This is a genomic window from Luxibacter massiliensis, assembly GCF_900604355.1.
GTDB classification, from domain to species: Bacteria; Bacillota; Clostridia; order Lachnospirales; family Lachnospiraceae; genus Luxibacter; species Luxibacter massiliensis.
In genome coordinates this window covers 2,706,614-2,821,956 of the sequence record NZ_UWOE01000001.1, presented here as the reverse complement: position 1 = coordinate 2,821,956, position 115,343 = coordinate 2,706,614, and the positions used below count along the sequence as shown (strand labels likewise).

Annotated in this window: 101 protein-coding genes, 3 tRNA genes, 2 pseudogenes and 2 riboswitches (2 of these 108 running past the window's edge); of the genes and pseudogenes, 77 read left to right on the top strand and 29 right to left on the bottom strand. The window is 43.8% G+C overall.

All coding sequences use genetic code 11. The features are described 5' to 3' along the window. The 6 genes from EFA47_RS12925 to EFA47_RS12900 all read right to left on the bottom strand — a co-directional run. On the bottom strand, positions 1-218 hold the start of the coding sequence (locus EFA47_RS12925; protein ID WP_206215528.1) for a hypothetical protein. It extends 292 nt beyond the left edge of the window; only the first 218 of its 510 coding nucleotides appear in the window; the start codon lies at positions 216-218; its stop codon lies beyond the left edge, outside the window. 57 nt (positions 219-275) lie between these two features. Beyond that, positions 276-596, bottom strand: coding sequence for a TfoX/Sxy family protein (locus EFA47_RS12920; protein ID WP_122643659.1), 321 nt, complete (start codon positions 594-596; stop codon positions 276-278). Between the two features lie 44 nt (positions 597-640). Then, entirely contained in the window at positions 641-1,165 is a 525-nt protein-coding gene (locus tag EFA47_RS12915) for a flavodoxin domain-containing protein (RefSeq protein ID WP_122643658.1), read from the bottom strand. A gap of 49 nt (positions 1,166-1,214) precedes the next feature. After that, complete coding sequence (locus tag EFA47_RS12910; protein WP_122643657.1) at positions 1,215-1,673, bottom strand: VOC family protein; 459 nt, start codon at positions 1,671-1,673, stop codon at positions 1,215-1,217. Between the two features lie 312 nt (positions 1,674-1,985). After that, entirely contained in the window at positions 1,986-2,123 is a 138-nt protein-coding gene (locus EFA47_RS12905; protein WP_122643656.1) for a helix-turn-helix transcriptional regulator, read from the bottom strand. Between the two features lie 243 nt (positions 2,124-2,366). Next, positions 2,367-2,446, bottom strand: a tRNA-Leu gene (locus EFA47_RS12900). 315 nt (positions 2,447-2,761) lie between these two features. Between EFA47_RS12900 and EFA47_RS12895 the strand changes: the two genes are divergently transcribed. From EFA47_RS12895 to EFA47_RS12870, 6 genes are all read left to right on the top strand, one after another. Further along, complete coding sequence (locus EFA47_RS12895; protein ID WP_122643655.1) at positions 2,762-3,742, top strand: LacI family DNA-binding transcriptional regulator; 981 nt, start codon at positions 2,762-2,764, stop codon at positions 3,740-3,742. 295 nt (positions 3,743-4,037) lie between these two features. Next, positions 4,038-5,360 carry an ABC transporter substrate-binding protein gene (locus tag EFA47_RS12890; protein ID WP_122644535.1) on the top strand — a complete coding sequence of 441 codons (1,323 nt, stop codon included), beginning with the start codon at positions 4,038-4,040 and terminating at the stop codon, positions 5,358-5,360. A 113-nt stretch (positions 5,361-5,473) separates the two neighbouring features. Then, positions 5,474-6,355 (top strand): carbohydrate ABC transporter permease, encoded by an 882-nt coding sequence (locus tag EFA47_RS12885; protein ID WP_122643654.1) that lies wholly within the window; start codon positions 5,474-5,476, stop codon positions 6,353-6,355. Beyond that, positions 6,352-7,182 carry a carbohydrate ABC transporter permease gene (locus tag EFA47_RS12880; protein WP_122643653.1) on the top strand — a complete coding sequence of 277 codons (831 nt, stop codon included), beginning with the start codon at positions 6,352-6,354 and terminating at the stop codon, positions 7,180-7,182. Before EFA47_RS12885 ends, EFA47_RS12880 begins: the two co-directional genes overlap by 4 nt. 137 nt (positions 7,183-7,319) lie before the next feature. Further along, positions 7,320-8,663 carry a glycoside hydrolase family 172 protein gene (locus tag EFA47_RS12875; RefSeq protein WP_122643652.1) on the top strand — a complete coding sequence of 448 codons (1,344 nt, stop codon included), beginning with the start codon at positions 7,320-7,322 and terminating at the stop codon, positions 8,661-8,663. 20 nt (positions 8,664-8,683) lie between these two features. After that, positions 8,684-10,162 carry a glycoside hydrolase family 32 protein gene (locus tag EFA47_RS12870; protein WP_122643651.1) on the top strand — a complete coding sequence of 493 codons (1,479 nt, stop codon included), beginning with the start codon at positions 8,684-8,686 and terminating at the stop codon, positions 10,160-10,162. Between the two features lie 150 nt (positions 10,163-10,312). On the opposite strand, the gene EFA47_RS12865 is transcribed toward EFA47_RS12870, so the two are convergent. Further along, the gene (locus EFA47_RS12865; RefSeq protein WP_122644534.1) at positions 10,313-11,548 is read right to left on the bottom strand and encodes a 6-phosphofructokinase; all 1,236 of its coding nucleotides are present in this window, start codon (positions 11,546-11,548) and stop codon (positions 10,313-10,315) included. Positions 11,549-11,790: 242 nt separating this feature from the next. Here EFA47_RS12865 and EFA47_RS12860 point away from each other — a divergent pair, with 242 nt between their 5' ends. The 4 genes from EFA47_RS12860 (at position 11,791) to EFA47_RS12845 (ending at position 16,338) form a co-directional block, all read left to right on the top strand. Further along, a complete protein-coding gene (locus EFA47_RS12860; RefSeq protein ID WP_122643650.1) occupies positions 11,791-12,807 on the top strand; it encodes a glycosyltransferase family 2 protein in 1,017 nt (338 codons plus the stop codon). A gap of 99 nt (positions 12,808-12,906) precedes the next feature. Beyond that, entirely contained in the window at positions 12,907-13,512 is a 606-nt protein-coding gene (gene rbr / locus EFA47_RS12855) for a rubrerythrin (protein ID WP_122643649.1), read from the top strand. Positions 13,513-13,626: 114 nt separating this feature from the next. Beyond that, positions 13,627-15,369, top strand: a complete 1,743-nt coding sequence (locus EFA47_RS12850; protein WP_122643648.1) for a S8 family peptidase — start codon at positions 13,627-13,629, stop codon at positions 15,367-15,369. Positions 15,370-15,831: 462 nt separating this feature from the next. Further along, positions 15,832-16,338: an NUDIX hydrolase gene (locus tag EFA47_RS12845; protein WP_122644533.1), complete on the top strand. Its 507-nt coding sequence runs from the start codon at positions 15,832-15,834 to the stop codon at positions 16,336-16,338. Between the two features lie 277 nt (positions 16,339-16,615). Here the strand turns inward: EFA47_RS12845 and EFA47_RS12840 are convergent, their stop codons facing one another. From EFA47_RS12840 to EFA47_RS12830, 3 genes are all read right to left on the bottom strand, one after another. Next, positions 16,616-17,182 carry a 6-pyruvoyl trahydropterin synthase family protein gene (locus EFA47_RS12840; RefSeq protein ID WP_122643647.1) on the bottom strand — a complete coding sequence of 189 codons (567 nt, stop codon included), beginning with the start codon at positions 17,180-17,182 and terminating at the stop codon, positions 16,616-16,618. Positions 17,183-17,261: 79 nt separating this feature from the next. Continuing rightward, positions 17,262-17,627 carry a Fur family transcriptional regulator gene (locus tag EFA47_RS12835; protein WP_122643646.1) on the bottom strand — a complete coding sequence of 122 codons (366 nt, stop codon included), beginning with the start codon at positions 17,625-17,627 and terminating at the stop codon, positions 17,262-17,264. Between the two features lie 80 nt (positions 17,628-17,707). Further along, positions 17,708-18,916, bottom strand: a complete 1,209-nt coding sequence (locus EFA47_RS12830) for a cation:proton antiporter (protein ID WP_122643645.1) — start codon at positions 18,914-18,916, stop codon at positions 17,708-17,710. Between the two features lie 50 nt (positions 18,917-18,966). Continuing rightward, positions 18,967-19,038, bottom strand: a riboswitch (Fluoride riboswitch). A gap of 311 nt (positions 19,039-19,349) precedes the next feature. Here EFA47_RS12830 and EFA47_RS12825 point away from each other — a divergent pair. The 7 genes and pseudogenes from EFA47_RS12825 to EFA47_RS12800 all read left to right on the top strand — a co-directional run bounded on the left by EFA47_RS12825 (position 19,350) and on the right by EFA47_RS12800 (position 27,300). Next, the gene (locus tag EFA47_RS12825) at positions 19,350-21,728 is read left to right on the top strand and encodes a DUF262 domain-containing protein (RefSeq protein WP_122643644.1); all 2,379 of its coding nucleotides are present in this window, start codon (positions 19,350-19,352) and stop codon (positions 21,726-21,728) included. Between the two features lie 14 nt (positions 21,729-21,742). Then, a pseudogene (locus EFA47_RS12820) lies at positions 21,743-21,907 on the top strand (glyoxalase); the annotation flags it as partial. Between the two features lie 118 nt (positions 21,908-22,025). Next, a riboswitch (ZMP/ZTP riboswitch) is annotated at positions 22,026-22,105 on the top strand. 241 nt (positions 22,106-22,346) lie between these two features. Continuing rightward, complete coding sequence (gene pflB, locus EFA47_RS12815; RefSeq protein ID WP_122643643.1) at positions 22,347-24,587, top strand: formate C-acetyltransferase; 2,241 nt, start codon at positions 22,347-22,349, stop codon at positions 24,585-24,587. 159 nt (positions 24,588-24,746) lie between these two features. Next, positions 24,747-25,202, top strand: a complete 456-nt coding sequence (locus EFA47_RS12810) for a MarR family winged helix-turn-helix transcriptional regulator (protein ID WP_122643642.1) — start codon at positions 24,747-24,749, stop codon at positions 25,200-25,202. Beyond that, on the top strand, positions 25,195-26,532 hold the full coding sequence (locus EFA47_RS12805) for an MATE family efflux transporter (RefSeq protein WP_122643641.1): 1,338 nt from the start codon (positions 25,195-25,197) through the stop codon (positions 26,530-26,532). Before EFA47_RS12810 ends, EFA47_RS12805 begins: the two co-directional genes overlap by 8 nt. A 73-nt stretch (positions 26,533-26,605) precedes the next feature. Next, positions 26,606-26,734, top strand: coding sequence for a hypothetical protein (locus EFA47_RS20280; RefSeq protein WP_268888467.1), 129 nt, complete (start codon positions 26,606-26,608; stop codon positions 26,732-26,734). After that, entirely contained in the window at positions 26,734-27,300 is a 567-nt protein-coding gene (locus EFA47_RS12800; RefSeq protein ID WP_122643640.1) for a nucleotidyl transferase family protein, read from the top strand. Before EFA47_RS20280 ends, EFA47_RS12800 begins: the two co-directional genes overlap by 1 nt. A 171-nt stretch (positions 27,301-27,471) precedes the next feature. On the opposite strand, the gene trhA is transcribed toward EFA47_RS12800, so the two are convergent. After that, a complete protein-coding gene (gene trhA, locus EFA47_RS12795; protein WP_122643639.1) occupies positions 27,472-28,131 on the bottom strand; it encodes a PAQR family membrane homeostasis protein TrhA in 660 nt (219 codons plus the stop codon). Positions 28,132-28,457: 326 nt separating this feature from the next. On the opposite strand from trhA, the gene EFA47_RS12790 reads away from it, so the two are divergent. Continuing rightward, on the top strand, positions 28,458-30,041 hold the full coding sequence (locus EFA47_RS12790) for a DEAD/DEAH box helicase (RefSeq protein ID WP_122643638.1): 1,584 nt from the start codon (positions 28,458-28,460) through the stop codon (positions 30,039-30,041). A 102-nt stretch (positions 30,042-30,143) separates the two neighbouring features. Here EFA47_RS12790 and arcC read toward each other — a convergent pair whose 3' ends face one another. The 5 genes from arcC to EFA47_RS12765 all read right to left on the bottom strand — a co-directional run bounded on the left by arcC (position 30,144) and on the right by EFA47_RS12765 (position 35,091). Continuing rightward, the gene (gene arcC / locus EFA47_RS12785; protein WP_122643637.1) at positions 30,144-31,076 is read right to left on the bottom strand and encodes a carbamate kinase; all 933 of its coding nucleotides are present in this window, start codon (positions 31,074-31,076) and stop codon (positions 30,144-30,146) included. 77 nt (positions 31,077-31,153) lie between these two features. Continuing rightward, entirely contained in the window at positions 31,154-31,705 is a 552-nt protein-coding gene (locus EFA47_RS12780; RefSeq protein WP_122643636.1) for a prolyl-tRNA synthetase associated domain-containing protein, read from the bottom strand. Between the two features lie 171 nt (positions 31,706-31,876). Next, the gene (locus EFA47_RS12775) at positions 31,877-33,433 is read right to left on the bottom strand and encodes a DUF975 family protein (protein ID WP_122643635.1); all 1,557 of its coding nucleotides are present in this window, start codon (positions 33,431-33,433) and stop codon (positions 31,877-31,879) included. Between the two features lie 173 nt (positions 33,434-33,606). After that, positions 33,607-34,122, bottom strand: coding sequence for a GNAT family N-acetyltransferase (locus EFA47_RS12770; RefSeq protein ID WP_122643634.1), 516 nt, complete (start codon positions 34,120-34,122; stop codon positions 33,607-33,609). A 123-nt stretch (positions 34,123-34,245) separates the two neighbouring features. Beyond that, positions 34,246-35,091 carry a class II fructose-bisphosphate aldolase gene (locus EFA47_RS12765; protein WP_122643633.1) on the bottom strand — a complete coding sequence of 282 codons (846 nt, stop codon included), beginning with the start codon at positions 35,089-35,091 and terminating at the stop codon, positions 34,246-34,248. A gap of 193 nt (positions 35,092-35,284) precedes the next feature. On the opposite strand from EFA47_RS12765, the gene EFA47_RS12760 reads away from it, so the two are divergent. From EFA47_RS12760 to EFA47_RS12730, 7 genes are all read left to right on the top strand, one after another. After that, positions 35,285-36,769, top strand: a complete 1,485-nt coding sequence (locus EFA47_RS12760) for a rhamnulokinase (RefSeq protein ID WP_122643632.1) — start codon at positions 35,285-35,287, stop codon at positions 36,767-36,769. 28 nt (positions 36,770-36,797) lie between these two features. After that, the gene (locus tag EFA47_RS12755; RefSeq protein ID WP_235853261.1) at positions 36,798-37,499 is read left to right on the top strand and encodes a class II aldolase/adducin family protein; all 702 of its coding nucleotides are present in this window, start codon (positions 36,798-36,800) and stop codon (positions 37,497-37,499) included. A 59-nt stretch (positions 37,500-37,558) separates the two neighbouring features. Continuing rightward, entirely contained in the window at positions 37,559-38,893 is a 1,335-nt protein-coding gene (locus EFA47_RS12750) for an ABC transporter substrate-binding protein (protein ID WP_122643631.1), read from the top strand. A 263-nt stretch (positions 38,894-39,156) separates the two neighbouring features. Further along, on the top strand, positions 39,157-40,071 hold the full coding sequence (locus EFA47_RS12745; RefSeq protein ID WP_122643630.1) for a carbohydrate ABC transporter permease: 915 nt from the start codon (positions 39,157-39,159) through the stop codon (positions 40,069-40,071). 3 nt (positions 40,072-40,074) lie between these two features. Further along, positions 40,075-40,905 carry a carbohydrate ABC transporter permease gene (locus EFA47_RS12740; protein WP_122643629.1) on the top strand — a complete coding sequence of 277 codons (831 nt, stop codon included), beginning with the start codon at positions 40,075-40,077 and terminating at the stop codon, positions 40,903-40,905. 157 nt (positions 40,906-41,062) lie between these two features. Next, a complete protein-coding gene (locus EFA47_RS12735) occupies positions 41,063-42,286 on the top strand; it encodes an ROK family protein (RefSeq protein WP_164689999.1) in 1,224 nt (407 codons plus the stop codon). 114 nt (positions 42,287-42,400) lie between these two features. Further along, positions 42,401-42,781, top strand: a complete 381-nt coding sequence (locus tag EFA47_RS12730; RefSeq protein WP_122643627.1) for a TnpV protein — start codon at positions 42,401-42,403, stop codon at positions 42,779-42,781. A gap of 84 nt (positions 42,782-42,865) precedes the next feature. Here the strand turns inward: EFA47_RS12730 and EFA47_RS12725 are convergent, their stop codons facing one another. From EFA47_RS12725 to EFA47_RS12705, 5 genes are read right to left on the bottom strand one after another with little or no spacing between them, the layout of a single operon-like run. Continuing rightward, entirely contained in the window at positions 42,866-45,187 is a 2,322-nt protein-coding gene (locus EFA47_RS12725) for a DEAD/DEAH box helicase (RefSeq protein ID WP_122643626.1), read from the bottom strand. Further along, the gene (locus tag EFA47_RS12720) at positions 45,184-45,873 is read right to left on the bottom strand and encodes a hypothetical protein (protein ID WP_122643625.1); all 690 of its coding nucleotides are present in this window, start codon (positions 45,871-45,873) and stop codon (positions 45,184-45,186) included. Before EFA47_RS12720 ends, EFA47_RS12725 begins: the two co-directional genes overlap by 4 nt. Before the next feature lie 10 nt (positions 45,874-45,883). After that, the gene (locus EFA47_RS12715; RefSeq protein ID WP_122643624.1) at positions 45,884-48,070 is read right to left on the bottom strand and encodes a DEAD/DEAH box helicase family protein; all 2,187 of its coding nucleotides are present in this window, start codon (positions 48,068-48,070) and stop codon (positions 45,884-45,886) included. Between the two features lie 3 nt (positions 48,071-48,073). Beyond that, the gene (locus EFA47_RS12710) at positions 48,074-49,705 is read right to left on the bottom strand and encodes a site-specific DNA-methyltransferase (protein ID WP_122643623.1); all 1,632 of its coding nucleotides are present in this window, start codon (positions 49,703-49,705) and stop codon (positions 48,074-48,076) included. A 19-nt stretch (positions 49,706-49,724) separates the two neighbouring features. Continuing rightward, a complete protein-coding gene (locus EFA47_RS12705) occupies positions 49,725-50,648 on the bottom strand; it encodes a Fic family protein (protein WP_122643622.1) in 924 nt (307 codons plus the stop codon). A gap of 747 nt (positions 50,649-51,395) precedes the next feature. Between EFA47_RS12705 and EFA47_RS12695 the strand changes: the two genes are divergently transcribed. The 4 genes from EFA47_RS12695 (at position 51,396) to EFA47_RS12680 (ending at position 55,082) form a co-directional block, all read left to right on the top strand. Continuing rightward, entirely contained in the window at positions 51,396-51,689 is a 294-nt protein-coding gene (locus EFA47_RS12695; protein ID WP_122643620.1) for a ribbon-helix-helix domain-containing protein, read from the top strand. Further along, a complete protein-coding gene (locus EFA47_RS12690) occupies positions 51,689-53,047 on the top strand; it encodes a relaxase/mobilization nuclease domain-containing protein (RefSeq protein ID WP_122643619.1) in 1,359 nt (452 codons plus the stop codon). The genes EFA47_RS12695 and EFA47_RS12690 overlap by 1 nt, the downstream gene beginning before the upstream one ends. Further along, entirely contained in the window at positions 53,044-53,304 is a 261-nt protein-coding gene (locus EFA47_RS12685) for a transposon-encoded TnpW family protein (protein ID WP_122643618.1), read from the top strand. Before EFA47_RS12690 ends, EFA47_RS12685 begins: the two co-directional genes overlap by 4 nt. Before the next feature lie 104 nt (positions 53,305-53,408). Beyond that, complete coding sequence (locus EFA47_RS12680; protein WP_122643617.1) at positions 53,409-55,082, top strand: DUF4368 domain-containing protein; 1,674 nt, start codon at positions 53,409-53,411, stop codon at positions 55,080-55,082. 164 nt (positions 55,083-55,246) lie between these two features. On the opposite strand, the gene EFA47_RS12675 is transcribed toward EFA47_RS12680, so the two are convergent. The 4 genes from EFA47_RS12675 to EFA47_RS12660 all read right to left on the bottom strand — a co-directional run bounded on the left by EFA47_RS12675 (position 55,247) and on the right by EFA47_RS12660 (position 59,559). Then, a complete protein-coding gene (locus tag EFA47_RS12675; RefSeq protein ID WP_122643616.1) occupies positions 55,247-55,624 on the bottom strand; it encodes a hypothetical protein in 378 nt (125 codons plus the stop codon). 242 nt (positions 55,625-55,866) lie between these two features. After that, entirely contained in the window at positions 55,867-57,105 is a 1,239-nt protein-coding gene (locus EFA47_RS12670; RefSeq protein WP_122643615.1) for an ABC transporter permease, read from the bottom strand. A gap of 35 nt (positions 57,106-57,140) precedes the next feature. Beyond that, a complete protein-coding gene (locus tag EFA47_RS12665; protein WP_122643614.1) occupies positions 57,141-58,856 on the bottom strand; it encodes an efflux RND transporter periplasmic adaptor subunit in 1,716 nt (571 codons plus the stop codon). 1 nt (position 58,857) lies between these two features. Beyond that, entirely contained in the window at positions 58,858-59,559 is a 702-nt protein-coding gene (locus EFA47_RS12660) for an ABC transporter ATP-binding protein (RefSeq protein WP_122643613.1), read from the bottom strand. Between the two features lie 306 nt (positions 59,560-59,865). Between EFA47_RS12660 and deoC the strand changes: the two genes are divergently transcribed. The 17 genes from deoC to EFA47_RS12575 all read left to right on the top strand — a co-directional run bounded on the left by deoC (position 59,866) and on the right by EFA47_RS12575 (position 81,698). After that, positions 59,866-60,555: a deoxyribose-phosphate aldolase gene (deoC, locus tag EFA47_RS12655; protein WP_122643612.1), complete on the top strand. Its 690-nt coding sequence runs from the start codon at positions 59,866-59,868 to the stop codon at positions 60,553-60,555. A gap of 12 nt (positions 60,556-60,567) precedes the next feature. Beyond that, the gene (locus EFA47_RS12650) at positions 60,568-61,881 is read left to right on the top strand and encodes a transaldolase family protein (protein ID WP_122643611.1); all 1,314 of its coding nucleotides are present in this window, start codon (positions 60,568-60,570) and stop codon (positions 61,879-61,881) included. 108 nt (positions 61,882-61,989) lie between these two features. Continuing rightward, positions 61,990-62,439, top strand: a complete 450-nt coding sequence (locus EFA47_RS12645) for a VOC family protein (RefSeq protein ID WP_122643610.1) — start codon at positions 61,990-61,992, stop codon at positions 62,437-62,439. 29 nt (positions 62,440-62,468) lie between these two features. Next, positions 62,469-63,668 (top strand): phosphopentomutase, encoded by a 1,200-nt coding sequence (locus tag EFA47_RS12640; protein ID WP_122643609.1) that lies wholly within the window; start codon positions 62,469-62,471, stop codon positions 63,666-63,668. Positions 63,669-63,727: 59 nt separating this feature from the next. Beyond that, positions 63,728-64,897, top strand: coding sequence for an iron-containing alcohol dehydrogenase (locus tag EFA47_RS12635; RefSeq protein WP_122643608.1), 1,170 nt, complete (start codon positions 63,728-63,730; stop codon positions 64,895-64,897). A 76-nt stretch (positions 64,898-64,973) separates the two neighbouring features. After that, positions 64,974-66,299, top strand: a complete 1,326-nt coding sequence (locus tag EFA47_RS12630) for an amidohydrolase family protein (RefSeq protein ID WP_122643607.1) — start codon at positions 64,974-64,976, stop codon at positions 66,297-66,299. Positions 66,300-66,396: 97 nt separating this feature from the next. Beyond that, positions 66,397-67,485, top strand: coding sequence for a BMP family ABC transporter substrate-binding protein (locus tag EFA47_RS12625; RefSeq protein WP_122643606.1), 1,089 nt, complete (start codon positions 66,397-66,399; stop codon positions 67,483-67,485). A 180-nt stretch (positions 67,486-67,665) separates the two neighbouring features. Further along, positions 67,666-68,499: a nucleoside phosphorylase gene (locus EFA47_RS12620; protein ID WP_122643605.1), complete on the top strand. Its 834-nt coding sequence runs from the start codon at positions 67,666-67,668 to the stop codon at positions 68,497-68,499. A 14-nt stretch (positions 68,500-68,513) separates the two neighbouring features. Further along, positions 68,514-70,046, top strand: coding sequence for an ABC transporter ATP-binding protein (locus EFA47_RS12615; protein WP_122643604.1), 1,533 nt, complete (start codon positions 68,514-68,516; stop codon positions 70,044-70,046). After that, a complete protein-coding gene (locus tag EFA47_RS12610) occupies positions 70,036-71,121 on the top strand; it encodes an ABC transporter permease (protein ID WP_122643603.1) in 1,086 nt (361 codons plus the stop codon). Before EFA47_RS12615 ends, EFA47_RS12610 begins: the two co-directional genes overlap by 11 nt. 1 nt (position 71,122) lies before the next feature. Continuing rightward, complete coding sequence (locus tag EFA47_RS12605) at positions 71,123-72,070, top strand: ABC transporter permease (RefSeq protein ID WP_122643602.1); 948 nt, start codon at positions 71,123-71,125, stop codon at positions 72,068-72,070. Next, on the top strand, positions 72,067-74,049 hold the full coding sequence (tkt, locus tag EFA47_RS12600) for a transketolase (protein WP_122643601.1): 1,983 nt from the start codon (positions 72,067-72,069) through the stop codon (positions 74,047-74,049). Before EFA47_RS12605 ends, tkt begins: the two co-directional genes overlap by 4 nt. 106 nt (positions 74,050-74,155) lie before the next feature. Beyond that, the gene (locus EFA47_RS12595; protein ID WP_122643600.1) at positions 74,156-74,932 is read left to right on the top strand and encodes a DeoR/GlpR family DNA-binding transcription regulator; all 777 of its coding nucleotides are present in this window, start codon (positions 74,156-74,158) and stop codon (positions 74,930-74,932) included. A gap of 285 nt (positions 74,933-75,217) precedes the next feature. Continuing rightward, the gene (locus tag EFA47_RS12590; RefSeq protein ID WP_122644531.1) at positions 75,218-77,296 is read left to right on the top strand and encodes a glycogen debranching protein; all 2,079 of its coding nucleotides are present in this window, start codon (positions 75,218-75,220) and stop codon (positions 77,294-77,296) included. A gap of 11 nt (positions 77,297-77,307) precedes the next feature. Next, positions 77,308-78,171, top strand: a complete 864-nt coding sequence (locus tag EFA47_RS12585) for a radical SAM protein (RefSeq protein ID WP_122643599.1) — start codon at positions 77,308-77,310, stop codon at positions 78,169-78,171. 28 nt (positions 78,172-78,199) lie between these two features. Next, on the top strand, positions 78,200-79,930 hold the full coding sequence (locus EFA47_RS12580; RefSeq protein ID WP_122643598.1) for an ABC transporter ATP-binding protein: 1,731 nt from the start codon (positions 78,200-78,202) through the stop codon (positions 79,928-79,930). A 1-nt stretch (position 79,931) separates the two neighbouring features. Continuing rightward, positions 79,932-81,698 carry an ABC transporter ATP-binding protein gene (locus EFA47_RS12575; protein WP_122643597.1) on the top strand — a complete coding sequence of 589 codons (1,767 nt, stop codon included), beginning with the start codon at positions 79,932-79,934 and terminating at the stop codon, positions 81,696-81,698. A 30-nt stretch (positions 81,699-81,728) separates the two neighbouring features. Here EFA47_RS12575 and EFA47_RS12570 read toward each other — a convergent pair whose 3' ends face one another. Beyond that, positions 81,729-82,103 carry a DUF3783 domain-containing protein gene (locus EFA47_RS12570; RefSeq protein WP_122643596.1) on the bottom strand — a complete coding sequence of 125 codons (375 nt, stop codon included), beginning with the start codon at positions 82,101-82,103 and terminating at the stop codon, positions 81,729-81,731. Between the two features lie 249 nt (positions 82,104-82,352). Between EFA47_RS12570 and EFA47_RS12565 the strand changes: the two genes are divergently transcribed. The 4 genes from EFA47_RS12565 to nrdR all read left to right on the top strand — a co-directional run bounded on the left by EFA47_RS12565 (position 82,353) and on the right by nrdR (position 85,161). Then, on the top strand, positions 82,353-83,126 hold the full coding sequence (locus EFA47_RS12565; RefSeq protein ID WP_122644530.1) for an ABC transporter ATP-binding protein: 774 nt from the start codon (positions 82,353-82,355) through the stop codon (positions 83,124-83,126). A gap of 1 nt (position 83,127) precedes the next feature. Then, positions 83,128-84,324, top strand: coding sequence for an ABC transporter permease (locus EFA47_RS12560; RefSeq protein WP_122644529.1), 1,197 nt, complete (start codon positions 83,128-83,130; stop codon positions 84,322-84,324). A gap of 82 nt (positions 84,325-84,406) precedes the next feature. Then, positions 84,407-84,661: a YlmC/YmxH family sporulation protein gene (locus EFA47_RS12555; RefSeq protein ID WP_122643595.1), complete on the top strand. Its 255-nt coding sequence runs from the start codon at positions 84,407-84,409 to the stop codon at positions 84,659-84,661. 50 nt (positions 84,662-84,711) lie between these two features. Further along, positions 84,712-85,161 (top strand): transcriptional regulator NrdR, encoded by a 450-nt coding sequence (gene nrdR, locus EFA47_RS12550; protein ID WP_122643594.1) that lies wholly within the window; start codon positions 84,712-84,714, stop codon positions 85,159-85,161. Positions 85,162-85,254: 93 nt separating this feature from the next. On the opposite strand, the gene EFA47_RS12545 is transcribed toward nrdR, so the two are convergent. Together EFA47_RS12545 and EFA47_RS12540 are read right to left on the bottom strand one after the other, a co-directional pair. Beyond that, a complete protein-coding gene (locus EFA47_RS12545) occupies positions 85,255-85,527 on the bottom strand; it encodes a DUF6092 family protein (RefSeq protein WP_122643593.1) in 273 nt (90 codons plus the stop codon). Continuing rightward, positions 85,517-86,050 carry a nitroreductase family protein gene (locus tag EFA47_RS12540; protein WP_122643592.1) on the bottom strand — a complete coding sequence of 178 codons (534 nt, stop codon included), beginning with the start codon at positions 86,048-86,050 and terminating at the stop codon, positions 85,517-85,519. The genes EFA47_RS12545 and EFA47_RS12540 overlap by 11 nt, the downstream gene beginning before the upstream one ends. 513 nt (positions 86,051-86,563) lie before the next feature. Here EFA47_RS12540 and EFA47_RS12530 point away from each other — a divergent pair. From EFA47_RS12530 to EFA47_RS12460, 15 genes are all read left to right on the top strand, one after another. Next, entirely contained in the window at positions 86,564-88,108 is a 1,545-nt protein-coding gene (locus tag EFA47_RS12530; RefSeq protein WP_122643590.1) for an ABC transporter substrate-binding protein, read from the top strand. An 80-nt stretch (positions 88,109-88,188) separates the two neighbouring features. Next, positions 88,189-89,127 carry an ABC transporter permease gene (locus EFA47_RS12525; protein WP_122643589.1) on the top strand — a complete coding sequence of 313 codons (939 nt, stop codon included), beginning with the start codon at positions 88,189-88,191 and terminating at the stop codon, positions 89,125-89,127. 91 nt (positions 89,128-89,218) lie between these two features. Next, positions 89,219-89,974, top strand: coding sequence for an ABC transporter permease (locus tag EFA47_RS12520; RefSeq protein WP_122644528.1), 756 nt, complete (start codon positions 89,219-89,221; stop codon positions 89,972-89,974). After that, positions 89,974-90,807, top strand: coding sequence for an ATP-binding cassette domain-containing protein (locus EFA47_RS12515; protein ID WP_122643588.1), 834 nt, complete (start codon positions 89,974-89,976; stop codon positions 90,805-90,807). Before EFA47_RS12520 ends, EFA47_RS12515 begins: the two co-directional genes overlap by 1 nt. Continuing rightward, on the top strand, positions 90,800-91,471 hold the full coding sequence (locus EFA47_RS12510; RefSeq protein WP_122643587.1) for an ABC transporter ATP-binding protein: 672 nt from the start codon (positions 90,800-90,802) through the stop codon (positions 91,469-91,471). The genes EFA47_RS12515 and EFA47_RS12510 overlap by 8 nt, the downstream gene beginning before the upstream one ends. Continuing rightward, positions 91,458-92,192 carry a tRNA pseudouridine(38-40) synthase TruA gene (gene truA, locus EFA47_RS12505; protein WP_122643586.1) on the top strand — a complete coding sequence of 245 codons (735 nt, stop codon included), beginning with the start codon at positions 91,458-91,460 and terminating at the stop codon, positions 92,190-92,192. Before EFA47_RS12510 ends, truA begins: the two co-directional genes overlap by 14 nt. A 181-nt stretch (positions 92,193-92,373) precedes the next feature. Next, positions 92,374-93,126, top strand: coding sequence for an exodeoxyribonuclease III (locus EFA47_RS12500; protein WP_122643585.1), 753 nt, complete (start codon positions 92,374-92,376; stop codon positions 93,124-93,126). A 196-nt stretch (positions 93,127-93,322) separates the two neighbouring features. Continuing rightward, a complete protein-coding gene (locus EFA47_RS12495) occupies positions 93,323-94,372 on the top strand; it encodes a CobW family GTP-binding protein (protein ID WP_122643584.1) in 1,050 nt (349 codons plus the stop codon). Between the two features lie 98 nt (positions 94,373-94,470). Further along, positions 94,471-95,418 (top strand): TIGR03943 family putative permease subunit, encoded by a 948-nt coding sequence (locus tag EFA47_RS12490; protein WP_122643583.1) that lies wholly within the window; start codon positions 94,471-94,473, stop codon positions 95,416-95,418. Positions 95,419-95,679: 261 nt separating this feature from the next. Further along, entirely contained in the window at positions 95,680-96,639 is a 960-nt protein-coding gene (locus EFA47_RS12485; RefSeq protein WP_122643582.1) for a carbohydrate kinase family protein, read from the top strand. A 386-nt stretch (positions 96,640-97,025) separates the two neighbouring features. Then, positions 97,026-97,628 carry a C39 family peptidase gene (locus EFA47_RS12480; RefSeq protein ID WP_164689998.1) on the top strand — a complete coding sequence of 201 codons (603 nt, stop codon included), beginning with the start codon at positions 97,026-97,028 and terminating at the stop codon, positions 97,626-97,628. Between the two features lie 348 nt (positions 97,629-97,976). Further along, positions 97,977-98,813, top strand: coding sequence for a diaminopimelate epimerase (gene dapF, locus EFA47_RS12475; protein ID WP_122643580.1), 837 nt, complete (start codon positions 97,977-97,979; stop codon positions 98,811-98,813). A 30-nt stretch (positions 98,814-98,843) separates the two neighbouring features. Further along, positions 98,844-100,058 carry an LL-diaminopimelate aminotransferase gene (locus tag EFA47_RS12470; protein ID WP_122643579.1) on the top strand — a complete coding sequence of 405 codons (1,215 nt, stop codon included), beginning with the start codon at positions 98,844-98,846 and terminating at the stop codon, positions 100,056-100,058. A 181-nt stretch (positions 100,059-100,239) separates the two neighbouring features. Continuing rightward, a tRNA-Gln gene (locus EFA47_RS12465) sits at positions 100,240-100,310 on the top strand. Positions 100,311-100,369: 59 nt separating this feature from the next. Further along, positions 100,370-100,443 (top strand) — tRNA-Pro (locus EFA47_RS12460). A 1,237-nt stretch (positions 100,444-101,680) separates the two neighbouring features. On the opposite strand, the gene EFA47_RS12450 is transcribed toward EFA47_RS12460, so the two are convergent. After that, positions 101,681-101,962: a hypothetical protein gene (locus EFA47_RS12450; protein WP_122643578.1), complete on the bottom strand. Its 282-nt coding sequence runs from the start codon at positions 101,960-101,962 to the stop codon at positions 101,681-101,683. 254 nt (positions 101,963-102,216) lie between these two features. Here EFA47_RS12450 and EFA47_RS12445 point away from each other — a divergent pair, with 254 nt between their 5' ends. From EFA47_RS12445 to EFA47_RS12390, 12 genes and pseudogenes are all read left to right on the top strand, one after another. Continuing rightward, positions 102,217-103,152, top strand: a complete 936-nt coding sequence (locus EFA47_RS12445) for a hypothetical protein (protein WP_235853260.1) — start codon at positions 102,217-102,219, stop codon at positions 103,150-103,152. A 70-nt stretch (positions 103,153-103,222) separates the two neighbouring features. Further along, complete coding sequence (locus tag EFA47_RS12440; RefSeq protein ID WP_122643576.1) at positions 103,223-103,462, top strand: acyl carrier protein; 240 nt, start codon at positions 103,223-103,225, stop codon at positions 103,460-103,462. Continuing rightward, complete coding sequence (locus tag EFA47_RS12435) at positions 103,459-104,955, top strand: class I adenylate-forming enzyme family protein (protein WP_122643575.1); 1,497 nt, start codon at positions 103,459-103,461, stop codon at positions 104,953-104,955. Before EFA47_RS12440 ends, EFA47_RS12435 begins: the two co-directional genes overlap by 4 nt. Then, the gene (locus tag EFA47_RS12430) at positions 104,952-105,818 is read left to right on the top strand and encodes a hypothetical protein (RefSeq protein ID WP_122643574.1); all 867 of its coding nucleotides are present in this window, start codon (positions 104,952-104,954) and stop codon (positions 105,816-105,818) included. The genes EFA47_RS12435 and EFA47_RS12430 overlap by 4 nt, the downstream gene beginning before the upstream one ends. A gap of 170 nt (positions 105,819-105,988) precedes the next feature. Beyond that, a complete protein-coding gene (locus EFA47_RS12425) occupies positions 105,989-106,840 on the top strand; it encodes a class II fructose-bisphosphate aldolase (RefSeq protein ID WP_122643573.1) in 852 nt (283 codons plus the stop codon). A gap of 38 nt (positions 106,841-106,878) precedes the next feature. Beyond that, positions 106,879-107,907: a LacI family DNA-binding transcriptional regulator gene (locus tag EFA47_RS12420; protein ID WP_122643572.1), complete on the top strand. Its 1,029-nt coding sequence runs from the start codon at positions 106,879-106,881 to the stop codon at positions 107,905-107,907. A 52-nt stretch (positions 107,908-107,959) separates the two neighbouring features. Beyond that, positions 107,960-109,476, top strand: a pseudogene (gene xylB / locus EFA47_RS20495) (xylulokinase). Position 109,477: 1 nt separating this feature from the next. Next, on the top strand, positions 109,478-110,527 hold the full coding sequence (locus EFA47_RS12410; RefSeq protein WP_122643571.1) for a galactitol-1-phosphate 5-dehydrogenase: 1,050 nt from the start codon (positions 109,478-109,480) through the stop codon (positions 110,525-110,527). An 11-nt stretch (positions 110,528-110,538) separates the two neighbouring features. Next, entirely contained in the window at positions 110,539-111,471 is a 933-nt protein-coding gene (pfkB, locus tag EFA47_RS12405; protein WP_122643570.1) for a 1-phosphofructokinase, read from the top strand. Positions 111,472-111,551: 80 nt separating this feature from the next. Next, positions 111,552-112,562 carry an aldo/keto reductase gene (locus EFA47_RS12400; protein WP_122643569.1) on the top strand — a complete coding sequence of 337 codons (1,011 nt, stop codon included), beginning with the start codon at positions 111,552-111,554 and terminating at the stop codon, positions 112,560-112,562. A 536-nt stretch (positions 112,563-113,098) separates the two neighbouring features. Next, a complete protein-coding gene (locus EFA47_RS12395; RefSeq protein WP_164689997.1) occupies positions 113,099-114,703 on the top strand; it encodes a response regulator in 1,605 nt (534 codons plus the stop codon). Positions 114,704-114,706: 3 nt separating this feature from the next. Continuing rightward, on the top strand, positions 114,707-115,343 hold the beginning of the coding sequence (locus tag EFA47_RS12390) for a sensor histidine kinase (protein WP_122643567.1). The gene runs 1,175 nt beyond the window's last position; only the first 637 of its 1,812 coding nucleotides appear in the window; its start codon is at positions 114,707-114,709; its stop codon lies off the right edge, out of view.

The following is a 115,343-nucleotide window of genomic DNA, read 5'->3' as shown; positions in this document are numbered from 1 at the left end:
TTTTTCATACTATAATCAGCAGTACGTAAATACAATTTTGCAATTTCTAACGATTTAAAAGGAAAGTTCCATCGTTGTAATCCACGTTTAGAATCATGTTCAATGCAAATGCACCGTCCACAAGTTCCACAAATGTATTGTGTATGATTTTCTAAACAATCCAATGGATTTAAGAGTGGTGTTATTCTGTTTTTATCAACATAACATTCTACACACATTTCCATTTCACTCCTTTTGCGACTTCTAATTTTTCTTTCAGTTAAACTAGGATTTGTTTATTTCTTCTTTTTCGGTTTCGGTGCTGGCAACTCCTCATACATCGCACTAAACAAACCTGTCAAAAATACTTTATTATCAACTTCATCTACCAACAACATTTCTTTTGCCCCCTCATAGGGTAACTCATGCGGAGCTGTTGGCATATAACTAATTGCTGATTTTACTGGTTTGACAAGCAATCTATCATCATAGATACCGCCGACAATCTTGCCACGATAATAGATAATAAATTCTCCCATCATGGCACGATATGTAATTTCTTCTAATTCGGATAACTGCCCTAAAATAAACTCCAAATATTCTTTGCTTGATGCCATATTTCCACCTTCACTTCGTATTTTTCAGTCAAATAAGCTGAAATTTATTGAGTCACCTCTACAATTTGTTTTAGTGAATCATAATCAACAAAATCAACTTTTTTGTTATAGGTTTCTATCAGTGCCTTATCTTCTTGCGTAAGGCTTTCAACTGGCTTGTTTTTAAGAGAATGATATAACATTTTCATCATAGTCTTGTGCTTGAAATTCAATTTGCTGTAATCAATCCCACCTCTTAAATGAAAAACAGATGAAATTTTTAATAAATGTTCTGGCACTTGTTTTTTTATGGAATTACTGATATTGCTTATATTTTCCTTATCACATACATCTGCTAATCCTACTGTCACGATAACCAGCTTTGTATTTGGAGATAATTGTTTAACTGTATTCTTTAACCCTTTAATGCCGCCTGCATATAAACCACCAAAATAGATTATTCGCTCATAATCAGTCAAGGTTTTTATATCTTCATAGCTGATAACTGGAAATCCCGTCATTTCTGCAAATTTTTCTGCATATTGCTTTGTTGTACCATACTGACTGCCATATATAATTAAAGTATTCATATATCATTTCCTCTACAACTTCTTATTTTTCTTTCAGTTAAACTCGGATTTATCGCATACAGGCATTTACAAATTTCATAGGTACATCCATGCGTTCTGCTACTTGTTCTGGTGTCATTCCACTATTTAAGAAACGCTTGCATACTATTTTCATGTTCTCGCCAACTTCGATAATATGTTTATCTGGGTCATAGAAACGAACAACACGCTGTCCCCATGAATGTTCTACAATAGGGTGGACATATTCAACATCAAATTCTTTCAGCTTATCCGCAAATTCATCAAAATTATCTTCTTCAAAGTAAATTTCAAAGTTATTTCCACCAAAAGAAATATCGCTCTTCCCGATAAAGTCTTTATATGTTTCAACTGTCTGCAAAGCCAAACCGCCTGTTAAAGTTTTATTTGCCCCAAAATCCATAATCACATGAAGCCCAAAAAACTTTTTGTAAAACTCGACTGATTTGTCTATATCTGTTACTACCAGCATGGGATTTTTCAATTTCATTTTCGCTATCTCCACATCTTCCAATTTGTCTTTACATTTATTATATCATTCATCTTTAAGGATTGTCATTTCTTTTCTGCTTATGAAAAGTTACTTATCCGTCTATGTTTTGTAAAGGGTGCTGTTCAGCATTGCTTACACAACAAGCCCTTGACAAACCACAGCCTGATAAGTTTAGAGTAATCAAGCAGAAATGAAATAGTCTGCTGTTTCACATCAATAAAAAAGAGATACCAAAACACATCTATGTAGTACCTCTTAATTCAATAACAATATTCTTTTATCCGCAAGCAGGTAAACACAGGTTGTTCCTTAATATCCTTTTGTTTGGGAAACGCCTGTTTCCCATTTGGATATGGTCTGACGGCTTACACCTAGTTTTTCTGCAACATATTCCTGAGGCACTCCTTTTTTCTTCCGTGCCTTAAACAAATTATTTCCTAAACTCATAGCATTTCCTCCTTTATGTGATTATATCATTATTATACTGCTTGGAGGAGCAGGATTCTATCAATGCTATGATGCAATTTTGCCCCTATTTTTAACATTTTACCTTAATGTGGGTTCCCCTCATGACAAAAATGGCGGTATCATGCACGATACCGCCGTTTTTGCTTTTCGCACTCAAGATATACTAAAAATCCGAAGCCGTTCCTGCCCGGAACCGGATTCGGATTTTTAGTATATCTTGAGTGCGGGTGACAGGACTTGAACCTGCACGTCGTAGACACTAGATCCTAAGTCTAGCGCGTCTGCCATTCCGCCACACCCGCTTATTATATAACAGTACTGAACCTATTTTGCCAGGATGCTGAAATTGGATGGCGTATTTGGGAATCCATACCAAAGACATCCCTGGGTATGATTTTATCGTACAGGCCCAAACTTGTCAAGAAATAACTTTCCGGATAGGAATACTTTACTATTAAAACTTAACTTGTACAAAGCTTTTGCTTAAGTAAGTATCCCCCTTATGACGAGGGCATAGAATAGTAGCCTGGTACCATTGCGGCTAAAATATTTGACTTTTGCCGGGAAATATATTACAACTAAAGATAAATAGAATTATCAGAAAGGAGGGGGGAGAAATGGCAAGTATCAGAGATGTAGCCAGAAAGGCTAATGTGGGATCCACAACAGTATCAAGAGTATTAAATAACAGCGGTTATGTATCAGAAGAGACAAGGCAGAAAATAGAAGAGGCTATGAGGGAACTCAATTATACTCCAAATGAACTGGCCAGAAATTTGTTTCATAAGAAGACAGGAATTATTGCTGTCCTGGTGCCAAGTGTATCACATCCATTCTTTGCAGAGTTTGTAGAGTGCCTTGAGGCAGAGTTATATAAACAGGGATATAAGACAATGCTCTGTAATACAGTGAAGGAAAAGAACGCTGAGCTGGAATACTTGGATATGCTGAACAGGCATATTGTTGATGGAGTGATAACAGGGGTACATTCTTTGGATGTGGAGGAGTACCGGAAAATACATAAGCCCATAGTGGCAATCGACCGCTATTTGGGGGAAGATATACCTGTGGTGGCTGTGAACCATAAAAGAGGCGGCCGGCTGGCTGCTGAGGAATTTATAAAAAGCGGATGTAAGAATGTCCTGCATTTTTGTGGATCCCGGGCAGTGGAATCCCCATACCACGACCGGCATTATGAGTTTGAGCGGATCATGAAGAAGTACAATGTGACAACGTATCCTTATCAGTTAGAGTGGAATCGTTTCGATACAGAATATTATAAAGAAACCGTATCCAAAGTATTCGAGATGGGGATAGATTTTGACGGTGTATTCGGCGTGGACCAGCCGGCCATCAGATATATGTATGAGGCCATCCGAAGGGATAAAAAGATACCAGAAGATATAAAGATAGTGGCATATGACGGCACATTTATAACAAAGGTAATTGAACCCCAAATTACTGCAGTGGTTCAGCCGATGGAGAAGTTGGCAAGCGAATCTGCGAGATTAATTTCCAGGCTGGTGAATGGTAAAAGCTATAAAAACAGGCGTGTTTTATTGGATGTAGAGCTTAGAAAAGGAAAGACAACCTTATGATTGTGAAAAATATACAAAAGGATACGTTAATATTTTGTAGATATAAACAAAAAGAATAGAAAACATAAAAACAAGGTTGACATTTTTTATAAGTGGTGTAATATAAGGGACATAAAGTAACAGGCAAGGCATTAGATTAAGTATTATTTTTTTTACCTGATTATGGAACCCGTTCCATAATCAGGCGCCAACAGCTAATCAACATCAAAGCCTTCGGGCATATATTTTTTCTAAAACATGGAACGGGTTCCATACGATGGAAAAAAAGAAATTTTCAAAAAAAGGAGGAAAAGAGATGAAAAAAGGAATTTTAAAAAAACTATTGTCTGCCGCCTTGGTGGGTACATTGGCAGCCGGCCTATTGTCGGGCTGCAGCGGCGGGAGCGATTCGGCCCAGAAGGACGAGAACGGGGCCGTTACAATTAAATTTGGCATTCATGTAGCCAATCCCCAGGAACAGGAGGCCGTCACATATAATATTGTCCAGGCTTTTAATAAAGAGTATGAGGGGAAGTATAAAGTCGAGTTTGAGGCGTCTGATAAGGAATCACATTCTAAAAACATGAAACTTGAGGCCTCGGATGGAACATTGCCGGAAATATTCTGGCTGGATGCCAGTGAAGCTCCTGAATACAGTGAATCTGGTGTCCTGATGGATCTGTCAGGTTTTCTGTCTGAAAATTCTGATATTTCAGAGGCGCTGGGAGGAATGGAAAGTGCATTTAAGGATGAAAATGGACAGTATGGATTACCATACCAGTGCAATGTGCAGGGGATTTTTTATAACAAAGATTTATTTGACAAAGCTGGAGTAGCTTACCCCACAGATGAAACTACATATGAAGAATTTATTGAAATGATTAAAAAGTTGAAGGAGAGCGGCGTTACACCTTTATCCATCGGCAGTAAGAACAGTGCATATGCAATGTGGGAATTTAATGAGACTCTTGCAAGGTATGGATGGGAAGAAAATATTGATAGTATTTTAGAGGGAAAAGAAAAGTTCAATAATCCAGATATGACAGCTTGTTTTGAAAAGCTGAAAGGAATATCAGAAGCAGGTGCATTTCCTGAAAATATGGCAACTATTGAATATTTTGATGCAAAGCAGCTATTTAATGAAGGAAGAGCGGCCATGTTTGGTACCGGCCAGTGGGACTGCGCAGAGTTTGATGAAAATATCGGGGAAAATATTGGCTTCTGGTGGGGACCCAAATTCACAGATACTGATTATAACCAGGATATTGCTATGAAAGTTCCGTCAGCGCCTATTGTGGTAAATGCAGAAGTAGCAGATGATGAGGCGGTGGCAGAGGCAGTGTCCGAATTCCTGAAATTTTATTATGGGGAAGAGGCGGCAAAGATTTCTTATGAAGGCTCTATTTTTCCGGCCACAAATTATTCAGATGTAGCAGCAAAGGAGAGCCAGTATTCTATGAATGCAATGCTGACAGCATTAGCAGCCGGCTGGGGAAGTCCTGAGGCCGCGCCTGACCTTACAGTGACATCTGCAGTACAGGAAGCGCTCTATAATTCTATGTTTGGCGTAATGCAGGGGACTTATGAACCATCTGAGGCCCTTGATAAGATAGACGAAGCCTTATCTTACAGTAACTAGTTAGACTACAAAGAATACCTTTATAGTTCACGCAGGCCAGAAATTGGCCCTGCGTGGAATATAATGTCTCTGGTTTAACTCAGACAGTAAAACCAACCACAAGGGGGAAGGGTATGCACTGGTTAAGTAAAAGAAAATACAAGATAGGCCTTCTGATTCCCACAATACTGGTTTACAGCGTTTTTATAGTCCTGCCTATAGTAATCGCGGTAGGATACAGCTTTACGAAATATTCGGGGATTGGAAAGGCAAGGTTTAACGGGTTCACAAATTATATCAGGTTATTTCAGGATAATGTATTCTGGATTTCCCTGAAAAATACAATGATTATTTTTGTGCTGGCATTTATCCTGCTCCTTACACTTTCGTTTTTGATAGCTTTACTGTTAAATAATAAGCTGAAGGGCACGGGTTTTTCGAAAGCATTTATTTTCTCGCCGGCCATTATAGCGCCTATTATTGTGGGAATCATATGGGTTTATATTTTGGATCCTAATATAGGGGTCATTAATAATGTATTAGATACTATTGGGGCAGAGGGATTGAAGCATAAATGGATTGGCGGAGAAGTGTTTTCACCGTACAGCATAGCAGTGATTTATTTCTGGCAGCAGCTTGGATATCTTGTGACAATCTTTATTGCCGGGTTAAAAATGATACCGGAGGATGTGCTGGAGGCAGTGAAAATTGATGGGGCAGGCCCGGTCCAGAAAGTACGTTATGTTATTATTCCGATGATGCGGACAACTATCTCCACGGTATCCGTGCTGATTATTACAGGTGTGTTTAAAATATTTGAAATTGTACAGCAGACCACAGGAGGAGGCCCCAATCATTTGTCAGAGACCCTTGTTACATATAGCTATTCCATGACATTTACAAGCAGCGATTATGGATACGGGATGTCCCTGGCCACAATTACATTTGTACTTTCGCTTATTATTACAGGAATTTATTCCTTTCTGACCAGGGAGAGGGGGGGGGACAGGATATGATAAATAAAAAGAAGAAAACTCTTATGTATGCCCTGATGGTTTTTATTACGCTTCTGGTAGTATACCCGTTTATATGGATGCTTGTGCTTTCCTTTAAGACAAATTCAGAGATTTTATCTGCCCCCCTGTCTCTGCCGAAAAGTTTGAACCTGGAAAATTACAAAAATGCATTTGAGACATTGGATTTTGTACGCTTATATGGAAATACTTTTTTTGTCTGTGCAGTCTCACTTATATTAGAGCTGGTGATTACGTTTTTCAGCTCTTTCGTCCTGGCCAGAATGGAGTTTAAAAATAAGAGGGCGGTTTCACTGATATATGGATTTTTAATTATGGGACTCTCCATATCTCCGTTTATACTGTTGTTTCCTGTTTATAAAATTAATGTGGCATTTGGGCTGAGGGGGAAACTGGCACTTATTTTTCCCTATGTGGCCACCTCCATTTCCTTCAATACGCTGCTGCTGGTGGGATATCTGAAGTCCCTTCCTACGGAGATTGACGAAGCTGCTGTTATTGATGGATGCAGTATATGGGATTTAATGCTGAAAGTAATTCTTCCCATGGCAAAGCCAGTAATTGCCACAATTGTAATTTTTAATGTGTTATATATATGGAATGAGTTTCCATTTGCCTCAGTTATGCTGCGGGATGTTTCGGATTATACACTTTCTATGGGTGCCTCCTTTTTTAAGGGGACGTATACAGTGGACTATGGCGGTATTGTGGCTTCAAGTATTATGATTATAATACCAGAGCTGATTTTTTATGGTTTCTTCCAAAAAAATATAGTAGAAGGGATGACCGCTGGCGCCGTAAAAGGGTAATAGATGCAGTACGGCCTGCAGATACAAAGAAATTATAGGTTGTATACAGCTTCACGTATGCTTGGGGGCGCCTGCCCCGCCTGTCCCTGCAGATATATAGGTAAAATTGTAAATGATTAAGAAAAGGAGATTGTATAATGAGTAAAGTATCAGGATTATTTCAAGATTTGACAACTGTAAAACAAGCTAGGAACGGAAGGCTTGCGAGCTGGGACCAGAGGGGAAAGAACCAGGATTATTGGGAAATTCCGGCCAAAGAAAGTATTACCCTGGGGGAGATTGAAGGGCCGGGGTGCATAACTCATATTTGGATGACATCGTCCTGTAGAAAAGTTAAGGCGCCCAGTATTCTTGACCCAGTACAGAACGCTTCTGCGGCTCCGGTTATGGAAATACATCCGGCGCTGGGGGTTATATGGGACGATTATGATCCGTTTTATTATAGAAAAGCGCTGATTAAAATCACCTGGGATGACCAGGATACCCCCAGCGTGCTGGCCCCTTTTGGAGATTTCTTCTGTATCGGGAACTGCTATCCGGGGAATTTTACTTCCCTCCCATTTAATGTCTCATTAAAGCCGGAGGAGGCAGGCCGTTATGGAGCGCCTTGTTCCGTATCATGCTATTTTCCAATGCCATTTAATAAAAAGGCAAAAATAGAAATCATAAATGAGAATGACCTTCCGTTTATTTTATATTTTAATATTGATTATGAGATGTATAAAGAGCCGCTTGACAAAAATACGGCATATTTCCATGCAAGCTGGCACAGGGAGAATCCCTGTGAGGGATGGGGGCCTGACATCCAGGTAAATTCCCCTGAGGTAAATAATGTAACGAATTTTAAAGGGGAAGGAAACTATACAGTGCTGGATGTAGAGGGGACAGGCCACTATGTGGGCTGTAACCTGACTGTGAAGCATTACCAGGGAAGCTGGTGGGGAGAAGGCAATGATATGTTTTTCATTGATGGAGAAGAGTATCCAAGCCTGAATGGCACAGGGACAGAAGATTATTTTAACCATGCATGGGGGATGCAGCGCAACGCATTTCCATTCTTTGGGACAATTGTCCATGAAGGGGATACAGACGGATTCCAGGTTTCATACCGTTTTCACATTACAGATCCGGTGAGGTTTGAGAAAAAGCTGCGTGTAACTATAGAGCATGGACATGCAAATCACTTGTCTGACGATTGGAGTTCCACCGCATACTGGTATCAGATACTGCCTACAGCCAAACCTCTTACTATTCTTCCTGTGGAAGAGCGGCTGCCTAATGTGCCTGCTCTTCCAGAACGTAAATTAAGGCAGCCTGAGCTGACTGGGGAAATGCAGGCGGCCAGGGAGTCCTACGCAAAACGTTGGGAGGAATATTCACCGGCAAGGCAGGAGCAGTTCAGGATTAAGGAAGAAAAGGCCCGCAGAGAGTCTAAACTGAACACGGAGTTTGCAAAGAAACTTCGTGAGGAATATAAATAGGAAAAAACTGGAGGAGTCTTATGTCTAAAGAATTAATGCGGCAAAATATTGAGAAGGCTCAGAGAGAGATTGACGCGAAAAAGGAAATAGTGGGGCAGGGAAGGATGAGGCAGCATTATCATTTTATGCCTCAGACGGGATGGCTCAATGACCCCAATGGCCTGATTTATTTTAAGGGGAAATACCACTTCTTTTATCAACATAACCCATATGAAGGCTTTTGGTCAAGTATGCATTGGGGCCATGCAGTGAGCGAGGATTTGTTCCACTGGGAGTATCTTCCTTTAGCACTTGCACCCAGTGAGAACTACGATAACCATCATCAGGGAGGATGTTTTTCAGGAAGTGCAATTGAGCATGACGGAAAATTATTTCTGATGTATACAGGAACAACTAATAATGGATGTGGATTTGAACAGTCTCAGTGTATTGCGTACAGTGAAGATGGAATCCATTTTGAAAAATATGAGGGGAACCCGGTTTTGAAAGCGCCTGAGGGCGTCCCCGGGAATTTTTTCAGGGATCCGAAACTGTGGAAGCACGGCGGCACGTACTATGTAATATGCGGGGCCAACAAGGGCGGCATGGCCCAGGCGCTCCTGTATAAGTCTGAAGATATGCTTAACTGGGAATTTGTAAATGTATTGGCGGAGAGCAGGGGAGAGTGGGGATATATGTGGGAATGCCCGGATTTCTTTCCTGTGGGGGATAAGTACGTACTTATGTTTTCTCCTATGGGAGGAGGAGAGAGGACCAGTGTTTACCTTACAGGGGATTTTGATTACAGCACTGGAAAGTTTTACCCTGTAGTTTCCGGCGAGATTGACTGGGGATTCGATTACTATGCGCCCCAATCCTTTGAAGCGCCGGATGGCCGGAGAATTATTGTAGGGTGGGCCAATGCGTGGGACTGGATGCCTTTCTGGAAAGACTGGGGGCCTACATACCGGGAGGGATGGTGCGGATCCTTTAACCTGCCAAGAGAGGTTGTGCTATGTGAGGATCAGACATTGAAATTTCTGCCTGTCAGAGAAGCAGAAGAGTTAAGGCAGAGCTGTAAAGAACGAAATGAGGTGATCCTCGGGGAGGGTGAACCCCTGGCACTGAGGCAGGGAAATGTTTTTGAAATGAAATTCAGAATCCGCCTTACTGAATCAACTGCACGGAAAATTTCGCTAGTGCTGCGGGTATCCGGAGAAATGAAAACAGAAATTACTTTTGATATTGAAAAGGCCGAAATTACATTCGACAGAAGCCGTTCGGATGGCTGGAGTAAGGGGGTTGCCAGGAGTCCATTGAATTTAATGGGAAAAGAATATCTGGATATCCATATTTTCTCGGATAAGAGTTCTTTAGAGCTTTTCAGTAACGACTATAAAAATAATATATCCTGTAATGTATTTTTGCCCCAGGAGGACTGCAAGAATTATATAGCAGCCACAGGGGGGAGAGCAGTTATTGAAAAAATGGAAAGCTGGGAAATAGCTAAAACAATGTAAAAATAGTTTTGCAGGCAGCCTTGGCTCTTGGCTATAGTTATTTGCCCGAAAGAGGCAGGAAAGCTTTGGCACTGTAAACCAGGCGGGGAGACTATCTGGTTTACAGTGCCTTTATATGATTTATACATGCCTGTAGGAACCGGTTTTAATTTACAAGGTATTGGATTTGCGGTATGCAAATTCAGGGACGCCATCTTTGGATGGCACATCTACCTCCCCTTGTATGAGCGGCCTTGCGTAAGAGACAAAATCCTCACTGATATCTGTTCCATCATTTGTTATCCACGTGGTGGGTACAGTCTTTTCCTGATTGCAGACTATATTCACATCTGCTGTGATATAGTTAATAGCATAGGAGGATCCTTCAGTTCTTTTGAAAGCTATCATCTTTCCAGTTTCTCCGTCGAGAGCACATTTTACTCCATAGGCCCCAGAGGCAATGGCCTCCTTATGGTCTGTTTTTGACAGCATGGCAGAAGAGCAGCGCTGGCATACATTGAGTTCAATAGACCGCACCTTGACGCCGAGTTTTTCCTTTACCAGGTTCTCAAGATATTTGCCGGAGCCTGTCAGCATTTTATGCCCGAAGGCGTCCACTCCCACATCGCTGGAAAGTTCACAGACGAAGGTGCCATTTTTGTCATGTATCCCTTCCGAAATGCAGACAACTAGGTTAGGTGTGCATACCAGTGCCTCGCTGACGCGCTGGATAAATGTATCCTGGTCAAAATCAGCCTCCGGCAGGTATATGAGCACTGGATTGTCTCCTTTAAACTTCCTGGCCAGGACGCTGGCGGCAGTAAGCCATCCGGCATGGCGCCCCATAATCTCCACGATGGTGACAGAATTTTTATGATCATATACAGAGGCGTCTGTTGAAATCTCCCGTACGGTAGAGGCAATATATTTTGCGGCACTTCCAAAACCAGGAGTATGGTCCGTTTCTGTCAGGTCATTGTCTATTGTTTTGGGGATCCCGATAAAACGAATGTCACTTTCGCATTTTTGGGCATATCGGGACAGCTTGCTGACCGTGTCCATGGAGTCGTTCCCTCCAATATAAAAAAAGTATCCGATATTCAGTTCCATAAATTTCTCAAAAAGGCTGGCATATACAGGGTCTTCTAGATTTTCAGGCATTTTATATCTGCAGGATCCCAGGTAGGAGCCGGGTGTAGTCTTAATAAGTTCAAGCTCCCCGGATTCATCTACTGGCCTCATATCCATATAATGATTCTGGAGAAATCCTTCAATTCCGTTGATCATGCCATAGATTGTCCCTATAGAATCCTCTCTGTTGAGGGCCTCATAGATAACTCCGTAAAGACTGGCGTTGATCACTGCAGTAGGGCCGCCGGATTGTCCGACGATTGCATTTTTTTTCATAGTCATTCAATACCTCCATTGTATTTTTCAGGTTGTTTAGAGCGTGCCTGCACATCTTATAAAAATCCCTTTCGCCTGCGGGGCACATTAATAATCAATGATGTCCTAAAGTAACTATAAAGGATAAAGAGATATTTGACAACTGGGGAGTGTTTGAAAACAGCAGGTATTTCTATAAAAATAGTTGGAATATTAAGAAATGTGCAGTATAATTTTGTAATTAAAAGGAAGAGGTATTTACTATGAAATATATAACATTTGCAATCCCATGTTATAACTCAGAGGCTTATATGGAGAAAGCGGTAAATTCCATATTGAAAGGCGGAGAAGATGTTGAGGTCATTATTGTAAACGACGGATCAACGGATAAGACTAAAAAGATAGCCAAGCGTTTTGCAGAGCAGTATCCATCTATCGTCAAAGTAATAAATAAAGAAAATGGAGGGCATGGGGATGCAGTTAATTCTGGCCTTACCCATGCAGCCGGCAAATACTTTAAGGTGGTGGACAGTGACGACTGGGTGGATGAAGAGGCACTGATGAAAATTTTGGATACTGTCAGGGGGTTTGTACAGGCAGGGACAGATGTGGATATGGTTATATCTAACTACGTCTATGAAAAAGCAGGCGTTTCCCATAAGAAAGTCATGCGCTATAAGAATGTGCTTCCCCAGAATCAGGTTTTCCACTGGGATGATATAGGGCATTTCCACCTGGATCAGTATATACTGATGCACTCTGTGCTTTACCGGACTGAGATGCTTAAGCTGTGCCAGTTAAAACTGCCCCGGCATACATTTTATGTGGATAATATATATGTATATTACCCCTTGCCCCATGTCAGGACAATGTATTATATGGATGTAGATTTTTACAGATATTTTATCGGCAGGGAGGATCAGTCTGTAAATGAAAAAATTATGATATCCAGGGTTGACCAGCAGATATTTGTGACAAAGTGTATGATTGGGATGTATGAACTCAGGATGATTTCGAGTAAAAAGCTGAGAAAATATATGGTTAATTATCTGGCTATCATGATGACTGTGTCATCTATTTTATGTATCCGCTCCAAAAATAAAGAAAATTTAGAGAAAAAAGCAGAACTGTGGGGATATTTAAAGAAGAAAGATTACAAGACTTATATGAAAATACGCTATGGCATTTTGGGACAGACAATCAATTTGCCTGGCAGATCAGGACGTAAGGTATCTTCCATGGTTTACAGTGTGGCAAGAAGATTGATAGGCTTTAACTAAATATCCAGCCCAAAGGGCCAATCCACAGCAAAAAGCTGTGAAATAAGGTATATTTTACCGTCTATGGTACATACTACTTATAAAAAAGGAGTGTGTATTATGGCTGTTAATTTTGCAGAAAGCAAAACAAAAGAAAATCTGATGAGGGCCTTTGCGGGTGAGAGTCAGGCGAGGAATAGATATACGATTGCGGCGGACAAAGCCAGAGATCTGAAGATGTATACAATTTCTGATATTTTCCTGTATACTGCAGATCAGGAGAGGGCCCACGCTGAAAGATTCTATGATTTACTTGAAGATATGGCAGGCGAGACTATTACGATTGATGGAAGCTATCCAGTAGACCAGCAGCCTACCTTGGCAGAGCTTTTACGGGCGGCGGAGCATAATGAGAGAGAGGAATATGAGGATGTCTATCAGGCGTTTGGAGATACGGCGAAGGAAGAAGGGTTTTTAGAAGTAGCTTCTGCGTTTTACCAAATTGCAGAGATCGAGCATACTCACCAGATGCGTTTTGCAGAGGTGGCTAAAATGCTGGAAGATAATCAGTATTATGCAGGTATTGAGGAATGCAAATGGATCTGCACTAACTGTGGATATATCCATGAAGGGAAGCAGGCGCCCTCAGTTTGCCCAGTGTGCCGCCATGACCAGGGATACTTCCTTCCCTATGTGTTTGCACCGTATAAAGGAGAGGGAAAATAAATACTGTGAAAGAGGTGTACTATAAAGAGTTCGCCTAAGTACACGGCTAAAAAGGCGTCTCTTCGGCTAAAGCTGGGGAATAGGATATAATTAGTTTGTCATAAGGAGCGGTGAATGAGCCAAAAAATAGAGAATCTTCTGAATCTTGCTTTAGATGCTACGGAAGAAGAGCGTATAAAATCACTGGAACTAGAAGTTGGATTCTATCCCATTGATAAAGTATGGGATTTGATCATTAAATATTCTGGATCCCTGGACAGAGTCCGGGAGCTGGCAGAGACAGTGACAGAGCTGACCAATGAATATGCGATCCTGACGGTCAGAGAGAATTTGGTGGAGGCTCTTTCGGCTGTTCCACAGGTTGAATATATTGAGAAACCAAAGAGGCTGTTCTTTGAAGTGGCAAACGGAAAGAGAGTTTCCTGCATCAATGCGGTGCAGAGAACTCCTTTTTCTTTGCGGGGGAAGGGAATACTGACAGCTGTGCTGGACAGCGGGATTGACTATGCAAACAGGGATTTTAGAAATGCGGACGGTACCACAAGAATCCGTGTATTGTGGGATCAGACTATACAGGGGAACCCGCCCCAAGGTTATGCCATCGGGACAGAATATACCCAGGAACAGATTGATGAGGCGCTTTTACAGCCGGACCAAGCTGCCAGGGAGGCCGTTGTCCCCAGCCGGGACATATCAGGGCACGGGACGGCAGTGGCGGGAATTGCAGCAGGAAACGGTGCAGGGAGTCCTGGCGGGCAGAATGCAGGGGTCGCCCCAGACAGCGACCTGCTGATTGTAAAATTGGGAAGTCCCAGACAGGAAGGGTTTCCCAGGACTACAGAATTAATGCAGGCTGTAGACTATGCTTTAAAAAAGGGTTTGGAGTATGGGATGCCGGTGGCTGTGAATATTAGTTTTGGGAATACATATGGGTCACACGACGGGACATCTCTTCTGGAGCGATATTTGGACGATATGTCAAATTACTGGAAATGTGTCATTTGCGTGGGCAGCGGAAACGAAGGAGTAAGCGCAGGGCATACAGCCGGAGTGCTCGAAGAAAATATAGAAGAGGCAGTCCAGCTTGGGGTACAGGTGAATGAACCCACTGTAAATGTGCAGATATGGAAATCCTATGTGGATGAAATTGATATATCCATAGTCAGTCCCTCCGGCATCAGAGTCGGGCCTATCCAGGAAATCCTTGGCCCTCAGCGTTTTGTGCTTGGCCAGACAGAGATCCTGCTTTACTATGGCGAACCCAGTCCTTTTAGTGTGAGGCAGGAGATTTTTATTGATTTCCTTCCCAGGCAGTCTTTTATAGACAGTGGTGTTTGGAGGCTGATATTGACGCCTAGAAAAATCGTGACAGGGGAATACCAGATGTGGCTTCCCAGCCAGAATGCTTTGAACATAGGGACTGCGTTTCAGTTTCCAAAAAGTGATATGACATTGACAATTCCCTCCACGGCCTCCAGAGTCATTACTGTAGGCGCATATAACGGACTGACATTTAGCTATGCTGATTTTTCCGGCAGGGGGCCTGCTTCTGTGTACAGCAGTCCCATTACATCAAAGCCAGATTTGGCTGCACCTGGAGTTAATATTACAACAGCTGTGCCTGGAGGCGGATATGCCAGTTTCAGTGGCACATCATTTGCGACGCCATTTGTGACAGGGAGCGCGGCCCTTTTGATGGAGTGGGGGATCTTGAAGGGAAATGATGCCTATTTATATGGTGAAAAGGTGAAGGCTTACCTGCGCAGGGGTGCACAGAGACTGCCGGGATTTGACAGGTGGCCTAATAACCAGATGGGATGGGGGACATTGTGTGTTAGGGAGAGCCTGCCAGTATAGCATGTCCGAGGCCACTCATCCCATGCCCCATATAGGGGGTTCCTAAAGTATATGCCTAAGGGGGCGTCCCATAAAACATGCCCTTTAGACGGACTGGCATACATTATAGGATGCTCTTTAGGTATAACAAATTATAGAGAGCTGTAATGTAGGAGTGTTTGCAGAAGGGAGGGGTGAGGCATAGTTTGGATAAATCCGTTTTTGGGGAGCAATGATACGGAGTTTGGGGATTGTACAAAGGTAAGGGGCCTATATTGAAAAGAGGCGCATTATGTTGTAGAATAATATCCGGGGATATCCCTCATTGAAAGAAACCGACCTTTGTGGATAAGATTTAAGGCGTACTTTTTGTATGTCACAGGGAGTGCAAGGGCAGGGGGAAGAGAAGCGCTAGTTTTCTTCCAGATTACCGAATCTAGTTTTACTACAGGCAGATACAAGCCGGGGAGGCAGGAAGTAAGTATGTTTAAACTAAGCACATTGTGTTACATTGAGAAAGATGGGAAATATCTGATGCTCCACAGGACTGTGAAGGAGAATGATGTGAATAAGGATAAATGGATTGGAGTGGGAGGGCATTTTGAGGCTCAGGAGAGTCCAGAAGAATGTCTTGTCAGGGAAGTGCAGGAGGAGACGGGATATACTTTAACATCCTACTGCTACCGCGGGATTGTGACCTTTGTTTATGGTGAAGATGTGGTGGAGTATATGTCCTTATACACGGCAGACGGATTTAAGGGGGACGCCATTCCCTGTGATGAAGGAGAGCTGGAGTGGGTGGACAAGGAAAAAGTATATGAACTGAATATATGGGAGGGGGATAAAATCTTCTTCCGGCTGCTGGAAGAGAGGCGGGACTTTTTTTCTTTAAAACTTGTATATGACAGGGAAGCAACATTACTCTACGCAGCTCTGGATGGGAAACCGATGGATAGTTATTCGGTGAATGGAGCGAAAGTAAAGGAGTAAAACAGCTGCGTATGGCCAAAAAGGGTGGGCATGGCAAGCCTCTTGCTATAGAGGCGCCATGCCCTATTGATATACCTTATTGAACATTAGCAGTTCAATAAGTATACTTTATTGGACGCAGTCCGCCCGTTCGAAGGACATGTGTTAAGGGATGCCCTGTGGGTATAAAAATGCGGACAGCTCAGGGGAGATAATTATAACTATTTCCCTCTGGCTGTCCGCAAATTGTATTCCTCTGCCAGTATTTTAGCAGAGCTGTCTATATGGATGATAAATCTTAATTTTTCTTATATCCGCACTTAGGGCAGACACCATTCTCATTCAGGGCGATACCGCATAGTGGACAGCGGTCAATCTTAAGCTCAGGCTTAAAATCAGCGGAACCTGCATTGACGCCGCTGGTAAAGGTAATCTTAGCTATGTTGAGCTTGTCTTTGAGCAGGTCATAAACAATCTTGATCATGCCTTCAACGGTCATAGTTTCCTTTGTAACTACCAAACGACATTCTGGATATGCAGTTGCGAGTTCTGTTTTAAAAGCAGGGCCTTTCATTTGGTTGTTTGGCGCGCCATTACGGATACCCTGTTTTTCATAGACATCAAGAATAGCCGGCAGTAAAGGATCATCCTCCCTCAAGATCAGGGCATGGTCAAAGTTCTTTAATACCTCCCAGGCAGTCTTTTGGATCTCATTACATGGGAAAACCATATTTACGCCAGGCTCAACTGAATCTTCCACCTCAATTGTTAAGACACCTGTATGTCCGTGTAAATACTGTGCTTCGCCTTTGAACCCATAAAATCTGTGCGCGTACTGCAGGTCTAATGTTGTAATACTTCTCATTGTTGTTTCCTCCTTGATTGTTTAATTATTGTCGGGCACGCTAGTCCATGCCCATCCCTAAAAGTATAGGCTTAGGGAGCTATGAGGATGCTTTTTTACATTCAGGGCAGAGATAATGTATTTTTAAGTCGTATACTTCAATCTCAAAGCCTACTTGCTTTTCCAGGTCATCAGTTAAATCCGACAAATATATGTCGGTCAGCCTTCCACAACGGCGGCAGACTAGATGGTCGTGCCTTGTATTCTTATCATAACGGTCGGGCTGCCCTTCTACACTAATCTTTCGGATCTTTCCCTGCTGATATAGACTATTCAGATTGTTATATACCGTCGCCATAACTACAGAGGCAAATCTCTTTTTTAATGCAAAAAATACCTGCTCTGCAGTCATATGCTCCTCTGCTGTATTTATAATGTCCAATATGTTCTGTCCATAACGTGTCATGTCATACCTCAAATAGAATTTTTAGAATTATTCTAAATCTAATATAGTGCATTTTTGTATTATTGTCAATAGATTTAAAATTAAATTTTAGTGTTCTCTTTCTTTAGAAGCCGTTTAAAAGTCAGGTCGATTCCCAGCGCACCTAGCGGGGCAGTGATTAAGATCCCGAGGACGGCTACAGAAAGTACAATTTGGCCGCAGGGAAGTCCCATTGCCAGCGGCACAGATCCGATTGCAGCCTGTACTGTTGCTTTTGGCAGGTAGGCAATTGTACAAAAAAGGCGTTCCCGCCAAGCTATGGGAGTTCCCAAAAGACATGCACAGACACCTAAGGAGCGGAAAAACAATGCAATACATATCATTAATACTGCCGGGATGCCGGCAGTAAGCGTATAGCGGATATCAACAGCGGCACCCACCAGTACAAATAATATGATTTCTGCTGCAAGCCAGAGTTTTCCGAATTTTTCGGAAAGACGCATGGACACAAAAGGGATACTTTTAATCTTGATAACACAGGCCATACTTACAATGGCTAACAGGCCGGATATAGAAACAATGCCATCCAGCCATGTTTCTATTGCCATGAGCAGGAAAGATACGCCCAAGATGATGATGGCCTTCACACTGTTCCTTATATATTGCTTATGTGCATAGGCCGCTTCGAAAAATATACTGAGAATATACCCTGCGGCAGCGCCAAGAGAGATTCCCAGTATGATGGAAATAGGGATATTTATAAAGTCTGCGGTACATGCTCTGCCACCCTGCGCCATACCGGAAAATGTGGAGAACAGGACAATTACAAAAATATCATCACAGGAAGCACCCGCCATAATAAGCTGTGGTATACTTTTATCGGTGCCGTATTTTGACTCCATAAGCTGAACCATCCGAGGTATAACTACAGCTGGGGACACGGCACCCATGACAGCGCCCATCACGGCAGCTTCGATTTTGGTAATTCCGAGAATATAGGGGGCGAATAGAAAATATCCTAAGATTTCAAGGCTCGCCGGTATACAGGACATCATAATAGCAGGCCTTCCGACTTTCTTTAGGTCAGCTAAGTTAAGTGATAACCCTGCCTTAAGTAAAATAATGATTAAAGCCATTTGCCGTAAGTCGGCGGAAACAGAAAGAATAGACGGATCCAGTAAATTTAGGGCATAGGGCCCTAATATAATACCCGTAACCAGCATACCAATAATACGCGGCAGTTTCAGCTTTTGGCAGGCTGCGGCCATGGCCAACCCTACAAGAAAAATAAAAGCAAGAGATGTTAACATGGTTTTTCCTCCTTAGAACGCAAAAAAGCTGATGCTTTTTCTGCGAAAATTGAATCACAGAAGTCATCAGCTCAATAAGCGGTTTAGGTTTCCCAAGGGAGAACTTCATTCCCAACTATATTTTACCGCTAAAACAATTTTTTGTAAATAGTCATTTGAAATGATATTGTGTAGGCTTAAGGGATGAGCCAATTGTCTTTATTCCCGCCAGCAGCGAGCCACGCGGACATGTTTGCATGTCCATTTGGCGGCTGCCGCGAGGGTCTAATGCCCCGATGCTTGCATCGCTGCTAGTTTGATGCCCCGTATGCCTGCATTGGGGTCTTTGACTCAGATAAAGTTTTATGACGCAGATATATTCCTTGTGGTATAATTATTTTTAACTATTTATATATGGGGAGAAACAAGGCAATTTACGAAAGGTGGAGATGTGATGGACGCGAAAGAGATATCAATGTTCCGGTTTTTAGATGGGACGGATAAGAAATTTATTATCCCTGTCTATCAAAGGGCCTATAGCTGGAAACGGGAAAATTGTGAAGTACTATTCAAAGATTTGATGAATGTATATAAAAATAATTACATGTCTCATTTCTTTGGCAGTATTGTATATGTTTCAAATGATGTTGGCGGATGTAATGAGCATATCATTATTGACGGGCAGCAGAGGATTACGACCATATCCTTGCTTTTGCTTGCAATCAGAAATTATATTACTGCCTATGCTGACGTTGAAACGGGGATCAACCCGCGGAAGATTATGGATGCGTATTTGACAGACATATATGCAGACGATGGGAAAAAATTGAAGCTGAAGCTGATTCAGGGAGATGATGAGGCATACGGCCGCCTAATTGGAAAAGAGGAACCAATCGAAAATAACAGCGTGACTGCTAATTACCATTATTTCTTTGGGGAAATATCCAAGCTAAACGGGCAGGAGATAAAAGGATTATACGATGCGGTCATGAAACTAATGATTGTCAATATCAGTTTGAAACCACAGGATGGGGATGATCCCCAGCTCATTTTTGAGAGTCTGAATTCCACGGGATTAGGATTAGATGAGTCAGATAAAATCCGTAATTATGTGCTCATGGGGATGCCGGCGGCACAGCAGGAGAACTTTTATAAAAAGTACTGGGAACCTTTAGAAAAGGCGATATCCCGCAATGAGCTGAAAGTATTTTTTAGATATTATCTGGCAGTAAAGACAAGAGAGCTGTTCAGGGAGGACAGGCTTTACTTTGGGTTTAAAAATTTTAGGATGAGGCAGGCCTGCAGAGTGGAAGAGACCTTTTCAGATATTTTGCGGTATGCTGGTTTTTATGAAACTATACGACATCCTGTGAAGGGACGTAGTACCTATGAAAATGTCCTGTGCAGGATAAATAAATTAGAGATTCACAGCTGTACTCTCATTTTACTGGATCTATTTAAGGCGTTTGAACAAGGCCTTTTAAGCAGTGCCGAATTGACTGAGGCAATAGGTACATTGGAAAGCTATATGGCAAGGAGGATAGTATGCGGGCTAGGGACCCAGTACTATAATAAACTGTTTGTCAGCCTTGGCGCTGAGATCGGGAAGATTTTGGAAAAGGACAGTACAGCATACTTGGATGCCTTTAAATATGCACTATTGAGTAAAACAGGGAAAAGCCGTTTTCCGAATAACCTTGACTTTACAGACAAGTTTACGACTTTTGAATTATATAATGTAAAGCCATCTGTAAGAAAATATTTCTTTGAGAGGCTTGAGAACTTCGGATGCAGAGAAGTGGTTGCCGTGGAAGAGCAGATAAATGACGGGACATTGACTATTGAACATGTTATGCCGCAAACACTGACAGAAGAGTGGAAAACGGATTTAGGGGAGCAGTGGGAATTCATATATTCCAAATACATTGACACAGTGGGAAATTTGACGCTGACGGCTTATAACAGCGATTATAGCAACCTCCGTTTTATAAAGAAAAAGACGTTGCCGGAAAAGGGATTTGAGGTGAGTAAGCTTCATCTCAATGAATACATGAAAAGCTGTGATTCCTGGGGGGAGAGGGAGATACTTGAGCGTGCAGGAATCTTGTATAGGTCGGCAGAACAGATTTGGCCTATGGCAGAGACAGATTATGATGCGCAGGAGGAAGAGGTATGGGTATATTGGGATGATGAAGATTACGACCTTACCAATAAAACGATTGTGAAGATGGTTCTGCTGGGCAATGAAATACAGACTGAGAATGTCACAGATGCTTACCGGAAAATAAATGTGGCCATCTATAATATGGACCCGGCGGGTTATGTGGCTATGGAAAACTCATGGAGTGGTGAAGAGGCAGCCGGGTTTGGCGCCCCGTATGAAATAGGGCCGTCAGTCTATATTAATACAAATCTAAATTCCCAGTCTAAAGCTGCGGCTATAAAAGAATTGTGTGAGCATTTTAATCTCGGTTCCTCAGATTTGCGGTTTTTAGTAAAGGCTACCTTTGACATCAATAATGAGGCTACGTTTGGAGCGGTTACTGCAGGCCGGCTGGCATACAGACTCATAGAAAAACTTCTGGCAGAAAACAAACTGACAGAGGATGAGGTAGAACAGTTGAAAGATAAAGATTTTTCCAGGGAAACTTTCTCCAAAATTGCATATCCTGTTCTGGCAAACAACAGAGATGACAATAAAGGCGGGAGTAAGAAGTGCAGGTACTATAGCCGGCCAGTTCCATATAAAGGGAAAAATCTATATATAACGACGGAATGGTATGAGGAAAGCAGGGAGGATCTGGTTCAGTGGTACAGGCGGCACGCCTTTTGAGGGGAATCTTAAGAGGGTTGCGTGTAGTGCGTTTTTATGATCCGGATAAGCACATTATTGAAGTGGGTGAAAATATGAAAGTGGTTTGTAAGCGTTTCCTGGATAGTGGAATGACGCCAGAGCAGGCTGCTGCACGCATGGACGTACTTATAAAATTTGTGAATGCTTGTATGGGATAAACGGGAAGTCTTATGAAAGAAAAAGAATCTGTTTGAGATAGAAAAGGGTATTGCAAATTTGGAATATTTATGTTTATATAATAAGCATAACAACATGAATATACTTAAAGGAAATTAAAATGTTCTATGTAACTGACGGTTCGTGGAGTATACCACATGGGAGCATAGAATAGAATGCCGACCGTCTGGGCAGCTCAATCGTTGGGCTGCCCTATTTTTATGGTTTACAGAAGGGTACGGCAGGCATCTGTATTACTTCGTATTCTATAAGGGCGCCAATGACTGAGAGGAACTTAATAACCTATGCTTTAGCTTTCTATTCTAAGAGCAAAGCCATGGATTTTGGCATGGTGGGTTCTGGCTTGAGATGCAGGCTATCTGAAGGATAAAGCAGATATGCGGGCGGATTTTCCACATCTGCCCAACAGGAGGGAAAATCATGGAGCAGAGAAGTTTCAAACAGTGGAATGGGTTTACAGTAGGTGATTGGCAAAGAGAAATTAATGTGCGGGATTTTATCCAAAAAAATGTGACGCCTTATGAGGGGGATGGCTCTTTTCTGGAGACAAAGACTGAACGTACTGGAAAGCTTATGGAGAGGGTAAATAGCCTTTTAAAGCTGGAACAGGATTTCGGAGGGGTTTTAGATATTGATACACAGTCTGTTTCCTCTCTGACATCCTATCAGCCAGGATATTTGGATAAAGAGGCAGAGTTGATTGTAGGCCTTCAGACAAATCGGCCGCTGAAGAGAGGCGTAAATCCTTTTGGAGGAATCAATATGGCCAGAAAGGCTTGTAAGGCCTATGGATATGAACTTTCAGAGAAGATAGAGCAGGAATTCCAATACAGGACTACCCATAACGACGGGGTATTCAGAGTATATACAGATGAAATGCGGAGGGTCAGGCATGCAGGAATACTGACCGGACTGCCGGATGCATACGGGCGCGGACGTATAATTGGTGATTACAGGCGTGTGGCTCTGTATGGAGTAGATATATTGATAGAAGAGAAGAAAAGGGATAAGGCAGAAATAGGAAAAGAAGATTTTGATGTGGAGTCTATCCGGCTGTCAGAAGAGATATATCAGCAGATTCATTTTCTGAATAAAATGAAAGAAATGGCCCAGATGTATGGGTATGATATTTCAAAGCCTGCCTGGGATGCCAGAGAAGCTATCCAGTGGACCTATTTTGCGTACCTGGCAGCGATTAAAGAGCAGAACGGGGCGGCTATGTCTTTAGGGCGTACAGGCAGCTTTTTAGATATTTATATTCAGCGGGATATGGAGTCAGGGAAGCTAGATGAAAAACATGCCCAGGAACTGATTGATGATTTCGTGATGAAGCTCCGTTTGGCAAGGCATCTGCGGACACCGGATTATAATGAATTATTCGGAGGGGATCCCATGTGGATTACGGAATCTGTAGGGGGGATGGATGAGCATGGCAGGACTCTTGTCACAAAAAATAGTTTTCGGTTTTTGAATACACTTTATAATCTGGGGGCAGCGCCTGAGCCTAATCTGACAATTTTATGGTCAAAGGACCTTCCCCAGGGATTTAAAGATTTCTGTGCAAAAGTATCTATTGATACAGATGCGGTCCAGTATGAAAATGATGATCTGATGAGGCCTGTATACGGGGATGATTATGGTATTGCATGCTGCGTTTCTGCTATGAAAATTGGAAAACAGATGCAGTTTTTTGGGGCAAGATGTAATCTGCCTAAATTGCTCCTGCTGGCACTCAATGGAGGATATGATACTTATTCAGGAAGTATGGCGGGCCCTGAGATGCCCGTCTATGAGGGGGATATACTGGATTATGGCAAAGTGATGGAGAGGCTCGGGAAATACCGTGAATGGATTTGTAGATTGTATATTAATACATTGAATGTTATTCACTATATGCACGATAAATATGCATATGAAAAGACTCAGATGGCGCTTCATGATACAGAGGTTGAACGTTTTATGGCTTGCGGCGTAGCCGGGTTATCTGTGCTGGCAGATTCTCTGAGCGCCATAAAATATGCGCAAGTAAAGCCTGTCAGGGATGACAATGGATATATTGTAGAGTTTCAGACTGCCGGAGAGTTTCCTACATATGGAAACGATGATGACAGGGCAGACATGATTGCAAAAGAAATTCTTGCAGGCATGTCCGCTGAGTTAAAAAAGACAAAGACATACAGGAATGCAGTACACACATTATCAGTACTGACTATTACATCGAACGTCATGTATGGCAAAAAAACAGGAGCCACACCGGATGGGCGTAAGGCTAAGGAGCCATTTGCCCCGGGGGCAAATCCAATGCATAACAGGGAGAAGAATGGGGCATTGGCATCTCTGAATTCTGTAGCTAAACTCTCCTACGACGATTGCCGTGATGGAATTTCTAATACATTTTCCATTACTCCGGATACATTAGGGAAAACGGAAGAAGAACGGATGGAAAATCTTGTACAGATCCTGGACGGGTATTTTCAGCAGATGGCACATCATATAAACGTCAATGTAATGAACAGGGAACTCCTGCTGGATGCCTATAAAAATCCGGGGAAATATCCAAATCTTACAATTCGAGTATCTGGATATGCAGTACATTTCCATAAACTCTCACGGGAACAGCAGAGAGAAGTGATTATGCGGACATTTCATGAGAATGTTTAGAGGAAAGAGAAAATAGGGGACAGTCCCTTTTGCAAAAGGGACTGTCCCCTTTGTCATCCATTTTCAGAATATTCAGAATATTATTCTCTTATTGACATTAGTACGAAAACAGACTATAATTTATTAGTCTGATACAGGACTAATATGGGGAGGTGGATTATGGAGAGCAGGACGGATATGATTGCGCAATTGCAGAGATACTATGCCCTTTGGAGGGAGAGCAATTCTATGTATGAAAATTGGGCCAAAAACCATGGACTGTCGCTAAATAGTGTTATGGTTTTGTATTCATTTTATGAGGATGGCCGAACTTGTACGCAGAAGATGATAAGCCAGAAGTGGGTGATTCCAAAACAGACAGTAAATTCTATTTTAAAAGAGTTTGAAAAGCGGGGTTTTATAGAGCTTGTACCTATCCCTGCAGATAAACGTAATAAGTATATTCATCTGACCTTGGAGGGGGAAGAGTATGTTAATACTATTATTGAAGAATTGCGGGATCTGGAATTATATGTAATGGAGCAAATGGGAATGGATAGTATGACAAGCCTGAATGATAATCTTGCCTTGTTTGTTGAGCTATTTTATAGGGGAGGTAAAAGAGAAAATGAGTAACCGGCGTATGTTTTTTCAATTTGTAATTCCTTCTGTAATGGCCTTCGCACTTTCCGGAGTCTATACTGTTGTAGACGGTTTTTTTGTGGGGAATAGCCTGGGGGATGCCGGCCTGGCAAGTATTACTTTAGGGTTTCCAATTTCAGCATTCATTCAAGCTGTAGGTACAGGGATCGGTCTGTCGGGAGCTATTAGGTTTACCATTCTGCGTGGGAGAGACAGGCGCGATGAGGGCACGGAATGTTTTAGTAGTACAGTGTTCCTGCTTGCACTATTTAGTGTGCTGCTGAGCGCCACTGTACTTTTATTCCTTTCCCCATTACTAAGTATTCTTGGGGCGGAGGGCACAAGCTTAGGTTTGACCGCCGAATATGTGGAAGTGATTGCTTTGGGTGCGGCGTTCCAGGTGTTCGGGACAGGTTTAGTCCCATTTATCAGGAATCTGGGCGGCGCGGCCTTTGCCATGATTTCGATGATAGCAGGGTTTTTAACGAACATTGTTTTAGACTATTTGTTTGTATGGGTATATAGCTGGGGCATGGGAGGAGCCGCGTGGGCCACGATTATCGGGCAGGCAGTCACGATGATGGGGGCAATAGGATTTCTTGTTAAAAAGAAAATCGGTTTTTCTATTCCTTCTTTTAGAAAAGTATGGGGGTATTTTGGCACGATCCTTAAAATAGCAGTGGCTCCATTTGGCCTGACATTTTCTCCCCAAATTACAACAATTCTTATGAACCGTTTTTTGATGGTTTATGGAGGCGAACAATCTGTTGCAGTATATGGCTGTATTGCATATATCATAGCTATTGTATATTTGCTGCTGCAAGGAGTAGGCGATGGGAGCCAGCCTTTGATCAGTAAATACTTTAGTGAGGAAAATGTGCCTGTTATGAAACAGATGCGGGGTTTTGCCTATCTGACAAGCGCTGTTATCTCTTTTATTTGCATGGCAGTATTATTTTTTACCCGGAGGTATGTGGGGATTCTTTTTGGAGCGTCCCCGGAGACAAATGCCGATGTTTCCAATTATTTACCTTTATTTTTGGCAGTGCTTCTATTTCTATCTTATGTGAGGATTACCACTGCGTATTTATATGCCACAGAAAAAAGTGGAATGTCTTATGTACTGGTGTATGCCGAACCTGTCTTAATTTTTGTTTTACTAAATATCTTGCCTCATATTTCTATATTGGGACTTTTGGGCGTGTGGATGACTGTACCCCTTGCACAGCTTCTGACGTGGTGTGTTTCGCTCTATGCAAAACATCGTGTGGACCGCCAGACAGTTACTAAACAGTATTTGGAAAAGGAGGGGATTACTGTATAAATGGTGGAATGAAAAATGAGTTTTTGGGCATACCATAATTTATCAAGGGTTTATATCAGGGGAGGGTGCGCACGTGGGAATTGGTGTGCAGCCGCCAGATTTGCTTTCTTGGCCAAACTGTATTATACTAATACTGTATGATGCAGTGTCAGCAAAACAATCAGGACTCTGCGATGAAAATACAGGAGAGGAGCCTGGATAATGGTAGAAGCAGGGGTTATACACGGAAGGTTTCAGATTTTACATTTAAAGCACATGGAGTATATACTGGCCGCAAAGATGAGGTGCAGAAAGCTCTATATAGGTATTACGCATTCAGATATTGTTTCATTTGCCGCCACATCAGTGAATGACTTACATGGAACAACCAAGAGAGACAATCCACTTACGTTTTTTGAAAGGTTCGAGATGATACAGGAGGCATTAAAGGATTTTGGGGTGGGGAGGGAAGAGTATGAAATAATACCCTTTCCGGTCAGCCAGCCTGATTTGATTCTCCAATATGCACCTAAAGATGCTGTTTATTATATGAGTATATGCAGTGAGTGGGATGAAGAGCGCTTTCAGATTCTGCAGAAATTAGGGGTGGAGACAGAAGTTTTGTGGAGAAAAGGCCAGGACGAAAGAGGAATAACTGGCTCAGAAGTCCGAAAATTAATTGCAGAGGAGAAGGAGTGGCAGCAGTATGTGCCTAAAACCGTCAGTGAATATATTACAAAACATGGAATTGAAGAAAGAATCCGCGGGTTGAATTATTTATATGATTGAAATGCCCAATGACCAATAGGGCGGAGAGACGAAAATTAAAATACTCTTTGTCAGTAAGGACTAAAATTGCCATAGATCTTACTTGATAAAGAGTATTTTTCTGCATTATATCTTGGATTTCTCCATAAAATATCTGGAAATAGAATGAGGCACATTTAAATTGAGAAATTATTAAGGCAGGAGAAAGGCGTACATAACCACAAAGTGGCATGCGCTGCCGCCCATCACAAATAGATGAAAAATTTCATGGCTGCCAAAATTTTTATGTCTGCTGTCAAAAAGTGGTACTTTTAACGCATAAATAATACCGCCAAGAGTATAGATTATACCTCCTGTAAGGAGCCATATAAAAGCTGAGCGGGACATGTTATTTAAAATCTGTGTGAACGCCAGTACACATGTCCACCCCATGCCGATATACAGGACAGAAGACACCCATTTCGGGCAGAATACCCAAAAGGCTTTTATTAAAATTCCCACAATGGCAATCCCCCAAACAAGAGAAAGCAGAACCTTTCCTGTCCTTCCTGGCAGGACAAGAAGGCAAATGGGAGTATAGCTTCCTGCAATCAGGATAAAAATCATCATATGGTCAATTTTCTTTAAGATTGTATTTACCCTTTCAGATAAATCAAATGTATGGTAGGTAGTGCTCGCAGCATACAATAAAATTAAGCTTGCAGCATATATGGCCAATGAGACCACATAAATTTTCCCTGGCTCATGAGATGCTTTGATGAGTAGAGGAACGGCTGCAAAAATAGCCATCAACATACCTATAAAATGAGTAATGGCACTGCCTGGATCCTTGATAAATTGCTTTTTAGTCATAATAAAACGCCTCCTGGAAATGAAAAATACAATAAGTAGTTTCTAAAACTATGTTTAGTATATGCATATATTACACCTGTTATTACAAAAATGCAAGTTTAGGACGTAACCTTTTTAAAAAGATTACGTCCTAAACTTAAAACAGACCTGTACCTAAATTGACATATAGCTGCAAGTCTGTTATGATAACATCTGAAACTTTGTCAAGCCATCCTTTACTTGGTATCGGGTAAGGGGTATTTTTTTGGGATTTTATTCCAGAATGTTGTGTAGTGATTATTGTCGTTGTTTAAATGGCGGTATATTTTTAAGCGAAAAGGAGATATATGGAAGAAGTAAGATTTGAGGAAATGGGCCTTTGCCCAGAGATCGTTAAAGCTGTAAAGAAGATGGGATTTGAAGAGGCTTCGCCGATTCAGGCAAAAGCTATCCCTGTTATGAGAAGCGGAGTGGATGTTATCGGCCAGGCCCAGACAGGAACGGGAAAAACGGCAGCTTTTGGGATTCCGCTTCTGGAAAAGATCAACCCCAAGAGTAAGAAACTGCAGGCAGTAGTTTTGTGCCCTACAAGGGAATTGGCAATCCAGGTGGCAGAAGAGATACGTAATTTGGCAAAATATATGCATGGGATCAAAGTCCTGCCTATCTATGGAGGCCAGGAGATTGTGAAACAAATCCGTTCGTTAAAGAGTGGGACACAGCTTATTATCGGGACGCCTGGACGGGTGATGGATCACATGCGCCGTAAAACAACCAAGATGGAGGATGTTCATACTATTGTCCTGGACGAAGCGGATGAAATGTTAAATATGGGATTTCGTGAAGATATAGAAGTCATTCTTGAGGGAGTACCTGAGGAACGGCAGACAGTTCTATTTTCTGCAACTATGCCCCAGGCCATTCTGGATATTACAAAGAAATTCCAGAAAGATGCCACTCTTGTTAAAGTGACAAAAAAAGAGCTTACGGTACCCAATATTGAGCAGTATTATTATGAAGTCAGGCCCAAGAATAAGGAGGAAGTGTTATCCAGGCTTCTGGATATCTATACACCTAAGCTTTCTGTTGTATTTTGTAATACAAAGAGACAGGTGGATTTACTGGTAAATGGCCTGCTTGGAAGAGGATATTTTGCTGCCGGCCTTCACGGCGATATGAAACAAGCTCAGCGAGACAGGGTGATGCAGGGATTCAGGAGTGGCAAAACCGATATTCTTGTGGCTACAGATGTGGCTGCCAGGGGAATTGATGTGGAAGAGGTGGAAGCGGTATTCAATTACGATTTGCCTCAGGACGATGAATATTATGTCCACCGTATTGGAAGGACCGGCAGAGCCGGCCGTGAGGGGCGTTCTTTTTCGTTTATTTCTGGAAAGGAAGTCTATAAGCTGAAAGAAATCCAGCGTTACTGCAAAACTAAAATTTATGCTCAAAAGGTGCCGTCATTGAATGACGTTGCTACCACAAAGATGGAAAACATACTGGAGGAGATTGACAGGATTATTGAATCTGAAGATCTGACCAGATATCTTCAGGCAATTGAGGACAGGGTGAATGCTTCTGATTATACAGCCATGGATATGGCGGCAGCATTTTTAAAAATAAATTCAGGGCAGAATGAAACAGATGCATCCGAACCTGAGTTTGGCGATACAGGAGCCGAGGAGGCGGGGATGGTCCGCCTGTTTATAAATATAGGCAAGAAAAATAAAGCGAAACCGGGAGACATTGTTGGTGCAATTGCCGGAGAAAGCGGAATACCAGGTAAATTGATCGGCTCCATAGATATGTTTGATAAATATACATTTGTGGAAGTCCCCAGGGAATATGCGAGAGATGTGCTTAATGCGATGAACAACACTAAAATAAAAGGAAAATCAGTGGCTGTGGAGCCTGCCAATCAGAAGTGATCTTATATCAGGTGATAGAACGAGTTTTAAGAATATTCTGAAAATGGAGAGCAAAAGGGACAGTCCCCTTTGAACTAGGGACAGTCCCCTTTTTATTCCTCCTTACCCGTGAATAATTGTGCCTGTCTTTGCGTGCGGTCCTTCTTTTGCTTTATCAAAGGAAGTGATTAATGCGCTGCGTCCACCGCGTTTTTCAATAAATTCTACTGCTGCCTGTAATTTAGGGAACATATTATAAATCCCGAAATGCCCTTGTTCCATATATTCTCTGGCCTGCGCGGCAGTAATCTCTCCAAGCTTTTGTTCATTGGATTGTCCCAGGTTGAGGCATACCTGATCTACGCTTGTAAGTATGATTAATTCATCTGCATTGATGCCTTCTGCCAGCTTTCCGGCTGTTAAATCTTTTTCTATAACGGCACTCGCCCCTTTAAGGTGGTTATCTTGTTCAAGTACGGGAATGCCGCCTCCCCCGCAGGCAATTACAACCTGGTCAGCATCCAGAAGTGCTTTGATGGCATCCAGCTCTACAATTTTGACTGGGTTGGGGGCAGAAACAACACGCCGAAAACCCTTTCCGGCCTCTTCAATTACATAATTGCCTTTTTTTCTTTCCTCATTGGCTTCATCTGCGCTCATATATCGTCCCAGTACTTTTGTGGGCGTATAAAAGGCTTCGTCATAGGGGTCTACAATCACCTGGGTCAGGATTGTGCTCACAGTACGGTAGATACCGCGGTTCAGCAGGGCCTCGCGTATTCCATTTTGAAGGTCATACCCTATATAACCCTGGCTCATTGCAGAGCAGACGGACATAGGCGCAGGTGTATAATTATCATGGGACTTGCCGAACTCATTCATGGCAGTGTGTATCATACCTACCTGGGGGGCATTGCTGTGTGTGATAGCCACTTGATATCCCTGTGCTATCAAATCGGCTATAGATTCGGCTGTATTTTTAACAGCTGTCTTTTGCTCGGGAAGGGTGGTGCCCAGCGCCCGGTGGCCCAGTGCGACAACGACTCTCTTTTTCATAATCGGCTCCTTTATAGGTTATAAATTTTATCAGTTTTATATAGGGATTATAGTATTTTTAAATACAAAATGCAATGTTAAAGTGTAACCTCACAATAAGAGTGGCCAGTATGTTCTAAAAATTTATTCAGAATATCCCCGGTCTTTATTTTCAGGCTGGAAGTATTTATACATGGGTGGCAGCCAATATATTGACAGCTTAGGAGGTCTCTGTCGATTAATAGGCTCACATCCCGGCCGCTGTCGTTCATCAGGCCCAGAACACTGACAGAGCCGGGAGTAAGGCCAAGATATTTTTCCATAAATTCTGGCTCTGCAAAGGAAAGCCTTGAAATATGCAATTGGCCGGACAGATCTTTTGTCAGGAATTTCTTTTCCCCTGGCATAAGAAGCAAGTAAAATGAAGTTTTTTGACGGTTTCTGAGGAATAAGTTTTTACAGGGCATGATGCCAAGCTCCTCCTCTACAGCCTTGCAGGCTTCGATGGTGGGGGCCACATCGTGATCCACCCCTTCATAGGGGATATGAAGCCTGTCAAGGAGAGCATAGACTGCAATTTCAGCTTCTATCCGTCTTGTACAGTCTGGCTGTGTTGTAAAATGTTGTCTGCTTACGTAAATTTCGCTCATGAAATCATCCTTTCTGAAATAAAAATCCGAATAAAAAATTTATCTAAGAGGGCCAGTCTGCCTGGAATTATCCTAACATGCCCGGAAAATATTTTGTGTCAATATAATAGCATATATTATCCGATAGTATAGAAGTGGGCAGGCCCTATGGAAATGTACATTTGGTACACTTTAAAATGTATATAGGATATCTGCAGCAAACAGTCCGCAGAGCAGCAGGCAAATCAGCACTCTGGCAAGAATGGGGAGGCGTCTGAACAGATCGTCCCATTTAGGTGCCAGATAATACAGGAAAGCACAGCTTACCAGGGCAAAAAAGACGCCTCTGCTTAAACCTGCGGAATATTCACTGTATCCTTCAGGGATAATCCTGGATGTATATACTGCCAGTGGACTTTGTAAATATTCAATACCCACACAGGTGTACACGGACGACATTATCAGGAATGACAGAACCGGACGATGTGCAATTTTTTTAATTAAGAGAATCACAAATAAGCCGCACAGGCCATACAGCGGGTGCCACGGACCGTACAGGAAGCCGGTGTTGATAAATACACCATCGCGTGCCAGATGGATAAAGGATTCCAGAATCCATCCGAAAACGGAAAAAGCAAAAAATAGAAAAACACAGGATAAAAAGCCGTATTTTTTACCCGTATGTACAGGCATTTTGACAGCCCTGGCCGGAGGTTGGATAGAAAACAAAAATACAGGATATTGTTCAGGGGCAAAATAAGATATTTTTGTATAGGGGCCTTCGGAATCATCATACAGCGCTTTGCTGATTAGAAGTTCATCCTCGGAAGGGACCCTTTCTAAAAGTGAATCGTTAAAAAATTCATATCCTGGAGAACGGGCCAGAATGTAATTGTGCCTTAATTCCATATAGAGCTCCGCATCTGTTCCCGTAATATACGGATTAATAAATAGAAAGTCCAGCATTCCTAAGGTGATGAGTGATAAAAGCTGCCATCCCAGAAAAGAAAAATGAAGAAGGAACATTTTCCATTTATTTCCACGCATCAGCTCCCTGGATAAAAAGAAAGCGCTCCTGCGCCCCACGGCGGGATTTTCAGCAAGAATAAAGGGGATCATACTGTACTCATAATGTTTGACAATGCCGCCTATAATAGTCAGGTTCCACAGCCATTGGAATATGTTGCGGCAGAACATGACCCATACAGGGTTTTTTAAATATCGGAGCTTATAAAGATAGAAAATTTTACTGATTCTTACCTGCGGATAATTCCTGGCCTCGAGAAAAAAACGTTTTTCCCCGACCAGAATCATATTGGTGACAAGGAACTGATAGAGCAGGGAGGAGATGGCGCCTGCGGCCAGGAACACAGAGGCCCACTGTATGTTGTCTGATAAAAAACTGTTGACGGCCCGGAGAATTGAAAAGATTACAGATTTCCCGCTTGTATAGATATCAATTAAATAACTGGGCATGTGATTAAAAAATGCCGGGTATGTTTTTTCTGCCGGGGTTGAGTCTGTAATCTGCTCTACTGTATCTGTAATTACGTCAGAATTGGCAGCTCCTGTATCGGCATTGGTCGTTTCCTTGTCATATGTGCCGGCAGAGTATTGATTCACAAATGTAGTAGAAGATGCATAGGTAGTGGTTAGCATTGCTGTCAGGAAGCATACTGCAATCATGCGCCAATAATTGGCCTTTACTGAGCAGCGGGATTTTTTCTTAAGTACTTTTCTGTTCCACATAAAGAGGACCTCCACAGTGAGCGAATGATTACTTCTATTATAGTAAAGTTCTAAAGATAACGCAATCAGAAACATACCGGCAGATGGAAGGGAACCGGGCGTATGAATGATGAAAACATCAGGCGGGTGAGTTTCACCCGCCTGATGTTAAATGATAGCCCTATCTTAATATTCTAAAGCATCAGTCCCATAATATATAAATCATAGTACTTGCCGTTCAGGAGTGTAGAATTACGGCAGCAGCCTTCTACTGTGAAACCAAACTTCATATATAAGGCAACAGCGGCTGTATTATCGGTCCGTGTATCTAGCCGTATTCTTGTAGTTACGCCATTGCCCCGGGCCCATTCTATTAAGAGGCGTATCAGCTCCGTGCCGATACCTTGGCCCTGGTATTTTTTGGCCACCACAATTCCAAGCTCCCCTTCATGGCGGGATTTGATTTTATGGCTGGAATTAATTGTGGCTATGCCTGCGATTTCTTCGCCATCCATGGCCAATAACATGATATTAGTCTGATTTCCCTTAAGTGATTTGATAGAGGAAGCCTGTTCTTTTGCATCCAGGGGATATTCGTCCTTCTCAAAGCTCAGATAACTTGTCTCACCGCCTACAGAGTTGTAAAAATCAACAATTTTTTCAGCATCCTCTTCCCGGGGGTTACGGTAAATAATATTCTCTCGGCCCATATGTATCCTCCTTTTGTGACATCTGCCTGTTGTGTTATTTTCATTATAAGTGCTGCCGGCATAAAATTCAATGTACAGGAGCGAACAAATCTAAACCAAGAATATGTGAGGAGAGTGTGCGGTTTAGTCCATGTAAGTCCTGAACATCTTGATTTTCTGGCGGGCAGTCTTTATAAGTTCTCTCCGGCCTTCTGTCATATATTCACGGATAGCCGCTTTCTCGCCGTATTTTTTAAAACCTTGCAGGATTCCTCTGTTAAATGCGTGGTTCAGATCAGTCCCCACATTGATTTTAGCCACACCTAAACGGCATAGCTCTATAATGTCTACATCCGGTGTGCAGGAGGCGCCATGTACAACTGTAGGACAGGGGAGGGTCTGGACAATTTTTTGTGCCCTCTCGAAATCAATGACCGGGGTGGAAGAGTAAACGCCGTGTGCTGTCCCGATGGAGACGGCCAGGGCGTCCACGCCAGTCCTCCCAACAAACTCTGCGGCCTTTTCGGGGTCAGTCAGTCCAGAGTTACGGACTTCAAGAGGGGCATCTGCATCGAAGATGGTTCCCAGCTCTGCTTCCACAGAAATATTGCGGGCGTGGGCGTATTCCACTACTCTTTTTGTGTCCTCCACATTGGCGTCAAAATCATTTTTGGACAAGTCTATCATGACGCCGGTAAAACCCTGCCCTATACAGGATATTGCCTGGTCATAGCTCTGGCCGTGGTCCAGGCTCACGCTGATGGGGACAGTGCAGTGTTCTGAAGCAGTCTTAGCAATAGAAACCATATAGTCGGCTCCGGCAAATTCCAGGTCTGCATGGTAGAGCTGGATAATAAGGGGGGATCCTTCCTCCTGTGCGGCCTGTGTAACAGCCTGTATGGTTTCCATGTCCGCCACGTTAAATGCAGGCACGGCATAATGGTGTTTCTGTGCATCCAGAAGCATGTCTTTAAATGGTACTAAACTCATAATAATCACTCCTTTTTGTTGATTTCGATATAAATACAATACGATTGTACCACTATAATCTATTGAAAACAATAATAAATTTAGTTAAAAATACCAAAAAAATAAAAATATAATTTGAATATTGACAAAATAGACAATAAAGATTAGAATAATATTATCGAAAAAGAAATAACAAACAACAGGAGTCGTAAAAATGAGCGGAAAAATATCTATTGCTGCAGATCTCGGCGCCAGCGGGGGCAAGATGGCAAAAGGGAGATTTGACGGTGAGAAACTGGAGGTTGGAGATTATTTTGATTTTGTTAATCAGCCTCTGTCATTAAACGGAAACTTGTACTGGGATTTGTTCGCGCTCTATAACAGTATCCTGAAAGGAATGTCTTACTATTCTGAGGGCCAGTACGTTGCGTCAGTGGGGATTGATACATGGGGGGCAAGCTATGGCCTGCTGGATAAAAGGGGGAGGCTGCTGGAGCCGATTTACCATTACAGGGATATGCGGACGGAAAAATCCCTGGATAAAATCTATGAAATAGTTTCTAAAAAAGAAGTTTTTGAGCTGACAGGGTGTCAGTCAAACCGTTCCTATACGATGCCCCAGCTTTATTCCTACATAGAACACGGGAACCATATCATTGATTTGGCGGACAAGATGCTTTTTCTGCCAGACTTGCTGGAATATTTCTTATCTGGCCAAATGTCCACGGAACGCTCTATTGCAGGCACATCGGGGTTGATGAAGCCGGAGCAGGAGGATTGGGCCAGAGAGTTGTTCAGGAAACTTGAGATTCCCGAGCATATGCTTACAGATATTGTGGACGCAGGGACAATAAGAGGAGAAGTGCTCCCTGATATCGCCCGCAGTACAGGCGTGGGCGCAGCCAAGGTAATTGCAGCCCCAGGGCATGACACAGCCTCGGCTGTTGTGGGGATTCCAGGCTTTGGCATTAATCAGGTATATTTAAGCATTGGGACGAATGTTAATATGGGCATTGAACTCTCCCACAGTGTGGTAAATGAAAAGTCATATAAGGGCGGTTTTAAGAATGCAGGAGTCATTGGCCAACGGAAGATATTGTACCGTGATTTTGCGGCGTTTTGGCTGTTAAATGAACTGCGCCGGACCTGGAGGGAAGAGGGACGTGATTATGATTATCAGGCCATTATGGACATGGTAATTTCCTGTCAGTCTAGAAGAGTGTATGTGAATGCTGATGATACAGAGCTGAATAATGCAGGTGGAAATGCAAAAGAAAAAATCAATACATATTTAAGGCGTACGGGACAAGAAACTCTGGAGAGTGATTCCGAGTTTGCGAGATGTATTTTAGAGAGTATCGCTTTAAAGGTAAAATATTGTGTGGAATTTCTGAGAGGGCAGCTGGATATTCCCGTAGAGCGGATATCAGGAGTCAACGGTGGAAGCCGCAATTATGTATTAATGCAGTTTATAAGCGATTCTCTGGGAATGCCCGTGTACGGTGGAATGCCCTATGCAACCTTGGCAGGGAATATACTGACACAGTTATACTCCCTGGGAGAAGTTTCCAGTATTGAAGAAATCAGGCAGTTATCGCAGCGCTCTTTTGATATGAAGGAATATCTTCCCCATGCTGCAGAAAAAGCAAGATGGGATGAAGATATGCAGAAAATGATGGAGAAAGGGATCTGTGTATAGCGATAAAAAAGAAACAGGAGGAGAGGACATGAGCGACAATCTTAATGAAAAAATGAAAGAGCTGGGTATTTCATCAGAGGCGATTGATCAGGTACTGATGGTGGCAAAGCGTATGGATGACAAAGGTCTGGTAAATTCCTTTGCAGGGAATATTTCTACGAAAGTGGACGGAAAGATCTATATAACGCCCACAGGACAGAATAAAGGACTGCTGACCCCAGAGAAAATAGCAGTTGTGAATGGGGACGGAGAAAGAATCTGGGGTATGAAAGAGACTTCGGAAATCATTATGCACAGTATGGCATATGACATCTGTGAAGAAAATGGATGGGATGTAGGTGGTGTTGTACACAGCCATTCAAGAGTACTGACTGCATTTTCTATGGCGGGACTGGACATCGAGACCACTGCATTGCCCGAGATGATGGGGAATTTCCACAAGATTCCATGTGCGCCATATGGAGCCCCGGGAACAAAGTTCATTATGACAATGGCAGAACCCTATTTTGCAGATGGCTACCGTATCGTTCTGCTTGGCAACCACGGAAGCCTTGCCGTGGGTAAGACGGTGGAGGAAGCAATGAATGTCGTGGAAGCATGTGAATCCATTGCAGAGCAGATTTTACTGACCAAATACATACTGGGGGGAGAGGATTCTCTGGATGTAGATGAGGTTGCCAGATTTTTTGAAATTTATAAAGAGAATAGGTCTAAGAGAGTAAAATCATAAAGAATTCTACTTCCCGGGGGGAAGAGAAGCATAAAAAAGGAGAAGAAGGAGGAAGATTTATGAAACTGAAAAGATTAGCAAGTGTTTTACTGGCACTGACAATGGTTGTCGGAATGACAGCATGCGGCGGGGGAGGAGATACCGCGGACGGCAGTGGCGATGATGCGGCGTCGACAGAGGATTCTGACGGAAAAACAACACTGACTATGTGGTCATGGTCCCCTATCACACGTACATGTGACAAAATGTTAGCTGCATTTGAGGAAGAGAATCCGGATATTGATATTGAATTTACTTATTATAACTATGACCCGGAATATTTATCTGCACTTTCAGCGGCGGCAGCGTCTGACAGCCTTCCGGACATCATTGGCCTGCAGCCAGGCTCCCTGACAGCTCAGTATGCAGATTATCTTGTTGATTATACTTCTTATGCAGAAGAAGAATGGGGCGAGAGCTGGAAGGACAACTACCCAGAGATGATCGCGAACCAGATCCAAATGGGAAATGCAGAAGGCGATGAAGGCAATTATATACTTCCCGTGGAAGCACAGGTTATTACAATTGTCTATAACAAAAATGTATTTGATGAGTATAAGCTGGAAGTGCCTACTACATATGATGAGCTAAAAGAAGTATGTAAGACTCTCAATGACAACGGCGTAGCGCCTTTGTTCTTCGGAGGGGCAAACGGATGGCAGTGTGTGAATGTGTTTACAATGCTCTGCTCACAGCTTGACACAACAATGTTTGATAAAGCTCAGGCAGGAGAGATTAAGTGGACAGACGAAAAGATGGTAGAGGCCATGAGCAACTTCAAGTTAATGTTTGATGATGGAATCTTCCAGACAGGAGCTATGTCTGCAGACGCCAATACAAACGGAACGCCAGCATTTGTTTCTAATTCTGCAGCTATGATGGCGCTTGGTTCATGGTGGTGCCAGGAGTACACAGCTGAGGATCCGGCTACAACAGTTGCTGACTGGGATTTCGGGTTCTTCTATTTGCCTCCAGTAGGGACAGCAGCTAATGCGGCTACTCCGGTAGGAGGAATTGACTTTGGCTATGGTATCACAACAAATTGTGAGAATCCTGAAGCAGCATGGACAGCAATTAAGTCCTTCAGCTCAGGCGCAGGTATCCAGGCTTGCGTAGATGACGTAAACAACCTGCCGGCATTTAAGGGAATTGAGCCTAAGAATGAGGAACTCAATGAGACATTGGTAGAACAGTACAACGGATTCTCAGAGGATCTGAATGAAGCTATGAATCAGAGAATTGGAGAACCTACCATTGAGACAGCATTGCAGAATGCACTTGCAGGCGTTGGATCAGGAGAGCTGACACCAGAAGAGGGATGCCAGGCTGTACAGGATGCGCAGGATGCATTATAAGAACGGTAAATGAATATTTCCACACTGCCTAGGCAGCCCTGGCTGTCTGGGATGTGTGTGAAGTATTGAAATGAGACTGGGAGAATCATATCCTAATATTCCAGGAGATGGTTCTCCCATCTTTAGACATAGCCGGAAAATAGAGAATGTCTGGCAAGATATACCCATAACACAAGTCCTTGGGTATATATAACAGATTTGGATTGCCACACATCATAAAAGATATGACTTTTTAGGGATGTGACGGGGAAGGAGGATATAAAATGAGTAATGTGGCAGTGAAAACAAAAGTAAAGAAAAAATATAATATCCCCGGGTACTTGTTTATTCTGCCGTCTGTATTGTTCTTTTTATTTTACATATTGTACCCCATTTTATTTGTGGGATGGAGCAGTATGTATGACTGGTCGACATTGAAGAACATGACATTTACAGGCCTTGAGAATTATGTGAAGATATTCCAGGATAAAGTGTTTTTAACAACTATGAAGAATTCTCTTTATTGGATTATTACAACAGTTCCAATCCAGGCAGGAATTGGTTTCTTCCTGGCCTATATTATTGAGGAGCAGCTTCGTAAAGGGAGAGGGATTTTCAGAACCGTATTTTTCCTTCCTGTAGTTACATCTGTGGTAGTAGTTGCAATTGTCTGGGGGAAGATGCTTCAGCCCTATCAAGGTATTATTACCCATTATCTGTCACAGCTTGGCATAGGCGGGCAGATCAATATTCTGGGAATGCCAAATACGGCAATTTTTGGATGTATTATTGCGAATATATGGGAATGGACGGGATGGTCTATGATTATGTATGTGGCAGGGATGTCACAGATCCCGGAGGATATGAAGGAAGCGGCGAAGATCGACGGGGCTACAAAATGGAAAGAAATCATCTATATTTACTTCCCTATGCTGGCGTCCACACATAAATCACTCTTAATGCTGGGAATCATAGGATCCCTGCAGACTTTCGGCCTGATCTATACAATGACAGGAGGAGGGCCAAACCATGCATCAGAGATGCCGGGTACTTATATATTCCAGACAGGGTTCACAAACCAACAAATGGGATATGCCTCAGCTCTTTCCATGGTAACACTTTTGTTTGCTTTGATTCTTACGATTATACAGGTGAAGGGCCTTGGCGCCGGTGATTTCATGAAGAAGGAGGAGGAATAGGCCATGACATTTAAAGAAAAAAGAAAAATGTTTATCTGGATTCTTGTGCTAATCATTGTTGCGCTGATTTTTATGGTTCCTCTGATTTTCATGGTAAGCATGTCACTGCGTACACAGGATACCATCGGCCTGCCCCAGCTTTTTATCTCAGAGATAACATTTAAAAATTATGAAAATGTGCTGAAGCAGAATCCCGAACTTTGGAGAAACTTTATGGGAAGCGTCATTGTAACAGTTACCTCTGTTGTGTTGGTTACAGTCTGCGCCTGTATGGCGGTATTTGGCTTTTCAAGAAAAAATGTACATGGAAAAGTTTTGCTCTATAATATTCTTTTATGTACGTTGATGGTACCTATTGCCGGCCTGGTTGTGCCTATCACTCAGCTCAACAGCAGGCTGGGGTGGATCAACAATTATATGGGACTGATTTTCCCCTATACAGCTCTTGGGATTCCTTTTGCAATCACAATTCTGCAGGGATTTATGGTCGGTATTCCGGCAGAGCTTGAGGAGGCGGCCACAATTGACGGCTGCGGCATGGTCAGGCTATTTCTTCAGATCGTATGTCCTTTACTCAAACCGGGTATTGTGGTAATTGTCATATGGCAGTTCCTGACATCATGGAATGAATTTTTCCTTGCAATGTGTACACTGACCAAAGATACTATTAAAACGCTGCCACTTGTTGCACAGCAATATAATGGGGCATATTTCAGCCAGCCAGGCACATTGTTTGCTGCCTTGACGCTGATTACAATTCCGATGCTGGTATTTTATATACTTGTCCAGAAACAGTTTGTCAAAGGCCTGACAGCAGGCGCGGTTAAGGGTTAATTTGGGTTGTGTTTATAAGATGCTGGCGGCCCTGCATAGGCGGGGCCGCCAGTATAGAATTGCAGGCAGGTTATGAGGGCTTTTAAGTTGCATGTAGATTGAAACGGGGGTATGATATAAATATAGAAAATTTTGTATGGATACAAGAGGTACGAATATGGGCAGCGAATCTATAATGAATAGCCGGAAGTATTATCAGAGAAACAAAATGTTAAGTGTCATCCGGTTTCAGCAGAATGTTTCAAGGTATGATGTAAAAAAAGAAACTGCATATAGTATGACAACAGTACTGCATACTATAGATGAAATGCTGAATGAGGGACTGATTTACGAAGAGAAGTGCGATGAGGCCAGAGTAGGCCGTAAGCCTGTATGGCTCAGGATTAATCCTGAAGGCGGGTATTTTATAGGCATTGAGTTTAACAGGCGTTCCATGCACTGTGTAATTCTGGATTTTGCAGGGCGCGTCATACATTCGGCAGAGAGTCCCATTTCCGAAAAACATATTGACGCAGACGAGGTGCTGAGTCTGATGCGCCAGAATATCAACCAAGCTTTGGAGATGCTCGCAGGACAGAAGGGGAAGGTTGTAGGCATCGGCTTGGGAGTTCCGGGATACAGCAATAAAAAAAATGGCTTGGCTATTTCCTATGGACATCTGAAAGGGTGGGACAATATCCCCCTAAAGAAGATGATACAGGATGAGTTTGGCCTGCCCTGCTACATGGAAAATAATGTAAATTCTATGATTTATGCGTATAAATGCCTTGTATACCATGGGAAATGCGAGGATATGCTGTTTGTATCTGTGCGTACAGGGGCAAGGGTCATGCCTATTATTAATAATATGCCTGTGAGCAGTGTCAATGGGTTTCCCGGCGAGCTGGGCCATGTGAAAGTAGGCGGGGGAAGCCGGATTTGCTCCTGCGGCAGGTATGGATGCCTGAATACCGAGGTGTCTGATAATGCGATTGTAAGTAAAATTAGGGATGGCATCAGGGTACAGAGGTTTCTGGAGATTTTAGATATGGTAAATGGAGACCTGGACGCCATCACAATCGAAACATTTGTGGATTCTGTCCTGGCCGGCCACGAGGAATCATTAGGGTTAATGAGGCAGATAGCAGGGTTTATCGGGGAAACTCTGAGTATGCTGGTTAATATATTCGCGCCCCGGAAGATTGTATTTTATGGGGAGCTGGCAAGGATAGGGGAACCATTTCTGGACATTTTGAGAAAATGTGTGGAGGAGAATGCAATTGCAGAAAACTACAAAGGACTTAAGATCATGGCCTCGGAGTTTGGCAGAGATCTGGGCGCAATTGGTGCAGCAGCACTTGTTATGCAGGAAGAGTTTGACTTTGTAGAAGAAACCATTTAGAGAAGAGATGCCCATAAGGGAGACACTTCGTAAGGAAGTTGTCTCCCTTTGCTTTTGTAATTAGTCAGAATGATTGGATTGTAGGAAAATCAATCATATTGGAGGATTACAAAAATGAAACAGCATTACATTGATGAAAAAACAGGTATCAGTTACACTCTACAAGGCGATTATTATTTACCCAACCTTGTCCTACCAAATGAAAATGAAACAAATGCTATCGGTATATGGGGACAACGACACCTACGGCACATCAAGCAGCACAGAAAGGTGTTCTACACCAATCTACTAACAAACGGTAAGCTATATGGTTACCTTGCTGACATTAACAAGCAGGCTGAAGATATGCTTTTTCAGCTGGTAAAGCAGATGGCAGAGCGAGAGGGTGTGACCGAGCAGCTAAAAGCGAATAATCAAATGGAGTGGGTTGCACGAATGAATAACATCCAAAGCAGAGCAACAGAAATCGTGAATCACGATATAATTTACAACTAATTTAGAACGGCGGCAGGAAGAAATTCTTGCCGCCGTTCTAAGTTCAATTACACATTGTGAGATATTCTCAAAACTTATATAATTTTAAAAAATAAATTTTGAAATACTACTTTTCTGAGCATCACTGAGATTTTCAATTTTTTCGTTAAATTTAATTTCCATTTGATCAATGCTTTCAACACAAGGCTTCAACCATTCGATTTCTTCGAAAGAAAATCCATATCGTAACATCCATATTTCAGTTGAGTCTTCCGTTCCATATTTGATGTACTTTGCTAATCTTTCAGCACGATCGTCTTGATACGCAAGATAATACTGATGGAAAATCGCATAGAACAAATCGCTCAGCTTAAACCCTATAAGTTTATCGAGAAAATCATATGTATCATAAACAATACGGTCGTAATCGACATCTTTACCCTTTGTTGCGGCAGGGAATAAGGGGAAAGTACGCAATTCTTTATCAGGGATATCACTATAACCTGCAATATATCGAACTGTCAGGCTATCAGCACGAGCTTGTTGACCTGCTCGTGACAGTAATCGCCGTTGGGTAACATTGGAAACATAAGCATATCTCTCTTGACAAATCTTACTAAATGTTTTGCCGTGCACTTTCCATATCATTATTTTGATGGCAGAATCAAAAACGAATTTTTCTGCTGCGGTTAGTTCTCGACCTAAGTACTGCTTGTATAAGCACTGAAAGTCCTCATACACCTCTTTTGCTACTGCATTAGGCAACACAAACCCTGCATCAGTAAACATCATATCTAACAATGTAGGGACTACCGTAGTAACGCTATCTGACTTTAATTTCTCAAGATCTTTATTTGTAAGATTATACTCGTCAGAAAATTCCCCTGTTTTGATTGCTTCTTTGTACTCCTCATATTTCTCATCAATTTTATCGTCTGTTGTATCTAATCGAGATTTTGACGAAAGAGTATTTTTCTTGCGGTACACTTTTCGGAATCTACTCATTGCATTTGGTCGTAAAATGACGCTACCAAAATCAAATACAGGTTTGTTGGTAGAGCGACCGGCTCTACCAATCAGATTTTTAACAGACAGTGCCTTACTTTCCTCGAAGCGGTCAAGATAAACCACATCGAATGGCATATTGATTCCCTGCTCCAGTGTAGAAGTAGCAAAACAGATTTTACAGAAGTCCTGCTGCGTAAAATGCTCTAATATCAAACGGGCTGTCAATGGCATTGAACCGTGATGAACAACAATACCACATCTCAATTTTTCCAGCATATCAGAGTTATAAAACGACTTATCAGTTGTTGAAGCACCAATATACTCCTTTAGCTCATCTATCATTTTTATTGCAGTAGGATCATTAATTGGTTGACATATAGAAATATACTTCTGAAATTGCCCATATATCTGCTTACTATAAATGTGTGACTTTGGTACATAGATCAGTACACTACCCCCCTTTTTTAGTGCTGATTCTATGGGATCAAAGTTTGCTTCCAATTTTCGTTTTCCCAACGTTGCAGGATCACTCCCGAAATGATAAAATTTTTGGTTCGTGGTGTCATGGGTATAGAAAATCTGTCCTACATTTTTTAATTCATAATTGCTATATGTTGCCGTTGTATCAATGGTTTCAATGCCGTTCTTCTGTAATTGTGCTTCAGGATTTTCAACAAACGGATGTGCAAAAACAAATTTTGCATCAGGAAAATACTTTAGTGCTCGCCTCACAATACTATCAAAATAGAGACCACGCACCGAGTGCTCATCGCTTAGTTGTGCTTCATCAAACAGAATCAAATCAATTTTTAGCCAATCTTTATTTTTGAACAGCTCTTTTGCACGCTCAGGTGTCAGTATGAAAATATTTCTGTGAATGTGTTTTGTATTAATCCTATCAACAAAAGTCAGGACATTTACAGTTTTTCGATCCACAAGATTGTTCAATCGGTCGTAGTACTCGTTAATGAGTGCTCTTGAGGGGACGATGACAACCACATCATTGGAACATTCAGAAATAAGATGTCGAAATACAAATGATTTCCCCGTACTTGTTGGTGCTGAAAAGCTGAAATACTGCAAATTTCGTATCTTCTTGAGAATATCTGCTTGCATTGGCGTATAGTCATTGCCAAATTCATCCTTGAGTTGCTGGTGATACATCTCAAAGACTGAGCCTGTAAGGCTTTCAATTTTGGGCTGTTTGAAAAACAGCCCCATCGTGGCAATGATTTCTTGCTCGTCCTTTTTGAAAAATTCTGGTTGGAACAGTTTAAAATATGATACTATTTCTAAAACCAGCGAGTTATTGGGTCCATTTTGATAAATCTCAGATTTGACATAGTCGATAATCTGCTCCAAATCTTCCCCTTTTCGGATTTTGGCAATGATATTGCCCTTTTCTAAGACAGTATTCATAAGTCCACCGCCACCAAAATGAGTTCTTCATATTGAAGTAATGATTGAAAGTCCGGGCGCTTCGTGATATTAGCGATTATTCTATCTGTATTGGTAGTTTTTGCTGAAAACGCAGCAGAAAACCCCTTTCTTCCATCGGCTGCCCTTTGCAAAGCTGACATTGTACAGAACGGTTTTAATTCAGGAAGATCTTCAACATCTTTTCCATCTTTAATAAAATCAACGATTTGTGGCAATGCCGATGAATACGCTGTTGTAGTGGCAATATATTTCGCTTCACCGAAAATAACTGTATCCGTAATCTTATTCTGTGAATGAAAATCAAACCCAGGATTTCCAGAACGCTTTTTACCAACAAGTTCATCAAGAGGAATATCTAAATAGTCCAATTTCGATACCATAGTTTCTCTGGCTAATTCAGATACTACATACTCACCAGCATCTTTGCTGACATTGTCACCAATGCATTTGTCAAACTTTTCTTTAATATCATCAATAGTTTTCTTTGCACGGGAGGCAAAAGCTTTCTGTTCAAAGTCTTGATCGAATTTACTGAGCCAAGACAAGTCCATAAGAGCGCGCAAAATATCTGATAATGTTGCTGAAATATCTTCAGGATCTATTCTGAAAAATTGAACTTTTGCAGGAGTAAACTTGGTTAGCACCCTATGGTCAGTTATCTTCAAGACTTTCACCTCACTTTAAAATATCACTCAGCACAACCCAACTATCGCTGTTAATATCCTCGGAATAGCTGTCCATACAAATGCACAGTTCTTCACTTTTTTCATCATAGCGGACAATGCCACCATTTAAGCTGTAGCGTTCCAAATAATCTTTCAGCACGGCGAATTTTTTCGGCGTGAAAATGTCAATATCTTGGCTATTGCCACTACGGTCAAAGCCGCCCTTAGTTTCCACGACCCAAATTTCACCGTTTACACTGATAATATAGTCAGGATAAAAATTCTTTTGCTTGCCCGAATTATCCGCATATACGATGGACAAATACTCATTGCCTTTATCACCATTTTTATATACCCATTCCACGGCATCACACTTTTCGCAGAATTTCTCGAATTTGCGTTCCGAAGATGATCGGACTTCCGCAGAGGAAAGGTAACCCTGATATACATTTTTCTTCATTTCAAACTGTGTTTTTGCTGTACCGTCGTAGGTAAACAGGCAGGATTGCGGAATATGGAACGACACCTTTGATACTTGGTTAATATTAAGAGTAAGCTGTTCAAGTTCCGCCGCCATCGCCTCACGCACCGTATGGCGTAGCAGATCGGCGTTGTTGATAACAAATGCATAGACTTCTCTCGGCTCCATTGCGAGGATTTTACGGCTATATGTAAAATTGCGATCAAATAACTTACGAATGATCGTATTCATATAGCTGTATTCCATTCCAATCTCCATACCGATTTTACCCACCTTCTGATGGTACATATGACCGTGATCGTGGGTATTTAGCCTTTCGGTAATGATGACCGTATTCATATCTGCCGAAGCAAAATTCAAGGTTGCAGTTTCACCCGAAAGGGTGTGACGCAGAATATCAGCGCTAAATTCAAAACCCGCCGCCTGCAAGCGTGCCTTGTTCTCCGTCTTGTTCGATCCAGTCTTGAATTTTTCTTCAAAATACTTTGCTACAGAGAGCATAGCCTTTTTAGGATTGCGGTGATCTGTCACCATTGTTCTCTGTTCGGAGGTCAGGGTGATGCCTTTATACTCATTTTTAAGGAACAGAGTAGCTGCTTCTAACGCCCCTTTGCCGAGACTCAACTTGACACCGGCGGTGAATTTTTCATCGAAAGTGTAGAGATAACAGCTATCCAGCAAATCTTTGCCGTAGTGGTGTGCCTCCGGCATACGGCGAATGCGCCCGATGGTCTGAATTTCAAAGGTTTCATCCATATTGTCACGGAGCTTTACCAAAATGGCGGCTCTCGGACAGTCCCATCCCGTGGCAACAGCTTGCTTGATAATAACAGCAACAGAGGGAGCATTGATTTTTTCAATGCCCTCCAAGTTTTCGTGCATATCAGAAAGCCACACCGCAAGTTGACCGTTTTCATAGGTTACGCCCTGCGTTTCAAACCAGCGTTCCACATCGTCCTGCAATTTCTCCGATTTGTTTGGAATCTGCACCACGATCAAAGGATTAATATCCTTCCCATTGAAAAGAAACTCCGCATGGATTTCACGCTGCTTAGCATAAGCCTGTTTTAATAGATAGCTGGTTGCATTCTCCATTTCTACCTGCTGGGGAAAATCCTCATTAATTATAAGCATTTTCTTGATAAGTCCCTCGGCAATAACATCCGCTTCAGGAATTTCTATGATTTCCGCCTTTTTAATCCCTTTCGGCGTAGCGGAGCAACGAATGATTTTGTCCGTATGGAAATACTGGATGATTTCATCCGCCTTCACCGTGTTGTTCTGATGGCTTTCGTCCACAATAACAATAAAATGTAAACCGGCGTTCAGAGCGTGTTCAATATGCTCTAAGAAGTTGGTGCGTTCGCTGTCTTTCAGGGCGTTGTTGCCCTTTTTTGTTAGCTTTTCCCAGTTGATGAAACAGTTATCGTTTTCTTCAAAGCCGCCCGTCATTACATCGGAGAGCAGCTTTGTCTGAGCAGCGTGAATATACTTATCCATCTTTTCCTTGCTCTGCTCCTCCAAATTGCCCTTGCCGGGGGTGAGCCATACAAACACGGTATGGCAGTAGGATTGCACATACTGGTGCATAAAATATGTAAGAATAATTGTCTTTCCGCTGCCCGTAGGGCTTTTTAGAATAATGTCACGGGCAGGCTTTTCCATCGCCTCAAAAAGCGATTTTACAGCCGATAATTGAAAGTTTTTCAGTTGCACCGCTTACACCTCCTGTAAATCCCGATAATAGTAGTCGGGAATGATATTGATTTCGATACCGTGGTCAGCAAGGGACTGTTCCTGTTCCTCATCGGGCAGCAAATCGTGCCCCATATACAGTTTGTGGCACTTGCCGTAGGCTTCGATATTTGTCATAAAATCATCAAGTTCTTCTTCGGTCAGCACGATAGCAATTTCTGCATTACCCGTGAAATTCACGCCGTTTTCAAGTTCAACAAGTTCACGGATATGCTTTAACAACTCGTCCGCATATTCGTAATACATACGATCGGAAATGGGAACATAGTCAACCTTATAATATTTAAGACTTGCGGTGTACCCATCTTTGTCAATCACACGCTTGATACGCTCATATGTAACATCACGGCAAATATTATTTTCATTATTGGTACAAAGGATAAATTTACGATTGCCGCCATCTTCGGCATTTAGTTTCATCACAGCGTGTCCTGTAGTACCGGAGCCTGCAAAAAAGTCGAGAATAGTTGCAGTTTTACTACAGGACATCGTCACAATATCCTTGATGAGTTGGGTCGGTTTGGGATGTGTAAACACTTTTGCGATACCAAAAATATCTTTTAATTCTTGTGTTGCATCGGCATTCATTCCGTGATTATCCCACCAAGATTCCGCTTTGCGTTTTGAAAATTTTCGATCTTTCGCAAAAACTCGTTGCACCGGTCTTGCGGTTCCACTTTTACCAAAAATGATTCTTCCATCGGCTATCCTTCGCTGTATTTCCTGCTCGTTAAACACCCAATATCTTCCGTCAGGAGGATAATGAACATCTCCAGTTTTTGGATTGGTAACAGGAAAATACGGTCCTTTATGATTTGCTGATAAGTCTGTAGTTGTCCACGGTCCACGAGGATCATTGTCGGGATTGCTATAATTTTTAAGAATATCTTCTTCTGAAACTTCAAAGCCTAAGTCATATATTTTTTCAATTTCTTTTGAGTAGCACAATATGTAATCGTGTACAGGAGGAAGCCACCCCATATTATTACCGTTCGTTTTCTTTTTCCATAGGATTGTGCCTACACAATTGTTTTCGCCAAAGACCTCATCACACAATAGTTTTAACTGGGAAAATTCATTGTCATCTATGGACATAAAAATCGTTCCATAGGGTGCAAGTAACCTTTTCGACAGCGTGAGGCGTTGTTTCATAAATGACAGCCATTTACTATGGTTAAAACCATCAGTGGTATCAACAAACGCATCATCATATACAAAGTCTTTTGCTCCCGTATTGTACGGCGGATCAATATAGATAAGGTCAATTTTACCCTTGTGTGTCTTTTCAAGCAACTTTAGTGAAGTAAGATTATCTCCCTCGATAAGAAAATTCATCTGTCCACCATTATCAATGAACAAGTCTTTATCTTCCGTCAGTACCGGGGTATGGGTATCCAGCACTTCGTCGATTTCCTCACGGTGCTCCTCAAATACAAGTCCGTATTTCTTGCCGTTTACCTCTTTCTCCAAATCGGAAAGATAGGAAAGCAGATTACCTGCATTCTCATCCTGCGGTGCAGCAGAAATAAAGGCTCGGATTTCTTTGATTTTATTCAGCAAGTCCTCACGCTTTTGTTTTGATATATTTGTACTCATTTTGTTTCTCCTAATACTTTTACTCTTTCACAATTTCTAAATATCGGTCAAGGCGTTCGTTTACATACTCTGCAACAAGTAACACCATATCGTCTGCTTTGCCGTCACGATAAAATGCATCAAAAGCATCATAATAGCGTTTACGGTCAGTAAACTTCACATTGATTGCGGGATAGCCATTACGAATAAGCTCAAGATTTAAAATCAATCGACCTGTTCTGCCGTTACCGTCTATAAAAGGATGTATTCCCTCAAATTCAAGGTGAAAACAGGCAATGCGTTCAATCGGATGTATTGTCTTTTTACGCTCTTCATTTTCGGCAAGTAACTCCGTCAATTTCGGCTCAATGAGAAATGGTTGTACCGGTTCGGTATATGCACCTGCAATTGTGACAGGAATACGGCGGTAAACTCCTTTATCTTCAGGTCTATTCATTAGTACCAACGAATGAATCGCCTTGATTTCCATATCTCTCAACCTTGTCTTGTTTTGTGCAATATCTTCAATGTAAAGGAATGCGTCACGGTGTCCGACAGCTTCAAGATGATCTTTCAAGGGTTTGCGGTCTATCGTCATCCCTTCAAGCACCATAGCGGTCTCTTTCAAAGTAAGCGTGTTGCCTTCGATAGCGTTTGAATTATAGGTGAAGTCAACCATAAATTCATCAAGCAAACGCTGTGTTTCGCCTGCAGTAAGCGGACGCATATCGTCAAGTTTAACTTTTTTAATATCAATTTCAGTTAGTATATCTGCGAATCTGCCGCGTTTTCTTTTGTTAGGCAATTTTCGTTTATCCAACGGTTTTTCTGTTTCTGCAGGTATCATATATAATTTTCCTTTGCGGATAACTCCGTCAATTTCACCATTGGCACAAAGCAAACGAACACGACGGGTAGAGATACCCCATTTTTCCGCCGCCTGTGTAACTGTTAAATATTCCATCTTTCATACCTCCTGATTTGAGGGCTACTTATATAAATTTAGTATATCACAATATCGGAATAATTACAATGTGCTTCAAAATCATTTTAACATATATTTGCCGATAATAGAGTGTTCGACAGATAGTGTAACAAAATAGTATGCCCTGCTTTTGCAAAAACTATACAGAACCTCACCAAAAACTTAATTTTCGGCGTGGGTTTTGGTATAATAAAATCTCTTTTGAAAGAGGGCTACAACTAAATACAAGATGTTTCGATTAGGAATGCGGTGTAAGACCGCCCAATGCCTGCGGTATGCTAAGAGAAAATACCGCCATCGGCACTCTATGCTTTTGGGTACTGTCAGCGAGTGAATGGATGAACAAACAGTCCCGTCTTTGAATTTCAAAGCCGTTACATAGAACATCATTTTGAAGCGAGAGAAAATCTCCCGCCGATTTTTGATGTCTCTGTGAATCGGCTTTTTTTGTTTTGCCGATTAACAACTGAATGACCGTCTGAATGGGATATGATTTTGCAACGACCGCTCTTTCGGGAGTAAGCGAGACAACACCGCTAAAAAAATAGGGGCAGGAACGACATTCGGATAGAACGGCAAGGAGAAATACGATGTCCACAGGAATAGCGAGCATCGGATTGTGACCCCACAATCCCAATCCACAGCCTGAAGGCGTGTGGACTAACTCAGGGCGTGCTGCCCTATGACCCTGCAAAACGATAAAACACAAGAACGGAGATGATATTTTTGAACAAAGAAAACAATAAAAAAGTGCGTATCAAAGTACGCTTAACCGAAGAAGAAAATGAAGAATTGAAACGCTGTGCGGCAGCGTGTGGACTGTCACAATCGGAGTTTATCCGTCAGCTTTGCAAAGGGAAAATGCCGAAGGCGAAACCTGCAAAAGAGTTTTGGGAACTATTGAATACCCTTTACTCTGTCCATAATAGCTTTCAGAAATGTGCTAAGTATGAACATTCTGCTTTAGAAATCTGCAAGGAAATTGAAAGTCTAATCCTTGATTTACAGGAGGTGGAATAATGGCTACCACTTCTCTTTGGCATATCGAAGGCAGACTAAAAGACCTCATTGCCTATGTAGAAAATCCTGAAAAGACAAGAGCAGACAATCCCAACTTACAACCATTGTGGGATGTGTTTTCCTATGTCAGCCGCCCCGAAGCCACCGAGCAGGGCGAATATGTTTCCGCTATCAACTGTCTAAAAAAGATTGCGTTACAACAGATGATTTTAACGAAAAAGCAGTACGGTAAAGAAAATGGTTATATCGCTTGGCACGGTTATCAAAGTTTCAAGCCCGATGAGGTTACGCCCGAAAAGGCGCACCAAATCGGCTTGCAGACCGCAAAGGAAATGTGGGGCGACAAGTATCAGATCATCGTCACTACCCACCTTGATAAAGACCATCTTCATAATCATTTCTGCTTCAATTCGGTTTCTTTTTTGGACGGGAAGAAATACAACTATTCCAAATCAGAGCAGAGAAAACTCCGTGATGTTTCCGACCGGACCTGCCGGGAACACGGCTTATCGGTCATAGAAAATCCTTGTAAAGCACCGTCGAGACAGGTATGGCTGGATGAGAAAAGCGGCAAGCCGACAAGATACAATGTTTATCGGGAAGATGTAAAAGAAGCCATCAATTTCAGCCGCCGCCCCTACTATATGGAGGAGTATCTGCGGCGAAAAGGATATATTACAGACTTTACAGGCAAGCATTGGAAAATACGATTGCCACAGTACGAGCATTTCACAAGGCTTGATACGCTGGACAAAAGATGGACGCCTGAAAATATCCAAAGGACAATGGGTGCATACGCTTCCTTCGGCAACCGCAGAGCGACAATCAATTATCCGCCGCAAATGCCGCAGGATTTGCGGGATTGGTTTCAGCCTTTTCAAAAGACGAGCCACATCTACAAACTGTATCTCCACTATTGTTATCTGTTAGGCGTTCTGCCGAAGAACACGGAATACAAACCGACAAGTCCATATCTCAAAGAAGATTTAAGAAAGCTTGAGATGTTTTCAGAACAGGTGCGGTATATGGGCAAATACGGGATTGAAACCTTTGATGATTTGTATGCAGACAGAGACAAGTTGCAGGGCGAAATGGACAAGCTGATTTCCTACCGCACCAAACTGCAAAACAAAATCCGCAGAGCCTCACCAGCTGAAAAAGAAACCTTACGAGAGGAAAAAACAGGCGTTACCGAACGGATAACGGAACTGCAAAAGCAACTGAAACTGAACAAGGGGATTGAAGAACGGTCTCTTAAAATACAGGAGAAAACCGATTTACTCTATGCCAACGAATACAGGGCAAAAGAAGCTGAACAGAACAGAAAATCACAGAGAAGGGAGCGTGACGCACGATGATGTATGTAGATAATCAGGGCAATACCATAGAGAGAACTGGAGAGATTTATACACTGCTCGATGAGATAACCGACCACCTTGCCACCCTTTCCAAAGAAGAGCGTATAGCGTGGTTTCGGCAGAGTATGTATCTTGAGCCGCTGAACTTTGTAAAAGAGATAGACGGTACGCTCTATGCAGTCAGAGCCTATTTCAAAGAAAACGCAGGCGAGAACATCACCGAAAAAGTGGAACGCATTGTCCTGAAAAAAGAGTAGAAAACATTAAGTTTACCGCATTAAAGCGTTGAATAATTACAGCCGATATGGTATTATAGGTACACCTACAAATCCTATCATATCTGGCTGTGGAAAGGAGAACTATGAATAAACAGTCAGAAAAGATAACTGCCTTGTACTGTCGCTTGTCTCGTGATGATGAGCAGGAAGGTGCTTCAGGCAGCATTAAAAATCAGCAATCCATACTTGAGAAATACGCAAAAGATAACGGCTTTCCAAATCCCCGTGTATTTATTGACGACGGTTGGTCGGGTACAACTTTTGCAAGACCTGCCTTTACTGAGATAATGGCACTTGCGGAAAAGGGCTTGATTGGCACGCTGATTGTCAAAGACCATTCCCGTCTCGGTCGTAACCGCTTGGTTGTCGGTCAGTTATTAGAAAAAGGTTTTGACAGTTTAGGAGTACGATATATCGCCATAATGGACAATATCGACACCGCAAAAGGTATCAGTGACCTTGTTCCTATGCAGGACTTATTCAACGAATGGCACGCTAAAAACACAAGCCAAAAGGTACGCAATGTCTTTAGGAGCAAGGGTATGTCAGGCGTTCCTCTAACAACAAATCCACCGTTCGGGTATATGAAAAATCCCGATGATAAAAAGAAATGGATGATTGACGAGGAAGCTGCCAAAGTGGTACGAAGAATCTTTGCTCTATGCGTTGACGGTTTCGGACCAACGCAGATCGCCAAGAAGCTGAAAGCCGACAAGGTTATGACTCCCACGGAGTATTGGAACAGTATCGGAAGGAATTGCGGCAAGCCGCCTGAAAGAGCGTTTAACTGGTGTTCAGCAACCATTGCAGATATTCTTGCTAAGCAGGAATACTGTGGGGATACGGTCAATTTCCGAAGCACAACCAAGTCTTTCAAGAACAAAACGAAGATTGAAAGACCTCAGGAGGAATGGAAAATCTTCCCGAATACCCACCCTGCCATTATTGAACGAGAGGTATTTGAGTTGGCGCAGGAACTCCGACAGCACCGCCGCAGACCGACCAAAAGCGGAATTGTCAGTCCGTTTTCAGGGCTGCTATACTGTGCGGATTGCGGAGAGAAACTGTATTACAGTGTGACAAACAACTACAAACGGGAACAGGCATATTTCTTTTGTTCCGCTTACCGCAAAAATTCCGAAGTGTGTTCCGCCCACTATATCCGAGAAAAAGTTGTAACGGAGACAGTGTTGGAAAGTATGCGGCGAATCCTCTTAAATGTGCAAGCCTTTGAAAAAGAGTTTGCCCGCAAGCAGATGGAATGTTACAGCGATGACAAAAAGAAAGAACTTGCACAGAAACGCCGTGAACTGAACAAGGCAAAAAAGCGTATTGATGAGATTGACAGTCTAATACAGAAAATCTATGAGGATAACGCTATCGGTAAAATATCTGATGAACGCTATGCGACTCTTTCAATATCTTACGAGGAAGAACAACAACGCTTAAAGGCAGGTATTCCCGAAATGGAAAATTATCTCGAAACTGAAACGGACAAGACCGAGAGCCTGCAAAAATTCATTGACAAGGTAAAGAAGATTACCGAACTCAAGGAACTCACGCCCGAACTGATACACGAGTTTATCGATAGGATTATCGTGTATGCACCGAGATACCTTGACGGAAAGCGTGTTCAGTTGATGGATATTTACTACAACGGCGTTGGCATTTTAAGGGAACTCAGTCCCGAAGAAATGGAAAATGCGTTTCAAGAGCATTTAGAAGAACGGGAACGCAACAAAGCAAAAACGGCATAGCCAACAGGCTATACCGCTTCAACACAACAATTTTTAATTTAAGATACAAAAACCTTGGAGCACCTTCCTTACGGAGGGTGCCCCAAGGGGACTTTCTTTAATTTTAAAATTTAAAAGGCCGTTCCTTCCTGGAAACCCAGGCGGGGACGGCCTTTGTATACAGATTAATTAGACTGATACCAACCCCACAGATACAGAATCGGCCAGATCAAGCTAATCAGGCTGAGAGCAGAGAATCCCATTGTGACTGTGGAGAATATAATATCGATTATATAATATGCAGCCAGAAGGATTCCCATAACAAGCACAGCCTGTCTGGACTTATAGGCTACTCCGATGATCCCTGCAACAAGGATGATGACGGATCCCACAAACATAATGATGTATGTAACTGTGGTGGGTGCTGCCATTCCTAAGGCTGCATAGGACTGTTCAATAATTCCTTTCATGGCGATTGAAGCGATGCTGGATAAAAGGCTCAGGGCGCCGATGACAATCAGGATAATAGATAACACTTTTAATAATTTACTTTGTTTCTTCATAATAAAAACCCTCCTCGTGCTATTTGAATGTTGTAATACTGATTCTATTATACTCCTAAATGGAGAGAAATAAAATAATTAATATTTCCGAATCCGGCAGGCAACCCTTGATTCCCGCGGGCAAGGAGACAAGGGGACATGTTTACTGGTCTAATTGGCCACTGCCGCTAAGGTCTAAACCCGCCTATGCTTGCATCGCCGCTAGTCTGCTGCCTCGTACGCCCGTTTGGGGACTTTGGCCCCTACATTCTGCGGAGTGCCTCAATGGGACTGAGGCGCGCCGCTTTTCTTGCAGGGTAGATCCCAAAGACAATTCCTACACTGCAGGAGAAAATTGTGGCTACCAGTATGGCGGGGAAGGAAAGCTGTGCTTTAATCCCTCCTATGCCAAGTGCGGTTATTAGGGCCGTCAGCGCTGCGCCGAGCAGTATTCCTATGATTCCCCCCAGGCCTGAGATGATGGCAGATTCACAGAGGAACTGGGCGATGATGGAACCGGTCTTAGCGCCCAGCGCCTTCCGGATCCCGATTTCCCGTGTACGTTCAGTGACTGAAACTAACATAATATTCATGACGCCAATCCCCCCTACGATGAGGGAAATACCGGCAACCAATGCCACGAATGCAGTAACCCCGTCCATGATAGAGCCGAACATGTCAGAGAAATCCACCGGTTTTTGCTGCATAAATGGAGTATCCCCTAAATCCTGATGCCTGGAGTTTAAAATCTGTACAGCATTTTTAGCGATTCGGGATGCCTGCTCCTTGTCGTAGGCTGTAATGGAGACAGAAGAAAAGGCCTCGATTGGATTTCCAAAGGCATTGGAAACTGTATAGGGCATTTCTAAGGAAATGCTTTTATCCATCCCCATAGCAAGATACTGCTTTTCAGCCTCCATCATCTCAGGAGAAGTCTCTCTGATTCCGATAATACTGACGCTCTGTATGCTGCTGTCCACCTGCAGTTCAACGCTCATCCCAATGACATCTGTGTTCCCGAACATATATAATGCTGTCAGTTCATCGATTACGCAGACCATATTTGCGTTGGCTACGTCGTTATCAGTAAAATAATTCCCTTTAACCAGTGGGTCTGTGTACTGTGCGTTTTCGTAGTCCGGGGTAGTCAATCCAATATAAGCGTCAAAATCCCCTTTTCTGGTAGAAATCTTCCCCATAGTCCCTTCGTATGCAGAGACGCTCTGTATGGAATCGCTTAGAGAGGTTTTTAAAAATGCAATATCCTCCCCGGTGATACATCTTGGATCCGATACCTCATCTGTATTGGCCTGTACAGTGACAGTGTTATTCTGTTCATTGGAGGCATCCACGACGTCCTTTTTCAGTCCGTTTCCGATAGAGACAATGGTAACAACGGATGTGATTCCAATGATGATACCGAGCATGGTCAGAAAGGAACGGCCTTTGTTGGAACGGATATTATCAAGAGCCATTTTTACATATTCTAAAAATTGTCCCATATTATGTCCTCTTTTCTTTCTATTGACATGCTTTTCTACTCGGCATCTGCGGCATCGGTATCCTGTTTTTCTACTGCAGAAGCTTTCATGCCTTCCTGGATGTCAACATTCAGGTCGTTTACAACCTGGTCTCCTTTTTTTAGCCCGCTTTTAATTTCAATCTGTGTGGTGGAGGAGGTACCCAGCTCCACTGCTTTTTTCTTAACTACTCCATTTTCTATGACATAGACAAAATCTCCGTCTGCAGAAGTGTTGATGACTTCTGTGGGGACAACAAGTACATCATTGGCCTCTGCAACTGTCATAGTAATCTTAGCTGTGGCCCCAATACACAGATTATCATCTGGATTGTCGATGTGAATTTCCGCCCCAATGACAGGGTTTCCTTTGGCGTTGTCCAGGGCAATTTTATTGACTTTTGTCAGGGTCCCCTGATATTTGAAATCTCCGACTGTGACAGAGGCTTTATTTCCGACCTTCATTTTTTCGTAGTCATCAGGAGAAACTTCTATTTTTACCCGTACCTTATCCATGCTTGCCACAGAAAACATGGCCATTCCTTGTGTGGCGGCATTTGTCTGGAGTGCATCTACAGAAGCAATGACGCCGTTCATATCGGCCTTCATGCCCTCCTTACCTTTCTGAACCAGCTCAGCAGGCGTCAGGGCGGCAAGCTCAGCTAAATTATCACTGATGTCCAGGTTTGCAAGTTCAGCGGAGGACATCCCCGTATCTGCAGATGAGGTGGAAGCGGCGGCATAGGCTGCCTCCCATTGAGCGTATGTAGCTTCATACTGGGCCTGAAGTTCAGCATATCCAGCATCGTCCACTTCTGTATCGGCAATATTGCCCATGTCAGCCTGGGCCTGGTCGTATTTATTTTTGGCGTCTGTATATGCGGCCTGTGCAGCATCATAGTCGTCAAAAGCCTGGATCAGGGCCTTATCCTCATCAGTCAGGGAGGCAGGGTCTTTGGCCTTTGCAGCCTCCGCTTCGGCCCGCCTTCCATTGTATCCGGTTTCCACGGAATTCATGATATTCTGGTTCTCCTGCATAATGGCATTCTGCTCGTCTATCTGCTGCTGCAGAGCTTCGCGGCTTGCCTGGTTAGCCTGTGCCTGGCTGTCAGAAGCGGCAAGGTTAGCCTGGAACTGGGCATAAGCTGCATCCACCTGGCCAGCCAGGCTGTTTACATCCTCGGCCAGTTTGTTGGCCTGTTCGGCGGCCTGCGCAGAGGCGGCATTGGCCGCATCGATGGCTTTCGCATTCTGGGCCTTTGTGGCCTGAGAAGAGTTCAGGCTGGACTCCAAGGTGAGCTGTGCCTGTTGATTATCTCTTTCCAGATTGGTGGTATCAAATGAAATTAATACATCCCCTGCTTTAACAGTGTTTCCCACGACAGCCTTACATTCTGAGATGGGGGCCGTGACAGGGGAATAGTAGGTCTTTGTATTTTCGCTTTCTATTTTTCCGCTTGCATTGTATACTTCCTTGATATTCCCACTTGTGACTTCCGAAACCTGCAGAGATGTGTTTTGGGACTGGCTATCCCCTTTGGTGAGTTGGGAGATAACTACAGTTGTGATTATAACAACTCCAACTACGGGAATAATCACCCATCCGGGAAGTTTTTTCTTCGGTGGTTTGGAGATGGCTTCATCGTCCAGGTCAAGAGTATCCTCGTCTTGAAAACTATCTGCATCTATGGTCTCAAAAGTGACATCCTGCTGTTTTTTCTTTTTGGAAAACATGTTATGCTCCCTCCCTTTCTTCATTTATATAGTCATCTTCTATGTGCCCGTCAATAATACGGACAACACGGTTCACTTGCTGGGCGATTTCGTCATCATGAGTGATGATGATAACCGTGCGCCCGCTTCTGTGAAGTCCCTTTAAAATCTCCATAATTTCCTTCGTAGATTTAGTGTCCAGATTACCGGTAGGCTCATCGGCCAAAATAATCGGCGGCTGGGCCGCTATGGCCCGGGCCACGGCGACTCTCTGCTGCTGCCCTCCGGACAGCTCGTTGGGTTTGTGCTTAAGGCGGGCGCTTAACCCCACCTTTTTCAGGGCAGCTACCGCTATCCGGCGCCGCTTCTGTTTTCCCAGTCCCCTGTAAATGAGAGGCAGCTCTACATTTCCTACGGCGTCGAGGTTTGCGACGAGATTAAATCCTTGGAAGATAAAGCCGATTTCTTTGTTTCGGATATCGGACAACTGATTGTCAGTCAGTCTGGAAACATCCTGCCCATTTAAGAAATAGTTTCCTGACGTGGGGACGTCAAGGCAGCCCAGCATATTCATCAGTGTCGATTTTCCAGAACCAGAGTGGCCTATAATGGCAACAAATTCTCCGCGCCGAATCTCCAAGTCGATTCCATCAAGCGCACGCACTTCGTTTTCTCCGGGATTGTAGATTTTATGTATCTTCTCAATTTTAATGAGTGGTTCCATGAAAAATCCCTCCATAAACTTAGTAAATATTATGTCTGTATTACTTAACTAATACAATAATATTTTGACGGTAAAAAGTCAATACTTTTCATGAAGAAATAGCAGTTATTGTTTATATAAATGGAAATAATTAAATAAAACACAAAATATAGTTAAAAAAGAAACATATATAAGATGTAAAAAGGTATAAAATAAACAAATGTTATTGACATAACAAAAAAGTGATGATATATTAAAAATGTAACTTATATCACAAAAGAGATATCAAGTATGCTCTGGCTATTTAGAAAATCAGGAGGATGAAGGATGTTAACAGTCGAAGAGTTTGCAAAACATTTAGACCTGGCCTATCTGGCGCCTAATTTACAGAAAAAGGACATTATTGAGGCCTGCAATATTGCAAAGAGATACCATGTGAATGCAGTCAATGTAAATTCATGTTGGGGACAGCTTGTTGTAGACAAGTTAAAGGGAACAGATGTGGGGCCCAGCGCGGTGATTGGATTTCCCTATGGGGCCATGTCAACTAGCTCAAAGCTGTATGAACTGCAGGAAATGGTAGATATCGGATGTACCGCATGTGATATGGTGGTAAACATCGGGGCGGTGAAGGATAGGGATTTTGCTTATGTGCGCCATGAAATCAGCGAGTTTGTACGGATTTGCGGGGATACCTGCGATACAAAACTGATTTTTGAAGTTGGTTTCCTGACAGATGAGGAAATCGCAGAATTAACAAAGATATGTTGTGAATGTGGAGTTACATATGTAAAGACAGCCACAGGTTCCCAGGCATTCCCGACCATTAAGCAGGTAAAAATTATGAAAGAGAACTTAAGCGGCAGCACAAAGATTAAAGTGTCCGGAGTGCCAAGGACATTTACATTGCCGGCCGTGCTCCATATGTTTGAACATATGGGGGTAAGCCTTGCAGGTACAAGAAGCGCAGGGAAACTGGTTGAAGAGTACAGTGCTTATTTAAAAGAAATAAAGTAGCGGGGGAGTAAGATGCAGATAATAAATTATAATTTAGGATCCCTTGTGGGAGGAGATATCCAGATTGCCGCGGGGGATGAGGCATATGTCAGGAGGGCGCTTCATCAGAAAATCAGCTTTGAGGAATATGCATTTTTAATCGATACTGTGAAATATATAAAGGCCAGTGACAGGTTCCGGGATGTGATAGATCTTTTTAAAGTAAAGGAAAATGAGACTCCGGCAGGGTTTAAAATTGAATATAACATGGTGAAAAACCAGATATTGGAAATAGACCTTGTACGAAATATATCCTATGATAAAAATGGAGTAAAACGTCCTACCAAATTTATCTTTTCCGCAGATACAGCTAACCCTTATGAGGTGGAACCGATTAAAAATCTGATCGGAAACCTCACCTGCAACCCGGGGATTATTTATGACTTGTTTATCAATAATCCAGAGGCCAATGTGGGGAAGAAATTTAAGACAAGAAATGAGGTCATGCAGGAGATTGCCAATATTTTAGGGCCTGGATGTGACATCAGTGTGGAGGTAAATGACCCTTTTGCTGATTTTGGGAAAATACTGGAAGAAGCCCAGGAATTTAGGGAGATGTTTTCAGATTATAGGATGGTTATTAAAGTGCCTCATACAGGGCCTGTCAATGGGGGGAATGTAGGAGAATTGCTGGAGGGAAATAAAAGGCTTTCTACACGCTGGAACCAGGCAGCCACGTCCGATTACCTACACGGACATAATTTGGCGCTTAAGCTGAAGGAGCATGGATTTAGAGTAAATTATACGTTGATGTTTGAACCTTGGCAGACAGGGATGGCATTACAGGCTAAACCTTATTTTATTAACAGCTTTGTCCGCCAGCGCTTTGGTGTTACTACATATATAAATGGCCTTTTGACAGCATATCAGAAAACATACGATGACCGTTTTCTGGAAGACCTGAGAAGTTTTATGATTAATTGGGATTTCTTGTCAAAGAATGACCAGGATGCGGACTTGAGGCTGGTAGAGAGGGTTGCGAGGGAAACGGTCGAATATAGGAAGATTAATGAAAAGGAAGGCTTTGATGGGATGGACGGCGTGCGCCATAATCTGAGAATGCTGCGGAATTCAAACCTGGATGATACGAGGCTTATTGTGTGCAGCATTGAAGGCTCCAGAATGTATCCTGAGCTTGATAAGCTGATGACGGAGCCAGAATTTAAAGATATGACAGACCGTATCGTTATTACAACAGAGCCGTCATATTTGGCTCAGAATACATCTGCGCCACAGATTATCACTTACCAAAGACGGTTTATGAACGCCGCAAATGGCGAAAAATAAAGGGAATGGGTAAAACTCACTTTTGGAGGGCACCCCATAAAGCATGCCCAAAGGGGCGGGCGGACTTCGTCCGACAAGGTATATTTGGAAAGGAAGGGGGGCAAAGAAATGGGAAAACTGGATAAACTCACAAAACTGAACGACATATGCCTGTTTGTGAAAGACTTTCAGGGGGCATTGAAATTTTATACGGAAAAATTTGGGTTTAGGGTGAAACGACTTCAGCCTACGCCGGAGAATGCAAACTATGCAGAGTTTGAGTTTCATGGCACGGCTGTCACCTTGTGGGACAAAAAGGGTCTATGCGAAGTTGTGGACCATCAATATATTGATGGAGAGGGACATCATTTTATGATTGCGGTGAAAGTGCCTGAGCTGGGAGATGTGGACGATATTGCTTCTGAACTGATCGGAAATGGCGTCAACTGCCTGGTTAGGCCAACCACCTATGAGTTTGGTTCCAGGGCTGCATATTTTCAGGACTGTGAAGGTAATGTGTGGGAAGTCTTTGCGTGGGAAGAAGGAGACGGGCCGGGACTTCTTAAGAAGCAGGAATAGGATGAAGGTTGCTGGATTTAGGAGGGTATATGGCAAAGTTTACTATAATTGTACTGGACAGTGTGGGTGTAGGCGAGCTGCCTGATGCAGCGGAATTTGGTGACGGCGGCACCAATACATTAAGGCATGTCAATGAATATATGGATGGCCTCCACATTCCTAATCTGAAAGATCTGGGCCTTTTTCATATCCAGGGCACGGGTTTACCTGCGCAGGGAAACCCAAAAGGATGTTATGGAAAAGCTGCAGAAGCGGGAAAAGGAAAAGATACGACTAACGGACATTTTGAGATTGCTGGGTTGATTGTAGAGACTCCGTTTAAAGTGTTCGGCCAGGCATTTCCCCAAAGAATCATTACAGAATTAGAACATCAAATTGGCACAAAGGTCATTGGAAATTATCCGGCGTCAGGCACTGAGATTATAAAGGAATTAGGAGATGAGCATATACGGACAGGCTATCCAATTGTCTATCTATCTGCTGACAGCCTGATGCAGATTGCCATGCATGAGGACGTAATACCTCTCCAACGGCAGTATGAAATCTGTATGAAAGCAAGAAAAATACTGACAGGCGACGATACTGTCAGCCGTGTGATATGCAGGCCTTTTACGGGTACCAGCGGAGAGTATTGCCGGACGGAAAACAGAAAAGATTTTTCTATAGACCCTCCCGGAATGACAGTGCTGGATATGCTGAGTGAGAATGGACGGGATGTCATAGGGGTGGGAAAAATAGAGGATATTTTTAACCGCAGGGGCCTGACAGAAATTAACCATACAAAGAATAACAAAGAGGGTATCGAGGCGGCACTTTCTTATTTGAAAAGAGGGTTTGACGGACTTCTGTTTGTCAATTTGGTAGATTTTGATATGCTTTACGGGCATCGGAATAATCCCCGGGGATATGGAGAGGCGCTGGAATATTTTGACCGGTTTGTACCGGCCATGATATCACTGCTGGATGAAGAGGACATCCTTTTAATTACTGCGGATCACGGCTGTGACCCTACAACCCCCGGGACGGATCATACAAGAGAATACATTCCTATTGTTTTGTATGGGAAGCAGCTGGCAAAAGGGACAGATATAGGGGTGAGACAGACCTTTGCAGACATAGCTGCGACAGCAGCGGATTATTTCGGCTATAAATTTCCCACAGGGACTTCTTTTTTAAATGAGATAAAAGAGGAATCTGCCGGCAACATGGCCAAGATAGGTGAGAAGTAGATATGACAATAAAGCCGGCAAAAGGCTTATAGATTCTTGCCGGCAGATGGGAGTAATATATGGATCAATTTGAATTTACGTCCCCTACCAGGTTTATACTGGAAAAAGATGCAGATTTACTCTGCGGTAGGGAAGTAAAAAGATATGCGGACAATGTACTGTTTGTACATTATGGAGATAAATACATTTATGAATCAGGACTCCATACAAGGATTACGAGAGCTTTGGGGGAGGCAGGGGTAACTTGCTTTGAACTGCCCGGGGTGCAGCCAAATCCAAGAGTAGAGCTTGTACGTGAAGGGATTGAGATCTGCCGCAAGGAGAATGTTGGCTGTGTACTCGCTGTAGGCGGGGGCAGTGTAATTGATACGGCCAAAGGGATTTCAATAGGGGTAAAATATGCCGGAGATGTCTGGGATTTTTATTCACACAGGGCGCTTCCTAAGGAGGCTCTTCCAGTGGGCACGGTTATGACGCTGCCGGCAACAGGGAGTGAGGGAAGTAACGGAAGCGTGCTCAAAAATACAGAGACAAACGAGAGCGCAGATGTTATGGCCGATTGTCTGAGGCCGGCATTTACATTGATGAACCCAGATTTGACACTGACATTGCCGAGACGCCAGACTGTATTTGGGATTGTAGATATGTTTTCCCATGTCTTGGAGCGATATTTTTCCAGTTCCAGGGAGACTTACCTTACAGACTACATGTGTGAGGCTGTGATGAAATCTATTCTTGTGAATGCGGGGATTCTGATGAGTAATTTAGATAACTATAATGCCAGGGCGGAATTAATGTGGACTGCAATTGTGGCACACAATGGGGTGCTTGGGACTGGGAGAGGGCAGGATTGGGCCACCCATACAATGGGGGCACAGCTAAGTGCACAGTATAATGCGGTGCATGGAGCCACATTATCTGTATTGTTTCCAAATTGGGCAGAGTATGTATATCAGGCCAATATCCCCAGGTTTGTCCAATTTGCAGACCGGGTATTCGGCGTGGACATCGACTTATACCATCAGGAGAATACGGCAAAAGAAGGTATCCAAAAACTACGTGAATTTTTCAGGTTTTTAGGTACCCCGGCAACGTTAAGGGATATAGGCGTAGAAAATGATGAGAAATTCTCTGAAATGGCAAAGAATGCTTGCAGGTTCGGAAAAATTGGCGGATTAAAAATCTTAGATGCAGATGATGTGGAAGCTATCTACCGGATGAGCCTGTAAGAGAAGTATGTGCTTTTATTATATATAGACAGTGGAGCGGGGACTCTGCCCCACGGGGAAATGGCAGGTGAGGATCATGAAATACGAGGCCGGAATCAGCGGTGCTATTATTGTATCTGGCCATAACGGATACCGCCCCTTTATCGGTTCTGTGGGGATCACAGGAGGACGTATAACAGCAATTTGTAAAGGGGAGATGGGACAGTCAGAATGTAGGGACTGGGTTGATGGCAGAGGGAAAATTTTGATGCCCGGACTTGTGAATGGACATTGCCACGGCGACATGACATTGGCCAGAGGACTGGGAGACGACTTGACGTTGTGGGAACAGAATCTGGAATTTGCCGATACAGGATGGTTTTGGACATTGGTCAGTGATGAAGACCGGTATGCTTCCCGGCAGCTGACATATTGTGAAGCATTGCTTTCGGGAACTACCTTCATCATGGAGAATATGTACTGGGGCATGGGGAATATGTCTGTGCGGGCCATGAAAGAGACTGGCATCAGAGGGGCGTTGGCAGAGGATATCAGGCAGGATTTTGGGAAGCCGGATGAGTTTATCCCTTCTGTGTATCTGGACAGTTATGTGGATACATGCAGGCAGGAAGAAATTATTCCTGTGCTGGGAAGTGTCTCAGAGGAAGACTATGATACAGACAGGATGGAGAGAATACACAAAATAGCAGAGGACAGAGGGTTAAAACTTACCTGCCATCTGGCAGAAAACACATGGAGGCAGGAACTGGTCCTGAAAAAATACGGGGTTACATCTATAGAGTATATGTACTCCCACGGCTTTTTAGGAGCAGGGGTAATTGGTTCCCATGTAGTGTACGCATCGGGAGAAGAGATAGATAAGCTGGCTAAATCAGGTACAAAGGTAGTCAATACCCCGCTGTGTGAGATGAAAATACAGGATGGCATTGCCCCTATCCCGGAGATGGTGCGGAAAGGAGTGACAGTCTGCCTGGGAACGGATGGGGCCATGTGGAATAATTCTAATGATATTTTCAGAGAAATGAAAGGAATGTCCCTGCTCCATACGGTAAATACTGGGATCAGAAGCCTGAAAAAGACAGATATTCTGGATATGGCTACTATAAATGGCGCAAAGTGTTTTGGGTTAGAGAAGGATTACGGAACCATCGAGACAGGGAAGAAGGCAGATTTTATCCTGATTGAAACCCGCACTCCCCATATGAGGCCTCTTAGGGTTGGGGCCTGTGAGAATGTAACTTCAAGCCTGATATATAATGCCACAGGCCAGGATGTGACAGATGTATTTGTGGATGGGAAACATATTGTCCGGGACAGGCAGCTGACGACTATAGATTTACAGGGATTGACGGATCAAGTACAAATTGCATCAGAGAGGATAGCAGAAAGGCTGCAGAAGTAAAGAAAACTAGAGAATATATGCTATAGAGGGAGGGTTTCAAAACTGAGCAGCCGATTAAGGCAAACAAGGTAAACAAGTGAGAAAGGAAGGTTGAAGGATGAAAAAAAGATTGTTTTCGTTATTGCTGGCAGGAATGCTGGTGGTGGGACTGGTGGCAGGCTGCGGTAAGAAAGAAGAGTCTGGAGAAGCAAAATCTGGCGGGGATGAGGGCAGTGAGAAGTTAAAAGTCGCCCTGGTTGTCAATCAAAAATTTGGCGACAAGGCTTCCATGGATGACCTTGCCAAGGGGGCGGATCAGGCGGCGGAAGATTTTGGCGTGGAGATAAAGAAGCTGGAATCTGCAGAGGCATCCAAATATGAGGAGGACGTCCGTGCTATGTCCAAGGCCGGATACGATCTGATTGTAACTACATATGCCTATATGACAGATGCTACTAAGCTGGTAGCAGCAGAATATCCGGACACAAAATATGCGGCAATTTTCCAGACTATTAATGACGGAAATGAGAAATATGAGAATATCTGGGATACAGAATTCCATGGGGAAGGCGCTTTTTATCTGGGCGGATATATTGCGGGAAAGCTGACTAAGACGAATCATGTAGGGTTCGTAGTAGGAGCAGAAGAGCCTACTCCCAATGCCGAGGGAAATGGTTTTATGCTGGGGGTAAAAGCTGCAAATCCAGATGCGGAGGTGGAGTTCTCTTATGTAGGCAGCTACGAAGATCCTGCCAAGGCAAAAGAGGTTACAAGTGCTATGATTTCCAAAGGATGTGATGTAGTACAGACTGACTCAGGAGCATCCAACGCAGGTGTAGTTGAAGCATGTAAAGATGCAGGTATCCTGTGTGCAGGGGAAATAACAGACTACTATGATACTTATGAGGGATTTTATGGAATTGAGGGTATTGGATTTGGCGATACCGTCTATAAGGCAATAGAAATGATCATGAACGATGAATTTGTAGGGGGAGAACACGGCATCCGTGACCTTACTAATGGAGGATACTTTATGGATTGGGATTCTTTCAACCGATTTGCAGACAGCAATGAGGAATATGGGGAGGTAATGAAAGAGGCAATTGCAGAAGCACAGGAATTGGAAAAGCAGATTACAGACGGTACATTGGAAGTGCCCTTTGACACAGAGGTTCCAAACTGGGAGAGGATAAAAAACCAGCCGTAAGATGTATAAAAGCTGTCTTAAGGACGGGATAGTCTTGAGGCAGCTTTTCTTTATATCACTAGAAGACTAAAACAGCAGGGCCTAAAACCTAAGAGGAAAGCATAAGGGACAGTGTAAAGCGCACTGGTATTAGGATAAAAACTAAAAATTGACATGGAAAATAAAGAGGAGGACATATATATGGAAGAAAATGTAAACAAGGCATCTGCTCCAAAGGCGGAAAATGAGGGGGTCTACCATCTGCAGCTAAAGAAGGGGGATGTACCTTCGTATGTTATTTTGCCGGGAGCGCCAGAAAGGACGTTGAAAATTGCAAAAAATTGGGAGAATGTGGAGGAAGTTGCGTCATACCGGGAGTATAAAACTGTGACTGGCCAATATAAAGGGAGGAAGCTGGGGTGTACATCTACTGGCATAGGCGGCCCCAGCTCTGAAATCTGCCTGCATGAACTAAATACATTGGGAGTCCATACATGCATCCGTGTAGGCACTACTGGCTGTATTGTACCTGAGTTTGACTTAGGAGACCTGATTATTCCTGTTGCCTGTGTGAGAAAGGATGGCACCTCTGCCACATATGTAGAGCCTGAGTTTCCGGCATTTGCCAATACACATGTAGTTATGGCTCTGATGGAAGCCTGCGAAAGACTTGGTTTTCGTTATGGATTGGGACTTGATTATACAGTTGGATCCTTCTATATCGGTCAGGGGAGGCCCCTTCAGGAAGATGGATCAGGATATTGGCCATCCTTTGCAGAGAAGATTGTGCCTGACCTGCAGTCGGCAGGAGTTACAAATATTGAGATGGAGACGTCTGGCCAGTTTGTCGTAGGGTACCTGCACGGGATGCGGATGGGAGCAATTCTTTCTGTTATTTCTAACCGTGTCCTGGACCGGTGGGGAGATAATGGCGGCGAGGAAAAGGCCTGCCTGGCTGCAGCGGAGGCGATGAAGATTCTCATGGAATGGGATGAAGCGGGAAAGATTCATGTAGACTTAAGACAGAAAAAGTAGAAGAGGATGATTTTATGTCAGTAGCAGTTGAAATGTTGAATATATCAAAGTTTTATCCCGGGGTTATTGCCAATGACAATGTCTCTCTGTCTGTGGAGGAAGGCCAGATACTGGGGTTGATCGGTGAAAATGGTGCGGGTAAGTCAACCATGATGAATATGCTGTACGGAATGACAGAACCTGACAAAGGCATGATCAGGCTGTTCGGAAAAGAGGTGAAAATACAGTCTCCCAACATGGCTATAAAATTGGGGATTGGAATGGTACATCAGCATTTCATGCTGATGCCAAATTTAAGTGTACTGCAGAATATTATTCTGGGAAATGCCCCGGTAAAAAGGGGAATTATTGACATACGGCGGGCAAAGAAAAAAATTACGGAGATTATGGACACATATGACCTTCCGGTCAATTTAGAGGAGAAAGTATATCAGCTGTCTGTGGGAGAAAAACAGAGGGTGGAGATCATTAAGGCTCTTTACAGAGAGGCGAAGATATTGATTATGGATGAACCTACAGCCGTGCTTACCCCCACAGAGACAGACAAGCTTTTAGAAGTACTGAGGCAGTTAAAAGCACAGGGCTGCGCCATTATATTTATCACACATAAACTGCGGGAAGTGATGGCTATTACGGATAAGATAGTGGTTATGAGAAAAGGGGTGGTGACAGGCACTCTCGGCACAGAGGAAGCAAACACGGAAGGTCTTTCTAACCTGATGGTGGGAAGGATGGTGAACCTGGATATTCCGAGAAAGGAATATAAGCCAGGGGAGGAAGTGCTGAAAGTCAGCGGATTGAAAGCCTTGAACCAGAGAGGTCTTGTGGCGCTTAACGGTGTAGATTTTCAGGTGAGGAGGGGCGAGATTGTAGGTGTGGCAGGAGTTGAGGGGAACGGCCAGACAGAACTGATCGAGGCAATTTCAGGAATGCTGCAGCCTGCGGGGGGACAGGTTATTTTCAAGGGAAAAAATGTAACTGCCTTCAGTGTACGGAACCGCCGCGAAGAGGGGATGTCCCATATACCAGAGGACCGCCTAAAGATGGGAAGCGCGAAGAATTGCTCGATCAGAGATAATCTGATTTTGAACCGTTACTACCAGAAGCCATATAGCAAAGGGGGCATTCTGGATAATAAAAAGCTCCACATCCTTTCAGAAAATTTATGCAGGGATTTTGGCGTTAAGACTCCGGATTCAGATTATAGGCTGGGGACTCTTTCAGGAGGAAATATGCAGAAAGTGGTGTTTGCCAGGGAAATGGAGGCAGACCCGGATCTTTTGATAGCGGCGCAGCCTACCAGAGGCGTTGATATCGGAGCCATTGAATCTATCCACCGCCGTATCGTTGAGGTGCGGGACTCAGGGAGAGGGGTGCTTCTTGTAAGTGCGGAGCTGGATGAAATACTATCCCTTTCAGACCGGATCCTTGTGATGTATGAAGGAGAAATTATGGCGGAATTTAAGCGTGGAGAGGCTGACGAGAGAACCATTGCAGTGTATATGACAGGCGCTAAAAGACAAGGTGGTGACAGGGATGAAGAATAAAGAGAATAACAGAATAATTGCGGGGGCCGGCATTGTAGCAAAGCAGGCGGGACTGATTTTAGTCGCATTGATTTTGGCTACAGTATTCCTCTGGGTGTCTGGCTATGAGCCATTTGCTATCGTAAACGGCATTATAGAGGGGATGACAGTGGACGTTGCCGGGACGATACGGTGGGCAACCCCTTTGGCACTTGCCGGACTGGCTATCTGTGTTACATATAAGGCGGAAGTATTCAACCTGGGAGTAGACGGCCAGCTTTATATGGGGGCAGCCGCCGCAACTGCTGTGGCGGTCAACATTCCCTCATCTATGAACCAGGGACTCTCACTTCTCATCATCTTTCTTGCAGCCATGCTTGCAGGTGCGCTCTTTGCACTGATTCCGGCCTTGATGAAGGTATATTTGGACACAAATGAAGTGGTGTCCACATTACTTTTAAACTTTATTGCGGCCCTGTTTGTAGAATATCTTGTGACAGGCCCCCTGCGGGATCCTAAGGCGGGCACAAACTTGAATGCAAGCGCAGTTTTGAGTGAAAATACGTGGCTTCCGCGTATTGCGTATTTTGAGCCGTCTTCCGCTAATATTGGGTTTTATATTGCGGTTATTGTTATGGTGATACTGACATTTATATTTTATAAAACTGCCTTTGGCCATGAAATCAAGATCGTAGGGTCTAATCCCGTGCTTGCCAAATATTCTGGGATGAAGCCAAAAAAAACAATTCTGCAGGTTATGGCCTTAAGCGGCGCTATTGGCGGAATCATAGGTGCCGTGGAGGTTACGGCTGTGCAGCACCGCCTGCTTGCCGGGTTTAATCCTGACTTTGGGATGGATGGCATTGTGGTATCCCTGCTTGCAAACAATAATCCCATTGGAGTATTGTTTTCCGGCCTGTTTTTCGGCGCGCTGAGAAATGGCGGCATTAATATGGAGCGTATTACAGATGTGCCGTCGGCTGTGACAGATATTGTGACGGCAATTATATTCATTACAATCAGCGCACAGTTTGTGCTTCCCAAATTTAAGAAACTCATATATACAAAAAAGGAAAAAGTAAAGGAGGGAAGATAGAATGAGTATAGCAATGATCAGTGACACACTTGCTTCCATGATACGGATTGCCACCCCTTTGCTGCTAATGGCACTGGGAGGGCTTCTCTGCCAGAGGGCAGGTGTATTTAATATTGCCCTGGAAGGCTTCTCCCTGATTGGAGCATTTGCAGCAATTGCAGTTGTGCAGTTTACAGGCGGAAGTGTGTGGGCAGGATTTCTTGGGGCAATCATAATTGGCGCTGTATACAGTTCCCTGTTCGCCTTGTTTGTTACGAAGTTTAAGGCAAATAATATCATAGCCAGTATTGCCATGAACATGTTGGCTGGAGGACTGACATCTTATTTATTGAGAGCCATGTTTGAAGTGCAGGGGGCCTATAGTCCAGACAAGATTCATAAGCTGGATTTGATCCAGATTCCGGTTCTCAAAAATATCCCCCTATTGAACTGTTTGAGCGGCCAGAGTATTATTACGTATTTTACAATGATTCTTGTGGCTGTGATCTATGTCATGCTGTTTAAAACAAAAGCAGGCCTGAGTATCTGTGCAGTAGGAGAGTCAGAGGAAGCATCCAGGACTGCCGGGGTGCAGCCGTCTTTTGTAAAGTTTCAGGTAGTTCTGGCATCAGGGGCATTATGTGGACTTGCAGGGGCATACATTTCAACGGTTTCAGTCTCACAGTTTTCAGAAGATATGATTCAGGGACGTGGTTTCAACGCATTTACGGCTCTTGTCTTTGGCAACGCACATCCGGCAGCCACTGCGCTTGTGTCACTACTCTTTGGTTTTGCAGACGCTATTGGAATTCGGATTGAATTGATGGGTATGAATATTTCCCCATCAATTATAAAAATGTTTCCCTTCCTGCTGGCAATATTTGCATTGGCGGTCAGCTCCTATACAACAAAGCTGAAAGTGAAGGGAGTAATCGGACAAAAACAGAAAAAGGAGAAGAAAACAGCATGAATAAAGAAATGGCAGTAAATGCGGTCAGAATTTTATCCGCAGATATGATCGAAAAAGCAAATTCGGGGCACCCTGGCCTTCCTTTGGGGGCGGCACCCGCGGCATATGAATTATGGGCAAACCATATGAGCCATAACCCTGCGGACCCGGACTGGATGAACAGAGACCGCTTCATTCTGTCGGCGGGGCATGGATCTGCGATGCTGTATTCTCTTCTCCATTTGTTTGGATATGGAGATTTGAGGATGGAGGATCTAAAGCAGTTCCGCCAGTTTGGATCCCTGACCCCAGGACACCCAGAATACAGACATACTGCCGGCGTGGAGGCAACGACGGGCCCCTTAGGCGCCGGGTTAGGGATGGCAGTTGGGATGGCTGCTGCGGAGAAACATCTGGCAGCTAAATTTAACAGAGATGGATATCCTGTATTTGACCATTATACATATGCCATGTGTGGGGACGGCTGCCTTATGGAGGGGATATCTTCAGAGGTGATGTCACTGGCAGGTACCCTGGGATTGGGGAAATTGATTGTATTGTATGACTCCAATTGTATAACCATTGAGGGGAATACAGATTTGGCGTTCACAGAAGATGTGAGCGGACGCTTTGAAGCATTTGGTTTCCAGACACTGGAAGTTGGGGACGGGACAGACTTAGAGGAAATTGGCCGGGCAATTGCGGCCGCAAAAGCAGAGAGAGACAAGCCTTCTTTTATTAAGATTAGGACAGAAATAGGGTATGGGGTTCCGAAAAAACAAGGAAAACCCTGTGCACATGGAGAGCCGTTGGGGGAGGATAATGTAAAGGCCCTGCGTAAAAGCCTTGGATGGCAGCAAGAGGAAGCATTTTTTGTGCCGGATGAGGTGTATGCACACTACAGAGAACTTTCAGTCAACGGAAGCAGAAAACAGGCAGAATGGGAAGATATGTTCGTAAAATATGGCTGTGAATATCCCCGGCTGAAAGCAGAGCTGGATAGTTATTATGATGAGAATGCGGCCCAGAGCCTTCTGGAAGATAAAACATACTGGGAATGTGAGGAGAAGGCAGAGGCCACAAGAAATATATCGGGTAAAATCCTGAATTATATAAAGGATAAAGTGCCAAACCTGGTAGGAGGCTCAGCCGACCTTGGCCCTTCCAATAAGACTGTGATGAACGGGGAGGGAGATTTTTCTGCGGAGGAGCCGGAAGGGCGCAATATACATTTCGGTGTGCGGGAACTGGGCATGGCTGCAGTGGCAAACGGCATGCTGCTCCATGGCGGCTTAAAAGTATATACGGCTACATTTTTTGTATTTGTGGATTATATGAAACCGATGCTCCGCTTGTCCTCTTTAATGGGAATCCCCTCTATCTCTGTACTATCCCATGACAGTATTGGAGTGGGTGAGGACGGGCCTACGCATGAACCGGTAGAACAGCTTGCAATGCTGCGTTCTATGCCCAACATGCATGTATTCCGCCCGGCAGATGAAAGGGAGACAAAGGCGGCCTGGTTCAGCGCAGTGACATCTCTTTGTACGCCTACCTGCCTGGTGTTGTCCAGACAGGCCCTTCCTTATGTGGGAGGCGATGCAGAAGGGGCGCTGAGGGGAGGATATGTATTAAAATATGAAAAAGGAGACGAGATAGATGCCGTTCTGCTGGCCTCTGGGTCAGAGGTGGGGGTTGCGGTGGAGGCAGCCGGCCTTCTTGAAAAGGATGGAATCGATGTCAGGGTGGTCAGCATGCCTTGCCTGGATATTTTTGAAGAGCAGGATGAAGAATATAAGGAAAGTGTGCTGCCTGGCCGTGTGAGGAAACGTGTAGTGATAGAAGCAGGCAGCAGCTTATGTTGGGGGAAATATGCCGGTATTGACGGCGGCTATGTCACTGTGGATTGCTTTGGGGCATCTGCACCGGCCGGTCAGTTGTTCGAAAAATTTGGTTTTACAGCGCAAAATGTGGCTGGCAAAGTGAAAAAAATGATATGAGAACTTAAGTTAATGTGATATAATATGTACATGAATCCACAGCCTTGGCTGTGAGCTGACCTGATAAGGTATTGTTTAGAAGTAAAGAGATATGTGAGGGATTCACTTGGGCAAGAAAGATGAAAGATTGAACAGGCTGGTAGAGATTTTAGAACGGCAGAATGGAGTTCCGATCCGGGAACTTGCAGTGATTTTAGATGTCTCTGAGATGACAGTGAGAAGAGATTTGGAAACTCTGAAAGCAAGAAATATTATTCTGGATATTCCTGGCGCGGCGGTATTGAATACCCAGCGCATATCTGGGGAGGAGGAAGGCTACCTGCTCTCAAGGGCCACCCGGGCCCATATGAAAGAGAAAGAACGGATAGGCAAATATGCAGCATCTTTGATTGAACAGGATGACTGTATCATTATTGACAACGGATCCACTGTGGAATATCTGGCGGATAATATTGCAAGAGATACCAAGCTGACAGTATTCACATGTAATCTGAATATTCTGAACAAAATCTGCAATAATCCTAATATTTCCGTTATTTTTGGGGGCGGTTATTATCACCCGGATACCACCCTGTTTGAATGTCCGGAGAGTATCCAGCTCATTAATAACGTGCGGGCAACGAAGGTATTTGTGTCAGCAGCGGGAGTGCATGACAGTATGGGAGTTACCTGCATGAATAATTATGAATTAAATATAAAACAGGCGATTATACAGTCCGGCGCAGAGAAGATCCTGCTGGCGGACTCCAGCAAATTTGGAGTAATCAAACCATGTTTCCTGACAGACCTGGATATTTTTAACCGGATTATCACGGACCGGGAGCTGCAGCCGGAGTGGGAGGAACTAGTCAGGGCAAAAGGTATAAAACTGGAGATGGTATAAAGGCCTGCAGCCAGGAAAGACACTTTGCCAGCCAGGGGATTTGTAAGCGGTGGCATACTTTGTTTTTAAGAGATATGGCAGCAGTTTGGCCAGTCTGTATTCGATAGCATATACCCGGGGGCACACCTGAACATAGGCCCTTGGGTATATTTTCATGTGCAGATGATGCTGGGGCGGGCATGCCCCTGGTTGGGATATACTGACAGTGTATAAAGCGGGGAGGTGCTGTTTTTGAAGTTGTATAGTCAGAAGGAACTGTCTGGGCATCCAGCCTGGTCAGAGCCTATGGGTGAGATTGCAGGTTATTTGGTGCGTCCGGGATTATTTGATGTAAATGGGGCCATGGCTTTGCAGTATGGAGTGAATTTTACAGTACATACACATGAGGGGACTGGATGTGAGCTACTATTGTTTAAGAGAGGGGAAGATGAGCCATACGCAGTCCTGCCCTTCCCTGACACATACAAGATTGGGGATGTGTACTCTATGATTGTATTCGATTTGGAAATAGAATCTTTTGAGTATGCGTACCGGATTGATGGGCCATACAGGCCCGAGAAAGGATTATTGTTTGACCCTGGAAATATTCTCCTTGACCCATACGCCCGGGTAGTGGCTGGACAGAGGATCTGGGGAGAGAAGAAAGAGGGCCCCTATCATGCAAGAGTTGTCAAGGATGTGTTTGACTGGGGAGATACGCCGCAGCCATTGAAAGAAATGAGTGACCTTGTCATATATGAGCTTCATGTGAGAGGATTTACGCGCCATGCTTCCTCTGGGGTGGAACATAGGGGGACTTTTTCAGGACTTATGGAGAAGATTCCTTATCTAAAAGAACTGGGGATTAATGCAGTAGAGCTGATGCCGATTTTTGAGTTTGACGAGACAGCAAATTCCAGAGAGTTTAATCATGAGAAGCTATTAGACTATTGGGGTTATAATACAGTCGGCTTTTTTTCTCCTAATACAAGTTACACCGCCACAGTAGAATATAATCAGGAAGGTACAGAGCTAAAGGCGCTGATCAAGGCCCTCCATGATAATGGGATTGAGGTTATCCTGGATGTTGTTTTCAACCATACAGCGGAAGGGAATGAAAAGGGCCCTGTTTTTTGCTTTAAGGGTTTTGACAATCAAGTGTACTATATGCTGACACCTGACGGGAACTATTATAATTTCAGTGGCTGCGGCAATACTTTGAACTGTAACCATCCGGTTGTCAGGCAGTTAATCCTGGAGTGTTTAAGATACTGGACTGTAAGCTACCGCGTAGATGGGTTCCGTTTTGACCTTGCCAGTATCCTGGGAAGGAATGAGGATGGGTCACCGATGAATAATCCCCCTTTGCTTGAGAGTCTTGCCGACGATCCGGTCTTAAGTAATGTAAAGCTGATTGCTGAGGCCTGGGATGCAGGAGGGATGTACCAGGTAGGCAGCTTTCCTGCAGGCAGGCGTTTTGCAGAGTGGAATGGGAGATACAGAGATTCGCTGAGGTCCTATCTGAAGGGCGGGAATTGGGAGGCCTGGAATACAGCCTGGAGCATTGCAGGGTCAGGAGATTTATATGGCGGGTTTTATACGGAATATCAGGGAGAGTATGCAGGGTATAATTCCTGTGTGAATTTTCTGACATGCCATGACGGCTTTACTTTATATGACTTATATGCCTATAATGATAAACATAATGAGATGAACGGCTGGAATAATACAGATGGAAGCAGTGATAACCGGAGCTGGAACTGCGGCGCTGAGGGGGAGACAAGCGACCCTGAGGTGCTGAGCCTGCGTTTCCGTATGATCAGAAATGCCTGTGCTATATTGATGTGCAGCAGGGGCACGCCGATGTTTCTGGCAGGGGATGAGTTTGGAAATACACAATATGGGAATAATAATGCTTATTGCCAGGACAATGAGATTTCCTGGCTCGACTGGGGGTTACTGGATAGAAATAAGGAACTGTTCCAGTTTTTTAAATTTATGATACATTATCGCCACAGACATCCCATTATACGCAAAAAAATGCCTGACGCAGTCTGTGGCATGGACGGCATCCATGCCCATAATATCGACGGGAACGATATGAATATTCCAAAGGATACCCGCACCTTTGCCATCAGTTTTGCAGGATATGATAAAGAGAAGGGCAAAGATGACATCGTATATGTGGCGGTTAACACATACTGGGAGGATGTATCTATTACACTGCCTGGCCTTAACAAAGCAGGCGCCTGGTATCTAAGCGTCAATACTTATGGGGACGAGAACGGGTGTTGCTGCTACAGTGAGGGGGATGAAAGGCGTGTGGAGAGTAGCTTTGTGATGAGGCCGCGGTCAGTGGCAGTGTTTACGGTGAAGGAATTTTAGGAGGGATAGATATGGAATATGAGGGACAAATTTGCCGGGGACCCATGGAAAGAGGCTCTTATATGCTGCCCACAGCAGTGGGGTGTTCCTACAATAGGTGTGCGTTCTGTGTACTTTTTAAGCATTTAAAGTACCGTGAACTTCCCATGGGGCAGATTGAGGAGGAGCTAAAACGGGTCTGGAGGCTTGGGGGAAGTCCTAAACGGGTATTCCTTGGCGATGGAAACGCATTTGGAAGCCAGATGGAGCGCCTGGTAGAAATTCTTTCCCTAATCCATCAGTATTTTCCCGAATGTGAAGAGGTAAACATGGATGCCACAGTCACCAATATACAGGACAAAACCGATGAGGAACTGAAGCTGCTCCAGAAATTAGGGGTCAGGCATCTGTATCTGGGGATTGAGGGAGGGTTGGACGATGTACTTTGTTTCATGAAGAAGGACCACACATTGGCGCAGGCATATGAACAGATCGGCAGGCTGAAAACTGCGGGACTGCTCTATGATGCACATATGATGACAGGAGTGGCAGGTAAAGGAAGGGGCATTGAGAATGCTGAAAGGACAGCAGAATTTTTTAACCGGACCCGCCCATTACGTATTATTAATTTTTCTATGTTTTTACATAAAGACGCCCCTCTGTATCCAGAGATCCAGGCCGGCAATTTTGTGCCTGCAGATGAGTTGGAGAACTTAAGGGAAGAATTACGGCTTATAGAACTTTTAAAGGCAGAAACTTTCTATGATGGTTTCCATGATTATATTGAATTCAGGGTGAAAGGAAGTCTGCCTATAGAGAAAGAAAAAATGCTGGGGAAACTGCAGAATATGATTGTAGTTTATGAGAATAAGGCCTCAGTTACAGCAATTGTTTAGGCTGTTATTTTTGTAGGAGGAAAGAGAAGTGAGAAGATTACTGCCGTTTTTAAAAGACTATAAAAAGGAGAGCGTGATAGGTCCGCTGTTTAAGCTGCTGGAAGCCACATTTGAACTGATTGTGCCGCTAATTATGGCTCAGATTATTGATGTGGGGATCAAATACCGTGATACGGCTTATATTTGGAAGATGGGCGCTGTTCTTGTGCTCTTTGGCGTTCTGGGACTGAGCTGTTCTCTGTGCGCCCAGTATTTTGCGGCAAAAGCGGCAGTGGGGTTCGGCACAAAACTCCGCCATGCATTATTTTGGCATATTGAGCAGCTTTCCTATGCAGAAATAGATAAGGCAGGAAGTTCTACTCTGGTGGTAAGGATGACAAGTGACATTAATCAGGTACAGTCGGGGGTGAACCTGGTGCTGAGGCTGTTTCTGCGCTCCCCGTTCATTGTTGTGGGAGCCATGGTTATGGCCTTTACAATTGATGTGAAAACGGCAGTTATATTCTTAATCGCAGTCCCTCTTTTGTCTTTTGTCATTTACGGGGTGATGATGATCACGATTCCCCTGTACAGAAAGGTACAGCGGGGATTGGACAATGTACTCCTATCTACCCGGGAGAATCTGGCCGGCGTCCGTGTAATCAGGGCCTTTCGTACCCAGGGGGCGGAGCAGGCGGAGTATGAAGAGAAAAATAACGCATTGATGGCCCTACAGATGTTGGTTGGGAAGATTTCCGCCCTTTTAAATCCCATGACATATATATTGGTAAATCTAGGAATTATCGCTGTAGTCTGGTATGGGGGCAGTGCTGTTGATACAGGCCGCATCACACAGGGAGAGGTTATTGCCCTGGTAAATTATATGTCGCAGATATTACTGGCGTTGGTGGCATTGGCGAACCTGATTATCTCTTTTACTAAGGCTGTTGCTTCGGCGGGCAGGATCAATGAGATATTCGACTTGCAGCCAGGGATCAGGGATGGATGTAGGCGAGTGGAGGATAGCGGGCGAGGCACATGGCAGGTGGAGATGAAAGATGTGACATTTTCTTATCAAGGAATTAAGGAGCCGGCCCTGTCACATATCACATTTTCTGCTGGGGCTGGGGAAACAATTGGGATCATTGGGAGCACAGGCTCCGGGAAATCTTCACTTGTCAGCCTGATACCAAGGTTTTATGATGTGAACGCGGGGGAAGTCCTTATAAATGGGATAGATGTCAGGGAGTGGAAGCTGGAGGAACTAAGAGAATGGGTGGGCATGGTACCCCAGAAGGCCACGCTGTTCCATGGTACTATCCGTGAAAATATGCAGATGGGAAAGGAAGGCGCCTCTGACAGGGAAATTATAGATGCCTTGAAAACTGCCCAGGCCCTGGAAGTTGTGGAGGCAAAACCGGCAGGCCTGGATACTGTAATCAGTGAAGGGGGGAAGAACTTATCTGGGGGGCAGCGGCAGCGGCTGACGATCGCCCGCGCACTCGTGAGGGAACCTGGTATCCTGATCTTGGACGACAGCGCCTCGGCTTTGGATTTTGCCACAGACGCCAGGCTTCGGGAGGCCATCTCAGAGAAAACATCAGGGATGGTCGTGTTTATTGTATCCCAGAGAGCCGCGTCTATTATGTACGCGGATAAAATTATTGTGCTGGATGATGGCGAGATGGTGGGGTACGGGACCCACAGGGAACTGATTGAGGAGTGCCCGATTTATCAGGAAATTTGTTATTCCCAGCTTTCGAGAGAGGAGGTGTGCTGATATGTCCCAGAATGGCGGGAGTACAACCCGGAAGATATTGGCGCTTATAAAACCATATTTTGCATATCTTCTATTATCCTTGATTTTTGCAGTAATTTCAGTTCTGCTTACTTTGTACGCACCGATTCTTACAGGCGATGCAGTGGATTATATTATTGGCAGAGGTAAGGTGGATTTTACAGCTATATTCCATATTATAAAAGTACTTACGGGAGTCATTTTAATTACAGGCGCTGCCCAATGGCTGATGAATCTGTGCAATAATACAATTACCTACAGAGTAGTAAAGGATGTGCGGACAAAGGCATTTGAAAAATTACAGATCCTGCCCCTGAAATATATTGACAGCCATCAGTATGGAGAAATTATCAGCCGGATTATTACAGATGTAGAACAGTTTTCTGATGGGCTGCTCATGGGGTTTACACAGCTTTTTTCCGGCATTGTGACAATTGCGGGTACGCTGGTTTTTATGCTGTCCATTCATGTAAAGACGGCGCTGGTAGTTATTTTAATTACGCCCCTTTCACTGTTTGTGGCCAGCTTTATCGCAAAACGGACATATACAATGTTCAAGGCACAGTCAGAAGCAAGGGCGGCAATGACATCCTTGGTAGATGAAATGATAGGGAACCAGAAAGTGGTACAGGCTTTTGGCTACGGGAACCGCGCGCTGAAGCAGTTTGATGAAGTGAATGAGCAATTGAAAACTGTCAGCCTGAAGGCGATTTTCTTTTCGTCTATTACTAATCCAAGCACCCGTTTTGTAAATGGCCTCGTATACACAGGGGTGGGTATTGTAGGCGCCTTTACTGCGATGTCAGGGGGAATGTCTGTGGGGCAGCTTTCTGCATTTTTAAGTTATGCAAACCAGTATACAAAGCCGTTTAATGAAATTTCCAGTGTAGTAACTGAGCTGCAGAATGCTTTTGCCTGTGCAAAAAGAGTGTTTGATTTTATAGAAGAAACACCAGAACTGCCCGATGGAAAGGATGCTGTGGTAATGGGGAAGGCAGACGGAAGGCTGCGCCTTCAGGACGTTTCTTTTTCGTACCGGAGAGAAGTGTCCCTGCTTACACATCTGAACCTGGGCGTAGAACCAGGGCAGAAGATTGCTATTGTGGGGCCCACCGGGTGTGGTAAGACGACTCTGATAAATCTTCTGATGCGCTTTTATGATGTGGATGGAGGGCAGATTCTCGTGGGAGCTGAGGATGCTGCAGAAAAGAAGGAATATGATATACGGGATGTGACAAGAGACAGCCTGCGCGCCAATTATGGGATGGTGCTGCAGGAGACCTGGCTGAAGGCAGGGACCGTTGCAGAAAATATTGCCTATGGGAGGCCAGAGGCATCCCGGGAAGATATTATAGCTGCAGCAAAGGCGGCCCATGCCCACAGCTTTATAAAGAGAATGAGAGATGGTTATGACACACGGATCCAGGAGGATGGAGGAAGTTTGTCACAGGGGCAGAAGCAGCTTTTGTGTATTGCCAGAGTCATGCTCAATCTTCCGCCGATGTTGATTTTGGATGAGGCCACCTCTTCTATTGATACTAGGACAGAGATTAAGATTCAGGAGGCCTTCCAGCGTATGATGGAGGGCAGGACCAGTTTTATTGTGGCCCACCGCCTGTCTACTATCCGTACGGCTGATAAGATACTGGTTATGAAAGATGGAAATATTATAGAACAGGGAACTCATGAAGAACTTATTGGGCAGGGTGGTTTTTACAAGAAATTGTACGAGAGCCAGTTTGCCCATTGACAGGACTAATAAATGAAAAGCTATGAATCATTAGGGATTCATAGCTTCATGTTCACGGCGTATCTCCTCAAAACATTCTGAGGCTGTCCACAGCTGATTAGTAGGCGTTAAGACAGCCTTGTAGGGGAGCGGGCCTGCCCCACATCTGCGCAGTGCGGCAAGAGCCTGGTTTAAGCGTCTGTCGTCAAAAAAAGCAAAAACAATCATAGTGTCCGGCAATTCTTCCCCATTATAAGGGGTTTCTGCACGGACTATATCTTTTAAACCCGCCAGCGCTCCCAAAGGCTGGCTATACTCTTCCGGCTTGATATATTTCAGCCTGATATGCAGAGGGAAAAGTGCCATTTCGATTTTCAGGCGCTTTTCCTTTTCTGGTATATGGAACAATAAAATAGTTTCTTTCATGAAATATCCTCCTTATTTTTCCATTGTAGCCCATTTTAATAATTTAGGGAAGGGGCAGGCAGAAAAGTAGTTGACAAATCCACATAATAGATATATAGTTGTACTAACACAATAGTACAAAAATGTTGTGGAAAGATGTTTTTGAACAATATTTTTAGAGAAAGGAAAAATTCACAAATCCTGTCACAGATATGGATTTGTGTCCCGCAAATACAGACTTTTCTGTTATTGCCGGGAGCGGTGCCAAATATGATTGAGATTAAGAATCTGACGAAGGTCTACAAGCTGAATAAGAAGCAGATGAAGGAGTCAAAAACCACAAATCCTATAAAAACTGCTGTGGATGACCTGAGCCTGAGTGCCCGTCCGGGAGAGATATATGGATTGCTTGGCCCAAATGGAGCAGGAAAGACAACAACACTGCGGTGTATTTCTACTATTATTAAACCTACTAAGGGAGAAATCTATGTGGCAGGGCATGAGGTACAGAAGGAGCCGGAAAAAGTCCGGGAGAGAATCGGTTTCCTGACAGGGGACATTAAGCTGGACCCCCAGTTTTCTGTGGACTATATGTTTGATTTTTTCGGGAAGCTCCATGATATCCCCGAGGACAGACTGAAAGCCAGGAAAGAAGAGCTTTTCACATATTTTGGCATTCAGGATTTTTCCCACAAAAAGATAAAAGAACTTTCTACAGGAATGGCCCAGAAGGCTGCCATTGCCGTATGCCTTGTCCATAATCCGGACATTGTTATTTTTGATGAACCCACCAATGGACTGGATGTAGTGACAGCGAGAAGTGTGACAGATTACTTGAAGAAATTGAGGGATGAAGGAAAACTGGTTGTCATCTCGACTCATGTTATGTCCGAGGCAGAGAAAATCTGTGACAGGATTGGAGTAGTGATTGACGGCTGTAAGGTGGCTGAGGGCAGCTTGGAGCAGATTCTGCACGAGACCGATGCAGAAGATCTGGAGGATGCTTTTTTTGAACTTTACAGGAGTAAAAAGGGAGGGAAATAAGATGGGCGGCATCAGGCAGATATGTGGTAAAGAACTGGCGAGAATATTTAAAGATGGGAAGATGGTTTTTTCTGTTTTTATTCTACCTGTGGTGATTATGGTTGGTATTATGATGCTGGTGAGCAATCTCAGCAGCAGCCAGGAAAAGGATGTGGAGGCGCATAAATCGGTGGTATATATACAGAACATACCGGAAGGGTTTGAGGACTACCTTCTAAAGTCAGATAAAGAATGTAAGGTGTTTGAAGCCAGTGACCGAACCCAGATTGAGAACTTTTTGCGAGAGGGGGAGGCAGACCTGCTGATCGAATTCCCAGAAGGGTTTCAGGATGCAGTGATGAATTACAAGGCAGGGGATGAGGTACCCCAGGTTAAAACATATTATAATCCGTCGGAGGATTATTCCCGTGCAGCTTACGATAAAATTTCAGCGGGAGTGCTGGAAGGGTACAGGCAGATGCTTTTGGCAGGCCGCGTGGATGATATGGAAGGACTTACAGTATTTACAGTCAATTCCGACAATCCAGATATGATTATACAGGATGAGGAGAAGGCCGGAGGGAAGGTGCTGGGTTCTATGATCCCTTACTTTGTAACCATACTTCTGTTTGCCGGAGCCATGGGAATTGGCACAGATATGGTAGCCGGAGAGAAAGAAAGAGGGACGATGGCAAGCCTTCTTGTATCCCCCATCAGGAGGAGTTCCATTGTATTGGGGAAAGTTTTCGCCCTGATGATTATTTCTGGTGTATCCTCAGTGGTGTATGTGGGGGCGCTGGTTGCATTTATGCCTCAGATGATGGGGGGCATGGGCGACGGTATAAGCTTAAGCCTGAGCGCGGCCCAGATAGCAATGCTGGCAGCGCTGTTGATTGCCATTGCCTTTTTATATTCAGCTATCATTGTATTGATTTCCGTATTTGCTAAGACAGTGAAGGAGGCCAGCTCCTATGTAATGCCGGCTTACATGCTGATTTTGGTGCTGGGGATTACTACAATGTTTACAACAAAGACGCCCCAGCAATGGCTTTATGCAGTTCCGGTGTACAATACTTCACTGACTCTGCAAGGCATTCTGACCCAGGAGGTGACTGGGATGCAGTATGGGCTTACTCTTGGGGTGACTTTGCTTTTAGGGGCCGTGCTGATTGTAGTTATTGCCAGGGCATTTGAAAGTGAGAAAGTAATGGCCATATAATACACAGAATTTAGGATACCTGCATACAGTAACAGTAAGGAGAGCTGCCGCTGTATGCAGGTATTTTTGTGTGGTGAAATAAATGAGATTATGTGAATTGAGAGAAAAGGAAGTTATTAATGTATGCGACTGTAAAAGGCTGGGATGTATTGTAGATGTAGAGATTGATATCTGCGAGGGAAGGGTGGAGGCCATCGTCATTCCGGGGCCTGGGAAAATATGCGGATTCCTTGGGACAGACGGGGAATACGTCATCCCATGGCACTGTATTAAGAAAATAGGGCCTGATATTATTTTAGTAGAAATCAGAGAAGAAAAATTTTTGCAAAAGTACTAGTTATTGTGTATAATTAAAAAAAATAAACGGCAGAAAGGCGGATTAAATCTATGAAGTGTCCTTATTGCGGCCATCCAGATACACGGGTAATTGACTCCAGACCTGCGGAGGATAAGAATTCTATCCGCAGGAGACGCTCCTGTGACGAATGCGGAAAGCGCTTTACTACCTATGAAAAGGTCGAGACAATTCCGCTGATTGTAATTAAAAAAGATGACAACAGAGAACAGTATGACCGATCTAAAATTGAGGCTGGAGTTTTGAGCGCCTGCTATAAAAGGCCCGTCCCTGCTTCCGAGATCCAGAAAACCATTGATGAGGTGGAACTGGAGATCTTTAACCGGGAAGAAAAAGAAATACCCAGCAGTGAGATCGGTGAGATTGTCATGGACAAGCTTAAAACACTTGATCCAGTGGCGTATGTCAGATTTGCTTCTGTCTACAGAGAATTTAAGGATGTGAATACATTTATGGCAGAGCTGAAAGAATTCTTAGAATAGACAGCAGGCAGAAGAGTTTACTGCCTGGAAGTTTACATACAGGGTCCGGACCACTGGCGGACAGAGGGTTAGGCCCTGTATGTAAACGAAAGGTTAAATAAAATCTACCAGTTTAGCAGAAGCATCCTGCAGCATTTTATAGAAGCCTTCCTCATCGGAAGTGCTTTTTTGTTTGCCATCTTCTATAATGGAGATAAGTTCTGCAAGATGTTTGTCATCCTGGGAGTCTGCAAGCAGCAGTCGGCACAGCCGTTGTGCTGCCTCGATCATGCGCAGGGGTCCATAGATATGGGGTTCATTTTCCAATCCCGAGGCACTTGTTACCATATAGATTAAAAGCTCAAGTAAAGCATCTCTATGATTCATTGTCTTTCCTCCATCCGTTAAAAGTTACGACTTCCTCAAGCTTTTTCCTGCGGGGAATCCGTGGCTCTCCATCTGGCCACCCAATGGAGAGAAGCAGTTCTATCCGGTATGTATCCGGGAGGCTAAGGATCTTACGCACAGCGGCATCATTATAGGATTTGACTGCACAGGTCCCAAGTCCTTCCTCCTGTGCCTTTAACATGATATTTTCAGCGGCCATAGAGGCGTCCATCATACAGCCATAAATCTCGGAATTACGGGAACCATGTTCAAGGGCGTAGGCCATGTCAGAACATATAATAAGGATGATGGGCGGATTGCCGCTTAATCCTGGACTGAATAGACTGATTTTGCCCACAAGTTCTTTTTCTGTGAGGAAGATAAACTTCCAGGCCTGGAGATTACTGGCACTTGGGGCCAGGCGTCCGGCGTCAGCCAAACGAAGCAGGAGGTCATGCCCTACTGGAGTATCTTTGAACTTCCGTATACTCCTGCGGGTGTTGATAGCTTCTGTTACATTCATAGTTAATACCCTCTCTTTCGTATAATATTTGCGTATGCCTTGCTGTCAAAGTCTGTTTTCCTGTACTTATTGAACTACTAATATTCAATGAGGCCTAAGAACCCGGAGCCAAGGGAGTTTTGGGGTTAGTGCATATAATATACCGTTGGTGTATTCCTGCGGGCAACCAGCCAGGCGGACATGCTCACATGTCCAGCTGGAGGCTGCCGGGAGGGTCTGATGCCCCGGTGCCTGCATTGCTGCCAGTGTGCTGTCCCGTATGCTCGCATCAGGGCCTTTGACTAAAATTTTAAGGGATAAATAGTATAATGTCAATGAATACACCTCCCTAACAGGAGTATATACTTGTGTTTCATAAGTACGGATTGAATTGTCCGATTTTAAAGGTCTGTATGGGCAGCCAATGTATAGGCAAAAAATTGTATGTGATGAAATACTTGCCAATATCAGATAAATCTTATAAAATATAATCGACAAATTAATAATGAAGGTTATTTGAAGAAGGAGACAGACATGAAAAGAAAGGTAACAGGAATTCTTTTAGTGCTTTCAATGGCTGTAACTATTGCACTGAGCGGATGTTCAGGTGATAAGGATAAGGCATCGTCAACCACGGAGAATAAGCTTTCAGGAAACCCAGTCGAGGGAGGGAGTATCAGGGTAGGTATTTCCCAGGATTTAGACAGTCTTGACCCACATAAAGCAGTTGCGGCAGGAACAAAAGAGGTTTTGTTTAATATTTATGAAGGTCTGGTAAAACCAGACAAGGATGGTAATTTAGCCGAAGCCGTAGCCAGCAGTTATGTAATTTCTGATGATGCCAAGGTATATACATTTACCTTGCGCGATGGGGTGAAATTCCATAATGGGAACGACGTGACGGCGGAAGATGTGAAATATTCGATAGACAGATGCGCTGATACGTCAAATGGGGAACCGTTAGTATCAGCGTATTCTATTATCGAGAGTGTCAATATTTTAGATGACAGGACAGTGGAAGTCCGTCTGACAGAGGCGAACACAGAATTCCTTGCCTATATGACGACTGCAATTATCCCGAAGGATTATAATGAACTTGAGACGATGCCGATAGGGACAGGCCCATTCAAGTATGTATCACGCAGTCCTCAGGAAAATGTAATTTTGGAAAAGAATCAGGATTACTGGGGAGATAAAGCACATTTGGATGAAGTGGAATTTAAGATTATAGCTGATGCGGATATGCTCGTTACAAATTTAAAGGGTGGATCTATTGATATGGCTATGCGTTTAACTTCAGGCCAGGCAGCGGAATTATCGGATGGGTTTCATATTGAAGAGGGAACCATGAATCTTGTGCAGGCATTATATTTAAATAATGCAGTGGAACCGCTGAATAATGAGAAGGTGAGACAGGCGCTCTGTTATGCAGTCAATCCAGATGAAATCATGGATTTGATAGCCGATGGAAAGGGCGTGCGTATCGGAACAAGTATGTATCCCGGCCTGAAGAAATATTACGATGAAGAATATGCGGAGTATTATGAGCAGGATTTTGACAAGGCGAAGAAGCTTCTGGAGGAAGCAGGATATCCCGACGGATTTGATTTGGAAATCAGCGTATGCTCTGCAGACCAACCCCATGTGGATACGGCTCAGGTAATTGCGGAGGAGTTAAAAAATATCGGGGTCAATGTAAAGATTAATCCCATGGAATGGGAGACATGGCTGGAAAAAGTATATGCAGGGCGGGACTACCAATCCACTGTGGTGGGGGTGGATGCCTCTAACCTCTCTGCCCGTGCCATGCTGGAACGCTTTACATCTGATGCAGAAAACAATTTTATCAATTTCAGTGATACAGAATACGACCAAAAATTCAAAGAAGCTGTTTCTGCCATAGACGAGGCAGAACAGATACAACTCTATAAAGAAGCAGAGGGCATACTGGCAGAGCGCGCTGCCAGCGTATATATACAAGACCTTGCAAACCTGGTTGCCATAAGCAATAAATACGATGGATATACATTCTACCCATTGTATGTGCAAGACATGGCGGCAATATATATGGTGGAATAAGCCATTTAGGTACAGGTCTTGAGTAGATTTAGGACGTAACAAAAGTGCAAAAGGTTACGTCCTGAAACAGGAGGGCAAGTATGAAGTTTTTTATAAAAAAATTAACAGGTCTTATAATCGCATTATTAATTGTCAGCATACTGGCCTTCCTGGCATTTGAGATCATCCCCGGTGATCCGGCCAGGTCCATCCTGGGGACGGAGGCTACTGAGGGGAAGGTCCAGGCCCTGCGGGAGGAGATGGGGTTAAACCGTCCCCTGCCGCAGCGTTATGGACAATGGGTAAAAGATTTCCTGGCAGGGGATATGGGGGTGTCATATTCCTATCAGGTTCCGGTAAGGGAGATGATAGGGGATAAGATTCCGATAACGGCCGCTTTGGCCTTAATGTCATTTGCATTTATATTGTTATTTTCCATACCGGTGGGTATTCTGAGCGCCCGGTATGAAAATGGTGTTTGGGACCGCATTTTTCTGGTTTTGAATCAGGTTATTATGTCTGTCCCCCCATTTTTTATTGGGATTGTTTTGACAGTGCTGTTTGGCCTGACTTTTAGACTGTTTGTCCCGGGAGATTATGTATCCTATACAGATAGTATGAGTGGGTTCCTCAGTTATCTGATATTTCCGTCCATAGCCATTGCACTTCCGAAAGCAGCCATGACGGCCAGGATGCTGAGAAGCTCTTTGCTCACCCAGATGCGGCAGGACTATGTAAGGACAGCCAGGAGCAGGGGAAACAGTCCCTGGCGTATATTGATCAGGCATGTCCTTAGAAATGGCATTCTTCCGGTGGTGACATTCCTTGGGATCGTGATGGGGGATATATTAGCAAACAGTATTGTAGTAGAGCAGGTTTTTGGAATACCCGGCCTGGGGCGTACGCTGATATCCGCTATCTCTAAACGTGATTATCCGGTGGTGGAGGCTGTAATCGTCCTGATAGCTGTGGTGATACTTGTAATTAATCTGATTGTGGACCTGCTGTATCAAAAGTTGGATAAAAGGATTGAAATATAGGGGGTGCAAGTTGAAGGATAAAAGAATAAGAAGAGTAAAACAGGGAAAAACTTCCTATAACTTCCTATTTGGCAGTGTGCTTACTTTAGCCATGTCCGCTATGGCAGTGCTGGGGTTTTTCTGGACCCCCTATGATACGGAAAAGATGCAGGGTGCTGCCAAACTAAACGGCCCATCCCTCTCCCATATATTCGGTACGGATCAGTTCGGGCGCGATGTGTTCAGCCGTGTACTGGAAGGGGCAGGGAGCACCATGATGATAGCTGTTGTGACTATATTAGTAGGCGGGGTACTGGGGATAATATTAGGCGCAGTTACGGGGTATATGGGCGGCTGGCTGGATGAGACATTGATGCGTGTCAATGATGCGGTAGCGGCTTTCCCAAGTGTCCTGCTGGCTTTGGTAATTGTGAGTGTGTGGGGCAGCGGCAGAGTAAAGGTAATGCTGGCCCTGGGGATAGCATTTATCCCCAGCTTTGCCAGAATTGTCAGAGGAGAGTTTCTGAGGTGCCGTGTGGAGGATTATGTCACCAGCGCCCGCTTGATTGGTGTGCCTGGCTGGAGAATTCTGTTCGTCCATATTCTGCCAAACACTCTCCCTGCACTATTATCAGCCCTCACGATCGGATTTAACAATGCTGCACTGGCGGAGGCTGGTTTAAGTTATCTTGGCATAGGTGTACAGCCTCCGGATGCCAGCCTGGGGAGGATGCTGGCAGAATCCCAGACCTATTTGGCAGGAGGGCCCTGGTGCGCTGTATTTCCGGGACTTTTCCTTGTATTGATGGTTCTTGGTACAGGGATGCTGGGTGAAGGGATTTTGGATAGATTCGGAGGTGGCAGATAATGCTGGAGGTCACAAATCTGTCTGTTCATTTTGAAGACAGAGGGATAGAGCAGAAAGTAGTGAAAAATATTTCCTTTACTATACAGGATGGCGAAATCCTTGGGATCGTGGGGGAATCAGGATCAGGGAAGACAATGACTGCCTTGGCAGTGGCAGGCCTCTTAAAAGAGCAGGCTATGCTAGATGGGGGCAGCATTATGCTGGATGGCCGTGAGCTTTTAAACCTTTCTCCCAGAGAAATGCGGGAAGTGCAGGGCCAGAATATTGGCATGATATTTCAGGAACCTATGACTGCCCTGAATCCTACTATGAAAATCGGAAAACAGGTGGAGGAGGCATTGCTCCTCCATACAGGCCTGGGGAGAGAAGAACGTACAAGGAAGGCTCTGCATGCACTGGAAGACGTGGAACTTAAGGAACCAGAGAAATTATATGATAAATATCCCCATGAACTATCAGGTGGTATGCGGCAGAGAGTGATGATCGCTTCCGCAATGATCTGCCGTCCCGGCCTGCTGATTGCCGATGAACCAACTACTGCCCTGGATGTGCATACGCAGGAAGAGATCCTCTGCCTGCTTAAAAAGCTAAATAAGAAATATAAAATGAGCATATTGTTTATCTCTCACAATCTGCGTGTGGTAAATACACTCTGCCGCCGTATTCTGGTGATGAAGGACGGCGAGGTGGTAGAGCAGGGGGAGGCCCGGCAGATATTTGAGAACCCTGCAGTACAGTATACAAAAGAACTGATTGCGGCCATACCCAGCCGCACAAAAAGCAGCGGGTTTTATAGATTTTTGAGAGAAAAGGCAGGTGAGGGAAATGCCTGAGGCAGGCAGGACAGATAAGGTGCTTGAGATGAAAAATGTTAATGCCTTTTACAGGGAAGGCAGGGAAAGAAGGCAGGTCCTTGAAGAAGTTTCATTTACCTTATACCAGGGAGAGACAGTAGGCCTGGTAGGAGAGAGCGGCAGTGGGAAATCTACACTGTGTAAGTGTGTCCTGGGACTTTTGAAGGATTACGATGGAGAAATTATTCATTATACAAAATACCCACAAATGGTATTCCAGGATCCTTTCCGGTCTTTAAATCCTAAAAAGACTATAGGGTGGATTCTGGAGGAACCATTGAAAGTCAGGGGGGAAAGTACGAGAGAAGGGCGCAGGAGAAAAGTGGAGGAAATGCTGGAGCGGGTACATCTCACCCCAGATTATTACGGCCGTTACCCCAGAGAACTGAGCGGAGGGCAGAGGCAAAGAGTCAGTATTGCTCTGGCCCTTATGACAGGGACAAAATTTATACTGGCAGATGAACCCCTGTCTGCCCTGGATGTAACTGTACAGGCACAAATGATTAGACTTTTGCAGGAACTGCAGGAGAGTGAAAAAATTTGTTATTTATTTGTTTCCCATGATTTAGATGTGGTGAGTATGCTGTGCAGCAGGGTACTCTTCTTAAAAGACAGGAAAGTGGAGGAATATGCGGACTTATAAGTTAAATATAGTGTATGACGGAAGCAGATACCAGGGCTGGCAGAGGCAGAGTACGACTCAGCATACGGTGCAGGGGATATTGGAGAAGACCATCAGTGAAGTGACAGGGCGCAGTACCCAGATAGACGGGTCTGGACGTACGGACAGCGGTGTTCATGCAAAGGGACAGACCGCCAGTGTTGTCCTTCCAGGAAAAGTGACAGAGATCGATTTTTGTGCCAGGTTAAATGAAAGGCTTCCTGAGGATATTAGGGTAAGGGACATGTCCCTGGTTAGAAACGGTTTTCATGCACGGCTGAATGCAAAAGGAAAGAAATATGAGTACTTTGTGGATACACGTGAAAAGCCAGATGTATTCACAAGAAAATATTGCTGCCACTTTCCTTATAAATTAGACGTGGAAGCTATGGAAAAGGCGGCGGGTTATCTGGTGGGAACCTATGATTTTGCTGGATTTACGGATAAAAAGGAGGAAAAGTCCACAACCAGGACAATTTATGATATAATCATCGAGAGACAGGCAGAAAAAATCAGGATAGAGTATTATGGGACTGGTTTTTTGTACCATATGGTACGGATATTGACAGGGACACTGCTGGAGGTCGGGACAGGCAGGCGCAGTCCTGAAGATATGTTAAAGATTCTCGATAGAGGTAAAAGGGAGGATGCGGGGTTTCTTGCTCCCGCCCATGGATTGTTTTTAAAAGAGGTTTGTTATTAGGCAGTTGGTTTAAGCTGCCGTGAAGCTATGGCTGGCAGTGCAGTATAAAGCGCTGCTGCCAGGCCTAAGAGGGGAGAGGAACTAAAGCGGAAGATAGAAGATGTCATGGGGTGCCATATTTTCTGTCCGAGGCAGTTGGTTTGGCTCCCTAAATTTTATCATACACATAGAGGAGGCATATATGAAGTTTATATCTTGGAATGTAAATGGTATCCGGGCATGTGTCCAGAAGGGGTTTCTGGAATTTTTTAAGGAGGCGGATGCTGATATTTTCTGTATCCAGGAAACCAAGATGCAGGAAGGGCAGCTCAGCCTGGAATTAGAGGGATATTATCAATATTGGAATTATGCAGTTAAAAAAGGATATTCGGGGACCGCAGTATTTACCAAGAAAGAGCCGCTTTCATTTTCGTATGGGATCGGTATGGAAGAACATGACCAAGAGGGGCGTGTAATTACCCTGGAATTTGAAGATTTTTATTTTGTGACTGTTTACACACCTAATTCCCAGAATGAACTTGCCAGGCTGGACTACCGGATGAGGTGGGAGGATGATTTCCGTGCCTACTTAAAAAGGCTGGAGGAGAAAAAGCCGGTGGTGGTGACGGGGGATATGAACGTGGCACATCAGGAAATTGATTTGAAAAATCCAAAGACGAACAGAAAAAATGCAGGATTTACAGATGAAGAAAGGCAGAAATTTACAGAACTTCTGGAAGCTGGCTTTATAGACACTTTCCGCTATTTCTATCCGGAACAGGAGGGGATATATTCCTGGTGGTCATATCGGTTTAAGGCCAGGGAAAAGAATGCAGGCTGGCGTATTGATTATTTCTGTGTGTCAGAAGCGCTGAAAGAGAGGCTGGTGGGCGCAGGAATATTGACAGATGTTATGGGATCTGACCACTGCCCCATTGTTCTGGAGTGCATGTGATATTTTTTATATCCGTTTGGCTGTAACCTGGCCCTGTGCTTTGGGGAAATTTAATCAACTCAGCATTAATCATATCTTTGAATTAAAATTAATAGAGTATTGATTGGAATTGCCAGACAGGCAAATTAAGTTTCAAATACACTTTAATAACAGAGTGGCTGTATAACAATATGAAAGAATACTGGGAGGGACATAAATGACAAAAATTGATATAATTTCAGGATTTCTCGGGGCTGGAAAGACAACCCTTATCAAAAAACTGTTAAAAGAAGCATTTGTAGGCGAGCAGGTCGTGCTCATTGAAAATGAATTTGGTGAAATTGGTATTGACGGCGGATTTCTGAAGGAATCGGGTATTGAAATCCGGGAGATGAATTCCGGATGCATCTGTTGTTCTCTTGTTGGTGACTTTGGAAAATCTCTGCAGGAGGTAGTTGATACGTATCATCCAGACAGGATTTTAATAGAACCTTCAGGGGTGGGGAAACTTTCTGATGTCATAAAAGCAGTTAAAGAAGTACAGGAGAAAATCTCCGCAGAGCTGAATAGTTTTACCACTGTCGTGGATGTCACTAAATGCCGGATCTATAGAAATAATTTTGGTGAATTTTTTGGAAACCAAATTGAGTTTGCTGGGGCCATTATCCTGAGCCGTACTGATAAAGCAGATAATGCTAAAATCCAGGAAAGCTGCGGGATTCTGCGGGAGCTGAACCCAAAGGCGCCGATTATCACCACACCTGTGGATGAATTGTCAGGAGAGAAGCTGCTGGAGACTATGGAAGGCGGCAAGACCCTGGAGGAAGAACTATTAGCAGAAGTTATATGCCCTGAGTGTGGTTGCCTCCATCATGGAGAAGAGCACGGGCACCATCACGGAGAAGAGGACGGCCACGGGCACCATCACGGAGAAGGGTGCGGCCACGGCCACCACCACGCGGGAGAGGACGGCCATGGCCATCATCACGCAGAGGAAGTGTTTACAAGCTGGGGATGTGAAACAGTAAGGCCATATACAGAAGCAGAAATTGAGGATATTTTGGTTAAATTAGAATCTGAAGAGTCAGTAGGTACAATTCTGCGTGCTAAGGGCATGGTTGCAGGGGACAAGGAATGGATTTACTTTGATATGGTTCCTGGCGAGCATGAAGTGCGCAGTGGATTGCCGGAGTATACAGGAAGGATCTGTGTCATTGGATCTGGATTAAATAAGAATGTCCTGGCAGAGTTGTTTGATGTAAAATAGCACCAGGAAATTCCCGGACAGGGATGATAGCAGAGGGGGCAAAGGCGCTCCCCAATACAAGCCGATGGGTATGGGCAGCAGGATAGGAGAGGTGGAAAATGACAGAACCTGATGTAATGGTATATCTGATGACCGGTTTTTTGGACAGTGGGAAGACAGAATTCCTGAAGTTTACGCTGTCCCAAGAGTATTTCCAGATTGAAGGGACAACGCTTTTGCTTCTATGTGAGGAGGGGGAGGTGGAATACTCTCCTTCAGAAATGCAGAAATATAAAGTGGAAATAGAGCGGGTGCACACCCAGGAAGAGCTGACAAAAGAATATTTGGAGAAGATGGATTTGAAATACAAACCCAAGAGAGTTGTCATTGAATACAATGGCATGTGGAAAGTCAGTGATTTTGAGCATATGGAACTGCCCAAGGACTGGGGCATTGAGCAGAAGCTGACAACAGTTGACGCCAGTACTTTTCAGATGTATTTGACCAACTTAAAGCCTCTTTTTGTTGAGATGGTACGTGGTTCCGAAATGGTTGTATTTAACAGGTGTAGTGACAGGAAGCCATTGGCCGGATACCGCAGGAGTGTAAAAGTGGTCAGTCCCCAGGCGGAAGTAATATTTGAAGATGAACACGGTGAGGTAGAGGATATATTTGCAGACAGTGTCCCCTATGACCTGGAGGCACCGGTAATTGAAGTGCGCCGTGAGGATTATGGGATCTGGTATGTGGATGTGATGGAAAATCCGGACAGGTATAAGGGCAAAACGGTAGAATTTACTGCCCGGGTATTGAAACCTAAAGGTTTTCCGTCTAAGGTATTTATGCCGGGGCGTATGGCAATGACCTGTTGTGAGGACGATACTACATTTTTGGGTTATATCTGCAAAAGTCCTTACGCGCCCAAATTAAAGCCTGGCCAGTGGGTGACAGTGCGGGCAAAAATTAATTTTGCCAGAGTATCTATTTACCGTGGCGTGGGGCCTGTACTGGAGGCAGAGTATATAGATATGGCGGATCCCATTGAGGAATTGGTCTATTTTAACTAGAGTAGGCCTGGTGGTTGGTGTATTTAACCAATCGTTATGGCTTACCGGTTATTACAGGCATATTTATGTAATATTGAATTCTATGCCCATGGGTTTACTGAATACACTGTCAGGAGGCAGACAGATTAGAGGGCCGATGCCCCAGGATATCCTAACCTGATATCTAAAAGGCATTACTTACATCGACTTAAATGGGATTGCAGAATAGAACAAAGTGCGTTAAACTAATAACAATAAATACAGAAGTGAGGAGCTATGGCTATGGAGAAGCAGTATGATGTGATTGCAATGGGAGAACTTTTGATTGATTTTACAATGGACGGAAAAAGCCAGCAGGGGAATAATATGTTTGAAGCATGCCCTGGCGGGGCGCCATGTAATGTGCTTGCGATGCTGAATAAACTAGGGAAAAGGACTGCTTTCCTCGGAAAAGTGGGGCGGGATCATTTCGGGGTTCTTCTCAAGGACACCTTGGATGAAGCGGGCATTGATACGTCTAACCTCCAGATGGATTCAGAGGTGAATACTACACTTGCATTTGTACATACATTTCCAGATGGAGACAGAGAGTTTTCATTTTACCGCAACCCAGGAGCAGATATGATGCTGACGGAGGAAGAGATTGACCCTGAATTTATTAAGAAGGCAAGATTGTTGCATTTCGGAACTCTTTCTATGACCCATGATGGAGTGCGGGGAGCTACAAAAAAGGCGCTTAAAATCGCCAGGGAAAATGGACTTCTTATTTCTTTTGACCCGAACTTACGCCCTCCGCTCTGGAGCTCCCTGGAGCTGGCAAAGGAGCAGATGGAGTATGGGTTCCAATACTGTGATATATTAAAAATCTCTGATAATGAGATTCAGTTTGTAACTGGATTGGAGGACTACGATGAAGGGATAAAGTATCTTCAGGAAAAGTATAATATCCCGCTGATCCTGCTGACCCTGGGGAAGGATGGCAGCCGCGCTTATTATAAAGAGATGCGAGTGGAGAGAAGCGGTTTTTCTATGGATACAATTGAGACTACAGGAGCCGGCGATACTTTTTGTGGAAGCTCCCTGAATTTTGTATTGGAATATGGGATTGACGGCATGACAGAGGAGCGGCTTGCCGATATGCTTACTTTTGCCAATGGGGCTGCAGCCTTGATCACCACCCGCAAAGGAGCCATACGGTCCATGCCAGAGAGAGATGAGGTTTTGGCAGTAGTCAATAGATAAAATTGTCAGTTTGGATGGGGATTTTTCAGCATAAAACCTCAAGTCGGCTTTGCCGTAGATTGTTGAATTATAGCTATATTTTGAATAGTTCCTACAATTAAAACAGGGCAATATATGTAATCTATACTGGCAGGGGAATATTATACAAGCTGTTTTTATTATAATAGATATAAACCAGTTAAATATCGGTGCTTATGTCGGAATATGGAAAGGAATATGAAGAGGGGCGCATAACAAAAGTCCTTCTTCTTATTGTATATATCAGTCTTGCTATGGGCAGCATATTTTATACAAAAACCTTGCATACAGAAAGTGCTGACGCTACAGAGGCACACAAGGGGGACTTTCATTATAATGCTCCTGACAAAACTGAGGAAACGGGGCGCTTGGAAGAGTTGATCTGGGCCCCACGCCTGGGCCAGGATGCTTACCCGACGGGGTGTGAAAGCGTGGCCGCTGTTATGGCGCTTAAATACCAGGGATATCAGGTTACAGTGGATGAATTTATCGATGATTATTTAAGGATAGGAACATACTATGAAGAAAATGGACAGTACTATGGGAATAGTCCATATAACAGCTTCATAGGAGATCCAAGGTCGGAAAACGGTTTTGGCTGTTTCGCCCCTGTCATTTATGATGCCTTGTCCCAGATAACAGGCCCAGGACAGGTGAAAGATTTGACAGGAATACCGCTGAAACAGATAGAGGAGGATTATATAGCAAAAGGCGTACCTGCTATAATATGGGCCACCATTGATATGAAGCCATCCTATCATGGAGGAGGCTGGACTCTTTTGGAGACAGGAGAGTATTATACCTGGCCTGCAGAGGAGCACTGCCTGCTGTGGGTGGGAGGCAATAAAGATTATTATTATTTTAATGATCCCATGAATCAGGGAGAGGTCACAAAATATGAAAGAAGGGCTGTGGAACAGAGGTATGAAGAAATGGGCAGCCAGGCATTGGCTGTTTTAAGAATATTCTGAAAATGGTGTGCAAAGGGGACAGACCCTTTTGCAAAAGGGTCTGTCCCCTTTACACAGAACTTTATTTGACATTTATATAACAGGTAGTTATAATGAAACAGGGCAAGGGGGTTTTCTTTTTAGAAGGAGAACGCCCTTTTCAATTATAAATGTAATCTGGTCGCCTATGTACTTCCCTGATAGGCAGGGCATGCCCCTTTATAGGGTATAGCGGCCAAGGATTCACTTAGAGGGATCTCTGTAAATATTATTGAGATTAAGGGGCAATGTGCAGAGCTAGAAAAATTAGTGTGGCAGCGCTAAGTGCATAGGTAAAGTAGTAAAATTCTATTATAAGGAAGGGATAGCATGAAATTTACTAAAATGCAGGGATTGGGAAATGATTATGTCTATGTCAATGGGTTTACGGAAAAGATTGAGAATCCTTCCGAGATAGCCAGACAGGTGAGTGACAGACATTTTGGAATTGGTTCGGATGGGTTAATCCTGATTAATCCGTCTGAAAAAGCTGATTTTGAAATGGAAATGTATAATGCAGATGGATCCAGAGGTGAAATGTGCGGAAATGGAATACGTTGTGTGGCAAAGTATGTCTACGATTATGGATTGACTGAGCAGACAGAAGTTTCAGTGGAAACGCTGGCAGGTATTAAATACCTGGATTTAACAGTAGAAAATGGTAAGGTGGTTTTGGTAAAGGTTAATATGGGAAAACCGGTTTTAACCCCATCTCAGATACCAATTAAAGGGGAAGGGGAGCGGATTGTAGGTGCTCCCATTATTGTAGATGGAACTGAGTATAGGATGACGGGGGTATCTATGGGAAATCCACATGCAATTATTTATATGGATGATATAGATAACCTGGATATTGAGAAAATCGGGCCTGAATTTGAGCATCATGAATATTTCCCCAACCGTGTCAACACAGAATTTGTGGAAGTATTAGACAGGCATACTGTTCGGATGCGGGTGTGGGAGCGTGGTTCAGGAGAGACATTGGCATGTGGCACAGGTGCCTGTGCAGTGGCTGTAGCCTGTGTCTTAAATGGCCTGACTGAGAATGAAATAACCGTAAAATTATTGGGCGGGGATCTTTTGATTCAGTGGGACAGGCAAAGCAATACTGTATTTATGACAGGGCCCGCAGAGACAGTATTTGACGGGGAATTGAGAGTACTATAGCAGACAATTGATAGTTAAAGGAGGATAATCATGCTTAAAATTAATACAAATTATTTAAAGCTGCCGGGAAGTTATTTGTTTTCCACAATAGCTAAAAAAGTGGGTGCATATACAGAACAAAACCCGGACAAAAGAATCATACGCCTGGGGATTGGGGACGTTACCCAGCCGTTGGCTCCCGCAATCGTTGATTCCCTGCATAAAGCAGTCGATGAAATGGGGGATGCCGCTTCATTTCACGGGTATGCGCCGGATCTGGGATATGAATTTCTCAGAAATGCCATAGCCATAAATGACTATCAGAACCGAGGGTGTAATATTACTGCGGATGAGGTGTTTATTTCTGATGGTGCAAAATGTGATGCAGGGAATATACAAGAGATTTTTAGCACAGATAATATTATTGCTGTGTGCGACCCGGTTTATCCTGTGTATGTAGATACAAATGTAATGGCTGGGAGAACTGGGATCTATGATACTAAGACAGAGACATGGAGTGATGTTGTCTATATGCCCTGTACCGCACAGACAAATTTTGCACCGGAAATCCCCAAAACAGTACCTGATATAATTTACTTGTGCTTCCCTAATAATCCTACAGGTTCTGTCATATCAAAAGAATGTCTTCAGAAATGGGTAGACTATGCAAATGAAAATAAAGCTGTAATCATTTATGATGCCGCCTACGAAGCGTATATTTCAGAGGAAAATATACCACATACAATCTATGAGTGTGAAGGTGCGCGCAGCTGTGCAATCGAATTGCGCAGCTTTTCAAAAAATGCCGGTTTTACTGGAGTACGCCTTGGCGCAACGATTATACCTAAGGATTTAAAATGCGGCGGCATAACTCTCCATTCCCTGTGGGCGCGTCGCCATGGGACAAAATATAATGGTGCCCCGTACATTGTTCAGAGGGCCGGCGAAGCAGTATATTCCCAGGAGGGGAAAAAACAACTTAAAAATCAGATAGATTATTATATGAGAAATGCGAAGGTAATCTGCCAAGGCCTAAAGGAAGCGGGTTATAGCGCGTCTGGTGGCATCAATGCACCTTATATTTGGCTGCAGACACCAAGAAAAATGACTTCCTGGGAATTCTTTGACTATTTACTCCAAAATGCAGGTATAGTTGGAACCCCCGGCGTAGGTTTTGGACCCAGGGGGGAAGGGTATTTCAGGCTTACAGCATTTGGAAGTTATGAACATACTGTTGAGGCTATAGAACGGATTAAAAAGATATAAGAGCTGCAAAGGGGACTGTCCCTTTTGCAAAAGGGTCTGACCCCTTTGCAGTCCATATTCAGAATTTTCAGAAAAAATATCCTTAAACTTTTATTTGATGAAAATTAAAAAAAGGGGTTGATTTTTTGTACAAGTCTGATATAATAACCATGTTGCGTCCGATAAGGACAAAATATGTTAGTGCGGATTGGTGTAATGGCAGCACAGCAGACTCTGACTCTGTTAGTAGAGGTTCGAGTCCTCTATCCGTAGTTAAGAATCTGCGAAAGCAGATTCTTAATTATTCTTTCCAGAAAATATTGTATTTATATCGGAGTGTGGCTCAGCTTGGTAGAGCGCTACGTTCGGGACGTAGAGGTCGCGTGTTCGAATCACGTCACTCCGATTTTTTTCCTCCTTTTTATGGGGGATTTTTTTATGGAATGAAAAGACTACCTAAGTTTGAATTAAATGCTTTTCTTAAGGCGGTAATTCTATCGCTATGTATTCCGAAATACTTTTTAATTGACTTTAGCAATGCTGCAATTATACTTAACTTGAAAAAATTCTCTTAAATTTTGACACCTCATTATTAAAAAATTCTTACATCAAGACAAATTGGAACAGCAGGTCAAAGTATAGTCTATATCTTTCTACCGTTACTATATAAAAAATTGAAATGCCCTATAATTATTTTCAGTATAGAAGAACTATATTTGACAACATAAAGCTATTATGTAAAAATGAGAATAGAAAAAGGCACTACCGATAAGCGGTTAGTCCAAAAGTTATTTAGTTACAAAAAGTAACCGTATACCTTTGGCGAGGGCGGTTACTTTTTTGTATGATTTATGTATGCGATCAGTATCGTAACAATGATACTAAGTATTATTAGTACGAGGGAGAGCATTTCGAAATCAGTCATAAGTTGCCCTCTTTTCCGCAGATTTTTCTTTACAGAGATTTCTATGTAAAAAGAGAGTTCAGTCCCTCTGGTGAAGGACTAAGCGCCTACCGTTTTTCTGATAGTGCCTAATTTATTCTAGTAAAAATAACATTTTATGACAAGGAAAAATATAGGCTTTTAAAATGTCTGTAGCAGTTCGATTCCAGTTGTGTTTGTTGTTAGCAGAAATAAAAGAGGTAATAATGGATAAACACTCTCAATTTACTTTCCTTTTGGTTTATCAACTCCTTCTTTCTGAAAGATGATATTTTCTTGCAGTAAATCTTTAAGAATATCATCCGTAAGGATTAGCCTTTTTACTGTTGGCATTTTCAGATTTTGAGATTTGAAAAACACTTTTTTCTTTTGCTAAGTACGGAAAATCAAAGAAAATAGCATGGTGATGGATTACACCATGTTCCTGTCCCTTCCACGTTACAATGTATTTTAATAACTGGGTTTTCGTATGGTATAAATAATAATTTAATCACTGGATAAAATACTTAAATTCTCTGTTGGTGATGGTGATGTCTTGGATATTCTCTTTGAATGTCAGCGTTACAAGTTTGGTTATGTCACCAAAATTACAGTCAACAATGGGGGCAAGTCCCCAGCGTGTCTGTTCGTAATGTTTCTGCTTACGCTTTAAACTGTCATTTTCTTCTAAAGAGCCTTGGCTTGCCTTTTTTCTCCGTTTTTAACTGCTTTCAAACGCACTCAGCCTGCGGCTGATATCCTGCACCACCGTTAGCAAACGCTTGTCCTCTAATGTTGGTCTTATTGTGTTTTTTTCGATTTTGTGAATCGTATCGTTAATATTCCAATATTTGTAGACAACAGTCTTTAAAGTAGTATCTTTTGTATTTTGATTACTGAATGATATGCCGTTAAATACAGAATAATCAGGCAGGCTAATATAATACGCAGTGCCGAGAAATAGACATAGGGCAAAAAATATAGCAATACATTTTCTTCTCATGTATGATGCCCCACTTTCTGTCAACTCATTAAGAATGTGGTATTTCGCAAGTGGCCTTTATAATCTCCTCGATTGATATGTTGATTTAAATTTTGCCAAAGGCTTCCTGGACTGCTGCCCTAGGTTACCCAAGCTGCCGGGTATGTTTTTGTGGAAAATAGATTTTAAATAACACATCTTTGTGAAAATATTCATATGATATATAAATGAATTTGAGTAAATATTATACATCTTTTTATATTGGAGGTAATTTCATGTATCACGATGATAGATCTGATACTAGTATGAATAAATGGCAATGTAATAATAACAATGGAGAGAAGTGCTGTCCCCCTGATAAATCGTGCTGCCCTTCATGCTGTGTGGGGATACCCGGGCCTGCCGGCCCCCAGGGGGAGAGAGGCCCCCAGGGTGACCCAGGAATCCAGGGGGAAAGAGGCCCTCAGGGAGAACGGGGAGTACAAGGGGAACGTGGGATCCAAGGGGAGAGGGGGCCTCAGGGAGATCCTGGGATTCAGGGAGAAAGAGGCTTTCAGGGGGAGCGTGGCATTCAGGGAGAGAAAGGCCTCCAGGGAGAACGTGGCCCTCAGGGGGAGAGAGGCCCCCAGGGAGAACAGGGTTTCCCAGGAGAAAGGGGCCCCATTGCCGCCACAATTCCCTTTTCTTTTTCCAACAGGTATGAATCAGGCGCTGAACTTGCCACTGATAACACAGGGGATCCATCACGGATTGCCTATGTAGGTTTTGGGGGTGACAGCGGATCCTATACGTATCTGTCACCTGGGGAATGGGATTCAGGGATTATAACGATAGGGGAGAGCCAGTCTTACCCCACGTCTTTTGTTATGCCCCAGGACGGTACCATACAGAATATATATGGTGTATTTGCTAACCGCCAGGCTTTGTTTCTGGAACCAGGTGTTTCTCTGCATCCATTTGTATGTTTAGCCACTGGGGATACAAACAGCCTTATATTTACTGTAATACAAAGTAGTATTGTCCGTTTCCCACCATACGTTTCAGGAAGAGAAATTCCCAAATACACATTGAAGAGAGCAAATGCGGAGGGCCTTGATATTATGCTGCCTGCCGGAACATTAGTTGTAATTATTATGGGTATGACGGCTGAAGGCATGGCAGAAGAACAGCAGATGACCGCCTCCATAAGCGGCGGTATTTATATAGAATAATTTTGAGGGGGATCCGTACTGTAGTATCAGCAGGCAGATGCGGATCCTCGATTTTGAAAGGAGAAAATGAATGTCAGTACGGGATGAAATTATTCAATTTATAAATGGGCAGAATATACTTTCTGTCCCGGTCACAGAGTCCACCCATCTCTATCAGGACCTGCATATGGATTCTCTGGCTTTTGTGTCCTTACTTATGGATTTAGAGGAAAGGTTTGATATTACGATTTCGCTGCAGGAGATGGAGAACTGCCTGGTGGTGGGAGAATTGTTTTTATTAGTAGAAAATAAAGTAAGGGAGAAGCTATGATTAGAAATGCTTTACAAACATGGAGGGGGCACGATACGGAAGCAGCCTTGGGAGAAAAAACTATTTCTTATGGGGAGCTTGCACGTCAGGCAGCAGTACTACAGGCATGCCTGCCCTGTGATTTGGCTGGTTCTATTGCTGCCGTTTATCTTCCCGACGGGAGTGATTTCCTGGCCGCTTTATTCGCAGTTTTGCAGGCAGGCTGGGCTGCCCTGCCTCTAAGCACCCGGCTAAAGGAAAAAGAGGTATCTGATTTAGTAAGCCGTGTACCTGTCAAAGTAGTCTTTACTGCGAAAAAGCTCCTATCGCTTTGCAGAAAAGCTGTGGAAAATTGTCAGGATACACCACTGCTATTGTGTACAGAGGAGATATTACTTTCTGATATTCGACCATTGACCATAGAGGAGATTAGGAAGTCTAATTCTTCAGTCGGCCCTGATTCCACAATGCTTTTGCTGGCTTCCTCAGGGACAACTGGACGGGCAAAACTGGTCTGCCTCTCGGAGGCCAATATAGACTATAATGTCCATACATATTTAAACCATATGGGATATGAGCTGCATGGAGATGCGCACCCCAGGTATGTGCTTGGCACGCCCTTTTCAGGAATTTACGGCCTGCTGGTAGCTTTTTCATGTATAACAAGAGGTTTCCCCATGCTCTCCATGGCAGATGATTTTACTCTAGATTCATTTTACCGGGCAGTGCAGGATTTTAAGCTCAGCCACTATGAAGGCGGTACTCTCGCAGCGCTGTTAATATGCCGGACATTGGACCATCCGTCCTGTTACGATATTTCTACATTAAAATACTTTGGGTTTGGCGGCAGCAAGGCTCCAGCCGGCACTTTAGAACATTTATCTGAGGCGTTCCCCCAAATTAGGTTCTGGTCTGGATATGGCATGACAGAAGCATCACCGCTTATTGCCCAGCCTTTTCAAGTATTACCTTTTGAAAAGCTGGAGTCTGTAGGAGTCCCCCTGCCGGGGGCAGAGATACGCCTGGAGACAGAGGGAGGACTTACAGATGAGCCAGACAGTCCGGGGGAAATTGTAGTCCGGGGGCCCAATGTTATGCGGGGTTACTATGAGGATGAAGAGGCCACCAGAGAAATCATGCGGGATGGCTGGCTGCATACAGGGGATATAGGATACTTTGACAAGGATGGATATTTGTATATATGTGGAAGAAAGAAAAATATGATTCTTGTGAGAGGATTCAATGTTTACCCAGAAGAGGTGGAGACTTGCCTGATTAGCTGTCCCCTGGTAAAGGACTGTGTAGTATATGGAACAGAAGATGAGGAGGGCCTGGAAACCGTCTGTGCTGATGTGGTGCCTGCAGCAGATAAAGTATCCCTGGACTCTATACGGGCATGGTGCGCCAGTTATCTGGCTGATTTTAAGTGTCCGCGCCGTATTCACCTGGTTGAAGGGATAAATAAAACAGTTACAGGCAAAAACAAGATAGATCCGGAGGAAATAAGACATTGAAGCTCACCCATATACCAGGCGTCAATTGTTACCTGGACTGTGTTATTACTTTGGCAGATACATTTGGAATTGATTATGCAGAAGCGTTTTCCTGCCTTTGGCCAGAAAGTGAGTTATGCTATGAGGCTATCTGCCATACATTTCTGAGCAGAGGACTGTTCAGGGAGTTGGATGCTATGGGCATGGGGGTAGGAAAACCCTGTGTTTCCAGGAAGGATAAAGAACAGGGATGGGCTGAGTGTGCAGAGGGGGAGTTTATGATTGTAGGCATTGATGGTTTTTCTATACCCTGGAATCCTCTTTTTAGCGCTCTGCATGGCCCTCACTACCTTATTGTCCATAAAAGTGCCTCAGAACCTCAAGTATGCTGCGATCCTACTTATGGTATAAGGGGCCAAAAACTGACATCAGTGGAATTGATTGCTGCTTCTTATGCCATTATTCCTGTCCGGCAAAGAGAAAATAAGATTGCATACGAGAGAGGAGACAGATTGCTGGTATCACAGGCAGAGGAAGTGATGAAAGCACATCCTCTGGCTGCAAGGCGTTTTTTAGAAAAGGCAAAGACATGGATTCAAAAGGGGGAGGAAAATGCCTTTCTGCCAGCCCGTTACGTGGAAGCATTGACAGAAGGGCGACGGTTATATGGATTTGTTCTGAGAAAAAGAAAAATACCCCCAAACAGGGCGCCTCTATTTTGGTCGGAAAGTTTTTTTAAACAGTGGAGGGCGGTTAAGAATGGGTTTAACAAGGCGGCTCTTACGAAACAAAAGGATGGCGTGTTCGATGAAACATGCTGCCTTTTTATGTCTCTGTATGAACAGGAGATAAAGATGGCAGAACAAATTCTGGATAAATCTTAATTATCTCATAGTGTGTCATAGAATCTGCACAAAAATTAGGATGGCAGAATAGCAGAAACTACCAAAAACAAAATTTATACAAAGTAGTGATTGACAATTGCAAGAACCAGGAGTATTATAAAACCATAAAAACCGAAACGTTTCGGTTTAATATAAAGGAGGATATACATATGCCGTTAGTTACATCAGAACAAATGTTGTTGGACGCACAGAAGGGCAGCTATGCAGTTGGGGCTTTTAATGTTGAAAATATGGAGATGGTGAAGGCAGTTATTGCTGCGGCGGAGGAAGTTAAAGCGCCGGTTATGCTGCAGACTACTCCCTCAACAGTGAAATATGGGAGCTTAGAGACTTACTTTGCAATGGTGGCAGCGGAGGCAGAAAAGGCTTCTGTACCAGTATGCCTGCATTTGGACCATGGCAGTAGTTTTGAGTTGGCAGTACAGGCCATTAAAGCAGGGTATACATCGGTCATGATTGATGGTTCCCATGAAAGCCTGGAAGACAATATTGCACTTAGCAAGAAAGTTGTAGATGTAGCAAAGGCATGTGGCATACCGGTGGAGGCAGAGCTTGGGAAAGTAGGAGGGAAGGAGGACGACCTGGAGGCGGAAGCAGATACCAATACAGATCCTGCAGAGGCAAAGGAATTTGCAGAGAGGACAGGAGTATCTTCCCTTGCCATTGCTATCGGGACTGCCCATGGGTTCTATGCAGGGACGCCTGTCCTGGATAAAGAAAGAGTTTCGGAGATTAAAAAGGTAGTTTCTGTCCCTCTTGTACTTCATGGAGCCTCAGGCCTAAGCGATGAGGATGTAAAGGAATGTGTACAGCGGGGGATGTGTAAAGTAAATTTTGCGACAGAGTTAAGGGCTGCTTATACAGGGGCAGGGAAAAAACTGCTGGCTGAAAACCCAGAAACCTTTGACCCTAAGAAGTTAGGTGTTGTGGGCATGGAGGCAGTAAAGGAATTGGTTAAAGAGCGCATGAAAGTGTGCGGATGTGACAACAAAGTAAAGTAGATAGCCAAATATGCTAGCTGTGAGGCAGGAGAGATTCTATGGCAGCGACGATGAAAGATATTGCCAGGCAGACGGGATTAGGACTGGCTACGGTCTCTTCTTATTTTAATGGGGGGAATGTCAGAGAGCAAAACCGGATTAAAATTGAGGAGGCCATCAGGGAGCTTCACTTTGAGGTGAATGAGGTTGCCCGGGGGTTAAAGACAAATAAGACAAAAATTATTGGGATTATTATTCCTGAGCTGAATAATATTTTTTGTGCTGAGATTATCACAGAGGTGGAGGATCTGCTGCGCGGCAAGGGATATGCCACCATGATCTGTGACTGCCGCACTGACTGGAAACGGGAGGAAGAGGCGGCTGAGTTCTTACTGCACAGGAGGGTGGACGGATTGATTGTCATGCCTTCAGGGCATCAGGGCCCGCATTTGGAGAAGTTCATAGAATCTGGACGCCCTGTGGTGCTGATTGACAGGAAATTAAAAGATTTAGACTGTGACTGTGTATTAGTGGATAATGAGGGTGCAGCCAGAGATGCGGTAGAGCGCCTGCTGAAGGCAGGCCACCGAAGGATTGGCATGATAGCAGGGCCGGAGAATATTTACACTGCCAAGGAAAGATACCGAGGCTATTGTATGGCAATGGAACAGGCCTCTATTGCCCTGGATGAGAATTTAATCGTACGGGGGGATTATACCATCGAGGGCGGTGCGGCGGCAATGGAAGAGTTAGTACGTAAGACGACAGATATGACAGCAGTATTTGTTTCCAACTATGAAATGACAATGGGGGCCATTATCCAGATAAATGAACTTGGGATACGGATTCCAGAAGAATTATCTTTTATAGGATTTGACAATATTGAGTTTGCAAAAGCCTGTATACCAAAGCTGAGTATAGTAACCCAGCCGACTAAAGATATAGCCAAACATGTATCGGAACTAATGCTAAAAAGACTGGGAGGAGAAGCAGTCCGGCACCGTGAGAATGTAAAGCTTAAGACAAGTTTTGTGTCGGGAAAATCTATTATGGACTGCAATACCGAAGAAATATTCTTTAATATATAGTTATGGGGCGGCTGTCCACCGGTTAAAACCGAAACGTTTCAAGGAGGAAGACATGGAACAGTATTTATTGGGAATAGATATAGGGACAAGTGCATGTAAGATTGCGGTTTTCAATAGAGAAGGGGAGGTGATTGCGGCGGCTAACGGCGAGTACCCAGTGTATTATCCTAAGCCGGGATGGGCCGAGCAGAACCCGGAAGAGTGGTGGAGCGCTATTTGTACAGCTATTAAAGAAACGCTGTCAAAAGGAAAGATAGCTTCTCAGGACATTGCAGGCGTGGGGATCGACGGACAAAGCTGGTCGGCAATCCCTGTTGACAAGTCTGGAAATGTACTGGCCAATACCCCCATTTGGATGGACACTAGGGCAGCAGATATCTGTGAAGAGCTGAACAGTAAAATAGGGGCAGATAAGATTTTTGACTTGTCAGGGAATTCTCTGCAGCCGTCCTACACAACTGCTAAAATTATCTGGTATCAGAGGAATCTGCCACAAATATATAAGGATACATACAAAATACTGCAGTCAAACAGTTACATAGCATATAAACTCACAGACAAAATGACACAGGATATGTCCCAGGGGTATGGACTGCATTGTTTTGATATGCGCAGGGGAACATGGAATGTGGATATGTGCAGCAGCCTTGGGATTCCAGCCGGACTGCTTCCAGATATTTATCCATGCCATGAAGTCATCGGCAGTGTAACTGAGAGGGCGGCAGTCCAGTGCGGCCTGTCGGCAGGCACCCCTGTTGTGGCGGGCGGTTGGACGCAGCCTGCGGCACTTTGGGGGCAGGAGTTATCCATCCCGGGGAGACACAGGAACAGGGCGGCCAGGCAGGCGGCATGAGTATATGTACAGATACTTATATTGCGGATGAGAGGCTGATCCTAGGTTATCACGTAGTTCCGGGACAATGGCTGCTCCAGGGAGGGACTGTTGGCGGCGGCGGTGTCATGCGGTGGCTGGAACAGCAGTTTGGAGACTATGAGAGAGAAGAGGCCAGAAGGAAAGGGGGGACATCTCTGGAATTGTTCAACCAGAAGGCTGAAGCGGTGGCCCCTGGAAGTGACGGCATGGTATTTCTGCCTTATATGTCGGGGGAACGTTCTCCAATCTGGGATCCCAGTGCAAAGGGTGTATACTACGGGTTGGATTTCAGCAAAACGAAAGGCCATTTTATCCGTTCTGCTATGGAAGGGGTGGCTTATTCTCTTAAACATAACCTGGATGTGGCAGAGGAGGCCGGCGCAAAGGTACAGGTACTGCGTGCCATGGGCGGCTCCGCTAATTCCCTGCTCTGGACACAGATTAAATCAGATATTACAGGCAAGCCGGTTATTGTGCCTTCTTCAGACACAGCAACCACACTGGGAGCCGTCATTCTTGCGGGCGTAGGCGTGGGGATGTACGGGAGTTTCGAGGAAGCAGTTTCCCTTACGGTAAAAGACAGGAGATCCCACAAGCCTCAGGAGGCCAACAGGGATGTGTACGATGAGAACTATAAAATATATCTGGAACTTTACCATAATTTAAAAGAAACAATGAAGATGGGAGGAAGATAAAATGAAAGCAGCAGTTGTATGTGCAAATGAGGATGTCCAGTACCTGGACTATGAGGAACCCAAGGCAGGCCCTGGTGAAGTAAAGGTAAAGGTCAGGGTTTCCGGCATTTGCGGGTCAGATATACCAAGAGTCCTGCACAATGGGGTACATTTTTATCCAATCGTCCTGGGCCACGAGTTTGCGGGGGATGTGGTAGAAGTAGGGGAGGATGTCACTAAGGTAAAGATAGGGGACAGGGTATCAGGGGCGCCCCTCCTTCCATGTATGAAGTGTGACGACTGCCAGAATGGAAATTTTTCTCTCTGCAAGCATTATAGTTTTATCGGTTCCAGGCAGCAGGGGAGTAATGCGGACTACGTTGTGATCCCTGAGCAGAATGCGGTTGTATTTGACAAGAGTATTTCCTATGAGCAGGGGGCCATGTTCGAACCATCTACAGTGGCTCTTCATGGACTTCTGCAAAATGATTACCAGGGAGGGCAGTGTGTTGCAATCCTGGGCGGAGGCACAATCGGCATGTTCACTATGCAGTGGGCAAAAATCTTCGGTTCTAAAAAGGTGGTTGTATTTGACATCAGTGAGGAAAGGCTGGAGCTGGCTAAACGTCTCGGCGCTGATGAGGTAATAAATACAGCGAAGGAGAATTACATGGAGGAGGCGAAGGCAATTACAGGAGGCAAAGGTTATGCCTATGTTTATGAGACGGCAGGGCAGGCCCCCACGATGTATATGGCTTTTGAACTGGCAGCTAATAAAGCAAATGTATGTTTTATCGGGACGCCTCATGTGGATCTGACCTTTACGCCTGCAATGTGGGAGAACATGAACAGAAAGGAATTTAAGCTGACAGGCTCATGGATGTCGTACAGTTCTCCGTTTCCGGGAAAAGAGTGGGATCTGACCGCACATTATTTTGCCACTGGGCAGCTTAAGTTTGACCCAGGTTTCATCTATAAAAAGATGCCGATGTGTGAAGCCCAGGAGGCCTTTCAGATGTTTAAGACGCCAGGCCTTGTCAAGGGGAAGGTTCTCCTCATGAATGAAGAGTAGGAGGACTTGAGATGATATTGACAGTGACGTTGAATGCTGCGATTGACAAACGCTATGTTGTAGAAGGTTTTCAGGCTGGGGAAGTAAATAGGGTAAAAGAGTGCGCCTATACACCTGGGGGCAAGGGACTGAATGTATCTAAACCTGCCGCCATCGCCGGGGCAGAGGTAGTTGCGACAGGTTTTGTGGGAGGTCATGCGGGCAATTATATAGAAGAATCCCTGCTGCCTTTCCATGTGAAGAGTGCATTTTATCACCTGGCTTCGGAGAGCCGTTCCTGCATTAATATATGGGATGCGGTAAACCATGTACAGACAGAGTTCCTGGAACCAGGTTTTACGGTGACAGAGGAAGATTTTAAAGGCTTTCAGGAAAAATTTCAAAATCTTGTACAACGGGCGGATGTTGTTACTATGTCCGGCAGTGTACCTAAAGGGTTGGATGGGACGGCATATCAGAAACTGGTAAAAATCGTGAGGGAAGCTGGGAAAAAGGTGATTCTGGACACCAGCGGGAAACTTCTGGAAATGGGAATTGATGCATGTCCGACTATGATCAAACCCAATATTGATGAAATCAGAATGCTTACCGGAAAGTCTTGTGCCAATATGGAAGACATGGTAGAGGCAGCCAAGGAAATTCACAACAGGGGGGTAGAAATTGTGGCAGTTTCCCTGGGTGGGGATGGTTCCTTTGTAGTATGCGGACAAGGAATCTATCAGGCTAGGGTGCCCAAAATTGATGCGGTGAATACTGTGGGATGCGGCGATTCTATGATAGCAGGGTTTGCCCTGGGGTTAAGTGAAGGGTTGGGCATCGAGGAAATCCTGAGAAAGGCCAGCGCCATTTCTGCAGCCGCCGCCCTTAGAGAAGAGACGGGCTTTTTTATGAAGGAAGATATGGAAAGGATTTATCCAGATATTGAGATAACCAGGCTGAGTTAGTACGGCAAGGATAAAGAGATGTCGATAGTATCCGCAAATTCCATGCGGTAAAATTAATAAAAGAAAAGGAGACTAAAAAAATGGGAGAAGTTTTAAATCCGGCAGATGTGCCAAAAGTGAAATTTTATACAGGGGATGAAGTTCCCTGTGTAGGAATGGGGACCTTTGGATCCGACAGGTTTACACCAGAGCAGGTATCAAATGCAGTGGCAGGCGCAATACGTTGTGGATACCGGATGTTCGATTGTGCAGCCTGCTATGGAAATGAGGATCAGATTGGGGAAGTATTTAAAGCAGCCTTTGACGAGGGGATAGTGGAGAGGAAAGACCTCTATATTATGACAAAGGTATGGAACGATATGCATGAGAGGGTGGAAGAATCCTGCAGAAAGAGTATTGCGGATTTACAGTGTGATTACATCGACTTATTTTTTATACACTGGCCATTCCCCAACTATCATGCGCCAGGATGCGATGTGGATTCCCGTAACCCAGACTCCAAGCCGTTTAGTGTAGAAGAATTTATGAGTACTTACAGACAGTGTGAATCATTGGTTGAAAAGGGTTTAATCCGCCATATTGGTATTTCTAATATGACGATCCCGAAGCTGGATGCAGTACTTCCGCTTATGAAAATTATGCCTGTGGCATGTGAACTGGAGCTGCACCCATGTTTCCAGCAGCAGGAATTATTTGATTACTTGACAAAGCACAACATCCAGCCTATCGGTTTTATGCCACTGGGTTCTCCTCAGAGGCCAGAGCGTGATATGTGCCCTGAGGACGTGGCAGACCTACAGACACCTGAGATGCAGGAAATTGCGAAGGCACATGGTGTACATCCAGCTATTATCGCTCTGAAATGGGCCCGCCAGAGAGGGCAGATCCCGATTCCCTTCTCTGTACATGAAATGGAATATGTAAGCAACTTAAAAAGTATGATGGAGGATCCCCTTACAGACGAGGAGATGGCCAAGATTGCCACACTTGAGAGGAACAACCGCCTTGTAAAAGGGCAGGTGTTTCTGTGGGAAGGTGCAAAGGACTGGCATGACCTCTGGGATGAAGACGGGGTAATTGTAACTTTATAATTTCAGAGGGAAGCCGCAGGCAAGGCTTTTTCCTGGAATAATTGGGAATATTGAATCATTATAGTAAAGAAAAGGCATGCGCCATACAATCTTTGTTGTGTGGGCATGCTTTTTATGATCTAGGGAGTTTGAGGAGGGGTTCTCTCCTTTGGCACGGGGAATGTGCTTTCTATGAAATAAAATAGCGCCATCCCTCCTGGCTTTTAATGCATAATATACAAAACTTTAAGAGATGCAGCCAGGCCGGCTCAATATACCGATCCAATCAGAGTGCACTATTGTAAAAAGAGGGTGACTTGATGTATACTATCTATTAAGTTATACTTATTGAACTGCCGATGTTCAATAAAGTATGTTTTATTCTATGGGCCATAATTCCTGCAGAATAAAAAGTCCTGTGCAGATTACACAGAAGCTAAGAAAAATCATGCGGCTGAAGTGCGTACAAGAAGACTAGAGATTGTTTTGCAGCTTGGCTTCGATGGAACCCTGGCGAGGATCTGGGTTCAATGCCGCTTTTACGGGAGGATTATAGAGTGTACAAGGTATTATTAGTGGATGACGAGATTCTGGTCAGGGAGGCTATTAGTGCCAAGATTGAGTGGAATCAGTTAGGGTTTGAGCTGGCAGGAGATTGTGAGAATGGGAAAGATGCTATTGAATTTCTGGAAGAGACACGTGTGGATGTTGTTTTGACAGATATAGAGATGCCTTATATAGACGGGATGGGATTATGTAAATATGTCTATGAAAATTGCCCCCAGACTATGGTTATAATTTTTAGTGGGTATAGTGATTTTGAGTATGCGAAGCAGGCCATACAGTATAAAGTGGCGGAGTATATTTTAAAACCTGTTACTGCAAAAGAATTATCTGAGGTATTACTTCGGATTAAAGATAATTTAGACGGGGAAAGAAAACAAGAGCAGAAGATAGATGAATTGACTAAGGTTTACCACAGTTATACAAAAAATGAATCTTTGATTGTGTCAAGGACACTTTCGCGGCTGATCCAGGGAACCCAGGAAGTGGAGACCAGCCTGCGTGAGCTGCAGGAATTTGGCATTACAATTGAGGGGGCATTCTATCGGGTTGCTGTGGTGGATATAGATGTATATTCTGATTTATATGAGATTGATGATGAATTAAAAAAGGAAAGTGCCCTGATGTCCTTTGTGGTAGAAAATATCAGTGATGAGATTGTGAGGAACTATCAGGCCGGTCTGGTGTACAGAGATTCGGATAATAGGGTGTGTATTTTGTTCTATACAGGCAGGCCCAGGGAGTTTGAGGAAGAGGCAGAAGCAATCTCCAGGGAGATTAAAGAGGCAGTCCATCAGACTATGAAGCTCAGTATATCTATGGGGATCGGCATCCATGTAGATTCAATGGAAGAGTTGTCTAAGTCTTACCATTCGGCGGTGGAGGCATTGAAGTACCGGTATACAAAAGGGGATGGGGTGATTTTTGACTGTGAGAAAGCTGCCGAAACCAGGAATCCCATGGAGCTGGAACAGGATTTCAGGGATATAGCTTCCGCGTTGAAAAGTAAGGATGAAGAGGTTCTGCAAGATGCAATGGACCATGTGGAGGAGTGGATGAAATCTGGCTATGTGGGTAAAAATAAGGCGGTCGCTTATCTGCACCAGGTTCTGCGTATCATTTACGAAACAGCCAGGGAGATGGACGAGAGTTTCCAGCTTGGGGATGCCGATGTTTCACAGATCACAGATGCTAAAAATTTCGATATGGCCATGAAATTGACAAGGGAATACGCAAAGAAAGGTTTTGAGACTGTCAGCAGGGCAGCACAGTCCAGCGGAGAACGGCAGGCATTGATGGCCATGGAATATATTCGGGAGAATTATAATAACCCGGATTTGGGTTTGAACCTGATATGTGAATACCTGAATATCAGCACGAGCCGGTTCAGCAGCATTTTTAAAGAGGAGACAGGGAAGACGTTTACAGAGGCCCTGACTAATATCAGGATGGAGAAGGCAAAGCAGCTCTTGTGCCAGACGAGTCTTAAAAACTACGAGATCGCCGAGAAAGTAGGGTTTAGTGACCCCCATTATTTCAGTATTGCATTTAAAAAAATAACAGGGAAAACGCCAAAGGAGTATGCCAGGGAGAATTAGCACATGAGGAAAAGAAAGGAAGGGAGAACTATATTTGCCAGATTTAAGAGCATCCAGAGTACAATGATGATATCCTTTTCAGTCCTCATGGTGATTGCCGTGTTAATTTTTCTGCTTATTGCTGTGAAGTTTACCAACAATACAATCTATGAGAATTCTATTAATTATACTTCACAGATTATTAAGCAGGTTAATTATGATATTGATTCCTATATGGATTACCTGGTAAATATTTCGTCGATTGTGGCCAAGAGCAGTGATGTATCCCAGTATTTATATGATAATACACAGCCCGAAGAAGAGGCAGAGGCGGAAAAACAGCGTATTTTATCCCAGTTTACCACCATTATGGACAGCCGGGATGATATTTATAATATCGCAGTGGTGGCAGACAATGGGCGGAGCGTGCTCAACAGCGGTGAGGACGACTTTACGGAATATGTGGATATTAAGGATGAGAGCTGGTACAAGGCTGCTTTAGACTCCAAGACAGGGTTAGCCATTTCACCGTCACATGTACAGAACGTAATTAAGAGCAGTTATAAATGGGTAATTACACTAAGCAGGGCATTGGTAAACTATAAGACAGGTGACAATGAGGGCGTCTTTTTTGTAGACTTGAACTATAGTGCAATCAGTG

What these genes read in the sequence shown, in the direction of transcription:
- EFA47_RS12920 (WP_122643659.1), bottom strand. Translation starts at nt 596, where the DNA reads ATGGCATCAAGCAAAGAATATTTGGAGTTTATTTTAGGGCAGTTATCC.
- EFA47_RS12915 (WP_122643658.1), bottom strand. Translation starts at nt 1,165, where the DNA reads ATGAATACTTTAATTATATATGGCAGTCAGTATGGTACAACAAAGCAA.
- EFA47_RS12910 (WP_122643657.1), bottom strand. Translation starts at nt 1,673, where the DNA reads ATGAAATTGAAAAATCCCATGCTGGTAGTAACAGATATAGACAAATCA.
- EFA47_RS12905 (WP_122643656.1), bottom strand. Translation starts at nt 2,123, where the DNA reads ATGAGTTTAGGAAATAATTTGTTTAAGGCACGGAAGAAAAAAGGAGTG.
- EFA47_RS12895 (WP_122643655.1), top strand. Translation starts at nt 2,762, where the DNA reads ATGGCAAGTATCAGAGATGTAGCCAGAAAGGCTAATGTGGGATCCACA.
- EFA47_RS12890 (WP_122644535.1), top strand. Translation starts at nt 4,038, where the DNA reads ATGAAAAAAGGAATTTTAAAAAAACTATTGTCTGCCGCCTTGGTGGGT.
- EFA47_RS12885 (WP_122643654.1), top strand. Translation starts at nt 5,474, where the DNA reads ATGCACTGGTTAAGTAAAAGAAAATACAAGATAGGCCTTCTGATTCCC.
- EFA47_RS12880 (WP_122643653.1), top strand. Translation starts at nt 6,352, where the DNA reads ATGATAAATAAAAAGAAGAAAACTCTTATGTATGCCCTGATGGTTTTT.
- EFA47_RS12875 (WP_122643652.1), top strand. Translation starts at nt 7,320, where the DNA reads ATGAGTAAAGTATCAGGATTATTTCAAGATTTGACAACTGTAAAACAA.
- EFA47_RS12870 (WP_122643651.1), top strand. Translation starts at nt 8,684, where the DNA reads ATGTCTAAAGAATTAATGCGGCAAAATATTGAGAAGGCTCAGAGAGAG.
- EFA47_RS12865 (WP_122644534.1), bottom strand. Translation starts at nt 11,548, where the DNA reads ATGAAAAAAAATGCAATCGTCGGACAATCCGGCGGCCCTACTGCAGTG.
- EFA47_RS12860 (WP_122643650.1), top strand. Translation starts at nt 11,791, where the DNA reads ATGAAATATATAACATTTGCAATCCCATGTTATAACTCAGAGGCTTAT.
- rbr (WP_122643649.1), top strand. Translation starts at nt 12,907, where the DNA reads ATGGCTGTTAATTTTGCAGAAAGCAAAACAAAAGAAAATCTGATGAGG.
- EFA47_RS12850 (WP_122643648.1), top strand. Translation starts at nt 13,627, where the DNA reads ATGAGCCAAAAAATAGAGAATCTTCTGAATCTTGCTTTAGATGCTACG.
- EFA47_RS12845 (WP_122644533.1), top strand. Translation starts at nt 15,832, where the DNA reads ATGTTTAAACTAAGCACATTGTGTTACATTGAGAAAGATGGGAAATAT.
- EFA47_RS12840 (WP_122643647.1), bottom strand. Translation starts at nt 17,182, where the DNA reads ATGAGAAGTATTACAACATTAGACCTGCAGTACGCGCACAGATTTTAT.
- EFA47_RS12835 (WP_122643646.1), bottom strand. Translation starts at nt 17,627, where the DNA reads ATGACACGTTATGGACAGAACATATTGGACATTATAAATACAGCAGAG.
- EFA47_RS12830 (WP_122643645.1), bottom strand. Translation starts at nt 18,916, where the DNA reads ATGTTAACATCTCTTGCTTTTATTTTTCTTGTAGGGTTGGCCATGGCC.
- EFA47_RS12825 (WP_122643644.1), top strand. Translation starts at nt 19,350, where the DNA reads ATGGACGCGAAAGAGATATCAATGTTCCGGTTTTTAGATGGGACGGAT.
- pflB (WP_122643643.1), top strand. Translation starts at nt 22,347, where the DNA reads ATGGAGCAGAGAAGTTTCAAACAGTGGAATGGGTTTACAGTAGGTGAT.
- EFA47_RS12810 (WP_122643642.1), top strand. Translation starts at nt 24,747, where the DNA reads ATGGAGAGCAGGACGGATATGATTGCGCAATTGCAGAGATACTATGCC.
- EFA47_RS12805 (WP_122643641.1), top strand. Translation starts at nt 25,195, where the DNA reads ATGAGTAACCGGCGTATGTTTTTTCAATTTGTAATTCCTTCTGTAATG.
- EFA47_RS12800 (WP_122643640.1), top strand. Translation starts at nt 26,734, where the DNA reads ATGGTAGAAGCAGGGGTTATACACGGAAGGTTTCAGATTTTACATTTA.
- trhA (WP_122643639.1), bottom strand. Translation starts at nt 28,131, where the DNA reads ATGACTAAAAAGCAATTTATCAAGGATCCAGGCAGTGCCATTACTCAT.
- EFA47_RS12790 (WP_122643638.1), top strand. Translation starts at nt 28,458, where the DNA reads ATGGAAGAAGTAAGATTTGAGGAAATGGGCCTTTGCCCAGAGATCGTT.
- arcC (WP_122643637.1), bottom strand. Translation starts at nt 31,076, where the DNA reads ATGAAAAAGAGAGTCGTTGTCGCACTGGGCCACCGGGCGCTGGGCACC.
- EFA47_RS12780 (WP_122643636.1), bottom strand. Translation starts at nt 31,705, where the DNA reads ATGAGCGAAATTTACGTAAGCAGACAACATTTTACAACACAGCCAGAC.
- EFA47_RS12775 (WP_122643635.1), bottom strand. Translation starts at nt 33,433, where the DNA reads ATGTGGAACAGAAAAGTACTTAAGAAAAAATCCCGCTGCTCAGTAAAG.
- EFA47_RS12770 (WP_122643634.1), bottom strand. Translation starts at nt 34,122, where the DNA reads ATGGGCCGAGAGAATATTATTTACCGTAACCCCCGGGAAGAGGATGCT.
- EFA47_RS12765 (WP_122643633.1), bottom strand. Translation starts at nt 35,091, where the DNA reads ATGAGTTTAGTACCATTTAAAGACATGCTTCTGGATGCACAGAAACAC.
- EFA47_RS12760 (WP_122643632.1), top strand. Translation starts at nt 35,285, where the DNA reads ATGAGCGGAAAAATATCTATTGCTGCAGATCTCGGCGCCAGCGGGGGC.
- EFA47_RS12755 (WP_235853261.1), top strand. Translation starts at nt 36,798, where the DNA reads ATGAGCGACAATCTTAATGAAAAAATGAAAGAGCTGGGTATTTCATCA.
- EFA47_RS12750 (WP_122643631.1), top strand. Translation starts at nt 37,559, where the DNA reads ATGAAACTGAAAAGATTAGCAAGTGTTTTACTGGCACTGACAATGGTT.
- EFA47_RS12745 (WP_122643630.1), top strand. Translation starts at nt 39,157, where the DNA reads ATGAGTAATGTGGCAGTGAAAACAAAAGTAAAGAAAAAATATAATATC.
- EFA47_RS12740 (WP_122643629.1), top strand. Translation starts at nt 40,075, where the DNA reads ATGACATTTAAAGAAAAAAGAAAAATGTTTATCTGGATTCTTGTGCTA.
- EFA47_RS12735 (WP_164689999.1), top strand. Translation starts at nt 41,063, where the DNA reads ATGGGCAGCGAATCTATAATGAATAGCCGGAAGTATTATCAGAGAAAC.
- EFA47_RS12730 (WP_122643627.1), top strand. Translation starts at nt 42,401, where the DNA reads ATGAAACAGCATTACATTGATGAAAAAACAGGTATCAGTTACACTCTA.
- EFA47_RS12725 (WP_122643626.1), bottom strand. Translation starts at nt 45,187, where the DNA reads ATGAATACTGTCTTAGAAAAGGGCAATATCATTGCCAAAATCCGAAAA.
- EFA47_RS12710 (WP_122643623.1), bottom strand. Translation starts at nt 49,705, where the DNA reads ATGAGTACAAATATATCAAAACAAAAGCGTGAGGACTTGCTGAATAAA.
- EFA47_RS12705 (WP_122643622.1), bottom strand. Translation starts at nt 50,648, where the DNA reads ATGGAATATTTAACAGTTACACAGGCGGCGGAAAAATGGGGTATCTCT.
- EFA47_RS12690 (WP_122643619.1), top strand. Translation starts at nt 51,689, where the DNA reads ATGGCTACCACTTCTCTTTGGCATATCGAAGGCAGACTAAAAGACCTC.
- EFA47_RS12685 (WP_122643618.1), top strand. Translation starts at nt 53,044, where the DNA reads ATGATGTATGTAGATAATCAGGGCAATACCATAGAGAGAACTGGAGAG.
- EFA47_RS12680 (WP_122643617.1), top strand. Translation starts at nt 53,409, where the DNA reads ATGAATAAACAGTCAGAAAAGATAACTGCCTTGTACTGTCGCTTGTCT.
- EFA47_RS12675 (WP_122643616.1), bottom strand. Translation starts at nt 55,624, where the DNA reads ATGAAGAAACAAAGTAAATTATTAAAAGTGTTATCTATTATCCTGATT.
- EFA47_RS12670 (WP_122643615.1), bottom strand. Translation starts at nt 57,105, where the DNA reads ATGGGACAATTTTTAGAATATGTAAAAATGGCTCTTGATAATATCCGT.
- EFA47_RS12665 (WP_122643614.1), bottom strand. Translation starts at nt 58,856, where the DNA reads ATGTTTTCCAAAAAGAAAAAACAGCAGGATGTCACTTTTGAGACCATA.
- EFA47_RS12660 (WP_122643613.1), bottom strand. Translation starts at nt 59,559, where the DNA reads ATGGAACCACTCATTAAAATTGAGAAGATACATAAAATCTACAATCCC.
- deoC (WP_122643612.1), top strand. Translation starts at nt 59,866, where the DNA reads ATGTTAACAGTCGAAGAGTTTGCAAAACATTTAGACCTGGCCTATCTG.
- EFA47_RS12650 (WP_122643611.1), top strand. Translation starts at nt 60,568, where the DNA reads ATGCAGATAATAAATTATAATTTAGGATCCCTTGTGGGAGGAGATATC.
- EFA47_RS12645 (WP_122643610.1), top strand. Translation starts at nt 61,990, where the DNA reads ATGGGAAAACTGGATAAACTCACAAAACTGAACGACATATGCCTGTTT.
- EFA47_RS12640 (WP_122643609.1), top strand. Translation starts at nt 62,469, where the DNA reads ATGGCAAAGTTTACTATAATTGTACTGGACAGTGTGGGTGTAGGCGAG.
- EFA47_RS12635 (WP_122643608.1), top strand. Translation starts at nt 63,728, where the DNA reads ATGGATCAATTTGAATTTACGTCCCCTACCAGGTTTATACTGGAAAAA.
- EFA47_RS12630 (WP_122643607.1), top strand. Translation starts at nt 64,974, where the DNA reads ATGAAATACGAGGCCGGAATCAGCGGTGCTATTATTGTATCTGGCCAT.
- EFA47_RS12625 (WP_122643606.1), top strand. Translation starts at nt 66,397, where the DNA reads ATGAAAAAAAGATTGTTTTCGTTATTGCTGGCAGGAATGCTGGTGGTG.
- EFA47_RS12620 (WP_122643605.1), top strand. Translation starts at nt 67,666, where the DNA reads ATGGAAGAAAATGTAAACAAGGCATCTGCTCCAAAGGCGGAAAATGAG.
- EFA47_RS12615 (WP_122643604.1), top strand. Translation starts at nt 68,514, where the DNA reads ATGTCAGTAGCAGTTGAAATGTTGAATATATCAAAGTTTTATCCCGGG.
- EFA47_RS12610 (WP_122643603.1), top strand. Translation starts at nt 70,036, where the DNA reads ATGAAGAATAAAGAGAATAACAGAATAATTGCGGGGGCCGGCATTGTA.
- EFA47_RS12605 (WP_122643602.1), top strand. Translation starts at nt 71,123, where the DNA reads ATGAGTATAGCAATGATCAGTGACACACTTGCTTCCATGATACGGATT.
- tkt (WP_122643601.1), top strand. Translation starts at nt 72,067, where the DNA reads ATGAATAAAGAAATGGCAGTAAATGCGGTCAGAATTTTATCCGCAGAT.
- EFA47_RS12590 (WP_122644531.1), top strand. Translation starts at nt 75,218, where the DNA reads ATGGGTGAGATTGCAGGTTATTTGGTGCGTCCGGGATTATTTGATGTA.
- EFA47_RS12585 (WP_122643599.1), top strand. Translation starts at nt 77,308, where the DNA reads ATGGAATATGAGGGACAAATTTGCCGGGGACCCATGGAAAGAGGCTCT.
- EFA47_RS12575 (WP_122643597.1), top strand. Translation starts at nt 79,932, where the DNA reads ATGTCCCAGAATGGCGGGAGTACAACCCGGAAGATATTGGCGCTTATA.
- EFA47_RS12570 (WP_122643596.1), bottom strand. Translation starts at nt 82,103, where the DNA reads ATGAAAGAAACTATTTTATTGTTCCATATACCAGAAAAGGAAAAGCGC.
- EFA47_RS12565 (WP_122644530.1), top strand. Translation starts at nt 82,353, where the DNA reads ATGATTGAGATTAAGAATCTGACGAAGGTCTACAAGCTGAATAAGAAG.
- EFA47_RS12560 (WP_122644529.1), top strand. Translation starts at nt 83,128, where the DNA reads ATGGGCGGCATCAGGCAGATATGTGGTAAAGAACTGGCGAGAATATTT.
- EFA47_RS12555 (WP_122643595.1), top strand. Translation starts at nt 84,407, where the DNA reads ATGAGATTATGTGAATTGAGAGAAAAGGAAGTTATTAATGTATGCGAC.
- nrdR (WP_122643594.1), top strand. Translation starts at nt 84,712, where the DNA reads ATGAAGTGTCCTTATTGCGGCCATCCAGATACACGGGTAATTGACTCC.
- EFA47_RS12545 (WP_122643593.1), bottom strand. Translation starts at nt 85,527, where the DNA reads ATGAATCATAGAGATGCTTTACTTGAGCTTTTAATCTATATGGTAACA.
- EFA47_RS12540 (WP_122643592.1), bottom strand. Translation starts at nt 86,050, where the DNA reads ATGAATGTAACAGAAGCTATCAACACCCGCAGGAGTATACGGAAGTTC.
- EFA47_RS12530 (WP_122643590.1), top strand. Translation starts at nt 86,564, where the DNA reads ATGAAAAGAAAGGTAACAGGAATTCTTTTAGTGCTTTCAATGGCTGTA.
- EFA47_RS12525 (WP_122643589.1), top strand. Translation starts at nt 88,189, where the DNA reads ATGAAGTTTTTTATAAAAAAATTAACAGGTCTTATAATCGCATTATTA.
- EFA47_RS12520 (WP_122644528.1), top strand. Translation starts at nt 89,219, where the DNA reads ATGTCCGCTATGGCAGTGCTGGGGTTTTTCTGGACCCCCTATGATACG.
- EFA47_RS12515 (WP_122643588.1), top strand. Translation starts at nt 89,974, where the DNA reads ATGCTGGAGGTCACAAATCTGTCTGTTCATTTTGAAGACAGAGGGATA.
- EFA47_RS12510 (WP_122643587.1), top strand. Translation starts at nt 90,800, where the DNA reads ATGCCTGAGGCAGGCAGGACAGATAAGGTGCTTGAGATGAAAAATGTT.
- truA (WP_122643586.1), top strand. Translation starts at nt 91,458, where the DNA reads ATGCGGACTTATAAGTTAAATATAGTGTATGACGGAAGCAGATACCAG.
- EFA47_RS12500 (WP_122643585.1), top strand. Translation starts at nt 92,374, where the DNA reads ATGAAGTTTATATCTTGGAATGTAAATGGTATCCGGGCATGTGTCCAG.
- EFA47_RS12495 (WP_122643584.1), top strand. Translation starts at nt 93,323, where the DNA reads ATGACAAAAATTGATATAATTTCAGGATTTCTCGGGGCTGGAAAGACA.
- EFA47_RS12490 (WP_122643583.1), top strand. Translation starts at nt 94,471, where the DNA reads ATGACAGAACCTGATGTAATGGTATATCTGATGACCGGTTTTTTGGAC.
- EFA47_RS12485 (WP_122643582.1), top strand. Translation starts at nt 95,680, where the DNA reads ATGGAGAAGCAGTATGATGTGATTGCAATGGGAGAACTTTTGATTGAT.
- dapF (WP_122643580.1), top strand. Translation starts at nt 97,977, where the DNA reads ATGAAATTTACTAAAATGCAGGGATTGGGAAATGATTATGTCTATGTC.
- EFA47_RS12470 (WP_122643579.1), top strand. Translation starts at nt 98,844, where the DNA reads ATGCTTAAAATTAATACAAATTATTTAAAGCTGCCGGGAAGTTATTTG.
- EFA47_RS12450 (WP_122643578.1), bottom strand. Translation starts at nt 101,962, where the DNA reads ATGAGAAGAAAATGTATTGCTATATTTTTTGCCCTATGTCTATTTCTC.
- EFA47_RS12445 (WP_235853260.1), top strand. Translation starts at nt 102,217, where the DNA reads ATGTATCACGATGATAGATCTGATACTAGTATGAATAAATGGCAATGT.
- EFA47_RS12440 (WP_122643576.1), top strand. Translation starts at nt 103,223, where the DNA reads ATGTCAGTACGGGATGAAATTATTCAATTTATAAATGGGCAGAATATA.
- EFA47_RS12435 (WP_122643575.1), top strand. Translation starts at nt 103,459, where the DNA reads ATGATTAGAAATGCTTTACAAACATGGAGGGGGCACGATACGGAAGCA.
- EFA47_RS12425 (WP_122643573.1), top strand. Translation starts at nt 105,989, where the DNA reads ATGCCGTTAGTTACATCAGAACAAATGTTGTTGGACGCACAGAAGGGC.
- EFA47_RS12420 (WP_122643572.1), top strand. Translation starts at nt 106,879, where the DNA reads ATGGCAGCGACGATGAAAGATATTGCCAGGCAGACGGGATTAGGACTG.
- EFA47_RS12410 (WP_122643571.1), top strand. Translation starts at nt 109,478, where the DNA reads ATGAAAGCAGCAGTTGTATGTGCAAATGAGGATGTCCAGTACCTGGAC.
- pfkB (WP_122643570.1), top strand. Translation starts at nt 110,539, where the DNA reads ATGATATTGACAGTGACGTTGAATGCTGCGATTGACAAACGCTATGTT.
- EFA47_RS12400 (WP_122643569.1), top strand. Translation starts at nt 111,552, where the DNA reads ATGGGAGAAGTTTTAAATCCGGCAGATGTGCCAAAAGTGAAATTTTAT.